107 protein-coding genes, 1 tRNA gene, 1 other RNA gene, 2 pseudogenes and 1 riboswitch (1 of these 112 only partly in view) are annotated in these 115,343 nt (G+C 37.8%); of the genes and pseudogenes, 30 read left to right on the forward strand and 81 right to left on the reverse strand.

What is annotated here, in order from left to right; all coding sequences use genetic code 11:
• Positions 1-589 carry the 3' end of a peptidase domain-containing ABC transporter gene (locus tag AC1M36_RS16510; RefSeq protein WP_098507776.1) on the forward strand. Its footprint begins 1,595 nt before the window's first position, so only the last 589 of its 2,184 coding nucleotides appear in the window; its start codon lies beyond the left edge, outside the window; the stop codon is at positions 587-589.
• A gap of 727 nt (positions 590-1,316) precedes the next feature.
• Here AC1M36_RS16510 and AC1M36_RS16515 read toward each other — a convergent pair.
• The 7 genes from AC1M36_RS16515 to AC1M36_RS16545 are packed head-to-tail and all read right to left on the reverse strand — an operon-like array spanning position 1,317 to position 5,639.
• The gene (locus AC1M36_RS16515; protein WP_062821225.1) at positions 1,317-2,060 is read right to left on the reverse strand and encodes an ABC transporter permease; all 744 of its coding nucleotides are present in this window, start codon (positions 2,058-2,060) and stop codon (positions 1,317-1,319) included.
• Between the two features lie 10 nt (positions 2,061-2,070).
• On the reverse strand, positions 2,071-2,847 hold the full coding sequence (locus AC1M36_RS16520; protein ID WP_336451700.1) for an ABC transporter permease: 777 nt from the start codon (positions 2,845-2,847) through the stop codon (positions 2,071-2,073).
• Positions 2,847-3,770, reverse strand: coding sequence for an ABC transporter ATP-binding protein (locus tag AC1M36_RS16525; protein ID WP_098541833.1), 924 nt, complete (start codon positions 3,768-3,770; stop codon positions 2,847-2,849). The genes AC1M36_RS16520 and AC1M36_RS16525 overlap by 1 nt, the downstream gene beginning before the upstream one ends.
• A 42-nt stretch (positions 3,771-3,812) precedes the next feature.
• Positions 3,813-4,481: a GOLPH3/VPS74 family protein gene (locus AC1M36_RS16530; protein WP_098507779.1), complete on the reverse strand. Its 669-nt coding sequence runs from the start codon at positions 4,479-4,481 to the stop codon at positions 3,813-3,815.
• Positions 4,482-4,497: 16 nt separating this feature from the next.
• On the reverse strand, positions 4,498-4,974 hold the full coding sequence (locus AC1M36_RS16535; RefSeq protein ID WP_098507780.1) for a small multi-drug export protein: 477 nt from the start codon (positions 4,972-4,974) through the stop codon (positions 4,498-4,500).
• Positions 4,975-4,989: 15 nt separating this feature from the next.
• Complete coding sequence (locus AC1M36_RS16540; RefSeq protein WP_336451699.1) at positions 4,990-5,430, reverse strand: hypothetical protein; 441 nt, start codon at positions 5,428-5,430, stop codon at positions 4,990-4,992.
• A 5-nt stretch (positions 5,431-5,435) separates the two neighbouring features.
• A complete protein-coding gene (locus AC1M36_RS16545) occupies positions 5,436-5,639 on the reverse strand; it encodes a helix-turn-helix transcriptional regulator (protein WP_098507782.1) in 204 nt (67 codons plus the stop codon).
• A gap of 285 nt (positions 5,640-5,924) precedes the next feature.
• On the opposite strand from AC1M36_RS16545, the gene AC1M36_RS16550 reads away from it, so the two are divergent.
• Positions 5,925-6,707 (forward strand): 2OG-Fe dioxygenase family protein, encoded by a 783-nt coding sequence (locus AC1M36_RS16550; protein ID WP_098507783.1) that lies wholly within the window; start codon positions 5,925-5,927, stop codon positions 6,705-6,707.
• Between the two features lie 413 nt (positions 6,708-7,120).
• Here the strand turns inward: AC1M36_RS16550 and AC1M36_RS16555 are convergent.
• From AC1M36_RS16555 to AC1M36_RS16590, 8 genes and pseudogenes are all read right to left on the reverse strand, one after another.
• Positions 7,121-7,501 (reverse strand): annotated as a pseudogene (locus AC1M36_RS16555) (ATP-binding protein); the annotation flags it as partial.
• A 235-nt stretch (positions 7,502-7,736) separates the two neighbouring features.
• Positions 7,737-8,095: a transfer-messenger RNA gene (gene ssrA / locus AC1M36_RS16560) on the reverse strand.
• A 127-nt stretch (positions 8,096-8,222) separates the two neighbouring features.
• Positions 8,223-8,690: an SsrA-binding protein gene (gene smpB, locus AC1M36_RS16565; protein ID WP_017153345.1), complete on the reverse strand. Its 468-nt coding sequence runs from the start codon at positions 8,688-8,690 to the stop codon at positions 8,223-8,225.
• Positions 8,691-8,782: 92 nt separating this feature from the next.
• Positions 8,783-11,194 carry a ribonuclease R gene (gene rnr / locus AC1M36_RS16570; protein WP_336451698.1) on the reverse strand — a complete coding sequence of 804 codons (2,412 nt, stop codon included), beginning with the start codon at positions 11,192-11,194 and terminating at the stop codon, positions 8,783-8,785.
• 538 nt (positions 11,195-11,732) lie between these two features.
• Entirely contained in the window at positions 11,733-12,473 is a 741-nt protein-coding gene (locus AC1M36_RS16575; protein WP_336451697.1) for an alpha/beta hydrolase, read from the reverse strand.
• A 199-nt stretch (positions 12,474-12,672) separates the two neighbouring features.
• Complete coding sequence (secG, locus tag AC1M36_RS16580) at positions 12,673-12,906, reverse strand: preprotein translocase subunit SecG (RefSeq protein WP_017153348.1); 234 nt, start codon at positions 12,904-12,906, stop codon at positions 12,673-12,675.
• A 95-nt stretch (positions 12,907-13,001) separates the two neighbouring features.
• The gene (locus AC1M36_RS16585; RefSeq protein ID WP_336451696.1) at positions 13,002-13,694 is read right to left on the reverse strand and encodes an LrgB family protein; all 693 of its coding nucleotides are present in this window, start codon (positions 13,692-13,694) and stop codon (positions 13,002-13,004) included.
• On the reverse strand, positions 13,691-14,059 hold the full coding sequence (locus AC1M36_RS16590) for a CidA/LrgA family holin-like protein (protein WP_174100998.1): 369 nt from the start codon (positions 14,057-14,059) through the stop codon (positions 13,691-13,693). Before AC1M36_RS16590 ends, AC1M36_RS16585 begins: the two co-directional genes overlap by 4 nt.
• A gap of 425 nt (positions 14,060-14,484) precedes the next feature.
• On the opposite strand from AC1M36_RS16590, the gene AC1M36_RS16595 reads away from it, so the two are divergent.
• Positions 14,485-15,435 (forward strand): nucleoside hydrolase, encoded by a 951-nt coding sequence (locus AC1M36_RS16595; protein ID WP_336451695.1) that lies wholly within the window; start codon positions 14,485-14,487, stop codon positions 15,433-15,435.
• Between the two features lie 48 nt (positions 15,436-15,483).
• On the opposite strand, the gene eno is transcribed toward AC1M36_RS16595, so the two are convergent.
• From eno to AC1M36_RS16640, 9 genes are all read right to left on the reverse strand, one after another.
• Positions 15,484-16,779, reverse strand: a complete 1,296-nt coding sequence (gene eno / locus AC1M36_RS16600; protein ID WP_336451694.1) for a phosphopyruvate hydratase — start codon at positions 16,777-16,779, stop codon at positions 15,484-15,486.
• A 33-nt stretch (positions 16,780-16,812) separates the two neighbouring features.
• A complete protein-coding gene (gpmI, locus tag AC1M36_RS16605) occupies positions 16,813-18,342 on the reverse strand; it encodes a 2,3-bisphosphoglycerate-independent phosphoglycerate mutase (protein ID WP_336451693.1) in 1,530 nt (509 codons plus the stop codon).
• Positions 18,339-19,094: a triose-phosphate isomerase gene (gene tpiA / locus AC1M36_RS16610; protein ID WP_336451692.1), complete on the reverse strand. Its 756-nt coding sequence runs from the start codon at positions 19,092-19,094 to the stop codon at positions 18,339-18,341. Before tpiA ends, gpmI begins: the two co-directional genes overlap by 4 nt.
• 32 nt (positions 19,095-19,126) lie before the next feature.
• Positions 19,127-20,311 (reverse strand): phosphoglycerate kinase, encoded by a 1,185-nt coding sequence (locus tag AC1M36_RS16615; RefSeq protein ID WP_336451691.1) that lies wholly within the window; start codon positions 20,309-20,311, stop codon positions 19,127-19,129.
• Positions 20,312-20,445: 134 nt separating this feature from the next.
• Complete coding sequence (gap, locus tag AC1M36_RS16620; RefSeq protein WP_000161231.1) at positions 20,446-21,450, reverse strand: type I glyceraldehyde-3-phosphate dehydrogenase; 1,005 nt, start codon at positions 21,448-21,450, stop codon at positions 20,446-20,448.
• Between the two features lie 26 nt (positions 21,451-21,476).
• Positions 21,477-22,505: a gapA transcriptional regulator CggR gene (cggR, locus tag AC1M36_RS16625; protein WP_336451690.1), complete on the reverse strand. Its 1,029-nt coding sequence runs from the start codon at positions 22,503-22,505 to the stop codon at positions 21,477-21,479.
• 135 nt (positions 22,506-22,640) lie between these two features.
• Positions 22,641-22,886, reverse strand: a complete 246-nt coding sequence (locus tag AC1M36_RS16630) for a glutaredoxin family protein (RefSeq protein ID WP_336451689.1) — start codon at positions 22,884-22,886, stop codon at positions 22,641-22,643.
• Positions 22,887-22,895: 9 nt separating this feature from the next.
• Positions 22,896-24,203, reverse strand: coding sequence for an RNA polymerase factor sigma-54 (rpoN, locus tag AC1M36_RS16635; protein ID WP_336451688.1), 1,308 nt, complete (start codon positions 24,201-24,203; stop codon positions 22,896-22,898).
• A 511-nt stretch (positions 24,204-24,714) separates the two neighbouring features.
• Positions 24,715-24,790 (reverse strand) — tRNA-Arg (locus AC1M36_RS16640).
• Positions 24,791-24,972: 182 nt separating this feature from the next.
• Between AC1M36_RS16640 and AC1M36_RS16645 the strand changes: the two genes are divergently transcribed.
• The 10 genes from AC1M36_RS16645 (at position 24,973) to AC1M36_RS16690 (ending at position 31,540) form a co-directional block, all read left to right on the forward strand.
• Positions 24,973-25,179 carry a DUF1657 domain-containing protein gene (locus AC1M36_RS16645; protein WP_174101008.1) on the forward strand — a complete coding sequence of 69 codons (207 nt, stop codon included), beginning with the start codon at positions 24,973-24,975 and terminating at the stop codon, positions 25,177-25,179.
• A gap of 115 nt (positions 25,180-25,294) precedes the next feature.
• On the forward strand, positions 25,295-25,783 hold the full coding sequence (locus AC1M36_RS16650; RefSeq protein ID WP_336451687.1) for a YhcN/YlaJ family sporulation lipoprotein: 489 nt from the start codon (positions 25,295-25,297) through the stop codon (positions 25,781-25,783).
• 34 nt (positions 25,784-25,817) lie between these two features.
• Positions 25,818-26,294: a stage V sporulation protein AC gene (gene spoVAC / locus AC1M36_RS16655; protein ID WP_174101010.1), complete on the forward strand. Its 477-nt coding sequence runs from the start codon at positions 25,818-25,820 to the stop codon at positions 26,292-26,294.
• The gene (gene spoVAD, locus AC1M36_RS16660; RefSeq protein WP_336451686.1) at positions 26,295-27,308 is read left to right on the forward strand and encodes a stage V sporulation protein AD; all 1,014 of its coding nucleotides are present in this window, start codon (positions 26,295-26,297) and stop codon (positions 27,306-27,308) included.
• Complete coding sequence (gene spoVAE / locus AC1M36_RS16665; protein WP_336451685.1) at positions 27,309-27,659, forward strand: stage V sporulation protein AE; 351 nt, start codon at positions 27,309-27,311, stop codon at positions 27,657-27,659.
• An 11-nt stretch (positions 27,660-27,670) separates the two neighbouring features.
• Positions 27,671-27,877: a DUF1657 domain-containing protein gene (locus AC1M36_RS16670; RefSeq protein WP_336451684.1), complete on the forward strand. Its 207-nt coding sequence runs from the start codon at positions 27,671-27,673 to the stop codon at positions 27,875-27,877.
• A 20-nt stretch (positions 27,878-27,897) separates the two neighbouring features.
• The gene (locus tag AC1M36_RS16675; RefSeq protein ID WP_336451683.1) at positions 27,898-28,767 is read left to right on the forward strand and encodes a DUF421 domain-containing protein; all 870 of its coding nucleotides are present in this window, start codon (positions 27,898-27,900) and stop codon (positions 28,765-28,767) included.
• A gap of 251 nt (positions 28,768-29,018) precedes the next feature.
• Complete coding sequence (clpP, locus tag AC1M36_RS16680) at positions 29,019-29,600, forward strand: ATP-dependent Clp endopeptidase proteolytic subunit ClpP (RefSeq protein ID WP_174101014.1); 582 nt, start codon at positions 29,019-29,021, stop codon at positions 29,598-29,600.
• Positions 29,601-30,070: 470 nt separating this feature from the next.
• On the forward strand, positions 30,071-30,298 hold the full coding sequence (locus tag AC1M36_RS16685) for a DUF1858 domain-containing protein (protein WP_336451682.1): 228 nt from the start codon (positions 30,071-30,073) through the stop codon (positions 30,296-30,298).
• A gap of 12 nt (positions 30,299-30,310) precedes the next feature.
• Positions 30,311-31,540: a DUF438 domain-containing protein gene (locus AC1M36_RS16690; protein WP_336451681.1), complete on the forward strand. Its 1,230-nt coding sequence runs from the start codon at positions 30,311-30,313 to the stop codon at positions 31,538-31,540.
• Between the two features lie 176 nt (positions 31,541-31,716).
• On the opposite strand, the gene AC1M36_RS16695 is transcribed toward AC1M36_RS16690, so the two are convergent.
• The 22 genes from AC1M36_RS16695 to AC1M36_RS16800 all read right to left on the reverse strand — a co-directional run bounded on the left by AC1M36_RS16695 (position 31,717) and on the right by AC1M36_RS16800 (position 52,052).
• The gene (locus tag AC1M36_RS16695; RefSeq protein ID WP_006096515.1) at positions 31,717-31,974 is read right to left on the reverse strand and encodes an HPr family phosphocarrier protein; all 258 of its coding nucleotides are present in this window, start codon (positions 31,972-31,974) and stop codon (positions 31,717-31,719) included.
• A gap of 22 nt (positions 31,975-31,996) precedes the next feature.
• Positions 31,997-32,947: a DNA-binding protein WhiA gene (whiA, locus tag AC1M36_RS16700; RefSeq protein WP_003201892.1), complete on the reverse strand. Its 951-nt coding sequence runs from the start codon at positions 32,945-32,947 to the stop codon at positions 31,997-31,999.
• Positions 32,948-33,034: 87 nt separating this feature from the next.
• Positions 33,035-33,988 carry a gluconeogenesis factor YvcK family protein gene (locus AC1M36_RS16705; protein WP_336451680.1) on the reverse strand — a complete coding sequence of 318 codons (954 nt, stop codon included), beginning with the start codon at positions 33,986-33,988 and terminating at the stop codon, positions 33,035-33,037.
• 3 nt (positions 33,989-33,991) lie between these two features.
• Entirely contained in the window at positions 33,992-34,873 is an 882-nt protein-coding gene (gene rapZ, locus AC1M36_RS16710) for an RNase adapter RapZ (protein ID WP_336451679.1), read from the reverse strand.
• A gap of 19 nt (positions 34,874-34,892) precedes the next feature.
• Complete coding sequence (locus AC1M36_RS16715) at positions 34,893-35,351, reverse strand: NUDIX hydrolase (RefSeq protein ID WP_001190078.1); 459 nt, start codon at positions 35,349-35,351, stop codon at positions 34,893-34,895.
• A gap of 193 nt (positions 35,352-35,544) precedes the next feature.
• Positions 35,545-36,351 carry a DUF368 domain-containing protein gene (locus tag AC1M36_RS16720; protein ID WP_336451678.1) on the reverse strand — a complete coding sequence of 269 codons (807 nt, stop codon included), beginning with the start codon at positions 36,349-36,351 and terminating at the stop codon, positions 35,545-35,547.
• A gap of 174 nt (positions 36,352-36,525) precedes the next feature.
• Entirely contained in the window at positions 36,526-37,482 is a 957-nt protein-coding gene (gene trxB / locus AC1M36_RS16725; protein WP_336451677.1) for a thioredoxin-disulfide reductase, read from the reverse strand.
• A gap of 77 nt (positions 37,483-37,559) precedes the next feature.
• Positions 37,560-39,071: a tetratricopeptide repeat protein gene (locus tag AC1M36_RS16730; protein ID WP_336451676.1), complete on the reverse strand. Its 1,512-nt coding sequence runs from the start codon at positions 39,069-39,071 to the stop codon at positions 37,560-37,562.
• A gap of 130 nt (positions 39,072-39,201) precedes the next feature.
• Positions 39,202-39,723, reverse strand: a complete 522-nt coding sequence (locus AC1M36_RS16735) for an acyltransferase (protein ID WP_336451675.1) — start codon at positions 39,721-39,723, stop codon at positions 39,202-39,204.
• A 21-nt stretch (positions 39,724-39,744) separates the two neighbouring features.
• A complete protein-coding gene (ppaX, locus tag AC1M36_RS16740; protein WP_336451674.1) occupies positions 39,745-40,383 on the reverse strand; it encodes a pyrophosphatase PpaX in 639 nt (212 codons plus the stop codon).
• 65 nt (positions 40,384-40,448) lie between these two features.
• A complete protein-coding gene (lgt, locus tag AC1M36_RS16745; RefSeq protein ID WP_336451673.1) occupies positions 40,449-41,261 on the reverse strand; it encodes a prolipoprotein diacylglyceryl transferase in 813 nt (270 codons plus the stop codon).
• Between the two features lie 23 nt (positions 41,262-41,284).
• Positions 41,285-42,214, reverse strand: a complete 930-nt coding sequence (gene hprK / locus AC1M36_RS16750; protein ID WP_174101025.1) for an HPr(Ser) kinase/phosphatase — start codon at positions 42,212-42,214, stop codon at positions 41,285-41,287.
• 162 nt (positions 42,215-42,376) lie between these two features.
• Entirely contained in the window at positions 42,377-42,751 is a 375-nt protein-coding gene (locus AC1M36_RS16755) for a phage holin family protein (protein ID WP_336451672.1), read from the reverse strand.
• Between the two features lie 445 nt (positions 42,752-43,196).
• Positions 43,197-46,067: an excinuclease ABC subunit UvrA gene (gene uvrA / locus AC1M36_RS16760; RefSeq protein ID WP_336451671.1), complete on the reverse strand. Its 2,871-nt coding sequence runs from the start codon at positions 46,065-46,067 to the stop codon at positions 43,197-43,199.
• Between the two features lie 5 nt (positions 46,068-46,072).
• Entirely contained in the window at positions 46,073-48,049 is a 1,977-nt protein-coding gene (uvrB, locus tag AC1M36_RS16765; protein WP_336451670.1) for an excinuclease ABC subunit B, read from the reverse strand.
• Between the two features lie 160 nt (positions 48,050-48,209).
• A complete protein-coding gene (locus AC1M36_RS16770) occupies positions 48,210-48,638 on the reverse strand; it encodes a DUF4362 domain-containing protein (protein WP_336451669.1) in 429 nt (142 codons plus the stop codon).
• A 91-nt stretch (positions 48,639-48,729) separates the two neighbouring features.
• Positions 48,730-49,350, reverse strand: coding sequence for a hypothetical protein (locus tag AC1M36_RS16775; RefSeq protein ID WP_336451668.1), 621 nt, complete (start codon positions 49,348-49,350; stop codon positions 48,730-48,732).
• Positions 49,347-50,102 carry a MerR family transcriptional regulator gene (locus tag AC1M36_RS16780; RefSeq protein WP_336451715.1) on the reverse strand — a complete coding sequence of 252 codons (756 nt, stop codon included), beginning with the start codon at positions 50,100-50,102 and terminating at the stop codon, positions 49,347-49,349. Before AC1M36_RS16780 ends, AC1M36_RS16775 begins: the two co-directional genes overlap by 4 nt.
• Before the next feature lie 104 nt (positions 50,103-50,206).
• Positions 50,207-50,434: a hypothetical protein gene (locus AC1M36_RS16785; protein WP_336451667.1), complete on the reverse strand. Its 228-nt coding sequence runs from the start codon at positions 50,432-50,434 to the stop codon at positions 50,207-50,209.
• A 41-nt stretch (positions 50,435-50,475) separates the two neighbouring features.
• Positions 50,476-50,691, reverse strand: a complete 216-nt coding sequence (locus AC1M36_RS16790; RefSeq protein WP_336451714.1) for a hypothetical protein — start codon at positions 50,689-50,691, stop codon at positions 50,476-50,478.
• 21 nt (positions 50,692-50,712) lie between these two features.
• Positions 50,713-50,910: a helix-turn-helix transcriptional regulator gene (locus tag AC1M36_RS16795; RefSeq protein ID WP_336451666.1), complete on the reverse strand. Its 198-nt coding sequence runs from the start codon at positions 50,908-50,910 to the stop codon at positions 50,713-50,715.
• Positions 50,911-51,029: 119 nt separating this feature from the next.
• On the reverse strand, positions 51,030-52,052 hold the full coding sequence (locus AC1M36_RS16800; RefSeq protein ID WP_479846050.1) for a YeiH family protein: 1,023 nt from the start codon (positions 52,050-52,052) through the stop codon (positions 51,030-51,032).
• 234 nt (positions 52,053-52,286) lie between these two features.
• Here AC1M36_RS16800 and AC1M36_RS16805 point away from each other — a divergent pair, with 234 nt between their 5' ends.
• From AC1M36_RS16805 to AC1M36_RS16815, 3 genes are read left to right on the forward strand one after another with little or no spacing between them, the layout of a single operon-like run.
• Positions 52,287-53,180 carry a LysR family transcriptional regulator gene (locus tag AC1M36_RS16805; RefSeq protein WP_336451664.1) on the forward strand — a complete coding sequence of 298 codons (894 nt, stop codon included), beginning with the start codon at positions 52,287-52,289 and terminating at the stop codon, positions 53,178-53,180.
• Between the two features lie 51 nt (positions 53,181-53,231).
• Positions 53,232-53,600 (forward strand): MerR family transcriptional regulator, encoded by a 369-nt coding sequence (locus tag AC1M36_RS16810; RefSeq protein WP_479846051.1) that lies wholly within the window; start codon positions 53,232-53,234, stop codon positions 53,598-53,600.
• A 4-nt stretch (positions 53,601-53,604) separates the two neighbouring features.
• Positions 53,605-54,147, forward strand: coding sequence for a flavodoxin family protein (locus AC1M36_RS16815; protein WP_336451662.1), 543 nt, complete (start codon positions 53,605-53,607; stop codon positions 54,145-54,147).
• A 369-nt stretch (positions 54,148-54,516) separates the two neighbouring features.
• Here the strand turns inward: AC1M36_RS16815 and AC1M36_RS16820 are convergent, their stop codons facing one another.
• The 16 genes from AC1M36_RS16820 to AC1M36_RS16895 form a co-directional block, all read right to left on the reverse strand.
• Complete coding sequence (locus AC1M36_RS16820) at positions 54,517-54,828, reverse strand: heavy metal-binding domain-containing protein (RefSeq protein WP_174101036.1); 312 nt, start codon at positions 54,826-54,828, stop codon at positions 54,517-54,519.
• A gap of 120 nt (positions 54,829-54,948) precedes the next feature.
• On the reverse strand, positions 54,949-56,664 hold the full coding sequence (locus tag AC1M36_RS16825; RefSeq protein WP_336451661.1) for an ABC transporter ATP-binding protein: 1,716 nt from the start codon (positions 56,662-56,664) through the stop codon (positions 54,949-54,951).
• Positions 56,665-56,814: 150 nt separating this feature from the next.
• Positions 56,815-58,017: a PDZ domain-containing protein gene (locus AC1M36_RS16830; protein ID WP_336451660.1), complete on the reverse strand. Its 1,203-nt coding sequence runs from the start codon at positions 58,015-58,017 to the stop codon at positions 56,815-56,817.
• Between the two features lie 297 nt (positions 58,018-58,314).
• Positions 58,315-59,751, reverse strand: a complete 1,437-nt coding sequence (locus tag AC1M36_RS16835; RefSeq protein WP_479846052.1) for a S41 family peptidase — start codon at positions 59,749-59,751, stop codon at positions 58,315-58,317.
• A 118-nt stretch (positions 59,752-59,869) separates the two neighbouring features.
• On the reverse strand, positions 59,870-60,763 hold the full coding sequence (gene ftsX, locus AC1M36_RS16840; protein ID WP_336451658.1) for a permease-like cell division protein FtsX: 894 nt from the start codon (positions 60,761-60,763) through the stop codon (positions 59,870-59,872).
• Positions 60,753-61,439, reverse strand: coding sequence for a cell division ATP-binding protein FtsE (gene ftsE / locus AC1M36_RS16845; RefSeq protein WP_336451657.1), 687 nt, complete (start codon positions 61,437-61,439; stop codon positions 60,753-60,755). Before ftsE ends, ftsX begins: the two co-directional genes overlap by 11 nt.
• Before the next feature lie 643 nt (positions 61,440-62,082).
• Complete coding sequence (gene cccB / locus AC1M36_RS16850; RefSeq protein ID WP_336451656.1) at positions 62,083-62,406, reverse strand: cytochrome c551; 324 nt, start codon at positions 62,404-62,406, stop codon at positions 62,083-62,085.
• A 453-nt stretch (positions 62,407-62,859) separates the two neighbouring features.
• A protein-coding gene (prfB, locus tag AC1M36_RS16855) for a peptide chain release factor 2 (RefSeq protein ID WP_336451655.1) occupies positions 62,860-63,961 on the reverse strand; the annotation gives its coding sequence in 2 pieces (ribosomal slippage) (positions 62,860-63,888 and positions 63,890-63,961; 1,101 coding nt in all).
• Positions 63,962-64,337: 376 nt separating this feature from the next.
• Positions 64,338-66,848 (reverse strand): preprotein translocase subunit SecA, encoded by a 2,511-nt coding sequence (gene secA, locus AC1M36_RS16860; protein ID WP_479846053.1) that lies wholly within the window; start codon positions 66,846-66,848, stop codon positions 64,338-64,340.
• A 338-nt stretch (positions 66,849-67,186) separates the two neighbouring features.
• Positions 67,187-67,729: a ribosome hibernation-promoting factor, HPF/YfiA family gene (gene hpf, locus AC1M36_RS16865; protein ID WP_336451653.1), complete on the reverse strand. Its 543-nt coding sequence runs from the start codon at positions 67,727-67,729 to the stop codon at positions 67,187-67,189.
• A 457-nt stretch (positions 67,730-68,186) separates the two neighbouring features.
• A complete protein-coding gene (cspC, locus tag AC1M36_RS16870) occupies positions 68,187-68,384 on the reverse strand; it encodes a cold shock protein CspC (RefSeq protein WP_001990088.1) in 198 nt (65 codons plus the stop codon).
• A gap of 319 nt (positions 68,385-68,703) precedes the next feature.
• A complete protein-coding gene (locus AC1M36_RS16875; RefSeq protein ID WP_336451652.1) occupies positions 68,704-69,408 on the reverse strand; it encodes a ComF family protein in 705 nt (234 codons plus the stop codon).
• Positions 69,408-70,754: an ATP-dependent helicase ComFA gene (locus AC1M36_RS16880; RefSeq protein WP_479846075.1), complete on the reverse strand. Its 1,347-nt coding sequence runs from the start codon at positions 70,752-70,754 to the stop codon at positions 69,408-69,410. Before AC1M36_RS16880 ends, AC1M36_RS16875 begins: the two co-directional genes overlap by 1 nt.
• 383 nt (positions 70,755-71,137) lie before the next feature.
• Positions 71,138-72,457 carry a C40 family peptidase gene (locus tag AC1M36_RS16885; protein WP_479846054.1) on the reverse strand — a complete coding sequence of 440 codons (1,320 nt, stop codon included), beginning with the start codon at positions 72,455-72,457 and terminating at the stop codon, positions 71,138-71,140.
• A 276-nt stretch (positions 72,458-72,733) separates the two neighbouring features.
• Positions 72,734-73,048, reverse strand: a complete 315-nt coding sequence (locus AC1M36_RS16890; RefSeq protein WP_016112543.1) for a winged helix-turn-helix transcriptional regulator — start codon at positions 73,046-73,048, stop codon at positions 72,734-72,736.
• Positions 73,049-73,219: 171 nt separating this feature from the next.
• The gene (locus tag AC1M36_RS16895) at positions 73,220-74,062 is read right to left on the reverse strand and encodes a DegV family protein (RefSeq protein ID WP_336451649.1); all 843 of its coding nucleotides are present in this window, start codon (positions 74,060-74,062) and stop codon (positions 73,220-73,222) included.
• 240 nt (positions 74,063-74,302) lie between these two features.
• Between AC1M36_RS16895 and AC1M36_RS16900 the strand changes: the two genes are divergently transcribed.
• Positions 74,303-74,944, forward strand: coding sequence for a YigZ family protein (locus AC1M36_RS16900; protein ID WP_479846055.1), 642 nt, complete (start codon positions 74,303-74,305; stop codon positions 74,942-74,944).
• A 25-nt stretch (positions 74,945-74,969) separates the two neighbouring features.
• Positions 74,970-76,079, forward strand: coding sequence for an LCP family protein (locus tag AC1M36_RS16905; RefSeq protein WP_479846056.1), 1,110 nt, complete (start codon positions 74,970-74,972; stop codon positions 76,077-76,079).
• Between the two features lie 61 nt (positions 76,080-76,140).
• Here AC1M36_RS16905 and wecB read toward each other — a convergent pair whose 3' ends face one another.
• On the reverse strand, positions 76,141-77,259 hold the full coding sequence (gene wecB, locus AC1M36_RS16910) for a non-hydrolyzing UDP-N-acetylglucosamine 2-epimerase (protein WP_336451646.1): 1,119 nt from the start codon (positions 77,257-77,259) through the stop codon (positions 76,141-76,143).
• 476 nt (positions 77,260-77,735) lie between these two features.
• On the reverse strand, positions 77,736-79,061 hold the full coding sequence (locus AC1M36_RS16915; protein ID WP_336451645.1) for a UDP-glucose dehydrogenase family protein: 1,326 nt from the start codon (positions 79,059-79,061) through the stop codon (positions 77,736-77,738).
• 783 nt (positions 79,062-79,844) lie between these two features.
• Between AC1M36_RS16915 and AC1M36_RS16920 the strand changes: the two genes are divergently transcribed.
• The 3 genes from AC1M36_RS16920 to AC1M36_RS16930 all read left to right on the forward strand — a co-directional run bounded on the left by AC1M36_RS16920 (position 79,845) and on the right by AC1M36_RS16930 (position 84,627).
• A complete protein-coding gene (locus AC1M36_RS16920; RefSeq protein WP_336451644.1) occupies positions 79,845-80,918 on the forward strand; it encodes a glycosyltransferase family 4 protein in 1,074 nt (357 codons plus the stop codon).
• A gap of 194 nt (positions 80,919-81,112) precedes the next feature.
• Positions 81,113-81,850 carry a polysaccharide deacetylase family protein gene (locus tag AC1M36_RS16925; protein ID WP_479846057.1) on the forward strand — a complete coding sequence of 246 codons (738 nt, stop codon included), beginning with the start codon at positions 81,113-81,115 and terminating at the stop codon, positions 81,848-81,850.
• 101 nt (positions 81,851-81,951) lie between these two features.
• On the forward strand, positions 81,952-84,627 hold the full coding sequence (locus AC1M36_RS16930; RefSeq protein ID WP_479846058.1) for a sigma-54-dependent transcriptional regulator: 2,676 nt from the start codon (positions 81,952-81,954) through the stop codon (positions 84,625-84,627).
• Positions 84,628-84,670: 43 nt separating this feature from the next.
• Here the strand turns inward: AC1M36_RS16930 and AC1M36_RS16935 are convergent, their stop codons facing one another.
• On the reverse strand, positions 84,671-85,099 hold the full coding sequence (locus AC1M36_RS16935; protein WP_336451641.1) for a CHRD domain-containing protein: 429 nt from the start codon (positions 85,097-85,099) through the stop codon (positions 84,671-84,673).
• A 228-nt stretch (positions 85,100-85,327) separates the two neighbouring features.
• Here AC1M36_RS16935 and AC1M36_RS16940 point away from each other — a divergent pair, with 228 nt between their 5' ends.
• Positions 85,328-86,488 carry a chromate transporter gene (locus tag AC1M36_RS16940; protein ID WP_336451640.1) on the forward strand — a complete coding sequence of 387 codons (1,161 nt, stop codon included), beginning with the start codon at positions 85,328-85,330 and terminating at the stop codon, positions 86,486-86,488.
• Between the two features lie 223 nt (positions 86,489-86,711).
• Here AC1M36_RS16940 and chbG read toward each other — a convergent pair whose 3' ends face one another.
• The 9 genes and pseudogenes from chbG to AC1M36_RS16985 all read right to left on the reverse strand — a co-directional run.
• Entirely contained in the window at positions 86,712-87,416 is a 705-nt protein-coding gene (gene chbG / locus AC1M36_RS16945) for a chitin disaccharide deacetylase (protein ID WP_479846059.1), read from the reverse strand.
• A 239-nt stretch (positions 87,417-87,655) separates the two neighbouring features.
• On the reverse strand, positions 87,656-88,981 hold the full coding sequence (gene celF / locus AC1M36_RS16950) for a 6-phospho-beta-glucosidase (protein WP_336451638.1): 1,326 nt from the start codon (positions 88,979-88,981) through the stop codon (positions 87,656-87,658).
• A 3-nt stretch (positions 88,982-88,984) separates the two neighbouring features.
• Positions 88,985-89,308, reverse strand: a complete 324-nt coding sequence (locus AC1M36_RS16955) for a PTS lactose/cellobiose transporter subunit IIA (RefSeq protein ID WP_241818773.1) — start codon at positions 89,306-89,308, stop codon at positions 88,985-88,987.
• Between the two features lie 182 nt (positions 89,309-89,490).
• Positions 89,491-90,798, reverse strand: coding sequence for a PTS cellobiose transporter subunit IIC (gene celB, locus AC1M36_RS16960; RefSeq protein ID WP_336451637.1), 1,308 nt, complete (start codon positions 90,796-90,798; stop codon positions 89,491-89,493).
• A gap of 17 nt (positions 90,799-90,815) precedes the next feature.
• Positions 90,816-91,118, reverse strand: a complete 303-nt coding sequence (locus AC1M36_RS16965; RefSeq protein ID WP_336451636.1) for a PTS sugar transporter subunit IIB — start codon at positions 91,116-91,118, stop codon at positions 90,816-90,818.
• A gap of 484 nt (positions 91,119-91,602) precedes the next feature.
• On the reverse strand, positions 91,603-92,016 hold the full coding sequence (locus tag AC1M36_RS16970) for a DUF3021 domain-containing protein (RefSeq protein WP_336451635.1): 414 nt from the start codon (positions 92,014-92,016) through the stop codon (positions 91,603-91,605).
• Between the two features lie 4 nt (positions 92,017-92,020).
• Positions 92,021-92,470 carry a LytTR family DNA-binding domain-containing protein gene (locus AC1M36_RS16975; RefSeq protein ID WP_336451634.1) on the reverse strand — a complete coding sequence of 150 codons (450 nt, stop codon included), beginning with the start codon at positions 92,468-92,470 and terminating at the stop codon, positions 92,021-92,023.
• Positions 92,471-92,602: 132 nt separating this feature from the next.
• A complete protein-coding gene (locus tag AC1M36_RS16980) occupies positions 92,603-92,920 on the reverse strand; it encodes a PTS lactose/cellobiose transporter subunit IIA (protein ID WP_336451633.1) in 318 nt (105 codons plus the stop codon).
• A gap of 1 nt (position 92,921) precedes the next feature.
• Positions 92,922-93,532 (reverse strand): annotated as a pseudogene (locus AC1M36_RS16985) (PTS sugar transporter subunit IIC); the annotation flags it as partial.
• 591 nt (positions 93,533-94,123) lie between these two features.
• Between AC1M36_RS16985 and AC1M36_RS16990 the strand changes: the two are divergent.
• Positions 94,124-95,341: a dicarboxylate/amino acid:cation symporter gene (locus AC1M36_RS16990; RefSeq protein ID WP_336451713.1), complete on the forward strand. Its 1,218-nt coding sequence runs from the start codon at positions 94,124-94,126 to the stop codon at positions 95,339-95,341.
• Positions 95,342-95,634: 293 nt separating this feature from the next.
• Positions 95,635-96,783, forward strand: a complete 1,149-nt coding sequence (locus tag AC1M36_RS16995; RefSeq protein WP_336451632.1) for an acyltransferase — start codon at positions 95,635-95,637, stop codon at positions 96,781-96,783.
• A gap of 17 nt (positions 96,784-96,800) precedes the next feature.
• On the opposite strand, the gene AC1M36_RS17000 is transcribed toward AC1M36_RS16995, so the two are convergent.
• The 3 genes from AC1M36_RS17000 to AC1M36_RS17010 all read right to left on the reverse strand — a co-directional run bounded on the left by AC1M36_RS17000 (position 96,801) and on the right by AC1M36_RS17010 (position 99,433).
• Entirely contained in the window at positions 96,801-97,625 is an 825-nt protein-coding gene (locus AC1M36_RS17000; RefSeq protein WP_336451631.1) for a class C sortase, read from the reverse strand.
• Positions 97,626-98,095: 470 nt separating this feature from the next.
• On the reverse strand, positions 98,096-99,181 hold the full coding sequence (locus AC1M36_RS17005; protein WP_336451630.1) for a transcriptional regulator: 1,086 nt from the start codon (positions 99,179-99,181) through the stop codon (positions 98,096-98,098).
• Positions 99,182-99,289: 108 nt separating this feature from the next.
• Positions 99,290-99,433, reverse strand: a complete 144-nt coding sequence (locus AC1M36_RS17010; protein ID WP_033664840.1) for a hypothetical protein — start codon at positions 99,431-99,433, stop codon at positions 99,290-99,292.
• 274 nt (positions 99,434-99,707) lie between these two features.
• Here AC1M36_RS17010 and AC1M36_RS17015 point away from each other — a divergent pair, with 274 nt between their 5' ends.
• Complete coding sequence (locus AC1M36_RS17015; RefSeq protein WP_336451629.1) at positions 99,708-101,063, forward strand: cytochrome ubiquinol oxidase subunit I; 1,356 nt, start codon at positions 99,708-99,710, stop codon at positions 101,061-101,063.
• The gene (locus AC1M36_RS17020) at positions 101,056-102,081 is read left to right on the forward strand and encodes a cytochrome d ubiquinol oxidase subunit II (RefSeq protein ID WP_336451628.1); all 1,026 of its coding nucleotides are present in this window, start codon (positions 101,056-101,058) and stop codon (positions 102,079-102,081) included. The genes AC1M36_RS17015 and AC1M36_RS17020 overlap by 8 nt, the downstream gene beginning before the upstream one ends.
• Before the next feature lie 169 nt (positions 102,082-102,250).
• On the opposite strand, the gene thiC is transcribed toward AC1M36_RS17020, so the two are convergent.
• The 4 genes from thiC to AC1M36_RS17040 form a co-directional block, all read right to left on the reverse strand.
• Complete coding sequence (gene thiC, locus AC1M36_RS17025; RefSeq protein ID WP_336451627.1) at positions 102,251-104,011, reverse strand: phosphomethylpyrimidine synthase ThiC; 1,761 nt, start codon at positions 104,009-104,011, stop codon at positions 102,251-102,253.
• A 417-nt stretch (positions 104,012-104,428) separates the two neighbouring features.
• Positions 104,429-104,544: riboswitch (TPP riboswitch) on the reverse strand.
• Positions 104,545-104,776: 232 nt separating this feature from the next.
• Positions 104,777-106,438 (reverse strand): L-lactate permease, encoded by a 1,662-nt coding sequence (gene lldP, locus AC1M36_RS17030; RefSeq protein WP_336451626.1) that lies wholly within the window; start codon positions 106,436-106,438, stop codon positions 104,777-104,779.
• A 388-nt stretch (positions 106,439-106,826) separates the two neighbouring features.
• Positions 106,827-107,321, reverse strand: a complete 495-nt coding sequence (locus AC1M36_RS17035; protein WP_336451712.1) for a metal-binding protein — start codon at positions 107,319-107,321, stop codon at positions 106,827-106,829.
• Between the two features lie 49 nt (positions 107,322-107,370).
• On the reverse strand, positions 107,371-107,736 hold the full coding sequence (locus AC1M36_RS17040; protein WP_174100393.1) for a YkvA family protein: 366 nt from the start codon (positions 107,734-107,736) through the stop codon (positions 107,371-107,373).
• 695 nt (positions 107,737-108,431) lie between these two features.
• Between AC1M36_RS17040 and AC1M36_RS17045 the strand changes: the two genes are divergently transcribed.
• The 4 genes from AC1M36_RS17045 to AC1M36_RS17060 all read left to right on the forward strand — a co-directional run bounded on the left by AC1M36_RS17045 (position 108,432) and on the right by AC1M36_RS17060 (position 115,316).
• Positions 108,432-110,360: an LTA synthase family protein gene (locus tag AC1M36_RS17045; protein ID WP_336451625.1), complete on the forward strand. Its 1,929-nt coding sequence runs from the start codon at positions 108,432-108,434 to the stop codon at positions 110,358-110,360.
• Between the two features lie 476 nt (positions 110,361-110,836).
• Positions 110,837-111,721, forward strand: coding sequence for a D-amino-acid transaminase (locus AC1M36_RS17050; RefSeq protein WP_336451624.1), 885 nt, complete (start codon positions 110,837-110,839; stop codon positions 111,719-111,721).
• A 210-nt stretch (positions 111,722-111,931) separates the two neighbouring features.
• Positions 111,932-113,617, forward strand: coding sequence for a C40 family peptidase (locus AC1M36_RS17055; protein ID WP_479846060.1), 1,686 nt, complete (start codon positions 111,932-111,934; stop codon positions 113,615-113,617).
• A 487-nt stretch (positions 113,618-114,104) separates the two neighbouring features.
• Positions 114,105-115,316 carry a NupC/NupG family nucleoside CNT transporter gene (locus tag AC1M36_RS17060; protein WP_336451622.1) on the forward strand — a complete coding sequence of 404 codons (1,212 nt, stop codon included), beginning with the start codon at positions 114,105-114,107 and terminating at the stop codon, positions 115,314-115,316.
• Positions 115,317-115,343: the final 27 nt, after the last annotated feature.

Genomic DNA, 115,343 nt, shown 5'->3' on the forward strand with positions numbered 1-115,343 from the left:
ATTACTGCTTGGGCTCTATTCCCCTTCCGAGGGCTCTATTTATTATGGATCAGAACATATGAATCAGGTGGATTATGAAGATTTGAGAACTCAAATTGGCATAGTCCTTCAGGAAACGTACCTGTTTAATGACACAATTTATAAAAATATATCTTTCTTTGAGGACTTACCTGTAGACCAATTGGAGCAAGCCGCCCAACTAGCATCACTACACGAGGATATCCTTTCAATGCCGCTTAAGTATAACACGGTTATCGGGGAAAACGGCCAAAATTTATCCGGGGGACAAAGGCAGAGATTAGCCATAGCCAGAGCTCTAGCTACGAGCCCTTCTCTTTTAATTTTAGATGAAGCAACCAGTCAGATGGATTCACTAACCGAGCAGAAGCTTAATGATACTTTCCGGAAAAATGGTATTACCCAGTTGGTTATCGCTCATCGTTTGGCAGCCATTACTGATGCAGATGCTATCATTGTTATGGATCAAGGGCGTATCGAGGCAATCGGCAGCCACGATACTCTGCTTAATGAATGTGAACTTTATCGCCTGTTGTGGTCACAACAAGCGAAAATGATAACATATAGTTAAAAAATAAACCCGCATCTCATCAGATGCAGGTTTATTTTTTTAATAAGCGTAAAGTGAGAATTAATTACTTAAAAGAGATAGTCTAATTTTATTGTACAAAATTTTTTCGTTGGATTAATCACGATCTATAATGTAAAATGCCTCTATACTCAAACAGGGGAACGATAAAAATTATTCTCTTCTCCATCTTCCCAAAAAACTCTGGTCTTTAAATTATCCTTTACACGCTTTAATATTTGATGAATTGTATTATTAAGTACGGCACTAAAAAACAATAAAGCTCATCCTGTCTCACAAGACCAATTCAATCAGGTGCTGCTTCTTAGTATTCAAAGACAAAAAAATATTTAGGGTGAAAAACTGCCCACAAAGCTTTTCAGTAGGAACTTTCGCACTTAGATTGACAAACTATAATTTATAGGAGGTGATTACTGAACTAAACTTTACACAATGACTAAATGAAATTTTTTATATAAATATCTCCTTTAGCTATTTCGTTTTTAAGGGCATAGAGATAGAATATGTTCTTAAAAACGAAATATCCAAAGTCTAATAAATAGACTTTGGATATTTCGTTTCATCTTTTACATCAAATTGTAGGTTATGCAAACATTTCCCCTAAAGGTCCAAAAAAGAACAAGATAGCTAAAACAACTACTGCTACCGCCATAATGGTAATAATGGTGCCTTTTTTCACTATAATTCCCTCCTTATTTTGGATAGGTATTTATTTCATTTCAGTACGCATGAAATTCCAGACTCCAGCTAAACTAAACAAGAGAAAACCACCTATTACTGCTAGGTACAAATCTTGGGTTGTCTGTGTAAATCCAAGTTGATTTTCGGGTGTCATAGCATAAGCAGGCTGTGACCAAGGATAATATCTTCCATACTTTGAACCTGTCACAAAGATATTCGGAATTATAAAAGCAAAATTCAAGGCAATTGGAAGAGAAAAGTTTTTCCATTGTATCGCCAGCCAGGTTTGAAGGGCTATAAGAGGCAGAATGGACAACCACCCATTTAGAAACAGGCCTAAAAATTCGAAATATGGAAATGTTCCTGTCACCCCCATCACTTTCCCTAATATAAGGAAATACAAAAACATCATAACATTTGTCATTCCTACCAACAGCCAACCCCATATCATCTTTGATAGATAAAAGTATACTTTTGGAATAGGATAGGACAAAAGTTGCTTCCACCCCCCATTTGCATGTTCAAAACGGCAGAGTATTGCCAGATACACACTTGAAAGTAGTGGACAAAGAACAGTTCCATACAAAAACTCGACTTGGGTCCATGCCCCCGTCCATCCTACCATTCCATTCTCTTCAAAAACATGGATATGAGTAACATAGTTGGCCACTCCAACAACAGTAAGAAATAGAGGTGTTATCAGAATAATCAGCCAAATTTGTGTATAGTTCCTAAGCTTCAGCCAATCATTCCATAATACATCTTTAAACATACTCTTCCTCCTAATCTACTTCTCTATTGGAAAAATGTATCGATCCAATGATAGTGAAAAATAAGCCCATGCCAAGGCTAATCCAAACCCATTCCCACTGGTAATTAGGGGAATTAACTATACTAGAAAAATCAGTAATGATATTTTCATTTGAAAATGTTACTTGGTATGGCAGGACCCACGGAAGATATTGTGTAACCCCCGGCAGCTGAATCAAAAATAGCCCCAAGGCTATTCCTACTCCTCCCATCATCATCGGTATCGCCTGATTATTTAATACCATGGATATCCATAGCTGCAGCCCAATAAGAGCAAAAGAAGTCAGATATGGAAACATTGTAAAATAAAAGATTCTGGAGGCATTAAATGTAGCGCTCCCTCCAAATAAAAATCCAGAAAGGCACATAGCACCCATTAAAAATAACCCCGAAAATAGTACACCAAAGCATATCCACATGTAGCGCGTCCAATAGTATTGAGTCTTGGATATTGGCATAGAAAAGATAAGTTTCCACGACCTTGCCTGGTGCTCTAAATTAGCAATATACGAGCATAAAATTGTAACGGAAAGGTGGATAATAAAATAGTTGCCGTAAAATGTAATCATCCATATGGTACCCCAAATGTTATAACTCCTACCTTCCGAGACCTCCTGCTGTATATCACCAGCATTCAGCAAAAGTAGCAGAGTTACCCCTCCTACTAATACAGCAGGGAAAAATAGGACAAGTCCCCAAAACCATGAACGTTTTATTTTAACTAAATCGGACGAGAATATCGGTCCCATTATAAGCTCTGTCCTTTCCCTGTAAGATCTAAGAAGATATCTTCAAGTGACTTTTTCATACCTTCCAGGCGGGAGACTGTAAATCCGGCCTCTACTAGTACCTTGTTGGCTTCCCCAGCTATAGATGGTGAAGATTCTTGAATATACACAGTCCCTTCTTCCTCTTCAAAATTTGCCTCAATGCCTTTATGTTTAAGAGAACTAGCTGCTTCCAAGGGCTTATCGACTTTTATTTTAATTTTAGGTTCACTTTCTTTCCTTAGAACCTCAATAGAATCTTGAAAAAGCATCTTCCCATTTTGAATAATACCCACCTGAGTTGCCATCAACTCTATTTCACTAAGTAAATGACTTGAAACCAAAACAGTCATTCCAAACTTTGCAGGCATTTCTTTAATAAGTTCACGTATTTCATGAATACCAGCAGGGTCAAGACCGTTGGTTGGTTCATCTAGAATTAAAAGCTGCGGACGATTCAACAAAGCAGTTGCAATACCCAACCTTTGTTTCATTCCTAGGGAATAATTTTTAACCTTTTTATCCTTGGCACCTTCTAGCTGAACAATTTTGAGTACCTCCTTTACTCTATCTGTATTATCTATTCGCAGCAGTCGCCTGGCAGCTTCTAAATTTTCATATCCGCTGAGATGACCGTAGTAGGTCGGTGTTTCAACAAGAGATCCAATTTTCCCTAAAATTGACAAGCGATCCTTCTTTAAATCCTGATCAAATATCTTCACATCACCTTTAGTGGGGCGAATAAGACCAAGCAACATACGAATAGTCGTAGTTTTCCCTGCACCGTTCGGACCTAAAAATCCGTAAATCTCACCTTGACTGACTTTCATGTTTAAAGAATCTACAACTATATTTTTTTTGTAGGTCTTTGTGAGATTATTTGTATTGATAATTAGTGAGTTCATTTTGTATCTCCCTTCACTATTTAATTAAGGAATAATTACCGTCTAAGGAGTCACTAGTGCCCCACCTAAAGAGGCAAGACAAGCTGTAATATCCTGTATGGCTTTTTCAATCCGTTGAATAGAATTTATATCAATTGAAAGCTGGTCTTTTTGCTCATTTATACAGTTCATTATTTCTGCTCTTTCTTTTGAGTTAAAATAATCTTTTAATAATCCTGTCTCTTTCAGCAAATATAAAAGAACAACTGTCTGTTCATCAGGAACTTTATTATAGATGAGCTGAGAATGAATCATTTTAACAACTTGTTCTCGCGATTGATTAATCTCGGTGATTTTTCGTAGAGGTAGAAAAGGAACTTTTAAACCTAAGGTGATTGCCCCTTTTTTTTGCAGTTCTTGAAGAATAGAATTGTGTATCTTTCCTCGTAACCGGGTTTTGAAATGGAAATACTTAATCCAAGCTTTTAATTTTCTCGTTCTAAATGATTTGACAAGAATAAGGATAACTTGGTCCAAATAATCATCTCCAGTTGTATCAGCATCAACAACTATAACTTTTCCCTTTGTATCCAACTCTATTTTCTTTTTTAAAAGTAATTCAATAAATATAGCCCCAATGCTATATGTTTCTGTATAGGAACGATACTTCAAACGAAGATGATTCGCCCCTAATAGAACTATTTCTTCTGGCAAAGAAAGCCGATGTTCCATAAATTCACCCTCTATATTAAATAATGTTTAGATAGCTAAAGCCATACATGGAACCAATAGTGAATATAGTTGTCCAAACAGCTAAGCTAACAGTCATCCAACTTATCACTTGCGTCCGAGAGGAACCAAATGTTAAGGCCAAAACAGCAGCAATGTCAGTACCAACAAAAATTGGCGCAAGAAGCGCTAGACCTGGAATACCGTATCGCTCCCAAATTTTTCTGGATCTTGTTTCTTGTTTGGAGGGAGCCGTAATCCCTTTTGCTTTTCTTCTTTTTTCTCTCCATGCGTAAAATTGCTTAAAGAAAAATCCTAGTAGTAAAACTAAAAGCAAGTTACCAGTAAAAGCCACTATTGCAACTCCAAACGGTGGCAGCCCCCATGCCACACCGATAGGAACTACAATAGATACATCCATCCAAGGAGCGAAAGCAACAACAAAAATTACAACAAATTGCAAGACAGTCGATTGATCTTGTGCCCATTCAAGCATTACATCACTTCCTTTTTAATATTTATTTAATTTACGAACCGTCAGCCAATACACCAGGTATTGACCAATACCCAAAAATCCAATGGCGAAAAAGGGAGTAAGAACAAACTCAGAAAATAGGAAACAAATTCCTGCAGTAACCGGCAATCCAACTGAAAAGAAGATATAAACATTTCTACATGCTTTATGAGTAACCCATTGCTGCCCTTCGTCCATGTCAAGAAATTCGGAAGGAAGAAGCCCAGAGAAGCGGATTCTGTTTTCAGGATGTTTTTGGTTATAGTATCTTATCAGGATCGTCCAAATAAAAGTTAAGGCAGTAAGTAGAAAGAGACATATCCTAGCCAACAACTGTTTTTCATCCTGAGGATTATACAGAGAAAAAATAAAAAAAGTAACTAACAGAATAAATAAAAACAGAGGAACAATAGGAGATTTTATTAGTTTTTGTAACATTTTGCTCACCCTTTCTCTTCGAGGAAAAAAACTTCTTCTACTGTAACTTGAAAAGCTTTGGCAATTTTTAAGACTAACGTTATGGAGGGTGCATAATCCCCTTTTTCAATCAACCCAATCGTTTGTCTTGTGGCCCCAATTTTTTTAGCCAAATCTTGCTGAGACCACTTGTGACGTGCGCGCATTTCTCTGACTCTATTAATTAGCATCCCACTAACCCTTTCCATAAATTAACTAATTTTAGAATAAATTAAATAATTATAAATGTCAATAATCATTTTCATTTTGCAAAGGATAATTGCGTAAATATAAAAAAAACACCCAAATTCATCATTTAAATATATTTATTTAATACAAAATATATATATTAATGGTTTTTTTTTACTTTACATATATAAAATTAAAGCTTATTATTATTTTATGAATATTTTGTTATAAATAGGGATTTTTTTCAACTTTTAAAGATTAACTTAATAATAAAGGTGGTGTACTAAATGAGTAATTTGTTCTTAAAAGAAAAGAAAGCTCTAGAAGTAAACGGATACAAGAAATTCCAACTTGCAGATTTACCTGTTCAAAACCTAGAAAAAGATTTTATGCAGATGACAGCCGAATTTGATCGATTACCGGTAGATACATACTCATTAGAGAGTCACAGGTACAGAAGATATTCACGCGCACTGATTAATCCTTGGGATAATCATTTTCAATGGCTTCCTAATCACTTTGACGAACAAGGGCAACCTCAATCTCTGTATTTTCAAGGAAGCTTTAACGCTGAATACCTCGCTGAGTACCGTGCTTTCCCTTCACTTAGCGAAGAAATAAAGGAAAACGAACTCTTAAAAGAAATAATAAAATATGATTTTAATGAAACATTCTGGGATACACATGACAAGTTACTTCCTGTTCATGTTGGTGTACATTTTGTAAAGTATATGGTCACAGAAGATGGTCAGGAGTCTATCGCTTCTCCAAATACCCTGCATCAAGATGGAGAGCCCTTCACCTTTGTCCACTTAGTCACCTATAAAAATGTGATTGGCGGGACTAGTACGATTGCCACCACGAATTGTGCCGGTTTAAAAAGGGAAGATGTTGATAAAAAATTCATTCTTGATGAGTTTGATCTCATAAATCCTCTTGACTCTTATGGTGTTTGTGACCAAAAGGTCAGTCACTATGTTAAAGGAGTGAAAAAAGGAAAGGAGCCGCAACCAGCTGAAAGAGGTGTCCTTCTTATTGACTTTACTCCTACTGTTATTGCAATCACCTAATAAATTATATAGAGCTTAAAATGGTTTCCTCTTAATTTTATATTTATTTATGTAACCACTATATAGTGACACTTCTGTTGTCTTTTTTTCCTCGCAAAAATCAATGATTCACAACTATCAAGAGAGAGGATCCTCCTCTCTTTTGACTTTTATTGAAAGTTTTATATTCATATCTGGTAAAGGGATATTCTATTCTAATACACTTGGGCACCTACTAAGAATAGATTTATACTTGAGGTAGCCTAATAAAATGGCATTTATTATATAAAGAAGAAAATATTCTATAGACATGAAGATTCGAAAATTTTGGATAAAGATCCTTCCACGACATACTCATCTGTAGATTCATTACGAAACCGTTAATTTATGCACCTTTAAAATAACTGTAAATGTCAACATAAACATGTACAAAGTTAATCATTTTCTTTACTGAAATGATCTTTAATTCGATACGATTGCCCCACAATGCTCACAACTGTGGCGTGATGTAAGACACGATCTAGTATGGCATTCGCGATTTTAGGATCTTGGAAGATTTCATCCCATGACTCGAAATTAACATTCTTAATTAAGATCGTACTTCGTTTTTCATAACGCATATCAATGAGTTTGAAGAATAGTTTTGCATCCTCCGGATCAATTGGTAAATATCCAATTTCATCAATGATAAGTAATTTATACTTTGTATAGTTTTTTAATCGTGATTCTAAGCGACTCTCAATTTTTGCACGTTTTAAATTTTGAAGTAGATCATGACATTTAATAAAATAAGTACTTGTTCGTTTTTTAGCTGCTGTCTATAATCACTAAGTAAAAACCTCATAGAGCTAAAGAAAGTTTATTAGTACCAATAACGTTGATTATGTAAATGAAAATTCCTTTCAGCACTTATGAAGAGACTTTTGTTGGAGTACTGTTAAAACTCTTGGGAAGCATAAATTTGTACAACAAAAAAAGAAGCATAAACCTGCATTTGATGCAAAGTTATGCTTCCTGTTATACAAAATAAAAAAACCACCAAATATGTATTGGTGGAGACGGTGGGAGTCGAACCCACGTCCAAAGATATTGGCACTTAAGCTTCTACGAGCATAGTCGATATATTGGCATTTCGCAAACTCTTCGGCCTATCGACAGGCTTCCAAGCTGCTAGTCTGATTGTTCTCTTCCTTCGCCCTCAGACGGCGAACTCCGGCGTAGTCCACTTAGTTTGAGTCCCTTACCCTACCACATGGACGATGGAGGGAGGAACCGCTAAGCTGTATTAAGCAGCTAAAGCGAAGTTGTTTTGTTGTTTGCCAGTTATTGGCTTTGACGTTTTAACGAGGCCGATCCCCTCGACTCGCAACTTAAGCTCAAACTACCCCTGTCGAATCCGTAACGTCCCCATATAAGAAATGGAGCATACGAAGTATATTCGTGATAGCTACTTAATGAGCTGTTTTTCAATGTTCACTGGCCTTACATGAATTATTATATCATACGTTCGACATTTTACAAATGTAAATTTCTGTATTACATTTTTTGACGATCACGGAATGCGCGAGCAATTTCACGTTTCGCTTCTTTTTCTTTTAAATCATGACGCTTATCATATTGCTTCTTACCTCGAGCTAAACCAAGTGCCATTTTCGCAAATCCATTTTTTAAATAGATTTTAACTGGAACAAGTGTATAACCTGTTTCTTTTGAATAACCGATTAACTTCTGAATTTCTTTTTTATGAAGAAGTAATTTTCTTGTGCGAAGCGGATCATGATTGAAACGGTTCCCTTGTTCATACGGACTAATGTGCATATTATGTACCCAAACTTCACCGTTATGTACACGAGCGAAAGCATCCTTTAAGTTAACGCGCCCAGCACGAATTGACTTAATTTCCGTTCCTTGAAGGACAAGCCCTGCTTCGTATGTTTCGTCGATGAAATAATCATGAAATGCTTTTTTATTTTGTGCAATAACCTTACCGCTACCTTTTGGCATTATCTGTCCCTCCTCTATTTGTACTATTTTAACAAAAGTTACGAAAAAGTGGAAGTGGCTTCACTTATATACTAAGCGAAGCCACCCCTCTCTTACTTACGCTTTTTCTTTTTCTTCTTAAATCCTGGAACATTTTCAAAGAATGGCTTTTTCTTTTTACCATTACCATCTTTTTGTCCTGGACGACCGGATGCTCCTTTTCCGCGACCACCACGCTCGTTATTACGTTCGCCACGACCACCGCGTTCGTGCTTACGGCCGTTACCACGTTCCTCACCACGTCCACTCCGTCTCTTTCTACCGCCTTTTGGCTGATCAATCACAACTGGACGATCTTTAAACTTACGTCTTGGCGTTCCCTTCATACCGACGATTTCAAAGTCAATTGCACGTTCATCTTTGTTTACGTTAATAACGCGAATTGTAATTTCATCACCGATGCGGAAGACGTTACCTGTACGCTCACCAATCATCGCAAAGTGCTGTTCATCATAACGGTAATAGTCATCCGTTAAATAGCTAACGTGAACAAGACCTTCAATTGTATTCGGAAGCTCTACGAATAAACCAAAGTTGGTTACAGAGCTAATCATGCCATCGTACTCTTCACCAATCTTATCAAGCATATACTCTGCTTTTTTCAGTTCATCTGTTTCGCGTTCTGCTTCAACAGCACGACGTTCCATGTTAGAAGAATGCTCTGCGATATCTGGTAACTTTTCACGCCATTTCGCTTGTGTTTCATTATCGATTTTACCGTTAATAATGTATTCGCGAATTAATCGATGAACAATCGTATCTGGATAACGACGAATTGGCGATGTGAAATGCGTATAGAATTCTGTTGATAACCCGAAGTGTCCTAGGCTATCTGCATCGTAACGAGCTTGTTTCATGGAACGAAGCATAACGGTTGAAATCACGACTTCTTCAGGTTGGCCTTGTACCATTTCAAGAATTTGTTGCAACGCACGAGGATGCACTTCATTCGCACGTCCTTTTACCGCATAACCGAAGTTTGTGACAAACTCAAAGAAACGCTCTAATTTGTCTTCTTTCGGATCTTCATGGACACGGTACATAAATGGTACGTTCATCCAGTGGAAATGTTCCGCTACTGTTTCATTGGCAACAAGCATGAACTCTTCAATTAGCTTTTCTGATACAGAACGATCACGCATGACAACATCTGTTGGTTTACCTTCTTCATCAACTAGTACTTTTGCTTCTTTAAAGTCGAAGTCAATTGCACCGCGTCTCATACGTTTTTCACGTAAAATTTGTGCTAACTGAGCCATTTCTTTAAACATAGGTACAAGTTGTTCATAACGCTTCATTAACTCTTCGTCTTCATCTTCTAAAATGCTTCTTACATCCGCGTATGTCATACGTTCTGTTGTTTTAATGACACTTTGGAAAATTTCGTGGCTAACAACATCACCAAGATTGTTAATTTCCATTTCACAAGAAAGTGTAAGACGGTCTACTTTTGGATTTAATGAACAAATACCGTTTGATAAACGATGTGGAATCATCGGAATTACACGGTCCACCAGATACACACTCGTTGCTCTCTCCGCTGCTTCCACATCAATTGGAGATCCTTCATGAACGTAATGACTAACATCCGCGATATGAACACCAAGTTTATAATTACCGTTCTCAAGCTTCGTTACAGTTACTGCATCATCCAAATCTTTTGCATCTGCACCGTCAATTGTAACAATCATTTGATCACGAAGGTCACGACGATCTTTTAAATCTTCTTCTGAAATCGTTTCTGGTACACTGTTTGCGTGTTCCATTACATCCTCTGGGAAAGCTAACGGTAAATGGTGTTTATGAATAACAGATAAGATATCTACACCTGGGTCATTTTTATGACCTAAAATTTGAATGACCTCACCTTCCGCACTTAAACGATCTTGCGGATAGCTTGTAATTTTCACAACAACTTTATGCCCTTCTACCGCACCCATAGATGCACTTTTCGGGATAAAAATATCACTTGTCCAGCGTTTATTATCTGGAATGACAAACCCGAAGTTTTTGGACTCTGTATATGTACCAACTAGTTCCTTCGTGCCACGCTCTACAATGCGAATAATTGTACCTTCTTGGCGTGATCCACTAGATTGTGAACTAATACGAGCTAATACTGTATCACCATGAAGTGCACCATTTAGTTCTGTAGGCGGAATGAAAATGTCGTCGTCCCCTATCTTCTTCTCTTCTGGGACAACAAAAGCAAACCCACGTGCATGCCCAATTAACTTACCGCGCACTAAATTCATCTTTTCTGGAAGGCCATAACGATTGCTGCGTGTACGAACAACAAGTCCCTTTTCTTCCATCATAACTAGCGCCTTTACAAAATCTTTAAAGCCAGCGGAATCTACAATACCAAATGCCTCTTCTAATTCTTGTATCGTTAGCGGTTTATACGCTTCTTCTTTCATAAATAATAACAACTTATCAACATGTTCTTGAATGATTTCTTCCAAGCAAAAATACCTCCTTTAAACCCTCATATTATTTAGTGTATCCGAAATACACACTATGTATAAAGTGAAACTTCTATAAACACTCGGTTTTTACCATTTATTCTGCTGCTTATGTGCAATAAAATTCTCATCTTAAAAGTTTATTTCTATATAAATACGTTTTGATTTAACGACATCTGAGTCGTAGCTTTGCAATCAAAAGAAGATTCCCACTCGTTTTCTCCTTTTGTCCTCATATGACATGGGGCTAAAATAAGCTCTGAGCGCTTCTAGCCACGGGCGGATCCTCTCTTCCACCTAAAAAGAATGCTTTTATATCTCTATTCCAATTTATATATATTTTGACTTTTAAGCACCTACTTCACGGCCTCGAAAACTAAAGAAGACCTTCTCTCATTTTCTCCTGCTGTTCTCACATGACATGGGGCTAAAATAGGTACTGACCGCTTCTGGCCAAGGGCGGATCCTCTCTCCCACCCTAAAAAGAGTGGTTTTTAAATGCTTTCAACACCCCATGAAAAAAAGAGGCAACTAGATCTTACCAATCTAGTTGCTCCAAGAAGTTATATACATCTTCGTGTAGCTCATCACGTTGTTTATCAAGCGTAATGACATGCGTAGAGTCTTCATACCACTTAATTTCTTTTAACGTGGATTCTACACCGTTATAGATAATGTTTGCACTATCTGTATTAATCATTTCATCATGGCGTGCTTGTACAACAAATGTTGGTGCATAAATCATATCCACATTGTTACGTACGTCACGAATTAAGTCTTGTAATGCTTTTAATGTATTCATTGGTGTCTGTTTAAATTCAAACATTTCTTTTTCAATTTGTTCTGGTGATTTTTGCTCACGCTTTTTATATTCGCGTGCATATGCCAATATACCTTGGTACATAATTTCTTCGCTCTTAATGTACATTGGCGCACACATTGGAACAACACCTAAAATCGGTAATGTATAAGAAAGTTTTAATGAGAACACACCGCCAAGTGATAATCCAACAGCTGCAATTTTCTCATATCCTAGATCTTTCAAGTGTTGATAAGCAGCCATAACATCTTTCCACCAATCTTCAGGACCTGTATGAACAAGTTGTTCTGGTGGTACACCATGACCTTTATAAATTGGGGCGTGGCAAGTATAGCCTTTTTTCTCTAAAAAACGCCCGAGCATACGTACATCAGCTGAATTCCCTGTGAATCCATGTAGTAATAAAACAGCACGGTCTCCACCTTCAAATGTAAATGGTTTCGGAGATGCTAATTTCATCATCTTCTTCTCCTCTTTCTCTTCTGTAATCTAGTCGCATTGTTTCTATCCTTAGTTTACCATAGTTCCATTTCCATAATCTAATTAGAAACTTTTTTCGAATAGTGGAATACAAATGAGCACAAAAAAAGAAGAACCATTAGCGCGAATCCGCTAACGCTTCTCCTCTTTTCATATCTTGTAAAAGCAAAGCCTTTTCTTATAAATTTAAGTACGTAACCCCAATTGTTAGTGCGAAGAATAATACAGCTAAAACAACTGTAATACGGCTTAATACAGCTTCAATTCCGCGTGCTTTTTGTTTACCAAATAACTGTTCTGCACCGCCTGAAATAGCACCTGAAAGGCCTGAGCTATTGCTAGACTGCATAAGTACTAAAACAATCATCAAAATCGATACAATAATAAGTAAAACTGATAATAACGTATGCACCTGGCGTACCTCCTACATAGATTCAGTTAGTTTAAATGTTAGCATAAATTCTATAGAAAAGCGAGAGCTGTTCCTATCACTCTCGCTTTCATCTATTACATAAACATAGTTGCAAATAACGGTCCAAGCAAACAAGTTAAAATCGCTGTTAATGTCATTGTTACCGATCCAATAACACCTTCATGTTCATTGTTTTTCATCGCTCTCATTACACCCATAATATGAGATGCACATCCAAAACCGATTCCTTTACCAACAGAGTTTGTAACGCGGCTCCATTTTAATAGAATTGGACCTGTAATTGTCCCCGTAATCCCAGCTACAACAACGAATGCTGCTGTTAATGATGGAACACCGCCAACTTGCTCTGATACACTCATTGCAACTGGCATTGTTACTGATTTTGGTAAAGAAGATAAAATTAAACTTTTATCTGTTCCCATAAGCGATGCAATAACGAAGTCACTTGCAATCGCCACTGTTGTTCCGACTAGTACACCACCAGCAATTGGTACAACATACTTTTGCAATACGTGACGCTGTTTATAAAGTGGAATGGCAAATGCTACAACACCTGGTCCAAGCAGTTTGGAAATCCAGCCGCCACCACTTTGCATATACTCTTGATATGGTATATCCAGCACAAGTAATAAAACAATCATTAATGCTGTTGCTACAAGCATTGGAATGGTAAATGGTGTTGGTAATACTTTATAAATCTTTTTAGATAATTGATATAATAACAATGTAAGAATAACCCAACCAATTCCGATTAATATTTGGCTCATCGCGTTTCTTTTTCCTTTCTATTCGCAAGATATTGTCCTGTATGTCCTGCGACAATAATAATTAAAAATGTACTCGCTACAACAGTAATGAAAAGAGAAATTCCTTTACTCATAAAAAAAGCACCGTAATTCATTAAACCAATTGTCGGTGGAATCAATAAAAACGGCATAATAGCAACGAGTGTTTCTGCTCCTAAATCAAACCATTTCACAGGAAGAACCTTAAGGCTTAGTAAAACAAGTAGGAGAAACATCCCAATCAAACTTCCTGGAATTGGAATATCCAACATTTCTTGCACCCATGTCCCAATCATGTAAAACACGTAAAGAGCTGCAACTTGGACAATAATCTTTGTAAACTTCATGTTCATCATCCCTCATGTTTATACGATCTTCACTTTATATCCTTATCATAGTATAAATTGTAAAAACCTGCAATTTATCAACTTGACAACGAAAATGACATATGTTATACGCTTACACCCTTGATATGACTGTATTTCCAGGCGAAATTTACGTCAAAAACATTGACCTAACATGAAAAGTTTATATTTTCTGAATTTTTATGTTGTTATTTCAATAAAATAAGTCTTCTGTCAGAAAGATGCCAAGCTTACTTCTTGCGAATAGAATCCATTTAAATGGATTCTATTCGTTCTGAAATGACATATATTTACTCATAGCCTCCAAAATGCTTTCAACTGCACAACATGTATTGCCTATATAAATAGGCAATACATGTCTATAAAACGTCATTCTCATTTTATTAAAAGCTACGGGTGGTGAACATATGACCAAAAAGATTTTGGTTTTTGCTGATCCTGGTATCGATGATACAATCGCTCTCATACTCGCATACTTTGCAGATGAAATCGAAATCGTTGGCATTGTTGCAGATTATGGAAATGTCCCCCAAAAAATGGCGGTGGAAAATACCTTATTCCTTCAAGATAAAGTAGGAGATACGAATATTAAAATATTTGGTGGTGCTACAAGACCTCTTACTAGTGGAAATCCCGATTTCTTCACAGATGTACATGGCATACATGGATTAGGTCCCATTATACCGGAGGAATCTCTTACAAATGGACAAATGGAGAATTTTCTTGAGGTTATCAATTTGATTAATAACTATAAAGATGAATTAATTATTGTTAGTATAGGACGTTTAACTTCACTTGCACTTCTAATTATTTTGTACGGAAGCTTGATGAAACAAATTAAATCTTACTATATAATGGGTGGTGCCTTTTTACATCCAGGAAATGTAACACCTGTATCTGAAGCAAACTTTTATGGTGATCCTGTCGCTGCCAATATTGTATTACAATCCATTCCTAACATGTCTATATACCCACTGAACGTTACACAATACTCTATCGTTACACCTGAAATGGCTGAATATATTGATGCAAAAGGAAAAGCACCTCTCATTAAACCTCTATTCGATCATTACTATTATGGGTATTATCAAAAAGCATTGCCACAATTAAAAGGTTGTCCTTTTCATGACACGATGCCTATTATGGCACTCCTTAATGATTCAATGTTTACCTATTATGAATCACCAGTTTACGTTATGAGTGAACAGTTCGCTCGTGGACAAAGTGTCGCCGATTTCCGCTCATTGTCCAATTCTAAACCCTTCATCAACAGACCTAAACAGCAAATTGCAATCGACTTTGATTACAACCAGTTCTTTAAACACTTTATGTCGATTATGACAGATGAACCATTTTAATAAAAAAACAGACCGTGATTTCTCACGGTCTGTCTTTATTTTCTACAATTATTTTTTTAGGTTGTAGAAAGATTTTAAACCATCGTAAACAGCGATTTCGCCTAGTTCGTCTTCGATGCGTAATAATTGGTTGTACTTAGCAATACGGTCAGTACGGCTCATAGAACCAGTTTTGATTTGGCCAGCGTTAGTTGCAACTGCGATGTCAGCGATTGTAGCATCTTCAGTTTCACCAGAACGGTGAGATACAACTGCTGTGTAACCAGCACGTTTAGCCATTTCGATTGCTTCGAAAGTCTCAGTTAAAGTACCGATTTGGTTAACTTTAATTAAGATTGAGTTAGAGATACCTTTTTCGATACCTTCAGCAAGTTTTTGAGTGTTCGTTACGAATAAGTCGTCACCAACTAATTGAACTTTGCTGCCAAGACGCTCAGTTAATAATTTGTGGCCATCCCAGTCGTTTTCATCTAAACCATCTTCAATAGAGATGATTGGGAAGTCTTTGCAAAGCTCTTCATAGAAATCAACCATTTCTGCAGAAGTTAAGCCAGTGCGGCCTTCGCCTGCAAGGTCATATTTACCAGTTTCTTTGTTGTAGAACTCAGAAGAAGCAACGTCCATTCCTAAGAATACGTTCTCGCCAGCTTTGTAACCAGCTTTTTCGATTGCTTCGATAATTACTTCTAATGCTTCGCGGTTAGAACCAAGGTTTGGAGCGAATCCACCTTCGTCACCTACTGCAGTGTTAAGACCTTTATCATGTAATACAGCTTTTAATGCATGGAATACTTCAGCACCCATACGGATTGATTCTTTGAATGTTGGAGCACCAACTGGTAAGATCATGAACTCTTGGAAGTCAACGTTGTTATCAGCGTGAGAACCACCGTTGATGATGTTCATCATTGGAGTTGGTAATTGTTTTGCATTGAATCCACCAAGGTAACGGTATAATGGAAGACCTACGAAATCAGCTGCTGCGTGAGCTACTGCCATAGATACACCAAGGATAGCGTTAGCGCCTAATTTACCTTTGTTTGGAGTACCATCTAATTCGATCATAGCGTTGTCGATACCAGCTTGGTCAGTTACGTCGAAACCAACGATTTCTGGAGCGATAATTTCGTTAACGTTGTTTACTGCATTAACAACACCTTTACCAAGGTAACGAGATTTGTCACCGTCACGTAATTCTACTGCTTCGTGCTCACCAGTAGATGCACCACTTGGTACGATAGCGCGTCCGAATGCGCCGCTTTCTGTGTAAACTTCTACTTCTACAGTTGGGTTACCACGAGAATCAAGGACTTCGCGAGCATAAACATCAATAATTGTTGACATAATATTTTCTCTCCTTTTATATATACAATTTAATTATTTAATAATTGTTTTACCTGTCATTTCTTTCGGTTGTTCAACACCAAGAAGTGTAAGCATTGTTGGAGCGATATCTCCTAAGATGCCACCTTCACGTAATTCAACATCATTTTTCGTAACGATGAAAGGAACCGGGTTCGTTGTATGAGCTGTCATTGGCTGTCCGTCTGAAGTTAATTCTTCATCAGCATTACCATGGTCAGCAGTAATAAGTGCTACACCATCTTTTGCAAGAATCGCTTCTACAACTTTTCCTAAACATTCGTCAGTTGCTTCTACTGCTTTAATTGTTGGTTCCATCATCCCAGAATGGCCAACCATATCACAGTTTGCAAAGTTAAGAATGATCACATCATGTTTATCATTTTCGATTTCATTTACTAAAGCGTCGGTTACTTCGTAAATGCTCATTTCAGGTTTCAAGTCATACGTTGCAACCTTCGGTGAGTTAATTAAGATACGCTCTTCTCCTGGGAATTCAGCCTCACGACCACCGCTAAAGAAGAATGTAACGTGCGGATACTTTTCAGTTTCCGCGATGCGAAGTTGTTTTAATCCCGCTTGCGCAACAACTTCACCTAATGTGTTATCAAGGTTCATTGGCTTGAATGCCACGTAACCATCTACTGTTTCACTAAAGTGTGTCATACATACGAATTCTGGAATGCGAGGTACTTTTTCACCACGATCGAACTCGCGGAAGTCTTCGTTTGTAAATACACGTGCAATTTGAATTGCGCGGTCTGGACGGAAGTTATAGAAGATAACTGCATCATCATCATTGATTGTTGCAACTGGCGTTTCATCTTCATTAACAATTACAGATGGCAATACGAATTCATCATAGATACCATTTGCATAAGAGTCCTCTACGCACTCATATGCTGATTTGTAAGTAGGTCCTTCGCCATTCACCATAGCACGGTAACATTTTTCTACGCGATCCCAACGCTTGTCACGGTCCATGGAGTAATAACGACCGGAGATAGTCGCGAATTGTCCTACGCCTGTTTCTTTAATTACTTCATTTGTTGCATCGATATAACCTTTTGCTGTTTGCGGTCCAACATCGCGGCCATCTAAGAATGCATGGATGTATACTTTCTCCACGCCTTCTTTTGCTGCTAAGCGAAGAAGTGCAAACATATGGTTCATGTGACTGTGCACACCACCGTCAGAAAGTAAACCGAATAAATGAAGAGCAGTACCTTTTTCTTTTACGCTTTTAATTGCATTTTGGAAAGTTTCATTCTTATCGAACTCACCTTCACGAATTGCAACGTTCACACGTGTTAAGCTTTGATATACTACGCGGCCAGCACCGATATTTAAGTGACCAACCTCAGAGTTACCCATTTGACCTTCTGGAAGACCTACCGCTTCACCACATGCTGTTAGCGTTGTGTGAGGAAACTTGTTCCAGTAACCGTCGAAATTAGGTTTCTTAGCTTGTGCTACAGCATTCCCGTAAGTTTCTTCACGTAGTCCGAAACCATCAAGAATGATTAAAGCTGTTGGCTTTCTCATTTTACCGCCTCCAGAAGACCTAAGAAGGAAGCAGGCTCTAAGCTAGCACCGCCAACTAAAGCGCCGTCGATGTCAGATTGTGCCATGTATTCTTTAATGTTTTCTGGTTTTACGCTACCGCCGTATTGAATACGAACAGCTTCTGCAGCCGCTGGAGAAACAGCTTCTGCAACAACTTTACGGATGTGAGCACATACTTCGTTTGCATCTGCAGAAGAAGAAGATTTACCTGTACCGATTGCCCAAATTGGCTCATAAGCGATAACAGCCTGTTTCACTTGTTCTTCTGTTAAGCCTGCAAGTGCTTTAGTCACTTGACCTGCTACTAGATCAAATGTTTTTCCGCTTTCGCGCTCTTCTAAAGTTTCACCACAGCAAACGATTGGTGTTAAGCCATGTTCAAATGCTGCAATAGTCTTTTTGTTTACTGTTTCGTCTGTTTCAGCAAACATTTCACGACGCTCAGAGTGGCCAAGTACTACGTAGCTCACTTTTAAGTCGCTAAGTGCTACTGGGCTAATTTCGCCAGTGAATGCACCATTTTTTTCGAAGTGCATGTTTTGTGCACCTACTTTTAAGTCAGTTCCTTCAGCCTTCGCTACTAAGCGCTCTAAGAAAAGAGCTGGAGAGCAAACTACTGCATCAACAGCTGTTGCTGCTGGGATTTGACCTTTTACTTCTTCTACGAAGCTAACTGCTTCAGATAGAGTTTTATTCATTTTCCAGTTACCTGCGATAATTGGTTTACGCATGCTTTGCACCGTCCTTTTTCTTTGGCTGCTACTTATTTGTCGTTAAGACAAACTACACCTGGAAGTTCTTTACCTTCCATGAATTCTAATGACGCACCGCCGCCAGTAGAAATGTGGCTCATTTTATCAGCCATACCGAATTTTTCAACAGCTGCTGCAGAGTCACCACCGCCGATAACAGAGTATGTACCTTCTGCATCTGCTAATGCTTGTCCTACTGCTTTTGTACCTTGAGAGAATGGAGTCATTTCAAATACACCCATTGGTCCGTTCCATACAACAAGCTTAGAGTTTTTAATTACATCAGCATAAATTTCACGTGTTTTTGGTCCGATGTCCACACCTTCCCAGTTTGAAGGGATAGAGTCGATATCAACAATTTTAGTTGTTGCAGTTTCAGAGAATTCTTCTGTAATTACAACATCAACTGGCATGTAGAAGTTTACGCCTTTTTCTTTTGCAAGTGCCATAAACTCTTTTGCTAGTTCAATCTTGTCATCTTCACATAGAGATAGACCAATTTCATGACCTAAAGCTTTAACGAATGTGTAAGCAAGGCCTCCACCGATGATTAAGTTATCTACTTTGTCTAATAGATGACGAATTACACCGATTTTATCTTTTACTTTCGCACCACCGATGATTGCTGTGAATGGACGATCTGGATTAGAAAGTGCTTTTCCTAATACTTCTAATTCTTTTTCCATTAAGAAACCTGATACTGCTGGTAGGTAATCCGCAATACCTGCTGTAGAAGCGTGAGCACGGTGAGCTGCACCGAATGCATCGTTTACGAATAGATCAGCAAGAGCTGCAAATTCTTTCGCAAGTTCTGCATCGTTCTTTTCTTCGCCCGCATAGAAACGTACGTTTTCAAGAACTAATACGTCGCCTTCGTTCATTGCTGCAACCATTTCTTGTACAGATGGTCCGAATGCTTCGTCTGCTTTTTTCACGTCTTTACCAAGAAGCTCGCCTAAACGTGCTGCTACTGGAGTAAGACGCATTTCTTCTACTACTTGGCCTTTTGGACGGCCTAAGTGGCTTGCTAAAATAACTTTCGCACCTTGCTCTACTAAATATTGAATTGTAGGAAGAGCTGCACGAATACGAGTCTCGTCTGTAATTTTGCCTTCTTTCATAGGCACGTTGAAGTCAACGCGGCAAAATACACGTTTACCCTTTAAATCTACGTCACGAATTGATTTTTTGTTCATTGGATTTCCCTCCGACTAGTTAGGATTGACAAAACCCATTCAAAAGCTTATCACATTTGCTCCTAAAACGAAAGAAGAGAGAGGGAACAAACCCTCTCCCTCGTTTTGTCATTGATAACTTATAAACTTAAGAATTAAAGACCTTTAGAAGTCATGTATGCAGCTAAGTCTACTACACGGTTAGAGTAACCAGTTTCGTTGTCGTACCAAGAAAGTACTTTAACCATGTTACCTTCCATTACCATTGTAGATAATGCATCGATTGTAGAAGAAGCTGTGCATCCGTTATAGTCGATAGATACTAATGGCTCTTCGCTGTATCCAAGGATACCTTTTAATTCGCCTTCAGCAGCTGCTTTGAATGCTGCGTTTACTTCTTCAACTGTTACTTCTTTGTCAAGTTCAACAACTAAGTCAACAAGAGAAACGTTAGCAGTTGGAACACGTACTGCGCCACCGTTTAATTTACCTTTAAGTTCTGGTAATACTAATGCTACAGCTTTAGCTGCACCAGTAGATGTTGGGATCATGTTTTCAGCTGCTGCACGAGCACGACGTAAATCTTTGTGTGGTAAGTCTAAGATTTGTTGGTCGTTAGTGTAAGAGTGAATTGTTGTCATCATTCCGCGTTTTACACCGAATTTTTCGTTTAATACTTTAGCGAATGGAGCTAAGCAGTTTGTAGTACAAGAAGCGTTAGATACTACGTTGTGGCTAGCTGCATCGTATTGTTCGTGGTTAACACCCATAACTACAGTGATGTCTTCGTCAGAAGCTGGAGCAGAGATGATAACTTTTTTAACTGATCCACCTAAGTGTTTTTCAGCGTCTGCTTTTTTAGTGAAACGTCCAGTAGATTCTACTACGATTTCTACTCCGTAGTCGCTCCATGGTAATTGAGCTGGGTCACGCTCAGCGATAACTTTGATTTCTTTACCGTTAACAACGATGCTGCTTTCGTTAGCAGATACTTCTGCATTTAAAGTTCCGTGAACTGTGTCATATTTTAAAAGGTGAGCTAAAGTTTTAGCGTCTGTTAAGTCGTTGATTGCTACTACTTCTACCTCTGGGTTGTTAAGAGCTGCGCGGAATACGTTACGTCCGATACGTCCAAATCCATTAATACCAATTTTAGTCATTTGAATTTCCTCCTTGGGGGATTATATTAAAGGGTAATACCCTTTGTTAACTGTTTTGCTGCACCTTCGTCTGTAATTAGAATCGAAGTGTGCCCTTGTTTAATTACAGCCTGTATTGCTTTTGCTTTTGAAGAACCTCCAGCGACTGCAACAACGTTAGATACATTTTGTAAATCTTTTAGTTGCATGCCAACCGTTTGTACTTTATGAACGACATTACCTTGTTCATTGAAGTAATAACCGAAAGCTTCGCCGACTGCTTCACTTGCTTTAATTTTCATCCAATCTGCTTCTGAAGTATTTCTGCGACGTGCCATTGTTAACGCATCACCTATTCCATGAATGACGATATTGGAAGATCGAATCAACTCAAGAACTTCTTTCACGGAAGGCTCTGTCACAATGGACGCATATGCTTCGCTACTAACATGGTCTGGAACATATAATAAGCGATAATTGCTCATCGTATTCTGTGCCATTTTCGCACAAATGGTATTGGCCTCTAATTCGACGCCTTCTCCAATTCCACCACGCGCTGGGACAAACAGCATATGTAAATCTTTGCAATCTAGTTGCATCATGTCCGCAACGGCAGCTAGCGTTGTTCCTCCAGCCACAGCAACGATATTATTCGCTGTCAGACGGTCTTTTATACAAGTAACACAAGCACGGCCCATCTCCAATTTGACCCAAGGTGATTCATCACTATCACCAGGGACAACGAAAACTTCATCCAAGTCTAATGTTTCCTTAAGCTGTTTTTCTAAAACCTTTAACCCGGAAATTTCTTTCATAAAGTCTTCCAAAGCAAGAACCACAGTTGTTCCTTCTTCTGTTAAAGTCATTCCAGAAGAGGCGACGTGAACTAAGTTTTGTTCTTTCAAAACTTGCACTTCACTTCGCAATACTCGTTCTGTCATACCAAGACTTGCGGATAAGTTTCTTCTTCCAATCGGCTGCATAAGACGAATGTGCTGAAGAATTTGCATTCTTGTTTGCATAACAGGTAGCAGATCAGGTAATAATTTTTTTGTATTTTGAATCCATGAGCGCATATCTTTTCTCCTCACTGCATCGGTTCATTTTCCCCTGTGGTCATTTTATGTCCCGTAGTGACATTTTGTGTCCCACTAGGTTTAAAAAAATAATCCCTGCTACGTGTATTATTGTAACAGGAGATAGAAACTTATTCAACTCTTAACTGCATTCTTTATATAGTTTATTATGACATCTTTGTGAATGACACCGCACAATGCCTGTTTTCCGTCAATTTCCACAACGGGAATCATAATTTGATACTTTTCTAAAAGCTCATCATCTTCATATATATCTATTTCCTCAATTTCAAAGGAATATTCATGTTGCACTTCTTTCAAAAGCTGTTTTGCTTTTTCGCAAAGACCACAGTCCGTTTTCGTATATAAAACAACTTTCATCTTCTTCACCTATCCAATTGTTTTTCTTAAAGAAGAAGCAGGAACGTTCATTTGCTCTCGATATTTCGCAACCGTTCTTCGTGAAATAACGATTTCATGCTCTTCTTCTAACAATTTCGAAATTTTTTGATCTGAAAGTGGCTTTTTCTTATTTTCTTGCTCTACAAGCGTCTGAATCAATTGTTTGACACGCTTTGTAGAAATCGCCTCATCTTCTGTTGTAACCACTGCGTTACTAAAAAATGACTTCATTTCAAACAAACCATGTGGCGTTTGCACATATTTATTACGTGTAGCACGACTAATAGTAGATTCATGTACGCCAAGTTCCTCTGCTACCTCTTTTAAAGAAAGTGGCTTTAAATACTCAGGACCTCTCCAAAAGAAATCACGTTGCTTCTTCATTATAATTTCCATTACTTGCAGAAGTGTTTGTTTTCGTTGCTTTAAGCTGCGCATAATCCATTGTACATGCTGGTACTTCTCAGATACATAGGTAGCAACTTCACTCTCACTATTATGAAGAAGCGCACTATACTCCGAATGAATTTCAATTCTCGGCATGTTACGTTCATTCATTTGCAGTACAAGCCGATCGCCTTCTTTTTTCACAGCCATATCAGGAACAATATAATGCGGCTTCTCAGAAGAAAACGCAAGCCCTGGTTTTGGCTGAAGCGATGTAATACAATCAACTGCTGACTGTAATTCCTCATTACTACATTTCATAAGATGAGCAAGCTTTCGCCAATCTTTCTTAACAAAATACGTAAAATATTCATCCACGATCATTTCTGAGAATGCATCTCTCTTTTGTAAGCGCTTCAATTGAAGTGATAGACACTCCTGAATATTACGCGCTCCCACCCCTGCTGGCTCTAATGACTGAACGAGCTCCATAGAGCGTTCTACTACATCAATAGGTGCGGTTAGTAACTCTGCTAATTCTTCATTCGTTTCTTGTAAATAACCATTTTCATCCATGTTCATAATGATGAAAGAAGCTGTTTTTCGCTGTTCTTCATCTATTTTATAATACTGTAATTGATCTAATAAATGTTGCTGAATCGACGTAGAATCTACACTGTAAATCTCCATTTGGTTATCGACTTGTTTGCTTGTACTTTTACTTTTGCTTGAACTCTTTTTCTTTTCCCGCTCAAAGCCATTTAACTCAATAAGGGGATTCTCCATCGATTGCTCATACAAAAACTCCGATAATTCCTGCACATTATATTGGAGCATTGTAATCGCTTGTCTTAACTCTTGTGTCATGGCCAAACGTAAGCTTTGTTCTTGTAAAAGACTTGCCTTCAATCTAATCTCCCCCTTGTTTCTATTGTACAATAAGTTTCCTAAAAGGAGAATCCTATGCAGATACCCTTTCCAAAATATTATTAATTTATATGTATTAATGACGTTTCCATCTTACAACCGCAAATTGAATAATATTGAAAGAAAATATTATAAATACAAATTAAAGAACTGATATAAAACCTTCCTTTTTGGGGTGGAAGAGAGCATCCAATCATGCGTAGATGCGGTTAGGGCCTTTTTTAACCCTATGCTAAGTGAAGAGAGTATCTCTTTTTGTTTTCATAGCAGTGACTTATACGTTTGAAAATCAAAATAACTACATAGAAAATTTATTACCTCATACCAATACTAACTCTTATAAGTAGATATAACAAGATAAAATCGCTTTTGACGAGATAATCATGGTGTATATGGTCAAACAGTTGATATGGTGTGCCGGATCACCTATATATCTTGGTAAGCGCTCAATAAAAAAAGTCCTAACCTACAAATGTAAGTTAGGACTTTTTGACGCGCCCAGAGGGATTCGAACCCCCGACAGACGTGGTACCGGAAACCACCGCTCTATCCAACTGAGCTATGGGCGCATGAATAATATACTGGTAATTATATCTTCTTATGTCCATGTGCGCAACTACTATTATACAAAAAAGGGCCTACGCCATTTCTTCAAAACTAACGCACAAACCCTAAATTTGGAAATCATATTTTCACCCCTATTCACAAATCATAACCTTTGAATTCATATTCCATAAGGAGGCTTCATTCGATGACTGTAATTACAAAATTAAAACAAACTGTCGCTGGGTTAAAAAGTGCACAAGCAAGCTTAGAGGGGTTCGCTCTTGATACGGACAACCAACAAGCGAAGCAACTTTTTCAAACAGCTGCGCAGCAAACACAATCCGTTATTGATACTTTAAATCCACGTGTAGAAGAAGTTCAGCAAGAAGAGCCTCAATACGGACAACAATAAGTGCAGGTACTGTTTAATCTTATAGTACTCACTGTTTGAGAAACAGAAAAAGGATGATTCCATATCATCCTTTTTCACTCGAATTACATAAAGCAATAGAAATGGAATGATTGCAATGCGAAAATTCAGCACAATTACCGTGTTATTTATACTCTTACTAGGCTCAACAACAGGATGTAATCATGCTTTAGATAAAGAAGTAAAACAAGAAACTCATAAGAAAACAAAGAAAAAAGAAGAACCGCAGTTAACGAAGGTAAGTATGGAAGAATCTTTTAATCAATCTATATCACATGACGCAAAAAAAAGGGTACTTGCCATGGAAGAAATACTAGAAGCTAGAGCTGCTAACTCTAACACAGATCTTTACGTAGCTGTTAAACCTGAGCATCATGAACGGCTTCAGTTAAGACCATTAAAGTCAAAAATCAAAAAGAAATTAAAAAAAGAGAACCCTACTTTCAATGTCTATGTCAGTACGGATCGAAAGATTTTCATCCTATTAGATAAACTGGAAAACCAAATTAAGAAAAAAGAAGCCGATAAAGAATACATTATAAAGAAATTAAAGACAGTTCACACAGAAATGAACTCTGATACTTAATTGTACGTTCTTTAAAGGAAAAGGAAGGATTCACATGCCAAGTAAAGATAAAGACTTAACACCAGTACAACAAGAATATAAAAAATTTGAACAACAACGTGAACCGAAAAGGCCTGTTTTAAAAAATTGCATAAAAGCTTTTTTTGTAGGTGGTTTTATTTGTTTAATCGGTCAACTTATCTCCACCTTTTATATTACCTATTTTGATTTTAGTGAAAGGTCAGCGGGAAATCCTACAGTAGCAACACTAATTTTTATTTCTATGTTGCTTACGGGCTTTGGTGTATATGACCGCCTCGCACAATTTGGAGGTGCTGGTACAGCGGTACCTGTTACTGGATTTGGAAATTCTGTTATATCCGCTTGTATTGAACATAAAACAGAAGGCTTTGTCCTTGGAGTAGGTGGCAACATGTTTAAATTGGCGGGGTCCGTTATTTTATTTGGTGTATTCGCCGCTTTTGTTATCGGTCTTATTAAAACCATCCTTATCCAATTGGGAGGGCTGTAAATGCTACAAGGACACCGAACATGGGTATTTGAAAATAAACCGGTCATCATCTCAACAGGGGTTATTGGAGGTCCATTTGAAGCAAAGGGAAAAATTCCCGAAGACTTTGATGCCCTTCATGAAGACTTATGGCTTGGGCAAGATTCTTATGAAAAAGCACATAAAGTTCTGTTTGAAGAAGCTTGTAATCGTGCAACCGAAAAAGCAAAGCTCCGCAAAGAAGATATTCAGTTCATTTTAGCAGGTGATCTTATCAACCAAATCACTCCCTCTAGCTTTGCTTGCCGTACGCTCGGTGCTCCTTATATTGGATTATTTGGCGCTTGTTCTACTTCTATGGAAGGCCTTGCTCTTGGGGCAAGTATTGTAAATGCAAGAGGTGCAAAATATTTATTAACAGGAGCATCCAGTCACAATACCGCTGTTGAAAAACAATTTCGCTATCCTACTGAATATGGCGGACAAAAACCCCCTACTGCTCAATGGACCGTCACAGGAGCTGGTGCCGCTCTTTTGAGCGATCAAGGAGAAGGACCACGTGTTACATCAGCGACAATTGGTCGAGTTGTCGATATGGGTTTAACCGATCCCTTTAACATGGGAGGTGCGATGGCTCCTGCTGCCGTCGATACAATCGAAGCTCATTTACGCGAAAGACAAATTGATGCATCCTACTATGACTTAATCGTTACAGGCGATCTCGGTCATGTCGGACGGGAAATTGCTTATGATTTACTGCATAAGCACGGGACGAAAGTAACAAGCGAACAGTTTCAAGATTGCGGATTACTCATTTATAGAGAAGGTCAGCCTGTAATAGCAGGAGCGAGTGGTCCAGGTTGTTCAGCGACCGTCGTATACGGGCATTTATTGAACAGAATGAAAAAAGGAGAATTCAAAAAAATACTTGTAGTGGCTACTGGAGCACTGCTATCTCCACTGACATTCCAACAGCAAGAAACTATCCCGTGCATTGCTCATGCCGTATCGATTGAAACTGGAGGTGCGCAATAGATGATCTATTTTTGGGCTTTTGTAATCGGTGGAATGATTTGTGTAATTGGACAACTTATGTTTGATGTCGGTAAGCTCACACCCGCTCACACAATGGCAACGCTCGTTGTTGCTGGTGCGATACTAGATGGATTCGGTCTGTACGAGCCTTTAATTGATTTTGCAGGAGCTGGTGCAACAGTTCCGATTACAAGTTTCGGAAACGCCCTTGTTCATGGAGCCATGGCTGAAGCAGCAAAACATGGTATTGTCGGGGTTATAACCGGAATGTTTAAAGTAACAAGTGCTGGTATATCTGCAGCTATTATCTTCGGATTTATCGGAGCATTACTATTTAAACCAAAAGGATAAGAGGTGTTTGTATGACTGTTGTTGCTAGTGTAAAAACATGTCTCGCTAGTTTAAAAAGTGCACAAGCAAGTTTAAGCACACTTTCACAAAACGCTGCTGAAGAAGAAGCAAAACAAGTCTTCCATGAATGTATGATGGAAATGGACAGTGTAATCGCTGACCTTAAAAGTAGAATTTCCGTATTAGAAAGAGAAGAACCACAATATAAAGGATTTTAGCTGAACGGGAGGGAATAACCATGCCTCATGTACCAGAATGGCTGCTTGTCATTATACGCTCCTTAGTTATTTTAGTTATTTTATTTTCAATGACAAAATTGCTTGGAAAAAGGCAAATTTCACAGCTTTCATTTTTCGAATATGTTGCAGGTCTGACAATCGGAAACATCGCCGCTGAAATTACATCAGGACTCGAGCGCAACTTTTGGCACGGTGTTTCTAGTATGCTTGTTTTTTCTCTTGTTCCATTTTTCGCGGGTATGGCTGCTTTAAAAAACAAGCGGCTCAGAAATTTCATTGAAGGAAAAGCCACTATTTTTATAAAAGACGGGAAAGTTCTTGAAGATAATTTAAAGAAAGAAAATTATACAATCGATGAGCTACTAGAACTTCTTAGAAAGAAAAATGCGTTTAGCATAGCAGATGTTGAATATGCTGTATTGGAGTCGGGCGGTGAATTAAATGTCTTGTTAAAAAGAGATAAACAGCCTCTTACCCCAAAAGATATCGGCTTACAAATAGCACCTGCAAAAGAAACACAAACGGTAATTATGGATGGAAACGTACTAGATGAACCACTTTCAGCTAGTGGTCATAATCGTGCTTGGCTTCACGCCGAGTTAGAGAAACTTGGCGTGGTGATAGAAAATGTCTTTATCGGGCAAGTCGATTCTTACGGACAACTTACTGTCGATATATATGATGATAAACTTCAAATGCCATCCCCTCAGGATAGACCATTATTGTTGGCTTCTCTAAAAAAATGTCAAGCTGATCTTGAATTATTCTCATTAGAAACAAAATCGAAATCGGCAAGTCAAATGTATAGCAAAAACGCAAAACAAGTTCAACATATTTTAAATAGAGTAACTTATCTCCTAAAAGAATAATACACAAAAGAACGCTTCTACAGAAAAGGCGTTCTTTTGTTTTTTGCGAATCACATACTTCTCCTATTACGTTTAAATTTATATAATTCGGTTATGATGTTGAAAGACACATAAGCAGGGAATTTCAAAAACATAGCGAATAAATCATGGTACAACTACATATTTTTTTGATTTAAAGTGGTTTTGTTTGACCTATATTGACCATAATTGTATTATAAGACTAAGAAAGCTTTCAAAGGAGGAAATAACAGATGAATTTAATTCCTACAGTAATTGAACAAACAAATCGTGGAGAACGCGCTTACGATATTTACTCTCGCCTATTAAAAGACCGCATCATTATGCTTGGTAGCGCAATTGATGACAACGTAGCAAACTCAATCGTTTCCCAGCTTTTATTCTTGGAATCTCAAGATCCAGAAAAAGATATTCATTTATACATTAACAGCCCTGGTGGTTCTATCACAGCAGGTATGGCAATCTACGATACAATGCAGTTTATTAAACCAAACGTATCAACAATTTGTATCGGTATGGCAGCATCTATGGGTGCTTTCCTACTTGCAGCAGGTGAAAAAGGAAAACGTTTCGCACTTCCAAACAGTGAAGTAATGATTCACCAACCACTTGGCGGAGCACAAGGTCAAGCAACTGAAATCGAAATCGCTGCAAAACGTATCCTATTCTTACGTGAAAAACTAAACCAAATTCTTGCTGATCGCACAGGACAACCATTAGAAGTACTACAACGCGACACAGACCGCGACAACTTCATGACAGCAGAAAAAGCACTAGAATACGGCTTAATCGATAAAATCTTTACAAATCGTTAATATACTTTAAAGCGAAAGCGGCTCGCTCAGAATGGGAGGGGGATGGAGCTTCTGACAAAGAGGTGCTTTTTACCTCGGCGGAAGAAGCGAAGCCACCGACCATTCTAGCCGCTGGAGCTGGATACAACTAAAAGCGAAAGCGGCTCGTTTAGAACTGCTCCAAAAAAGGCTATCGCCCATGCGATAGCCTTTCTTATTGACCACTTCTCAAAATATATCAGCGTTTTTTCCAATATACCTGCTTCTCATGATATATCGGCGCAAATTGAAATATATCGGCAATTCGACACAACATATCGACCATTCGACGAGATTACCTCTCCCCCACCCTCTCCATACCCATTATTGAATACAGAAAAAGTGACAAACCTGTTAAAAGAACAAACGTGTGATTTGGCTCACAATTTCATTCCAATCTTTATGTTACAGTGTAATTGATAATTCATATCAATTGTTTCGAGGTGAGAATGATGACAAAACAAATTAATTTTCATCATACTGTTTATGATTTAACGAATCAATATCCTGAAATTATTCCCATTTTAAAGAACCTTGGATTTGAAAATATAACAAAACCTAATATGCTGCAAACAGCCGGCCGTATAATGACTATCCCGAAAGGCTGCCGAATGAAAGGTATTTCATTAGACGGAGTAAAAGAAGCTTTTCAAAATAATGGATTTCACATTAATGAGTAGAGGAGAATCCTTATGAGTGAAATGATTAATAACCGTGAACAAGAAAATATAAATAACTCTGAACGACAAACAATCTTAAAGACTATTATTAAAGATCTTCATAACGGAAAAAACATTGAAGATGTAACAGCTCAGTTTCAAGAAGCAATTGGAAATATTACCGTAGCAGAAATTTCAAAGCTCGAGCAGGCACTTATGGAGGAAGAAGGCATTCCAGTTGAAGAAGTACAACGCTTATGCTCCGTTCATACAGCTGTTTTTAAGGGATCCATTGAAGAAATTCATCAATCTAATAAACAAGAAGAGCAACCAGGTCATCCCATTCATACATTTAAACTGGAAAACAAAGAAATTGATTTACTTGTGAATTTCAAACTTCAACTTCACTATGAACGTTTTGAAAAAGAAGATAGCGAAGAAAACATTTATAAATTAATAGAAGACTTAAATTTATTACTAGATGTTGATAAACATTATAGCCGGAAAGAAAATCTACTTTTCCCTTATTTAGAGAAATACGGCATTTATGGACCTACCCAAGTTATGTGGGGCGTTGATGACAGAATTCGTGCTGCTATTAAAGAAGCAAAACAAAAATTAGTAAATTATAATCAAGATAAAAAATCAGTCTTAGACAGCGTTTCTTTCGTCACCCATGACGTAACTGAAATGATTTTTAAAGAAGAAAATATTTTATTTCCGATGGCCCTTCAAACTCTTACAGAAGATGAATGGCTAAAAATCGCTCATGAAAGTGATGAAATCGGCTACTGCTTAACAAGCCCTACAACTACATGGAAACCAGAAAGAATAGCGATGCAAGAAGAAACAATGTCAGAAGGATTTATTCGTTTTGAAACAGGACTATTATCGTTACAACAACTAGAACTCGTATTAAATCACTTACCCGTTGATATTACATTTATCGATGAAAATGATGTTGTGCGTTACTTCTCTCATGGAAAAGAACGGATCTTCGCTCGCACGAAAGCTGTCATTGGTCGAACAGTGCAAAACTGTCATCCTCCCAAAAGCGTTCATGTCGTTGAAAAACTCTTAGAAGATTTCAAATCTGGAAAAAAAGATTGTGAAGATTTTTGGATTCAATTTCAAGATAAATATGTATATATTCGCTACTTCGCAGTGCGAAATGCAGATGGAAAATATATGGGGACCCTCGAATTTACGCAAAACATTCAACCGATCCGTGAACTTCAAGGAGAAAAACGGATTCTTTCATAATTTATCCCGTATTAACGGGCAGTAAGATCCCCACCTCAATATTCAGGGAAAAACGAGGAAGATAGGTGTAGGATAAAGCGAACCTTTAATCGACGATTGAATACAACACATCAATTACTCAAAAATATTCAACTGATTTATCCAATCAAAAAAGCTATCGCCCACGCGATAGCTTTTTACTGTTTATTTTGTACATATGCTGCCAGCGCTTCTAAAGCAGCTTCTGCATCTGAACCTTCTGTTATAATCGTTACGTTGCTACCAGATCCAATCGCTAAGCTCATAATCCCCATTATGCTCTTCGCATTGACTGTTTTTCCATCTTTCTCAATGAAAATATCAGCGTGAAAACGATTTGCCTCTTGTACAAACAACGCAGCCGGACGTGCTTGTAAGCCGTTTTTTAATGCAACCTCAACTTGTTTCTGAACCATAGCTCCCATTTCCCCTTTACCGTTATTTTTTTGCTACCGGTTCCCCCGCGCGTAATTTCTCTGCGATTTCATCGATTTTACGCAAGCGATGATTGATACCTGATTTACTTATTTTCCCCCCAGATACCATCTCGCCTAATTCTTTCAATGTTACATCTTGATAATTAATACGTAATTGTGCAATCTCTCTTAATTTATCTGGTAAAACATCGAGCCCAACCGTTTCATCAATGTAACGAATATTTTCAATTTGCCTTAAAGCGGCACCAATTGTTTTATTTAAATTGGCTGTTTCACAGTTCACCAATCGATTAACTGAATTACGCATATCACGAACAATACGAATATCCTCAAATCTTAACAATGCATTATGTGCACCGATAATGTTTAAAAACTCCGTAATTTTCTCCGCTTCTTTTAAATACGTAATGTACCCTTTACGCCTTTCCAGCGTCTTACTATTTAAATCAAATCCGTTCATCAGTTCACATATAGAATCATTATGTTCCTTGTATAACGAAAAGACCTCTAAATGATAAGATGATGTTTCTGGGTTATTTACTGAACCACCTGCTAAAAATGCACCTCTTAAATACGATCGTTTGCAGCATTTCTTTTCAATCAATTCCTGTGAGATATTGCGAATAAATGAAAAGTCTTCTCTAACAATATGCAAATCCGCTAATATTTCACGAGATTTCTCAACAAGCCGAACGATATATACATTATTTTTCTTCAGTCGCATTTTTTTACGAACAAGCAATTCTACCGTCACGTCATATCCCTTTTTCAGCAATGTGTAAATTCTTCTTGCGATTGCTGCATTTTCTGTTTGAATATCAATCGAAAGACGACGGTTTGAAAAAGAAAGTGATCCGTTCATTCGAAGCAATGCTGATAATTCTGCTTTCTCACAGCACTCCTTCATTTCAAGCTTCGTGAGCTCTTTCTTTGTTTCTGATGCAAATGACACAGCCCCACCTCCTTATACGATATTTTGGAACAAAAATCTTGTCCTATATGAATGAGCAGCGTTATCTCATACAGAGATAACGCATGCTTATAATAACGAATATAAAATAGAAGCTAATTTTAATGTATCATGTCTTACAACTTGATCATCATACTTTGCTAATTCATCTTGAATTAAGCGAATGTCATTTTCAGCAAAACGATGTTCATCAACCACAACAGGTTCAGACATTTCTTCTGCATACAATTTACGTAACACAGCAGGAATATCATGATTATTTACAATTGCTGTATCAATGAAAGGTACCCCAAGATGATCATGTAAAGCCTGCACATGATCAAATGCTGTATACCCCATCGTTTCTCCAGCTTGCGTCATAACATTACATACATATACTTTTTTCGCCTTTGCAGCAAGAACGGCTTTACCGATTTTTTCTACAATTAAGTTTGGCAAAATACTTGTGTACAAACTACCTGGTCCGAAGACAAGTAAATCCGCTCGCTGAATTTCCATTAATGTCTCATATAATGGTTCTACATCACCCGGTGTTAAAAACACACGATTGATTTTTTTCCCAAAGTACGGAATTTTCGATTCACCTGTTACAATTCGCCCATCTTCCAGCTCAGCATGAAGAACAACACTTTGATTGGCCGCTGGTAAAACACGCCCTCTCACATTTAACACTTTACTCGTTTCTGTAATGGCATGGAAAAAGTCTCCTGTAATCGACGTCATACCAGCTAATAATAAATTACCTAATGCATGACCCGTTAAACCTTCTCCGGATGTAAAACGATGTTGAAATAAAGCTTCCACAAGCGGCTCCACATCTGATAACGCAACAAGTACGTTACGAATGTCGCCTGGCGGTGGAATTTCTAACTCATCACGCAATCTACCTGAACTGCCACCATCATCAGCTACTGTAACAACCGCTGTAATATCAACAGGATATTTCTTCAATCCCCGTAATAAAACCGATAGTCCAGTTCCCCCTCCCATGATGACAATTTTAGGTTTTCTTTCTTTTTTCATCCCTTAATGGCCCTTTCTCTTCTCCACATCACGATGAGATATATGAACGATATATTCTGGTTTCAAATGTTTTCCAAGGTATTCAGCAAGTGTAACAGAACGATGTTGTCCACCTGTACATCCAATCGCAATTACAAGCTGACTCTTGCCTTCTCTTTTATAATGAGGAAGCATGAAAGTAATAAGATCCGTCAGCTTTTCTAAAAATTTATGTGTCTCATTAAACTTGAGCACATATGACGAAACTTCTTCATCCAGTCCTGTTAACGGCTTCATCTGTGGAATATAATATGGATTTGGTAAAAAACGAACATCAAATACTAAATCTGCATCAATTGGAATGCCGTACTTAAATCCAAATGACATCACATTGACACGAAATGCTTGCTCGTTTTCTGTTGAAAACAGATGAACAATTTTTTCGCGCAATTCTTTCGGTTTTAAATCAGACGTATCAAGTACAATATTCGCTCTTGCCTTCATATCTGTTAATAAATTGCGCTCGGCCTCAATTCCTTTTAACGGAAGTCCTGTCGGCGCAAGTGGATGCGAACGTCTCGTTTCTTTGTAACGCGTTACAAGCGTGCTATCTTTCGCATCTAAAAATAAAATATGAGGAATAATCCAAGTGCGTTCTGATAAATCATCAAGCGCTCCCCATAAATGCTCAAAAAATTCGCGACCACGTAAATCAATACCAAGTGCCACCTTGTTCATTTTTCCTTTCGAGTCTGCCATAAGTTCAACAAACTTTGGCAATAACATAGGTGGTAAGTTATCCACACAAAAATATCCTAAATCTTCGAAGCTTTGCAGAGCTACTGTTTTTCCTGCACCGGACATCCCTGTAATAATTACCATTTTAATATCATTATTTGCTGCCATTGTATCCCTCCTCGGCGGTTTAGCTTGGATCCAATCGATATGAAAGTAATTCAAAGTCTGGTGTATATACAAACGTACCGTAGATGATTCCATTTCCTTTAATTAAATAATCAATAATGTGATAATCTCCCGGCGCCATTGCTAGCTCATCAATTTTATCAAATGTATGCCAACCAATGATGCCTTCTTCGCTTTCTAATTTGTTTTCTCCTGCAAAATCTGTCGCTAAAAAGGAGAACATCATCCATTCAGAAACAACTTTATCACCTTCCTGGATGACAAAAGTGAAGACTCCCTTTAATGCTGGGTTCTTTAAATAAATACCTGTTTCTTCACGGTATTCGCGGACAACGGAATCCCTCACTGTTTCACCGCGCTCCATTTTTCCACCTGGTGCAACCCACCAGTTCCGACGAGGTTTTTGTAGTAGGAGAACTTCATTATCTTTAATTAACACACAGTTTGTTACTCTTTGCATGCTTCTTCACCTCAGCTACTTATGACGATTTTTTCGTCACATACTCATTCCATTATACTATCAAAAACAGTTTGCCACAATGAAGGAGACTAGCTCCGTAAATAAGTGAATTCCTACTAAGTAACAAGCTTATTCTTCCTAAGAACATAAAAAAATCCCCTTAACGAATTTTATCGTCAAGGAGATTTACCACTTATTTTTTACTGAAATACGATACAATCGCAAACCCTAAAATAAACGTAATAATAGAGTTTACAATCGACATGCCACCGGCTGGAATACCTGGGAAAACTACTGCAATCGATCCGATAACAAGTCCGATAATCGCTGCGAATGTTGCACTTTTATAATGTGATAACAAATAGCTAATTCCTTTACTACTCACAACAAATCCAACCATAACACCTGCACCAATTACTGCAATTAGTGGTAAGTTTAATGTTGTTAGCGCATTAATCGCTGTTGGATATACACCGATGATTAATAAAATAAATGAGCCGCTAATCCCCGGAAGTAGCATAGCCATACTAGCCATCCAACCTGCCAAGAATAATCCAATTGTATTTAAAATTGTTAATGTAGTAATTGGATCTGCCGCTTTATCCGGCTTAAAGAATGCTGTTACAGCTACAAGAACCGCTGCAACGATTAGTATAACAATATGTCCTGCTTTAAATGTTTCCTTTGCATTTGCTTCCTTCATTAACATTGGTAAAATACTCAAGATTAAACCAAGGAAGAAAAACTGAGTTGGCTCATAATGATTTGCTAATAAATACTTAATAACATGACTTAATGTTAAAAACGCTACTGCTACCCCAACAGCAAGCGGAATTAAAAAGCCTAAATGCTTTTTCCATTCGCGACTAAAGAATCCACTAATTGCCGCAAGCAATCTTTCATAAATCCCTAATACAACAGCAATTGTGCCACCACTAACGCCAGGAATTAAATCACTAACGCCCATACAAAAACCACGATATATATTACGCCATTCCATACTGAATAAACTCCTCATTTCTTATAGTCATTTTTCTCGTAAACTCTAGTATAACAATAAGAAATCTTGTAATCCAAAGAATTTTTGACAAACATTTTACATTTTAGGAAGAAAATAAAAAAGAAAGCTACCATTCATAAAAGTAGCCTTCTTCTCAAAAGGGAATTACATCCCTTATTTTTCTGTTACAGTTTTTAATTCCTCTAACAGCTCTTCTACGTAGTGTTGTGCACTTTGTGCTGCGATACTACCATCACCAGTTGCTGTTACAATTTGACGAAGCATTTTTTCGCGAACATCACCAGCTGCGAAAATACCAGGAACTTTCGTTTCCATGCGTTCGTTTGTTTCGATATAACCATTTTCATTTGTAATACCAAGTTCAGTAAATGGTTTTGATAGTGGTAACATACCGATGTAAATGAAGACACCGTCAGCTTTGAATTCTTGCTCTTCACCACTGTTTACATCTACAAGTGTTACACTGCCTACTTTACCATTCTCTTCGTTAATCTCTTTTACAGTATGGTTCCAAATGAAATCTACTTTTTCATTTTGGAAAGCACGGTCTTGTAGGATTTTTTGTGCACGAAGCGCATCACGACGATGAACGATAGTTACTTTTGATGCAAAGCGTGTTAAATACACACCTTCTTCAACAGCAGAGTCTCCGCCACCAATAACAACAAGTTCTTTTCCTTTAAAGAATGCGCCGTCGCATACTGCACAGTATGATACACCACGGCCACCAAGTTCTTTTTCACCTGGTACACCGATTTTTTTGTACTCTGCACCACTTGCAACGATAATTGCGCGTGTTTTATATTCTTTTTTACCAGCTACAACCGTTTTATATTCTTTACCATCGATGACTTCTTTCACATCACCATATGCATATTCAGCACCGAATTTCTTCGCATGCTCGAACATTTTATTTGATAAATCAGGTCCTAAAATGGATTCATAACCTGGATAGTTTTCTACATCTTCTGTATTTGCCATTTGTCCGCCTGGAATACCGCGTTCAAGCATAAGCGTGCTTAAATTTGCACGAGACGTATACACTGCAGCTGTCATTCCAGCTGGTCCAGCACCAATAATAATGACATCATAAATTTTTTCTTCTGACACACTATTCACTCCTATTCATTCCTACCATGACTTACCCTCATTATACTGTTAGCACCTGTTTTTTCCCAATGATTTGCCTATGCATGAGTCCGCTTTACTACTTGCACATATTTTCTCACAGTTGCTACAGATACATTATATATATTTCCAAGTTCGGCCTGTGTCATTTTATTTCTCTGCTGGCCGCGCACAATATATTCGATTGCCGCAGACCACCCAAACACATTCGTAAAGACCGTCCCAGATGTATATAAACGTATAAATGTACAAAACCAAAAATGCAAGCATTCTTCAATCAATTCATCTTCTTTATTTGTATAGTTATATAAGGCATCCGAAATCCTAACGCATTGTTCAAACGGTTGTAACTCGCCTGGAATACTCTTATGACTACTCATTAAAAAGAAATATTTTGCCAGTTGCGAAACGATCGGCACACCATTTTTTTCCTGAGCCACCTCAAAGAAAAAGCCAATTTTCTCTGGTGTTGTGAGTTCATTCATTAAATACAGTGCTAGCATTTTCTCTTCTAACGTTTCACTTTGACTAAAAGATTTCCGCAGCTCTTCAAACAAAACATTCTGTCCTTCATCAGCTAAATGCAGGGCATTCCACGGCTCTTTCCCTTTTTTATCAGGGTGCAATTCTACAACAGATTGCCACATTTTTTCCGCTGTATGTTGATCTTGTATCATATAAGCAGAGTATGCAAACCAATAGTAAAAGCTGACATCTCCTTCATAACCTTGACGCTTTAATAACCTCAACCATTTATATGCTGATGCAAAGTGACCAATGCTCGCCAATGTTGTTCCTAGCTTCAGTCGATGCTCAAATGACATCGGATATACTGATTCTAGTTGCCCCGCTAACGCTTCTACTTGTTTATGCTCTCCAATTGAATATAGAAAAATAAGCGTATTACAAAGCGCATGCATATTACCAGGATTTTTCTCTAAAATCATTTCTGTTAACTTTAGTGCCTGATCTACATTTCCCGATTGGAAATGCGCAATTGCTAAGTTATTATAACCCGACCAAAATTCTGGATAATCCTTCGTTACAACTTCAAGCGTAGCAATCGCTTCCTCCAATTGTCCGTTACGAATATAGCGATTTGCCTCTTCCTGCATAACAATTAATTCATCTTCATCTTCAATCTCTTCCGTATCCAGCGATTCTTCTTCCATAATCTCAAGTAATTCTAACGTATCTTCTACAAATTCCTTTTCCGTTGCGATCTCTAAATATTTCTCCGCATACTTCTTTGCTTGCTGAAACAAACCGAGATATGCGTAATTATTCGCGATAAAATAATAGCACTGCTCAATATCAGAATTCGAACGAATCAATTTCAAGAAAATTTGGTTTGATTCTTGATACTCACCGACTTCAGATAATACCGTCGCTAATTGACATAAAATAAACGGCTCTTTCTCACTTTGTGCCGCTCTTCGAAAATATTTAACTGCATCTTGCAATTTATGACTTTGATAAGCTTTCATTCCTTTTTTATAAAAGAAATCAGCTAATTGATTAAAAGAGATAACTTGTCCGTTCTCCTTATACATCCGTTGATTTTTCCCCATATATCCTCCAGTTTTTTGTTTTCTTCGCTCATACATTTTCTATTTATAAGTATAAACGATTCCGTAAAAAACAAAACAGTATATTATAATCAATTATTTCCTTTTTATTCATAAAAAGAGAAGAGAAATGTTACATTTTTAACAACGCCCTTCTCTTCTCTGTCATTTCTTTCTGCGTATAAATGATACGCATCGGATTTCCACCTACAAAAGCACCACTTGGTACATCACGGTGAACAAGTGTACCTGCTGAAACAATGGCGCCGTCCCCAATCTTTACACCTGGCAATATAGTTGAATTTGCTCCAATCATTACTTCATTCCCTATAATAACTTCCCCGAGGCGATATTCATGAATTAAATATTCGTGAGCTAAAATCGTTGTGTTATAGCCAATTATTGAATTCGTTCCAATTGTAATCTTTTCTGGAAACATAATATCCGGCATTGCCATAAGCGCAAATGATGTTTGCTTTCCTACTTTCATTCGTAAAAATGTGCGATACAGCCAAATTTTCATTCGTAAAAATGGTGTATAACGTGCAATTTGAATGACAATAAAATTTTTCATTACCTTAAAGAAGGATACTGTCTTATATACATTCCATAGTGAATTTGCTCCTGAAACAGGGTAGCGCGTTGTCCGTCGCACTTTACTCTCTCCCCTTACCTACTATTCAGACAAAATGGATAGCAAGTCACTCATTTTATCTAATACATAATCCGGCTTATATGACTCTAAGTACTCTCTACCTTTAATCGTCCAGGCAACTGCCGCGGTTTTCGTACCTGCGTTTTGTCCGCCCACTATATCATGATGGTTATCACCAACCATTAACGTTTCTTCTGGATTTGCATGTAGTAACTTTAGCGCCTTTTGAATTGGTTCTGGATGTGGTTTCACATGCTGTACATCATCAATTGTAACAACAACATCAAAGAACTCATTTAATTTAGAAAGTTTTAAACCCATTTCTACTGTTTGTCTTGCCTTCGTTGTTACAATTCCAATTTTGTATCCTTGCTTCTTTAGCTCTTGGACCGTCTCATAAACAGTTTCATATTCTTCCACTAGTTCATCATGATGCTCATGGTTAAATTGACGATAACATTGGATCATCTCTTCTACCTTGCTCTCATCCATTGAACCGAATGTCTCATGCAAAGATGGACCGATAAATGACAATACATCTTCGCGCTTATACTGATCTGGATAGTACTTGTTTAACGTGTGTAAAAAAGAAGAAATAATAAGTTCATTTGTATTAATTAATGTTCCATCTAAATCAAATAACACTGTATTTATTTTCATATGCTAAGGTCCTTTCCTGCCTGAATATGAAAGAAGCAGCATCTCATACAAGATGCTACTTTTTTCTAGTTTTCTAAATATCTTTTATCAGCTTGCCCCATTTTACGTCTCACAATAATGAAAATGATCGAAATAACAACAAGCCCAATGGACATCACTTGTGCAATACGAAGCGGTCCTAACATTAAGCTATCTGTACGTAAGCCTTCTACAAAGAAACGGCCAATTGAATACCAAATTAAATACGTAAAGAATAATTCACCACGACGTAAATTCGCTTTGCGTAATAACAATAATAGAATTACACCCGCAAAATTCCATAATGATTCATATAAGAACGTTGGATGATAATACACACCATCAATATACATTTGATTCACAATAAAATCCGGTAAATGTAAACCCTCTAAAAACTGTCTTGTTACTTCACGGCCATGAGCCTCTTGGTTCATAAAGTTTCCCCATCGTCCAATTGCTTGTCCAAGTAGAATACTTGGCGCTGCAATATCAGCTAACTTCCAGAAGGAAACGCCACGTCTTTTCGCAAAGAAAATCCCCGTAATAACCGCCCCGATTAAGCCGCCATGAATTGCCAAGCCACCTTGACGAATATTAATAATCTGACTCGGGTTTTGCACATAATATTCCCATTCAAAAATAACGTAGTATGCTCTCGCACAAATAATCGCAATCGGTACCGCAAATAAAACTAGATCGACAAATGTATCTTTCGGAATACCTAATCGTTCACCTTCGCGAGTAGCAAGCCAAAGTCCAAGCAAAACACCCGTACCGATAATAATCCCATACCAATACACTGGGAATGGTCCAAGTTGAATTGCTACGCGGTCTAGCTGTGGTACAGACCCTAACAGCATATGGATGACCTCCTTCTCCTAAATTACTCCTGATTCCCTAGTTCAATCGCACTCATTAAGCGCTCTGAAAATTGTTGCGCTGCATTGACTCCCATTCGTTTTAACCTGAAGTTCATCGCTGCCACTTCAATAATAACAGCCAAGTTTCGACCAGGACGAACCGGAAGTGTAATCTTCGTAAGTTCTGTATCTATAATCTTCATTTTTTCTTCATCAAGACCTAAACGATCATAGTTTTTCTTTTGATCCCAAATCTCAAGGTTAATCACTAGTGTAATACGCTTATAATTCCGTACAGCACCTGCACCAAATAACGTCATAACATTAATAATACCTAAACCACGAATTTCTAATAAATGCTCAATTAAATCTGGTGAACTTCCGACTAATGTATCTTCATCTTCTTGACGAATCTCAACGCTATCATCTGCAACTAAACGATGACCACGTTTTACAAGTTCAAGCGCTGTCTCACTTTTTCCGACACCACTTTGACCTGTAATTAAAACACCAACACCGTAAATATCTACTAATACACCATGAACAGCAGTTGTTGGTGCCAACTTACTCTCTAAATAGTTTGTTAAACGACTTGATAATCTTGTCGTCGTTTGAGCAGAACGTAAAAGCGGCACGCCAGATTCACGTGATGCTTGCAATAATTCCTCTGGCACATCTTGACTACGCGTTACAATAATACAAGGTGTCTCTTCTGTACAAAGAACTTTCATTCTTTCTTGTTTTTGCTCACTTGTTAACGTCTCACAGAAGGTAAGCTCCGTTTTTCCAAGAAGCTGGACGCGATCAGCTGGATAATATGTAAAGAATCCTGCCATTTCAATTCCAGGTCGCGATAAATCACTTGTATCAATTGGACGGTGAATCCCTTCTTCACCACTTACTAACTCTAATTGAAATTGTTCAATTAAATCTTTTGTCCTTACTTTCGGCATATGTAAACCTCCACTCCGCTGCGGGTTCAGTCTCATTTGATGTAAAATTCCATTCTATCCGATATTGTACCATTTTTTTCTGTAAACAAGAAATGTGGTTTCTATTAAATAAAAAAAAACATTTCATGGAGTTCATGAAATGTTTTTCTTTTTGTCACTTTTCTATTTCTTTTCAGATAATGGCTCTACAATCACTTTATCAATCAGCATATTAAAAATAGAAATACAAATTGCCGCAATAATTGCTACACCAAATCCCGATATATTAAAAGCATCACCTAATAATGAATCTGTTATTTTTAACGTAATTGCATTAATCACGATTAGGAAGAATCCAAATGTCAGTACCGTAATCGGCAACGTAATTAAAATTAATAACGGTTTTACAAACACATTTAAAATCGCTAAAATAATGCTCGCAATAATTGCTGTTTGTATATTTTCTATGTAAAATGCGTCTGGTGCAATTCCCTTCAGAAGACCTGATACAACAATTAACACGACGCTATTCACAAGAAGTGATAGAATCCATCTCATTTTCTTACACATCCTTTTGACATATATACTTAATCATACGCTAATGGCTAGGAAACGCCAAGTGACCATTTAAAAAACGATACAAAACCTTTCTTTTTTAGTAAGAATAGAGCATCCAGCCATGCATAGCAGCGGTCAGGGCCTTTTTTAGCCCCATGCCATGTGAAAACAGAAGGAGGAAATGAGCAGAAGTCTCTTTTTTGACTTCGCAGCCGTGATTTGTATGCTAAAAATCAGAATCGATTTATATATGAATTGAAAAAACGACATAATACCTTTCTTTTTTTGTGGGAAGAGAGCGTCCACCCATGCATAACCACCACTTATATTGCGCAAAAACAAAATAAAATCATATAAAAGCTTATTCCATTCTTCATACTTGTATACCTATCAAGCTAAAACTGGTTCTTTCCCAAAACTAAAACAAGGAGCCAGCCAAATCGGCTTAGCTCCCTACTTCAACTTCTTTCATTTTCTCTTTCATACGAGCTGTATCACGCTCTAAAATGCCTTTTAAATACTTCCCTGTATACGAACGCTCTTCTTTTACAACTTGCTCCGGAGTCCCTGAAGCAACGATTTGTCCGCCCTTGTCTCCACCTTCTGGACCAAGGTCAACAATATAATCAGCCGTTTTAATCACATCTAAATTATGCTCAATGACAAGCACAGTTTCCCCACTTTCAACAAGACGCTGCAGTACTTCTAGAAGTCGTGCAATATCATGTGCATGTAAACCTGTTGTCGGCTCATCTAAAATATATAACGTACGTCCTGTAGAACGGCGATGTAATTCAGAGGCAAGTTTCACACGCTGCGCTTCACCACCCGATAATGTCGTAGCTGGCTGGCCTAATTTCATATAGCCTAGTCCTACATCTACAAGCGTCTGTAACTTCCGTTTAATTTTCGGGATATTCGCAAAGAATTCTACCCCATCTTCAATCGTCATTCCTAGTACTTCAGAAATGTTCTTATCTTTATATTTCACTTCTAGCGTTTCACGATTATAACGTTTTCCATGACATACTTCACATGGAACATATACATCTGGTAAAAAGTGCATTTCAATTTTTATAATGCCATCACCACGACAAGCTTCACAGCGGCCACCTTTTACGTTAAAGCTAAAGCGTCCTTTTTGATATCCACGTACCTTCGCTTCATTCGTTTGTGCAAACACATCGCGAATATCATCAAACACACCTGTATATGTTGCAGGGTTTGAACGTGGTGTTCGTCCAATTGGTGATTGATCAATATCAATAACTTTATCTAAATGTTCAAGGCCTTTAATGTCCTTATGTGCGCCTGGCTTACTTTTCGCTTTATATAATTTTTGCGCTAACGATTTATATAAAACTTCATTGACCATTGTACTTTTTCCAGAACCGGATACACCTGTTACTGCTACAAATGTACCAAGGGGGAATGACATCTTCGCATTTTTTAAGTTATTTTCTTTTGCACCAATAATCTCAACTTTTCGTCCGTCCCCTTTCCGTCTTTCAAGTGGAACCGGAATAAACTTCTTACCACTTAAATATTGTCCTGTTAATGAATCATCATCATTCATCACTTCATCTGGTGATCCAGCTGATACAACTTGCCCACCATGAATCCCTGCACCAGGACCGATATCAAGTAAGTAATCGGCAGCCATCATTGTATCTTCATCATGCTCAACAACGATTAGTGTATTTCCTAAATCGCGCATTTCCTGCAATGTACGGATTAGACGGTCATTATCACGTTGATGTAAGCCGATAGAAGGTTCGTCAAGAATATATAATACACCCGTTAAACGAGAACCAATTTGTGTTGCCAGACGAATACGCTGTGCTTCACCGCCTGATAATGTTCCCGCCGCACGGCTTAATGTTAAATAATCAAGTCCTACGTTAATTAAGAAACTTACCCGCTCTTTAATTTCACGTAAAATTAAACGTGCAATCTTTTCCTGTTTTTCTGTTAGTTCAATGACATCGAAGAAATCATACACTTCTTGCACAGAGTACTTTGTTACATCAGAAATTGTTTTCCCGCCAACAAAAACAGCTAAGCTTTCTGGCTTTAAGCGACCGCCCTTACATTTCGGACATGCTTGTTCTGCCATATACTTTTCCATTTGCTCACGAATATAATCGGAGCTCGTTTCACGGTAGCGACGTTCAATATTTGGAATAACTCCTTCAAATAAAATCTCACTCTCTTTCACTTGACCAAAGTCATTCACATAACGGAAATAAACCTTCTCTTCTCCACTTCCATACAACACTTTATCAAATAAATCTTTCGGTATATCCTTTACAGGCATATCCATATCAATGCCGTAATGATTACACACCGATTGCAATAATTGCGGATAATATTGCGAACTAGTCGGTTCCCAAGGAGCAATCGCATGACCATTTAACGATAACTCCCAGTTTGGAATCACAAGTTCTAAATCTACTTCTAATTTCGAACCGAGCCCATCACAAGACGGACAAGCTCCAAATGGACTATTGAAAGAGAACATACGAGGCTCTAACTCTCCGATTGAGAAACCGCAATGCGGACAAGCGTGATGCTCACTAAATAACAGTTCCTCTTCTCCAATCACATCAATTAATACACGGCCACCGCCAAGTTTGAGTGCACTTTCAAGGGAGTCGGCAAGACGGCTCGCAATCCCGTCTTTCACAACGATACGGTCAATTACGACTTCAATGGAATGCTTTTTATTCTTATCTAACGTAATCTCTTCAGAAACATCAAGCATTTCTCCATCAACACGAACACGGACATACCCCTGTTTCTTTATATCTTCTAATACTTTCACGTGTGCACCTTTACGTCCTGAAACAATCGGCGCTAACACTTGTAATTTTGTACGCTCTGGGTATTCCAAAACACGGTCTACCATCTGTTCTACCGTTTGTGATGTAATTTCAATCCCATGATTCGGACAGATTGGCGTCCCAATACGTGCAAATAATAGACGTAAATAGTCATAAATCTCCGTCACGGTTCCGACCGTTGAACGCGGGTTACGACTCGTCGTTTTTTGATCGATTGAAATGGCAGGAGATAAACCTTCAATTGTATCCACATCCGGTTTATCCATTTGCCCTAAAAACTGGCGTGCATACGCGGATAAAGACTCCACGTACCTGCGCTGCCCTTCCGCATAAATTGTATCGAATGCTAATGATGATTTTCCTGAACCAGACAAACCTGTCACAACAACGAGCTGATTTCTCGGAATGGTTACATCAATATTTTTTAAGTTATGCGCTCTCGCACCTTTTACAACGATAAAATCTTTGCTCACTATTTTCACCCTTCCGCTTTTAATTCTAGCAGTAAATCTCTCAGCTCAGCTGCACGCTCAAAGTCTAGTGCTTTTGCCGCTTCCTTCATTTCTGCTTCCATCTTCGCGATTGTTTTTTCACGTTCTTTCTTCGTCATTTTCTTAGCCGGCGTTGTTTCGTATACTTCTGTTTCTTCTGCCGCTGTTGTTGCACGAATTACATCACGCACTTCTTTCTGAATTGTTTTCGGCGTAATACCATGCTTCTCATTGTAAGCTTCTTGCTTTTGACGACGGCGCTTTGTCTCTTCAATTGCAATATTCATCGATTTCGTGATCCGATCTGCGTACATGATTACATGACCATTTTCATTACGCGCTGCACGACCAATCGTTTGAATTAAAGATCGCTCTGAACGTAAGAAACCTTCTTTATCCGCGTCTAAAATCGCTACGAGTGACACTTCCGGAATATCGAGTCCTTCTCGTAATAAGTTAATACCGACAAGCACATCGAACTTACCAAGGCGAAGATCACGAATAATCTCAATCCGCTCTAGCGTTTTAATTTCAGAATGGAGATAGTTCACTTTAATCCCAACATCTTTTAAGTAATCTGTTAAATCCTCTGACATTTTCTTTGTTAATGTTGTAATTAATACACGCTCATTTTTCGCAATTCGGTCTTGTATTTCTCCTAGTAAATCATCAATTTGTCCTTCAATTGGCCTTACATCAATTTGCGGATCTAAAAGCCCCGTCGGACGGATAATTTGCTCCACAACTTCCGGTGTATGCTCTAGTTCATATGGACCCGGTGTGGCTGATACGTACACAACTTGATTCGTTTTCTCTTCAAACTCTTCAAACATAAGCGGTCTATTATCCATAGCTGACGGCAGACGGAACCCATGGTCAACAAGCACTTGTTTACGTGCCTGATCCCCGTTATACATCGCTCTTACTTGCGGCACCGTTACATGTGACTCATCCATAACAATTAAGAAATCATCAGGGAAGTAATCTATTAATGTGTAAGGCGTTGAACCCGCTGGACGGAGCGTCAAATGACGGGAGTAGTTCTCAATCCCCGAACAAAATCCCATCTCACGCATCATTTCTAAATCGTAACGAGTTCGCTGCTCTATCCGCTGCGCTTCTAGTAATTTACCGTTATCATTTAATTCTTTTAAACGTTCTTCTAATTCTTTTTCGATATTTTCAATGGCAACTTTCATTTTTTCTTCACGTGTAACGAAGTGAGATGCCGGGAAGATTGCTACATGTTCACGTTCTGCTAATACTTCACCTGTTAAGGCATTCACTTCACGAATTCGATCAATCTCATCTCCAAAAAACTCAATTCGAATGCAATGTTCATCAAGTGATGCTGGGAAAATCTCAACTACATCCCCACGTACACGAAATGTTCCACGCTGGAAATCAATATCATTACGGCCGTACTGTACATCAACAAGTTCACGAAGCAACTGATTACGATCCTTCTCCATACCAACGCGCAAAGAAACAACAAGTTCACGATATTCTTCTGGTGAACCTAAACCATAAATACAAGAAACACTTGCCACAATAATGACATCATCACGTTCAAATAAAGCTGATGTTGCGGAGTGGCGCAATTTATCAATCTCATCATTAATTTGTGCATCTTTCTCAATAAACGTATCGGTTTGTGGTACATACGCTTCCGGTTGATAATAATCGTAGTAACTCACAAAATACTCAACCGCGTTATTCGGAAAGAAATCCTTGAGCTCACTATACAACTGTCCCGCTAACGTTTTATTATGAGCCATTACAAGTGTTGGCTTCTTCACTTCTTTAATCACATTCGAAATCGTAAATGTCTTACCCGTTCCTGTCGCTCCAAGCAACACTTGATGTTTCTTACCATTTTTAATCCCTGCTACAAGCTGCTCTATCGCTCTTGGCTGATCACCTTGCGGGGAGTATTCAGAGACAATTTCAAATTGATGTTCCAAAAAACCGACCTCCTCGTAAAAAATCTGTATTCCCATTTTACCACGAATGCCCATAAAAAAACCAAGAAAACGAACAGATATTCGGTAAAGTTTTCGACAATATATACATAGAAAAAGGAAGGAGCCCTCTTCATATAAGTTCCTTCCTTTTTAATTTCATTTATTTTATTGGCAAACTGAACAAGTGATACCCATTATGATCAATCTCTTTCTTACAATCATGTAGCGTATACCTTATATCTTCACGAATATCTTTTATTACCTTTTTACAAGTATCAGAGTAAATTCTCTCATCTTTACCTGCAAATTTATCATAGGAACTATCTAAAGAATAGCTAATTGCTTTTCCATCGTATTCTAACGTTTGGAAGATTGGGTCTCCTTCATCTGTATAATTCACAATCCTTATTTTATCTCTGTCCCCTTTTTCAACATTTGTAACGAACTTCTCGAACTTATGTAAATTAGAAATTTCATGCCCTTTTGCAATCACATCATTTTTCTCATCGATCTTACTGTTAGACTGTGAACATGCTACTAAACTTACTATAAAAAGATATATCAAACTCGTTCTTTTCCTGATCGTCACCCTCCCCTATTCAAGTTATTTATATACACTGTAAAAGATTCTTTATAACTACTAGCACAACCTTTTATCAAATAAAAAAGTCACTCTTATTTTATAAAAGTGACTTCTCTTTCCCTTTCTCCTTCTTCGGAAAAAACACATAGGAAAATGTAATAATCGTATCAATAAGAAGGACAATGCCCCATATCTGACTTATACGACTTGCCGCCTTATTTAAAACAATACCTTTTTCAAGCCAATCGCCCCACTGTTCAACCGGAACAAGTCCATACATAAAGAAAAATACAATATGAACGGCAGTAAACAAAACAAGATGTAAAATCCACTCCCAAAGCTCCTGCTTCGTATGAGCCCGGCCCGTAACTTCTAATGGCTCCTCAATAATAGGCATCGGTTCATTTCGCCATTTAGCAACAAGCTTCTGCACGCGTATATCTAATTTTTTCAAATCTTTTTTTCCATAAAAGAGTGCGTAAAGTAATATCACTAAGGTTATAATTTGAAAATTAGAAAACTTCCCTGTGTGATAATAGTCAATAACTCCTAAAGTCAAAATAAATACTTCATTAATCAGCAATACAATTCCCATGATAAAACTTGCTTTCCGTAATCGAAACCCATAACGTAGTAAAAAAAATCCAATAGCTGATACCCAAAATACAACTTCCGCTCCAATTAAGAAATACCAACGATATTCTGCAAGTAAACTCATTTCGCCCGCTCCCTCTCATCATATATACGAAAAGCCTCATCCATATACGTTAGAAGCTCTTCTTCAATTGGATACATATTCATCTTCTGTGAATCTTCTTTTGACTTTCTTACTTCCCACAATTTATCTAGAAATGCTTCATCGCCATTTGCCATCTCCATACACTTCTCCATTAACCTTTTTGTAGCCTCTTGTACTTCATCATGAGATGCAGCTTTTCCTTCTTTCATAAAGATGCGTAATTCCTTGAATACATCCACCCATTCTCGAACATTTTCATCTTCCTCACTCATATTTGGCAAATTGCCCAGCAATTTTTGTTCTTCCTCTGAAAATATCTTTTTTTGAAACATTTCGCGTATACGAGGAGACTGTTTTGAAAGTTGAATCAGTTCAAACATGATTTTCCAATCCAGCTCTCCTTCAAGTTCTGCTGAATACACGACAGCCTGCAAAATCTTTTCCATCCGATTAAATTTTTTCTGCTCTTCTTGTACAAATTTAAGCTGTTTTGCCAACGATTCTTTCAAACTTAATTCATCTGTCATTAGCATATTCATAATCTCTTTTAGCGAGAAGCCCATTTCTTTTAAAAACAAAATTTGTTGCAACCGAATGACATCAGTTTCACTATATAGACGGTGTCCACCTTCTGTTTTCCCACTCGGTTTCAGCAAATCAATTTGATCATAATAACGGAGCGTTCTTACTGTAACTCCTGTTTCCTTTGTAAGTTCTTGAATCGAAATCATTCCCATCACCCTTTCCTCTTTCATTGTAAAAGATGACGTAACGTAACTTTCAAGTGTTTTTGTAAAAAAATGCAAAAAAGCTGATTACATGAATGAACCAGCTTTTACGGGAATAATATTTTTTGAATTGTACGTCCACATGTCAAAACAATCACACCAACTAAAACGCTTGTTGCTGTTTTATGATAGTGCGCTGATACTAGTAAATAATACGATAATCCAACAACTCCAATCACAACAAGCATACTCGGCACTGGATTGTGAACAAAATTTTGCATACCCCATATAAATGCAAATAACGCCGCTACCACACATAAAACCGCTAATCCCATTCTTTTTCCCCTTTATTTATCTATTTGTAAAACTTACCTCGCTACTCACTCTCTTCTACTTTTCTAAACTGCCACTTCGGCCAATAGTTCACAAAAAAGTATATAAACTGTCCAATCACAAAAAGAATAAATGGCGTCCCCGCACTCCCGTAAACAATCAAATTATACATACCCCATACCGCTAAACTGATTGCATAAAACAATCCTAAATATTTAAAAGCTTTATTCGATTGATGTCTTTCATACTCATCTTGCATTCTCATTCTCTTTTCACTCCTTTATTCCAATGTAAATATCTCCTCTACCCTCATCTCAAAATACTTCGCAATCTTCAGAGACAATTCCAAACTCGGGTTATAACGATGATTTTCAATTGCCACAATCGTTTGCCTCGTCACTTGCATCGCTTGCGCCATTTCAATTTGCGTTATGTAATTTTGCTTTCTTAGTTCTTTAATTCTATTTTTTACACCCATAGGCTCCACCTTTAAAAGTAAAGATATCTTTACTTTAATTATAAATATTTTCCAGAAATAAGTAAAGATATCTTTACAAAATAAAAAGAGACATATCAACTATGTCTCCTTCTTCTCCCTTACATAAACCCTAACGCATATACAAGAATATACCCAAGAATAGAAAGGCAAACAGACCCTACTAATCCTGCTACAAACGCTCTACTTCCCAATTTACGGAACGTCGTAAACTCTACATTTAAACCAAGACCAGCCATTGCCATCGCAATGAGCATATAAGCAATACTTACAATATATCCTGCAATTGCCTCAGGGATAATACCTAATGAATGAAATGCACTCATTGCCAAGAATCCTAAAATAAACCATGGAATTGGAATATCACACCAAGGGCCTTTTTGCCCATTCCCTTCACTACGCTTAAACCATAAACCAATTAAAATCGCTACCGGTACAAGCATCGCAACGCGCGTTAATTTTACAATAACCGCAATATCAACAGATGCGCTCCCACCTGGTGTGGCCGCAGCGATGACGTGGGCGATCTCATGCAGCGTTGCTCCAGAAAATACACCGTAACCGTAAGGAGATAAACCGAGAATCGGATATAATAGCGTATAAATGAGAGTAAAAATCGTACCTAAAATAGCAATAATCGCTGCTCCAACTGCCGTTTCATCATCCTTTGCTTTCACCTGCGGCGCAATTGCCACGACTGCAGCCGCGCCGCAAATCGCTGTACCGCACGCCGTTAAAATCCCAAGCGTCTTATCTACTTTAAAAAAACGTGTTAGTGCGTATACAACAACAAGTGTAAATACAATAACGATCGCTGCAATAACTAACACTTTTGGCCCAGCCTTTGCAATATCAACTAGATTCAAACGCATTCCAAGTAAAATAATTCCGAAGCGAAGTAACTTCTTACTGGCGAAATTTGTTCCTAGGGTTGCTTCATAAGGTAAACTAATTATCGCTCTCCAAATCATCCCAATTAGAATAGCGATCACTAATTGCCCCATAATATTTAAAAACGGAAGCGTCGCTAAATATTTCGCAGCAATGGCAATTAATAACGTAATTCCAATCCCTTGCGAAAAACCGAGACGCTTCTTCTTTTGTATAACAAGTGTTTGTTCCACTTCGTACCACTCCAATAATCATATTGGAACATGCATGTTCTTTATATTTACATTATAGAAGGGTTTCAATGATAAGTTTAATACCAATATTCAATCTCAATCATCAGAAAAACTTATGATAAACTAGAAAAGCGGAAGCGGCTCGCCCAGCTCTAACCAGCTAAGGTTCTTCCGCACACAAGGCGCTCTTTGCCATTCTGCCGCTATCCAAAAACAAAAAAAGGAGAGGACACAATGAACGTCGATATCTTAAAAATATTTGTGACTGTCGTAGAACAAAAGCATTTCTCTCGCGCGGCAGAACTACTCAATCTTTCGCAGCCCGGCGTCAGCATGCATATTCGTAATTTAGAAAACGAATTTGGTAATACTCTTATTCAGAGGTCCCCAAAGCATGTCCAAGTGACAGAGGCCGGTAACATTTTATATATCCATGCAAAGCAAATGCTATCTCTTTATGAAGAAGCAAAACAAGAAATTAACGAACTACATAATGTTGTTACAGGAACGCTTCGCATCGGCGCAAGCTTTACGATTGGTGAATACTTACTTCCGAAAATATTGGCGCGCTATGCCAATGAAAATCCACTCGTAGAAGTACATACGCTCATCTCCAATACAGAAGAAGTTCTCCAAAGCCTTCGTTCGGGCCAAATCGATATCGGCTTAGTAGAAGGTCAAGTCATATACACTGATATAGATGTAGAGACCTTTATGGAAGATGAAATGAAACTTGTTGTTCCACCAAATCACCACCTTCTGAGCATACATACAATCAACGAAGATTCCCTTCAAGATCAAGTATGGGTTCTGAGAGAAGTTGGCTCTGGCACACGTGCCTATAGCGATCGCTTTATCCATCATCATCATTTAAAAATGAAGCGCTTCTTTACCTTTAGCAGCATTCAAAGTGTGAAAGAGGCTGTTGCTGCCGGGCTTGGCATCGCCATCCTTTCTGACTGGACTGTAAGGAAAGAACTACAAACAGGCGAACTATTCCATGTCGAAGTTCCAACTGAAAAACTCATCCGTCCTTTCTCTATCGTACGCGGTAAATACTTTATCCACTCTAAAGCCATTCAAGTGTTTTTAGATCATGTTCAATTATTTGCACAAAAACAAAGTTGACCTTCACATTAGTGTGAAGGTTTACAATACATATGAAAGGGGTGAAGCAGAGTGCGAATTGGAGAACTATCAAGGCGAACTGGCGCAAGCGAACGCTCACTGAGACATTATGAAGAAAAAGGTTTATTACCTTCTAAACGCCTTGCAAATGGTTATCGTGATTTTAACGAAACAGCTATCGAAAAAGTCGAACTCATTCAAATGTACTTACAACTCGGCTTAAACTTAGAAGAAACTGCACGAATGCTGCGTTGTTTAGAAATTGAACCACATTTATACGAAAATCCATGCAGTAGCATCCTTACACTTTATGAAGAAAAACTAGCCGAAGTAACAAAGCAAATTTCGCTACTCTCTACTATCCAAACGAATTTACAAAAGCATGTTTCACTCCTAAAACAAGCGAAAGAAAAGGGATGATTATATGTTCGTTATACATGGAAGTTCTCGTCCAAATGGAAATACAGAAGCCTTCACACATATGATGATTAACGGCATCAATACTGAGCAAGTCTACTTACGAGATTATACTGTCCACCCTATTACAGACCAACGTCATGACGCTGACGGATTTCAACCTGTAAATGATGATTATCAACACCTAATTGAAAAAATGCTAGAGCATGACACGATTATCTTCGCTACACCTCTATATTGGTATGGCATGAGCGGGTATATGAAAAACTTCGTTGATCGTTGGTCACAAAGCTTACGTGACACATCCCTTCATTTTAAAGAAGAGATGAAAGACAAAAAGATGTACGTGGTCATTGTTGGAGGAGATAATCCAAAGTTAAAAGCATTGCCGCTTATCGCACAGTTTCAGTATATATTTGATTTTGTCGGCTCTTCGTTTGAAGGCTATATTATCGGTGATGCCAACGCGCCCCGTGAAATTTCAAAGGATAAAGAAGCATTAGCAAAAGTAAAACTATATAACGAACACTTTAAAAATAACGACCAATAATTGGTTTGACAAATATTGCGATTACAAACAAAACTAACGGAATTTATCGGACGCAGTTCCATGCCAAATCGCTACAATGACGTTGCACTTCTTGAGTAAGAATATGAAAGGTTATTGAAGAAAATTCGGAGTTGCAAGGAAGTACTATAATGTCTTCCCTATATATCGACGAGGCTCTCGCCATTTCCCAAGAAATATCGGCGATTTAACACAAGATATCGGCGATTCTCGAAATATATCGAACGTAACTTCAAATATATCAGCGATTTTTCGAATATATCAACGTTTCGACGCAGAATATCGGCGGGTCTACAACTTTCGACACACACAACCATACAAAAAAAGCCGTGCACCAAGCACGGCTTTACATTATACACGGACAGCAGTTCCACTAACCGCAACCATTAACATTCCTTCGCGAACTACTTCATAGTCTACATCAATGCCAACAATCGCATTTGCACCTTTTTGCTTCGCAAGAGATTTCATCTCTTCCATCGCAATATCACGTGCTTCTTTTAATTTACTTTCATATGCACCGGAACGGCCACCAACAACGTCACGAACAGAAGCGAATAAATCGCGAACGATATTTGCCCCCATAATTGCCTCGCCGTTTACAATATCAATATACTCGATAATTTCTTTCCCCTGAATAGTAGAAGTTGTTGTTACAATCATTTTTTTACAGCCTCCTATATATGTATCTTTTTGTTACCTACTTATATGGTACGCTAATTTCATTTAAATTACATATACAAAGTCCGTTTATTTGTGACAATGAACGCAATGTTCCACTTCTTAAGAATTAAACTGTGCTTCGTATAATCTGCTATATCCTCCGCCTTGTTCGATTAGTTGTTCATGTGAACCTTGCTCAGCGATACCATCTTTGTTTACAACGACGATACGATCTGCATTTTTAATTGTTGCAAGTCTATGAGCGATTACTAATGTCGTGCGGCCAACTGATAATTCAGCAAGTGATTTCTGAATCGCAAGTTCCGTTTCTGTATCGAGCGCAGAAGTTGCTTCATCTAAGATTAATATTGGTGGATTTTTCAGGAACATACGAGCAATTGCTAAACGTTGTTTTTGTCCTCCTGAAAGTTTCACACCCCGCTCACCAATGACAGTATCTAATCCATCTTGCTGCGAGTAAATTAAATCCTCTAATTGTGCACGCTTGACCGCTTTCCAAATCTCAGCTTCTGAAGCTTGTAAGTTTCCATAAGCAATGTTCTCTCGAATCGTTCCAGAGAATAAGAACACATCCTGCTGCACAATTCCAATTTGCTTACGGAGTGACGATAACGTCATGTCTTTTGTATCAATACCGTCAATTGTGATAGAACCACCTGCCAGCTCATAGAAGCGTGGCAATAAACTGCACAAAGTTGTCTTTCCAGCACCGGATGGGCCAACAAAAGCAACCGTCTCTCCTGCATTAATTTTCAAGTCAATATTTTTTAAGATCGGCTCTTGTTTGTCATATCCGAAAGTGATGTTCTTATATTCAATATCACCATGTACTTGTCTTACTTCTATCGCATCCTTAGAATCTACAATGTCAGGTTCTGTTTCAAGAAGTTCTACATATCTTTTAAAACCTGCAATTCCTTTTGGATAGCTTTCAATCACCGCATTAATCTTTTCAATTGGACGGAAGAAAATATTCGTTAGTAATACAAACCCAATAAATCCTCCGTATGTTAATTCTCCTTGCAGAACAAACCAAGTCCCACAAATTAAAACAAACAATGTCACAAGACGCATCAACATATAACTAATCGATGAATTTAAAGCCATGATTTTATATGCCATCAGCTTTGTTGTACGAAAACGAGCATTGTTTACCGCAAACTGCTCCTTCTCAAACTTTTCGTTTCCAAATGCTTGGACAACACGAATTCCACCAACATTATTTTCGATACACGCATTAAAGTCAGCAACATCTGAGAATAATCGTCTAAACGTCCCTGTCATCTTGCGGTTGAAATAAAGTGCTAACCATAGTAAGAATGGAATAACCAAAAACGTAAGAAGAGCTAACTTCCAGTTAATGATCATCATAAATGAAAAGGCCCCAACTAAAGTCATAATCGCAATAAATAAATCCTCTGGTCCATGATGGGCAATTTCACCAATTTCCATTAAATCATTTGTAAGACGTGAAATTAAATGACCTGTCTTGTTATTATCAAAAAATCGGAATGATAGCTTTTGAATATGATCAAATAATTTTTGACGCATATCTGTTTCAATATTAACGCCAAGCATATGTCCCCAATATGTAACAACATATTGTAGTCCTGCGTTTAACATATATATTGCGAATAGCCCTATGCAAGCCCATAAAATAAGTGTCCAATCTTGTCCTGGCAATAATTTATCAATGAACTGATTCACAATAAGCGGAAACCCAAGTTCCAGCAGGCCCGCGATGACAGCACAGGAAAAATCGAGTACGAATAAGCCTTTGTATGGCTTATAGTAAGAAAAAAATCGACGTAGCATACAGTTCCTCCCTCATTCAAAATAAAAAGACTTTGCATCATAACAAAGCCCTCCCTAAATGATAACCATTATCAAGTAATTATTCAAGCTATCTGTTTACAAATCTCTTATTCTAAATGAAAAGACCTTCATCGATGAAGGTCTTTTCATTTACACTGCTTCTGTATCCCACTTATGATCTTGCTCTACAAATACAATACCTAATTCATGATGTCCACCTGCATATAATGCAGTTTGAGCAAGGCGAAGCTCACCGTTTGTATCTAGTACTTCTAACTTACAAAACGCCCCTGTTGTCTTAGACTGAAGCGCATCATAAAACTCTTCTGTACTTTTAGGAATCACACCGTTTACTTTCGTAATAACCTCTCCAGGCTTCAGATCCATTTCTGCACCGACTGTATTCGGAATTGTTCCTAATACAACCAATCCATCATCGCGCGCTGCAAAGTACGCTGGACGCGTTTCATCAGCAATTCGCTCTCGCATTGAAATAGTAAAGCGACCAAGCATTGCAACTCCCATTGCAATAATCGCTAAAACAGGCCACCAATAACTAACTACACCTAAAATAAGAACAAGAGTTGCCAGTCCAAATATGCGCCTTCCCGTAAACAGCAATGCTTCCGTTGGCTCCTCACTTCTAATTGTTCGCATAAAACCAATTAAAAACGGAACAAGGAATAAGGAGTACGTTTGTGAACCAACAGAAACGACTGGCCACCACGAAACAAATTGCACGACAGCATCTCCCGGCACAAGAATAAAAATTGGCACAAGCCATAAACGCTTTGATTCATGTAATCCAATATTTAAACCGCGCTTTCCTTTTCGCATTTTTGGCGTTGAATATCGCACTGCATTTTTCGAAATTAATAACCCTTCTACTACTAACATCAAGCCAAGTAAAATGGCAAGTGATACAATCGTACTTTCTTCTCCTTCTCCAAACTGTAAGAAAGAGATTGGGAGCTTAGAAGATAATAAAGCTGCTACAATCGCCACGCTAAATGTATAAGCAGCAGATAAATATCTATACCCAGCAGCTAGTCCAAATACGAGTGTCCAAATTAAAATCATCCATATGCTTGCTTGCGACATAACCAGCCCGGCTCCAACTGTTATGATGGATACAATGAATCCATATCCAACACCTGCAAATAAGGATGTTCGTAGTTCAAACCAAACATCATATACTTTAAAAGAAAAATCTTTTCGTTCTCGTAATATACGTAAATATCCAACAAAGATGCTACTTATCAAAAACACATAGACAGCAGGGTGTAAGAAAAAACGCCCAACTGCTCGCATTATCTCAAAAGACCACGCCTCCACGAACTGCTTCACCACCATTTATATCATTCTTTCTTTTTATCTTATCATAAAGTGAAACTTTAATCAGTGGAGTTTTCTCCTTCCCACCTAACTCCTTTAGAAAAGCGGAAGCGGCTCGCTCAGAATCGCAGGACGCCCGCGCCCCCGACAGAGAGGCACTTTTTGCTCGTCCGAGGGGGCGAAACGACCGGAGATTCTAGCCGCTAGAGCTGGACAATGCTTTTGCTGAATTTTGAGGTGGGAATGTTACTGTCCGCAAATAGCGCGGTAAACACATACAAAAAAATACAGGCAATAACATGCCTGTATTTCTTCCTACTTTGCCATTAATTTTAATGCAGCCTGCAGTTGCAAGTCATTTTCGCCAGAGCGGATTTTTTCGATAATTTTATTTTGAATCGCTTCAGCTGTCTTTTTATCAAGCTTTCCTGTCGCTTCCATTTCATTTGCATTTTGGAATGCTTTTAAAGCCGACTCTGTTTCTTTACTAAAGTATCCATCTTCTCGTCCAGGTACATATCCTAAACTTTTCAGCATCTCTTGCGCATGCTTCACCTGTACATCATTCGCATTATAAGAAAGTGTTTTCTCAATTTGAATTGGCGTTGCATGATAATAATCTGGTTGTTTCACTTCTACCGTTGGGGCAATTCCTTTTTTATGAATCCAATTGCCATCCGGTGTAAGCCATTTAAACATTGTCAGCTTAATATTGCTACCATCTTTAAATGGAACAGCTTGCTGAACAGTGCCTTTTCCAAATGTTTTTTCACCAACTAAATCATATCCTTCTCCTTCTTGTAATGCACCCGCTAAAATTTCTGAGGCTGATGCACTTCCTTTATCAATTAATACTGAAATTGGATATGGTTTTCTCTCTTTTAATGTAGTTGAAAATTTCTTTTTCTCACCATTTCGTTGTTCAACTTGCATCATTGGCTTTTTGTCTGTCATGATTAATCCTAAAATATCTTGTACGCTATTTAAGTAACCCCCAGGGTTACCACGCACATCAACGACAAGGCCTGTTATATCTTTCTTTTCAAGTTCTTTTAATTGATCTTTAAATTCCTTCGCTGTATTTTCAGAGAAAGATGTAATTTGAATATAACCAATATTTTTCCCCTTCTCTTCCTTTACAGAACTAAATACAGTAAAAATCGGAATCTTTTCACGTTTAATTTTAAATTCGAGTGGATCCGTCACACCAGGCCTTTTGATTTCAATAGCAACGGTCGTTCCTTTCTTACCACGAATCTTTAAGACTGCTTCTTCACGTGATAAATCTTTTACACTGTTTCCATCTACTGATAGAATTTGATCATTTGGTTTAATGCCTGCTTTTTCTGCCGGTGATCCTTTAATTGGAGAGACAATGATCAGTTTCCCGTCCGTTTTGTTCACCTCAGCACCAATACCTTCGAGCTCCGGATCAAGTGATTGCTCAAATTGTTTCGCTGTTTCTTTATCCATATACGTGGAATAAGGGTCTTTCAGCGTAGACAACATTCCTTGTATCGCACCCTCTACAAGCTTGCCGTCCTTCACGTCTTCCACATAACGCGAATCAATCAATGCATACGCTTCATTAATTTTAGCTAAATCCCCTTGCTTCGTGCCGGTATTATCATTTGAAATTGTTTGCGCCATATACGATGGATTGATTCCAAACATATACATGCCTGCAAACATTCCGCCAGCACCAATTAAAAATGCAACAACCATTCCAATAATCGCAACTCTACGTTTCAATGCGGAATTCCCCTTTCCAAAACACACAGGTGGTGTAGCAAAAGGCATCACACATTGTGTGATGCCTTTACCTATTTCTACTATATGATAAGCTTGTACGAATTATGTTTGCAACTTTTTATACTTTTAAGAAGCGACGAATTGACATTACACTTCCCCACATACCGATTAATGCACCAATTAACACTAATAAACCGGACAGTTGGAATACAAACGGACTGTATGGAAGAAGTTCGAAAATCGTTCCCCCAAGTTTTTGGTTAAACATACCTTGAAGCGAATTATAAGTAGATAAAATCACGATAATCGGGAGAATTGAACCGAGTACCCCTAAGAATAAACCTTCTAGTAAGAACGGCCAACGGATAAACCAGTTTGTCGCTCCAACAAGTTTCATAATTTCAATCTCTGTGCTTCGTGCATAAATTGTAATTTTGATTGTGTTAGAGATTAAGAACATCGCTGTGAATAATAGACCTGCAATTAACACAATCCCAATATTACGACCTGTTTTCACTGTATCAAATAACTTTTCAACTTGGCCTTTACCATATTGAACTGTACTTACAAACTGCATTTTTTCAACTTTTTTCGCAATTGTAGCTGTATCTGTTGGCTCTTTTGCTTTTACAATAAATACGTTTTTAAGTGGATTATCTTGCTCAAACAACTCGAACGTTTTTCCGCTGTCACCTAAGCTTTTAATCAAACGTTTTAACTCTTCTTCTTTAGAAGAATATTTAACAGAATCTACTTTAGCAATTTTGCCCAGATCTTCTTCCAATTTCTTTTGATCCGCCTCTTTCGCTGCTGGATCAATGTGTATACGAATTTCTACATCTTGCTCCACTTTCGTTGCGAAGTGGTTCATATTCATAATCGCTGTTAAAAAGACACCTACAAGTAATAATGTAACTGTTACCGCACTTACAGAAGCAAATGTCATCCATCCATTACGGGATAGATTTTTTACACCTTCTCGTAAATGTCGACTAAGGGTTTTAGTCTTCATATCCGTATCCTCCCTCAATCTCATCTCGAACAATTTTTCCGCCTTCAATCGCAATTACACGATGACGAATTGTGTTTACGATATCTGCGTTATGTGTTGCCATAACAATCGTTGTCCCACGTTCGTTAATACGTTTAAAAATATTCATAATATCAAGTGCTGTCTCGATATCTAAGTTCCCTGTCGGCTCATCGGCAATTACAACTTTCGGCTTGTTTACAATCGCTCTTGCAATCGCTACACGCTGTTGTTCTCCACCAGAAAGCTCATTTGGAAGTGCATCTGCACGATCTTCAAGGCCTACAAGACCTAATACTTCAGTAACACGCTCACGAATTGCATCAGGTTCTTCTTCAATTACTTCTAAAGCAAACGCTACATTCTCATATACCGTTAATTTAGGTAGCAATTTAAAGTCTTGGAAAATTACGCCTAACTGACGACGAAAATATGGTACATCTCGCTCTGCTAACGTTTCAATTACAAGTCCATTCACATTGATAGATCCTGTTGTTGGTTTTTCTTCACGATACATCATCTTAATAAATGTAGATTTCCCGGCTCCACTCGGTCCAACTACGTATACAAATTCACCTTGCTTAATGTTAACTGTGAGCCCATCGATGGCTTTCATACCATTTGGATACTCCTTATAAACATTCGTCATTTTTATCATTATTTATCACCCAATACTTAATGATTTTTTTCGACATACTTTCTCTGTCTATCTGAACATGAAAGCAAAAGATTCCACTCTTACTTGCCCTCTGTTGTACTACAAATCTATAGATGTATTTCTGTTGTTTCAAAGAACAGTGAGAACATTTCCAGTCTATCACTGCTGCTTATGTACATGTTTCAGCAAAATTCTACAAACTACATTGTAACATCATTCGGTTTCCAATTCGGATACAATTTTGTTACAGTTATGTTACAGCATAAAAGAAACAAGAAAAAGCGCTATCTAACAATTCTTTTTTACCAATAAAAGATTCATCCCTAACTACCATATAACAATTTATAATATTTTATAAATATTCTCTATTAAAATATAAACTTATAATCTAGCTTTTCATAAAATGAGTACAAAATCCAGGTGAAATGAGAGGTGACTTCACTTCTTCCTACGAGGCAAAATGCACCTCTTCGTCTGAAGCTCCATCCCCCTCCTATTCTGAGCGAGCAGCTTCCGCTTTTCTTTTGTCTAGCTACTGCGGCTAAAATCTCCGGCTGTTTCACTCCCTCAGACGAGGCAAAAAACGCCTCTCTGCCGGGAGTTCCAACATCCTGCGATTTTGAGCGAGCCGCTTCCGCTTTTCTTATTTATGTTCTGCTAGCCATTCTGATACTTTTTTAGCATCCTCGCCTTGAATAATTCCTGGAGACATCATGCCACGGCCCTTTTCAATAATTTTTTCAATATCCGCCGCATCATATTTGCCGCCTACTGTTCGTAAATCTGGTCCGGTTGCACCTGATAAATCATTAGCATGGCAACCTGCACAGCTTTTTTTGTAAATTTGTTCGGCACTATCCGTACTCGCTGATTGATTAGAAGACTTACTTTCCTCTTTCTTCCCGCACGCTCCTACAGCAAAAACTAATGTTGTTCCTAATGCAATAGCCAACAATTTCTTTTTCACTTATATCGCTCCCCGTTATTGATGTCCTTCTCATTATGGATGCAGCTATACTTTCATACAGCTCTCACTAGCCATTATAATAATTATCCTCTCACAGAAAAACCAACCTATAGAGGATATTTCTTACAAAAATGATGAGAAACCTACTGATACAAAGCTTCCAGCAATTGTTTCAATTCTGTGAACAGATACAAATTACTGTAAAGAACCCTTTTCTAAAAAACATAATAAAAAAATCTTATGCAATTTCCTCATCAATTACAGCTCAGTTCTTTTATTTTCTTCTTTTTACAAAACAATATGCGACCTTGTATGATAAACCCAAGCTCATCAAAAAGAGAAGTTGTCACCCAACTTCTCTTCCTCCTTCTTCTACCACTATAGACAGGGTTATATACCTCTTTATCCCCTCTATCTCCTCACCGATAGGCCAACAGTCCGTTGGCTTTTTTCTTAAGAAATACGAGAGCGCAAATACGCATCAATAAATGGATCAATTTCTCCATCCATAACTGCTTGTACATTACCAACTTCCGTATTTGTACGATGATCTTTCACTAGAGAGTATGGGTGGAATACGTAAGAACGAATTTGACTACCCCAGCCAATTTCTTTTTGTTCACCACGGATTTCATCTAACTCTGCTTGCTGTTCTTCTAATTTCTTTTGGTATAGTTTCGCCTTCAACATTTTCATCGCATGCTCACGGTTTTTGATTTGTGAACGTTCTGATTGACAAGTTACAATCGTATTTGTCGGTATATGTGTAATACGAACGGCTGAATCTGTCGTATTAACGTGCTGTCCACCTGCACCACTTGCGCGATACGTATCTATTTTTAAATCTTCTGTACGCACTTCAATTTCAACTTCATCATTGAATTCAGGTACAACTTCACAAGATACGAATGATGTATGACGGCGACCTGAAGAATCGAATGGTGAAATACGTACAAGACGATGTACACCTTTCTCCGCTTTCAAGTAGCCATAAGCGTTATGACCTTTAATTAATAACGTTACACTCTTGATTCCAGCTTCATCACCTGGCAAATAGTCAACTGTCTCTACTTTAAATCCACGCTTTTCAGCCCATCTTGTATACATACGTAATAACATAGAACCCCAGTCTTGTGACTCTGTTCCACCTGCACCTGGATGCAGTTCTAAAATAGCATTATTCTTATCATAAGGATCACTTAATAATAACTGAAGCTCATACTCATTCATTTCTTGAACTAAAGATTTCACTTCAGATTCTAGCTCTTCATGTAAATCCTCATCGTATTCTTCTTTTAAAAGCTCGTGTGTCACTTCTAAGTTTTCAAACGTTTCATCTAACTGGCGAAACTTTCCAACCATATCTTTCAGTGCATTCGCTTCATTAATTACTGTTTGCGCACCTTGTTGGTCATCCCAAAAACCAGCGCCCATCATTGTTTCCTCTAATTCTGCAATGCGCTTTTCCTTTGCAGGAAGGTCAAAGAGACCCCCTAAAAGCCGCTAATCTCTTAGCCATTTTCTCTAATTCTTGCCTAATTTCTACTAATTCCATGCTCTTCACCTCTATGTAATTGCTTTCGCTTTTATATAAAACAAGGGAAACTCCCTCCGCTTGTTACAGAGAGAGTTTGTCCCTTTTTATTATATGGATATTCCTGAAATTTTTCCATATTGGACGTGAAACTTTACTGGTTTCACAGCAGCTAGAATACTCGGGGGCTTATCTTCTTCCTACGAGGCAAAAAACACCTCTCTGTCAGGAGCTCCATCCCCCTCACATTCTAAACGAGCTGCTTCCGCTTTTCCTTTGATCCAGTTCTGCCTCCTAGCCCCTCATGTCTAAGAACCTTCCACACAAGAAAGTACAAATCACTTTCTGTGCGAAAGAACCTTAGCCAACGGGGCTGAACAGTCGGCGCCACTTTTCTTTATTTCCCAATACCACAGCAGTTTTTATATTTTTTACCACTGCCACATTTGCATAGGTCGTTACGTCCGATTTGGTCACCTTTTACGACTGGTTTCTTTTTCGCTCCTTCACCATCATCTTTCGGATGAACTGCCTCACCTTGCGCTACTTCTTGACGCTCTAGGTTTTGTTCGATTTCTGCTTTCATAATGTAACGAGAAATCTCTTCTTCAATAGCAGCAATCATTGATTCAAACATTGAGAATCCTTCCATTTGGTATTCACGAAGTGGGTCAATTTGACCGTAAGCACGTAAATGAATACCTTCGCGAAGGTGATCCATCGCATCGATATGATCCATCCATTTCGTATCTACAACGCGGAATACAACAACCTTTTCAAATTCACGCATTTGTTCTTCAGGCAGAAGTTTTTCTCTTTCATCATAGCGCTCCATCAACTTGGCAATGATTGGTTCGCTCATTTCTTCCGGCGCAAGACGACGTAATTCCTCTTCTTTTACATCCCCTTCTTCAAGAAGGTTTGTATTTAAGTAGTCAATTAGACCTTTAATGTTCCAATCTTCTTCAATTTCCTCTTGTGTATGAAGAGCAACGGCACGTTCTACAGTAGATGTCATCATCCCTTCGATAATGCCTCGTAAGTTTTCAGATTCCATTACCTCTTGACGCTGTTTATAAATAACTTCACGTTGTTGGCGAAGTACATCGTCATATTGCAGAAGTTGTTTACGTGCATCGTAGTTGTTTCCTTCTACACGTTTTTGCGCAGATTCTACAGCACGAGAAACCATTTTACTTTCAATTGGTTGTGAATCATCCATACCAAGGCGATCCATCATTGTTTTCATATTATCAGAACCGAAGCGGCGCATTAGTTCATCTTCCATTGATAAGTAGAACTGCGTCACACCAGGGTCTCCTTGACGACCAGCACGACCACGTAACTGATTATCAATACGACGGCTTTCATGGCGTTCTGTACCGATAACCGCTAGGCCACCAGCTTCTTTTACACCTTCGCCTAGTTTAATGTCTGTACCACGACCAGCCATGTTCGTCGCAATCGTTACAGAGCCTTTAAATCCTGCTTCTGTAATAATATCCGCTTCACGCGCATGGTTTTTCGCATTCAAGACGTTATGACGTACCCCTTTGCGTGTTAACATGTTTGAAATAAGTTCAGACGTTTCAATCGCAACTGTACCAACAAGAACTGGTTGTCCTTGTTTATGGCGTTTCACAATGTCCTCAACAACTGCGTTGAATTTACCTTCCATCGTTTTAAAAATTAAATCAGCACGGTCATCACGAACAATCGGTCTGTTTGTCGGGATTACAATAACATTCATATTGTAAATGTTACGGAATTCCTCTTCTTCTGTTTTCGCAGTACCCGTCATACCTGATAACTTTTCGTACATACGGAAGTAGTTTTGGAATGTAATTGTCGCAAGCGTCATACTTTCATTTTGAATTTCTACGCCTTCTTTTGCTTCAATTGCTTGGTGTAAACCTTCACTATAACGACGACCTTTCATAAGACGACCAGTGAATTGGTCTACAATTACGATTTCACCATCTTGTACAACATAATCTGTATCGCGGTGCATAACAACGTGTGCACGAAGCGCCTGATTAATATGGTGAAGAAGTGCAACATGTTTTAAGTCGAATAAGTTTTCAATATGGAAAGCTTTCTCTGCTTTCGTAATACCGTCTTCTGTTAACATGACATTTTTCGTTTTCACGTCAAAAGAATAATCTTTCTCATTTTCTAACGTACGAACAAACGCATTTGCAAACATATATAGTTCTGTTGATTTTTGTGCTTGTCCAGAAATGATAAGCGGCGTACGCGCTTCATCGACTAAGATGGAATCGACTTCATCAATAATCGCAAAATGAAGCGGACGTTGAACACGTTGCTCCTTATATAGCACCATGTTATCGCGCAAATAGTCAAAACCAAGCTCGTTGTTTGTACTATATGTAATGTCAGCAGCATAAGCAGCTTGCTTTTCCTCACGTGACATACTATTTAAGTTAATTCCTACTGTTAAGCCAAGGAACTCATGTAGTTGTCCCATTTCACCCGCATCACGCTGTGCTAAGTATTCATTGACTGTAACAACATGAACACCTTTACCTGTTAAAGCGTTCAAATAAACTGGTAAAGTAGAAGTTAACGTTTTACCTTCCCCTGTTTTCATCTCAGATATATTCCCTTCATGTAAGGCAATACCACCCATTAATTGCACAGGATAAGGGCGCATACCAAGAACGCGTGTTGCTGCTTCACGAACAACCGCAAAAGCCTCTGGTAATAAATCGTCTACTGTTTCGCCTTTTGTAAGACGCTCTTTAAATTCAATTGTTTTCCCTTTTAATTGTTCGTCAGTTAACGGTTGAATCGACGATTCTAACGCTTCTATTTGATCCACAATCTTCTGCATACGTTTAATTTGGCGCTGGTTTGCATCAAACACCTTTTTTAAAATACCGATCATAGGAAATACGCTCCTCTTTTATTAAAATAAAACTTCTGATCGTGCTCTATATTACAGTTCACTAATCAGTCGTTATAAAACGCTAATTTATTTTCTACTATTTTTTCTCCTAATTAAAAAACAAAAAAGTATAAACCTAATGATAATTGTAACACTTGTTTTATAACTATGACAACAACCGACCAAACGCGTGGTCAAAATTAGCTGAAACTTTGCTCAATAAGAATTTTATAGACTGCTTTGATTCTCACTCAATTATAAACTAGGGTAGCCCTTTCCCATCATAACGGAGTAAAAAATAAAAAAACGCAGCCTTTTACAGCTGCGTTTTCTACTTATTATTTTGTTTCAATTAAACCATATTTTCCATCTTTACGGCCATATACAACATTAGTTTCATTTGTATCGGCATTTGTGAAGACGAAGAAGTTATGTCCTAACATATCCATTTGTAAAATGGCTTCTTCAACGTCCATTGGTTTTAAGTCAAATCGTTTTGTACGTACCAGTTCTAATTCATCCTCTTTTACTTCTTCCAGAGTTGCCGCTGGTTCTGTAAGGATGAATGCAGTTTTCGGAGAACCTTTTTCACGTAATTTACGATTTACTTTTGTTTTATGTTTACGAATTTGTCGCTCAATTTTATCAACTACTAAGTCAATTGCAGCGTACATATCGCTATGAGTTTCTTCTGCACGAAGTAATAAATCTGTAAATGGAATTGTTACCTCGACACGTTGCTTGTCAGAGTATACTTTTAAATTAACTTTAATCTCTGGAAATGTATCAAAATAACGCTCTAATTTGCTCAGTTTTTTCTCTACATATTCCTTTAATGCTGGAGTTACTTCAATATTTTCACCACGAATGTTGAATTTCATAGATGAATTCCTCCTTTCAAGCCTATGTATACAGTTTCGACACCGGCTTAAAAACTCCTTCTAACTTTATTTAAAAAGTTAGCGAAATTGCAATTTTTTATCGTTTTTTGTTGAAAAGAAAAGATGCATCGTTTCTATTTACATTTTATCCTATTTACATCGTAAATAACGAATATAAGTATGTACAATTCGTTACAGAAAAGAAACAACTTTTTGACAACGCTTTCCGTAGTTTGAAAAACTGATATAAAACCATTTCTTTTAGGTACGGGGAGAAGCGGTTCGCTCCTTTTTATACCTATGCCATGTAAAAAACAAAAGGAGACAACAAGTGGAAGCCTCCTTCTGTTCTTTATAGCCGTAATTTATATGTTGTAAGATCCAATTTAATATCTATATATATAAACCGTTACCGCATACGCAACTCTATGTTTCTCACAAAACAATTCATTCAAAATTATAATTTCACAACATTCGCTGCTTGCGGTCCACGTGCACCATCTACAATGTCAAATTCCACTTGTTGCCCCTCTTCTAACGACTTATACCCATCTTGTTGAATTGCAGAAAAATGAACAAAAACATCATCACCATCTTCACGTTCGATAAAGCCAAATCCCTTTTCTGCATTAAACCATTTCACTCTTCCTTGCATGTTCTTTCCATTCCCTTCACTCTAAAAATAAGGGCATTTACCCCATATTTTGACTATAACGAATGACAACATATCAAGTCAAAGAAGTCTTGTCGTCTTTTTATTGTATCTTTCGACATGTATATATATAAACCCATCTTGATTTTTCAATATATTAGCTGCGGTTATGAAAACAAAAACAGTTCTCCACTTATTTCCTCTTTTTGTTTTCACACGGCATGGGGCGAAAAAAGGTACTGACCGCTTCTATGCATGGCCGGATGCTCTCGCCCACCTAAAAGAATGGTTTGATGTTGGTTTTTTCATTTGGATTTATATATTACCCCCGGCAAAGAGTGAGGCTCGAAACTGTTTGAGCCCCTGCATCATACAAGCACTCTGCAGCTTGCCTCAACGTAATACCTGTCGTATACACATCATCAATGAGTAACAGATGCTGACCAGCAAACGTTTCTTCCTTTTGAAAGTAAAAGGGATTTGCTACTGAAAGCCTCTCTATACGCTTTTTTTTACTTTGTTTTTCCGTATCTTTTCTACTGAAAGATGTTTGTAAAATACCGATTGGTAAACAAGATGCTAATAATTCCGCTTGATTAAAACCACGCTCATATTCCCTCTCCTTACTCAGCGGAATCGGAATAACTCCATGGCAATCTGAAAAATACTTATGAAATACAGCTATAAATTCCGTCCGAAAAACTTCAACAAGCTTAGCGTCCCCTCGAAATTTAAACCGAGCTAACACTTCCTTCATCCAATCATTATAGACGTACACAGATCGATTTTTTATAGGTAGAAACTTCATCTCTTCCTTCCATCTTACACAATCTTTGCAAAGGTTACCCTCCCTATATTCCTCCGAAAGAGACGCAAAAGGCCTGCCGCAATCCTCGCAAATTTCTCCTATAATATAGGAAAGTTTTCGTTCACACCTCTCACATATGCACCGCTTTTCAGACTGAATAAAAAAAGAATACCAGCTAACACTCTCGGAAATAGAATCATCACAAAGTAGACAATGCATTAATCTATCAACCCTTCTTGCTTCGCCCTTTTATTCATAGATTGAATATGCTTTTTCGCACGTATCATCGCTTCTGTTTTTCCATAATGAAAATAAAAGATATCGCCATCTGGCCTGTGATGACTTCTCCCTGCCCTACCAGCAATTTGTACAAGTGCACTTTCTGAAAAAACGACTTCTTCCGCTCCTAACACAGCAACTTGCAAATTCTCTACCGTCACACCACGCTCCAAAATCGTTGTCGTAACTAATAGCGGAATATTCCCTTTTCGAAAAGCCGCCACCTTTTCTTTTCGCTTTGAATCCTCTGCATGAACGCCTTCAATTCGATTATCTAATGCTTTTAATAATGTACTTACTTCATCGATATAACATACGTGGGGAACAAATAGAAAAATAGGAGATTGTTTGAGGAGATGATACTTTAACCATTTCAAAACAACAGACGAAATTTCTTTTCTCTTTAACGCCTTTTTCCAATTGCCGCACCACTGAAACCTTGGGACTGGCAAAGGATGACGGTGATAGCGCCCTGGAATGATTACACCTTTTTGTTTCCCGCTCCATAACTTACGTTTCCATGCTTCTGCCGGAGTGGCCGTTAAATAAATTTGCGCAGCATGATCTTTACTCGCTTGCTCTACCGCATAATGCAACATCTTGTCCATCGCATATGGAAAAGCATCAATTTCATCAACAATCATAACATCGAAGGTCTTATAATAACGAAGCAGTTGATGCGTTGTAGAAATGATAAGTCTCGCTTCCTTTTCACGGTCCAAACTACCACCATATAGCGCAGCAATCGGCACATCTGGAAAAACCGTTCGTAAGCGAGGCGCTAACTCTAACACTACATCAGTCCGCGGCGTTGCAATACAAACTCGTTCTCCTTTTTTAAGCGCCTCTTCGATACCATAAAAAAGCATCTCTGTCTTACCAGCTCCGCATACTGCCCAAATAAAAAAAGATTCTTTTCGCCGCACTGCCTCTATTACTCCATTAACTGCTCGGTCCTGTCCTGGTGATAATTTACCCTCCCAACATAAAGAGTTCAGCAAACTCTCCCACTCTACATTCCGAATACCACGAACGAGAACTGTACATTCTCCCACTCGCCCCATCGTGATACATTTTCGGCAATACGTACACATCTCATTACACCTTTTACATAAAAACGATGCAAATAACCGTTGTTCTGAATTTCCACAGCGCTGGCATATATATCGTGAAGATTTTTTGATTACCCCTTTTACTAAAGAAATATCTCCTTGCCTTTCCAAACAATCTAGTTCATCTTTTGACAACGAAATCTCTTCTAATAGCATCTGCCTTCCAGCTAGTATGGTTACCCCTCCTCTATAAAATGAAGCTTTAATCAACCCCCACCTATCCTCCTCATTTCTCTTTGAACCTTGAGGTGGGAGGTCCTACTCCCGTTAATACGGGATAAATCCATTTTGATTTTTAAACAGATAAATCACGGCTACCTCTAACACAAGCGGACCTGCTCTCATTTTCTCTTTTTGTTTCAAACTTGGCATGGTGCTCAAAAAGGCTCTGTCCGCTTCTATGCATCGCTGGATTCTCTCTCCTATCCATTTTTGCACTTATACAGCTTTACTATAACCCCTTCTCTTTCTCTCGTAAAAAACCAAAAAAGCCGATAACCTACTTTTAAAATAGTAAGCTATCGACTTTATACACGAGTTTTATTTAGTTAAAAATCTTATAATCTACCGTAACCTAAGAAATGTTTTGTATTGTATGAGCTATTTACGCTACCGTAAGTAACACCAGTTGATTCATCAGCAGCATGGATCATTTGGCCGTTACCGATGTAAATTCCAACGTGTGATACACCCGCTCTGTAAGTACCTTGTAAGAAGATAAGATCTCCTGGTTTTGCTTCAGATGCACTAATTTTTTGTACAGAACTCCATAAACTTCTTGTATCTTGGCGTCCTAAACCATACACATAAGAAATTAATCCACTACAATCAAAACCGCCTTTTGAAATATCCGCACTACCCCATACGTATTTCAAGCCAACTAATTTTTTCGCTTTTTCAACCACTCCAACATTTCCTCCACCATTATCACTAGGAGTTGTTGTTGTTGGTGCTGGAGCCGGAGCTGGTTTCACTTCTTCTTTTTTAGACTCTTCTTGTTTAGCTGGTGCTGCCTGTTGTGGAGCTGCTTGTTGCGGAGCTGCTTGTTGTGCTGGTGCTTGTTGCTCAGCTTGTTTTTGTGCTTCTTCTGCTTGTTTCTTCGCAGCAGCTTCTTGTGCAGCTTTCTCTTGCGCTTCTTTTTCTGCTAATTGTTGTAAGTATAAAGCTTGTTGTTCAAGCTCTTTTAATTGACTTTCCGTGCTAGTCATGTTGTTTACAACTGTATCCATCTTACCGCTTAAGTCGTTTACTGCTTCTTGTTTTTTCGCTTTTTCAGCGTCAAGTTCTTTCTTGGCAGTTTCGATTTTTGCTTGTGCTTCTTTTAATTCTTTTTGTTTTGCTTTTACCGTTTCAACGTCTTTTTTCACAGTTGCTTGATCTTCTTGTTGTGTTTTCATGATATCTTCATCAGATTCAAGAATTTTAGAAACAGAAGTTAAACGATCTACTAAATCTGCAATGTTTTTAGAGTTTACAACAACTTCTGTTACAACGTTCGTATTTGGTTGCTCTTGAAGCGCTACTAAACGCTTTCTTAATAAATCTTCACGTTTTGCAATTTTCGTTTGTAATTCTGCAATATTTTGATTTTTCTTCTCGATTAACGCTTGTGCTTCTTCAACTTTTTTCGTTGTTTCGTCAAGCTTTGCAGCGTTTTCTTGAACAGACTTATCTAAACCTTGAACTGTTTTATTTAATTCATTCATTTGTTTTTGAAGCTCATCACGTTCTTGTTGTTGTTTATGTAAAGTGTCATTTTGTGCGTTAATTTCTGTTTTTACGTCCTCAATCTTTTCCGCAAACACACTTGGTGTTACTACTGAAAACATCATAAATCCTGCAGCCAATGCGCAAGATGCCATTTTTAGCTTTTTCATTTTGTTTTTTACACCGCTTTCCTTTATTTTATTTTCCGTATATAATCTATTAAAATTTATACCATATTTCAGGGGATATTTTACCAATGTTACGCTTTTGTAAAATAAATGTAATATTGTGTTTGTAATTTCCTGACACCCTTCATCTAATCCTGTACTTTCTTGTAGAATCTTAAGAAAATCACACTATTTTTCTAGCCAATTGTCATAGATTTGTTACAAAAAGAAAAAAACACAAGAAAGGTTTCTTGTGTTTTTTCATAAGAAAATACTCTATTATTTCACCCATTTTTCAGCCCAGTTTTGGACTTCATTCATAACGCTTTCTAATGCTTTCCCTTTATCTGTTAATCCGTATTCGATTCTAACAGGTACTTCTGGATAAACATTACGAACAACTACACCTTCACTCTCTAATTCCTTTAAACGCTCTGACAACATACGATCACTCATATTTGGGATAATATCCGCAATTTCTCTAAATCGTTTCGGCTCTTCTAACAAAGATTTAATAATTAAACCCGTCCACTTTTTACTAAGCAGTGTAAAAGCCGATTCAAACTTTGGACATAAACAAGAATTATGCTCCATATGTTTCACCTCTCCTTTATTATAAAATAGTTTCTTATAAAAAGTAAGCAATAAAACTTTCCTCATTTTAGGTTATGTACCATTTTATCACTTCCAAATATTAACTTGTCAAACATGCATACGTATATCCGTAAAAAAACTCTCTACAAAAAGAGAGCTTTTACACTTTTATTATTTTGTATACCAACCTAGACCTAGTGATCCCTCTCCTAAATGCGTTCCAATTACAGCACCAAAATAACTGATGCGGATTGTAACATGAGGGTACTTTTCCTCTAGCTCTTGCTGCCACTCTTTCGCTTCCTCTTCACGATTTGCGTGAATGATAACAGCTTCCATTGGCATACCTTTACTCGCATGTTCATCAAAGATTTCAACGATACGCTTTAATGCCTTTTTACGCGTGCGAATTTTTTCAAACGGAATAATCACTTTGTCTCTAAAATATAACACTGGCTTTACTTGTAATAAGCTACCGATAAATGCTTGTGCGCTATTTAAACGACCACCACGTTGTAAATGATGCAAGTCATCCACAACAAAATAAGCATCTATTGTTTGTTTCATTTCATCAAACCGGGCTAAAATTTCTTCTGGCGCTTTTCCTTCGCTCGCCATTTTCGCACCTTCACGCACATAAAAACCTTGTACTTCACAACTAATTTCAGAATCATACGTATATACGTCAATCCCTTGAACCATTTGCCCTGCTGTTGTTGCCGTTTGATACGTACCACTAATTCCACTTGAAAGGTGGATACTAATAACCGCATCATATTCTTTTGCCAATTCTTCAAATAGCTCCACAAATTTCCCAATTGCTGGTTGAGAAGTCTTCGGAAGTTCTTCATGTTCACGTACTTTCACATAAAAATCATTCGCTGTAATTTCTGCTTCTTCTTGATAAGAGTTCGTCCCAAAAATTACATTTAACGGAATCATATGTATATTGAGTTCTTCACGAATATGCTTCGGTATATATGCTGTACTATCCGTAACAATAGCTGTTCTCATTTTCGTACCTGCCTTATAAAAAAGTTTTTATTTCCTAATTTTACACGAAAATAGGAAAAGGTGCATTAATGTATGAAAAATGCCGATTTAAGATTATAATCAACACTTGGGTAAATTACAATAAAAACGTTATGTTTATAATATAATTTGCTATATTTCTACAAAAAATGTTTGAATCTGAAAACTAGCCCTTTTACAATAAAAAGTACTAGTCATTTTGGAAGATAGGGGCGTATACCATTGCTATTACAATATTTAACAATCAAAAGCTACGGTGAACACGAAATTGTCATTCAAAAGTCACGGTTTATTTGCTACGTGAGCCGAGCGAAAACAGAAGAAGAAGCACAAGAATTTATTCAAAAAATAAAAAAACAACACTGGAACGCAACACATAACTGCTCTGCCTATTTAATTGGTGAACACGATCAAATTCAAAAGGCAAATGATGACGGTGAACCGAGCGGAACCGCTGGTGTTCCTATTTTAGAGGTATTAAAAAAGCGCGGGCTAAAAGATACAGTTGTTGTCGTCACACGTTATTTTGGCGGTATCAAACTTGGTGCTGGCGGTTTAATTCGCGCATATGGAAAATGTACAAGCGAAGGTCTTAATCACGTCGGAATTGTAGAGCGAAAACTAATGCGCATTATAAAGACAGAAGTTGATTATACGCTGCTCGGTAAAGTTGAAAATGAATTACGTCACTCAGCCTACGCGATTAAAGATATACATTACTTAGAAAATGTTACATTCGATACTTATGTAGAAGAAAATCAAAAACAAATTTTTACTGACTGGATGATTGAATTAACAAATGGGAAATGTACAATAAAAGAAGACAACATGTTGTATTTAGAACAAGACATTGTGCAACAATAACATATAATTTTAAAGGAGATTATGTATGAAAGAGCGTTATCATCATCTCCAGAAGAGAAGAATTAAAAAGAAGCGTAGACGTAGATTTTTCATCTATCTCATTTTTATAGGACTAATCGGCAGCGTAGGACTCTACATGTTTAATTCCTATTCTTCTCTCATGGAGATGTATAGTGGCTTCACTCGTGATAAATCAAAATTGCGTGCGGAAGATGTAGAAATCACAAAAGAACCTTTCAGCGTCCTTATTATGGGAATTGAAGATTATGCGACTGATGGACAAAACGGACGAACAGATTCGCTTATGTTCGCAACAATTAACCCAAAAACAAAAAATGTTTCTATCATGAGTATTCCACGTGACTCACGCGTTACGATCGCTGGAAAAAATAAAAAAGACAAAATTAACGCAGCACATGCTTACGGCGGAGAAAAAATGGCATTAGAAACGGTCGAGAACTTTTTACATGTTCCTGTTGACCATTATATTAAAATCGATTTCAAAGGCTTTAAAGGTATTGTTGATGCTGTTGGTGGCATTACCGTCGATGTTCCTTTCGATTTCGAAGAACGGTCTGATATAGATTACTATAAGCTGATTCAATTTAAACAAGGACAGCAAGAGTTAAATGGGGAAGAAGCATTGGCTTATGTCCGCATGCGAAAGCAAGATCCAAATGGAGATTACGGCCGCGCCACAAGGCAACGACAAGTACTTGCTGCAGTTGTCCATAAATTAAATTCTGCTTCCACAGTCTTTAAAATTAAAGACTTGGCAGAAGTTGTTGGAAAATATGTAAAAACTGATGTACCTGTGTCTGATGGACTTGCCTTATACAATAAATTATCTGGATTTGATCCTTCGAACATCCAGACGCTCAAATTAGAAGGTGAGGATAAAAAACTAAACGATATTTATTACTTTATTCCAGATGAGATGAACCTTCAAACTGTTCGTAATGAAATTTTGAAAAACTTAGGACAAGATAATACAAACGCAAATTCTACAACCAATTCAAGTTCTAACTCTAATACAGAGTCCACAAACTCATCTACTAAGACAAAAGAACAAGAGCCTCCTCCGTCTACGAACGCGAATGCGGAATGGTTAATGCGAAATCATCAGCAAAATTAAAGACTGCACAAAAAAGAGCCACTCTCTATCATTAGATATGAGGAGCGGCTCTTTTTTTTACTTACTTTTTATTAAAATATTGTAAAATTGCTTCTACAATACGCTCTGAAGCAAGACCGTCACCATAAGGGTTAGATGCTTGCGCCATTTTGTCATGCGCTTCTTTGTTAGATAATAATTCATCTGCAAGTGTAAAGATTGTTTCTTCGTCTGTACCTGCTAATTTTAAAGTTCCTGCTTCAATACCTTCCGGACGTTCCGTTGTATCTCGAAGAACAAGAACCGGTACACCAAGAGAAGGTGCTTCCTCTTGTACACCACCAGAATCTGTTAGCATTAAGTACGAACGCGCTGCAACATTGTGGAAATCAATTACATCTAGCGGTTCAATTAAATGAATGCGGTTATGTTCTCCTAAAATATCGTTAGCTGTTTCACGTACAACAGGATTCATATGAACTGGATATACAACTTGTACATCTTCGTATTTTTCAACAAGGCGTTTAATTGCACGGAACATATTGCGCATTGGTTCACCTAAATTTTCACGACGATGCGCTGTCATAAGTACAAGTCGGTCATTTCCAAGTTTCTCTAGTACCGGATGACTATACTCTTCTTTTACTGTCGTTTTTAGAGCATCAATTGCTGTGTTTCCTGTTACAAAAATACGAGATTCATTTTTATTTTCTTGTTGCAAGTTCGTTGCTGATTTCGCTGTAGGAGAGAAATGAAGATCTGCCATCACACCTGTTAATTGACGGTTCATTTCTTCCGGATATGGAGAATATTTATCCCATGTACGAAGTCCAGCTTCAACATGGCCGATTGGAATTTGATTATAGAAAGCAGCAAGGCTCGCAATAAAAGTAGTTGTTGTATCACCGTGTACAAGAACGATATCTGGCTTTGCTTCCTTCATTACTTTATCTAAACCCTCTAGGCCACGTGTTGTAATATCAATTAATGTTTGACGGTCTTTCATAATATTTAAATCAAAATCCGGCGTAATTCCAAAGATATCTAATACTTGATCTAGCATTTGACGATGCTGCGCTGTCACTGTCACAATGGATTCAATTTGCTCAGGATGTTTTTGCAACTCTAACACAAGAGGTGCCATTTTAATCGCTTCTGGACGTGTTCCGAAAATTGTCATTACTTTTAAACGTTCAGTCATTTCACTGCCTCTTTTCTTTCACTAGTTACAATATATGCTATATAAATACAAGTTAAAAAAACCGATACAAACCTTCCTTTTTTGGTGGGAAGAGAGCGTCCAGCCATGCATAGTAGCGGTCAGATCCTCTTTTAGCCCCATGCCGAGTGAAAACAAATGGAGAACACGAGTGGAAGTCTCTTTTTATTTTCATAGCCGCGACTTTTATGCCGGAAAATCAACATGGATTTATATACAATTCAAGTTGAAAACTAACACAAAACCTTCCCTTTTAGATGGGAGAGAGCTTCCGTCTATGCATAGAAGCGGTCAGATCCTCTTTTTACCCATGCCAAGTGAAAACTAAAAAAACGAGTGGAGATCTTCTTTTGTTTTCATAGCAGCGATTTATATGCCAGCAAATCAATATGGATTTATATAGTATTGTTACACTCACCATTATATATGAGAACACAAAAGGACAAAAGAAAGCTTTCTTAATAGACGGTAGAAACTCTTCTATTACAAACGCTCTTTCTTCCAATGGAATAGTAATCCATTCTATGTTTCTTAATATCCTCCCCAGTATAACAATTTCTCCCATCAACTAAAATAGGTTCACGCATAAGTTTCACATACCTTTCTAGTGGATACGTACGTATGCATTCCCAATCAGTTACGATAAACACTGCTTCTGCCCCTGTGACTGCCTCATCTAGATCCGTTGTGTATTTTATTTCATCTCCAAACAACTGCTGCACATGCAAAATAGCTTGTGGATCATATGCAATTACGTTTGCCCCCATCTCTATTAACTCCTTTATAATGGGAAGAGACGGTGCCTCTCTAATATCATCTGTACTCGGCTTAAAAGCCACCCCTAACACTGCAATCCGCTTGCCTCTCATATCCATTACACTTCTTGCTTTCCGAACAAGTAACATTTGTTGTTTGTTGTTCACTTCAATTACTGCTTTTAACAACCGAAAATCATGTGCAACATTACCTGCAATTTGGACGAGAGCATTTGTATCTTTTGGGAAACATGAACCACCATAACCAATACCTGCTTGTAAGAATTGAGAACCAATTCGCTGATCCATTCCCATACCACCTGCTACCTCTAACACATCTGCGCCTACCTTCTCACATATATTAGAAATTTCATTTATAAAACTAATTTTCGTAGCCAAAAAAGCATTTGAAGCATATTTAATCATTTCAGCACTGCGGATATCTGTAACAAACGTTTCAATTAGCAGCTTACTGTATAACTTCTTTACCTTTTGTGCAATTTCTTTTGTCTCCGCCCCTATCACGATTCGATCACCATGGAAAAAGTCATGTATACCAGAACCTTCCCGCAAAAACTCTGGATTGGATACGATATGTATAATATGTCGTCCTTGCAGCTTCTCTTGAATCCATTCTTTCATTTGATTGTTCGTACCAACCGGAACCGTACTTTTTGTAATTATGATCACATCTGAATTTGTATATATACCAATTTCATAACAACTATTACGAATATATGTTAAGTCTGCCGTTCCATCCGTTAAAGACGGTGTGCCAACTGCAACAAATATGAAATCTACATGTTTAAATGCTTCTATTGGATTTGATGTAAATACTAGCCGCCTTTCTTGGACCGCTGCATCTACTAATTGTTCTAGGCCAGGTTCATAAATTGGCATTTCTCCTTGCTTCATTCGTGCGATTTTCCCTTGGTCTATATCAAAACAAATAACATCATGGCCCAATGTCGCTAATCCCACTCCAGTAATTAATCCAACATATCCGGTACCTATTACCGTAATTTTCATTAGATTTTCCGCACAGGACCCTTAACATTTTGTGAAAATACTGTATGAAAGTAGCAAGACAAGAAATGTACATTTTTTGTGAATGACAACACTCCTGTGCTTCCTCCTTTCATTCTAAAAATGAATATAAGGCAATGTCTTTCAGTTACTCTTTTTCTGATATAAAGTGAAACTTTAATCAGCCCTCACCAATCGGGCTGTTACGGGCAGTAATACTCCCACCTACCTTCTTTGCTTTCGTCGAATTTTGAGGTGGGAGTATTACTGCCCGTTAATGCGGGACAAAGCGAAATGAAATATGATATGAGCTCTTACTCCCTATTATATGAGACGTCTGCTCTATTCTTTTTTAAGATTTTGTAAAATAACGCTCTCCATTTAGACACGTTTCTTTACAAACCACTTTATTACTGGCACATTTAACGTTTCCATATTTTAACGCGAAACGTACGTATTTTAACGTGTAACACTTATAATAAAGAAAATTGGTCAAATCCTACCATCCCTACTAGGAACAGACTTATATATGTCATCATTCTGTACTTTAGTTTCAAAACCCTGCGATATAAGTGAATGATAAAATATATTATAACCTCCTTGCACGACATTACGTTTAGGATGAATTTGTCATATATTTTATCTGTTTCCAATTACAGTGAATAGAAAAAAAGATTGAATTCTAATCTTTTTGTGATACCATATGTTATGAGCCTGCAAACAAACATCATAATTTTCAGACAAATAATCAAAAAACTACGTTAAAATATAAAAGGTGGGGTATTAATGGACTCACAAGTGATTTATGCCATTTTGGCATCTTTCATTACCGTATTGGTCGTTACTCCTTTAGTCATTAAATTAGCATTTAGAATTGGAGCGACTGATAAGCCAAACGCACGTAAAGTACACCAAAAAATCATGCCTCGTCTAGGTGGACTGGCAATTTTTATTGGTGTAGCCGTTGGATTCTTTGTTAGTGGATTGTATGAACAAAGAATGCTATCAATTAGTTTAGGTGCTGTCATCATTGTCATTATCGGTATTTTAGATGACATGTATGAATTATCAGCAAAAGTAAAATTCGGTGGACAACTACTAGTTGCTGCACTCATCGCAAAGAGTCAATTATTAGTACAGGTTCTTTATATTCCATTCTTAGGCGATACTGAACTGGGAATACTTGCATATCCAATTACAATATTCTGGATTGTAGGTATTACAAATGCGATTAACTTAATTGATGGATTAGATGGACTATCTGCTGGAATTTCATCCATTGTCCTTGCAACGTTAGCATATATGGCCTTTACTAGTCCGATTGGTACTGGCGCTGTCATTATTCTACCGCTTGCTCTCATTGCCCTTGCAAGTACACTTGGATTTTTATTCTATAACTTCCATCCAGCTAAGATTTTCATGGGGGATACAGGAGCATTATTCTTAGGATATTGTATTTCTGTTATCTCGTTACTCGGATTATACAAAAGCGTAACGTTATTTAGTTTCCTTGTTCCCATTATTATTTTAGGTGTACCTATATTCGACACACTGTTTGCGATTATTAGACGAGTTGTGAATAAAAAACCAATTTCTGCACCAGATAAATCGCACTTACATCATCGTCTATTAGCAATGGGCTTCTCTCATCGCACGACGGTACTAATCATTTACGCATTCGGTATTTTCTTTAGCGTAAATGCGATTATTTTCTCTAGTGCAACGTTATGGTTATCCATTATTCTTCTATTCGCTTTAATCTTCTTCACTGAAATCGTAGCAGAAGTAATCGGTCTTGTGCACGAACGTTACAAACCAATTATTTCCTTCTATAAAAAAGTGAAAAAACGCGAAGAATAACTGTAGTATAGCCTTTTTTAGCAAAAAATATTCAAATAGCACTCTTTCTTTTTTAAGAAAGGGTGCTATTTTTCATTTCCAAAATATAGTTTGTTTGAGAGTTCTTCTATTGGAGAAAGATATACATATAAAGAGGATAATGAGACTACAATCTTAACTCCTTCTCCATCACTGTTAGACTGAGGGTGAGTATTGTGATAAAGCAAATGTTTCAATGGATGATTATATTCCTAAGTATTACTACATGTTCGATATCTTATACTGAAGCAGCCGCTAACTCCCCACTTATACATGACTCTATGATTCAGGACGCGGCTCTTCCGCAAAAAATTGCATACTTAACATTTGATGATGGACCGAATAAATACACATCACAAATTTTAAACATTTTAAAACAAAAACAAGGAAAAGCAACCTTCTTTGTAATTGGTGGAAAGGCTTCACATTACCCACAAACAATGAAACGTTTAATTAAGGAAGGGCATTATATTGGCTTACATAGCATTTCCCATGACGTGAAACGTTTATATACTGGTGATCCAATCGCTTTAATTGCCGAAATGGAACAAACCCGTTCCATTGTCCGCCGCACCACAAATTTGGATACACACCTCGTGCGCGTTCCATACGGTAGTATGCCTTATTTAAAAAAGAATTATCGCGATGCGCTTGTTTCTGCTCGGTACAAAATGTGGGATTGGACAATCGATACATATGACTGGAAAAGTTATCATAATCCTTCTGCTATACTAGAGCGAGTCATGAACCAAAGCGACGAACAAGTAGAAGTTATTTTAATGCATGATTCTAGTGTCACAGTGAAAATTCTTCCAAAGGTAATTGACTATCTTAAAGCAAAAGGATATACACTTCTTCCTTATAATCCTTCTTCCCATTTAGAAGTAAACTTCTGGAAAGACACAAGATTGTAACAGCTTTAGTATAATACTAGGGCTGTTTATACTTTCCTCTTCCCACACTTCTCATTTTTGTGTAAAATTTGAAATAGTGATGAAGTTTCGAGGTGAAGAAAATGAAACGAATGGACCTCATTTATAATGCAATGCAAAAGGGGAATTACTCAGAAGGTGTAACAGCATCTGAACTCGCTACACTTCTACAGCTAGACCGTGCAAATGTAAGCAGCGATTTAAATAAACTTGTGAAAGATGGTCGTTTATCTAAAACAGGAACACGCCCTGTCCGTTTCTATTTAGGAGCTAACTCTCGTATGGAAACGCCTTCACAAAATGACACTTCGCTCGATGCCTTTGCAAGAGGAAACACAAGCCTCAAAATTGCAATTGAAAAAGCAAAGGCTGCTGTACTCTACCCTCCAAATGGTATGCATACATTACTACTTGGAGAAACAGGTGTCGGGAAATCTATGTTTGCTTCTTTAATGCATGAATACGCGATTGAAGTCAATCAGCTGCCAAAAGATGCACCATTTATCGTTTTTAACTGTGCAGATTACGCAAATAATCCACAGCTCCTGCTTGGACAACTTTTCGGGATCAAAAAGGGTGCTTACACTGGTGCAAGTGACCAAAAAGGATTAATCGAAAAAGCCCATGAAGGAATTCTCTTTTTGGATGAAGTGCACCGCCTTCCTCCAGAAGGTCAGGAAATGCTATTCACATTTATTGATCGCGGTGTGTATCGTCGCCTTGGAGAGACAGAGAACGAGCGCCGAGCACAAGTATTAATTATTACTGCAACAACAGAAGAACCGAACTCTTTTTTACTCAAAACATTTACAAGACGAATTCCGATGACCGTAACGCTCCCACCACTTCGTGAGAGAACACATCAGGAACGCTTTGCTTTATTGCAGCTCTTTTTTACGAATGAAGCGATTCGTCTGCGAAAAGAAATTCATGTCAGCCCAAATGCAATGCGCGCATTCGTCTTTTATCAATGTCCAAATAACATTGGACAATTAAAAACAGATGTACAAATTGCCTGTGCAAAGGCCTATTCTGACTTCGTTACAAAGAAAAGGGATTACGTACGCGTTTCTAGCACTGATTTGCCATGGTACATGAAGGAAGGCTTATTTATCGAAAGAAAAAGCCGGCATTTGTATCAAGTGCCAAACGAAACATTTGTATTTACGAGTGATGAAGGATGGAGTAGACATAAAACAGAAGATACACGTTCTTCCATTTATGATTACATCGATCACAAATATGAAGAACTTCAGGCACGCGGGATTGAAGAAGAAGAATTAGAGTTATTAATAGACAATGATATCCAAAGCTTTTTCGTTCATTATTTTAATCAAATATCAAAAAAGACAAATCATGAAAACGTCTTTAAAATTGTCGATCGTAATATTGTTTCTGTGTGCGAAAAAATAGCTGAACTAGCAGAAAAACATTTATCTAAGACATTCGATGAAAAAGTCTTTCTTGCTTTAAGTTTACATGTACAGACAACTCTACAACGACTGCAGAGCGGGAAACAAATTCATCACCCACAACTCAATCAAATTCGCACGAAATATAAAGAAGCCTTCTCAGTCGCTATGCAGTGTATTCAACTTTTAGAAGAAGAACTGCAAATCACAATGCCAATTGATGAAGCTGGATTTTTAACGATGTTTTTCGTCGTCGATCCTATTCCTGCTTCCCAAACAGAAGTAAAAGTATTGATTTTAGCTCACGGCAATGGTATCGCAACAGAAATGGCAAATGTTGCGAATGAACTTCTCGGTATTGATGAAGTAACAGGAATTGATATGCCGCTTCATGAATCACCGAAAGATTTCTTAGAACGAGTAAAAGTGTACATGAAAACGCTAGAACATATAAATGGTCTTCTCTTACTCGTCGATATGGGTTCACTTGCTTATATCGGGGATATACTGGAGACGGAATTTCATATCCCTGTACGTATTCTCTCTATGACAAGTACACCACACGTATTAGAAGCAGCAAGAAAAGCGCAGCTTGGCTACTCATTAGACGCGTTATATGAAACGGTGAAAAACTTAACACCGTTTTACCTGAACGTACAAGAAGAAAAGAAAAAGCCGCTCGCTCCAATGAAATCAGTCATTTTAACAGCTTGTTTAACAGGAGAAGGAAGCGCGCTAGCTATTCAAAAAATGCTTGAAAACTATTTACGATTCGATAAAAATTTAATAGAAATTATTCCAATTAGTATCGTTCATGAAAAAGATTTAACAAAAATGATCGAAAATATAAAAAAAGAACGCAATATGATTTGTATTGTCACAAACTTTGATGTACAGGTACCATGTTTAACATATCATTTCCAAGACATCGTAAACTATAAAGCCATTCAGCCGATCCAAGAATTAATTACGTATGAAGAAACATATGCAAAAATGGCTGATATTCTCGGGCAACAAATGCAGCGTAATGATGGGGCTCTCATGATCAAAACAATCCGGTACGCATTAAATACTATTCAAGAGCTCATCTCCTTGCAGTTAAACCCTGATAGTTTAATGGGAGTTATTTTGCATATGAGCTGTATGGTTGACCGGCTTCAAAAAGGAGAAAAGCTACTCCCTTATCCTGACAAAGAAGCGCGTAGACAAGATGAATACTGGATGTATATGAAGGTCAAAAAAGCATTGCAACCAATTGAAAACACATTTGACGTGCAGATTCCAGACGATGAAGTTTTTTATGTGATGGACTTCTTCATAAAGAATCAACCAGAAAAAAAAGAATAAAGTAAACATGCCCGTGAATATTACTATTCACGGGCATGTTTATTTACCGGCTCATAGATCGGCTATATTCTTTTATCTTCCCACGGATTTCTCCCTTTGTAAATGTCCTCGTATGAACATTTACATATGCATTTACTTCGTCAATTGCCTGCACAAGATTCTCAAACGTCTTCCCTTGCAAAGGTCCTTCTTCTAAATCTTTCGTAGACACCACACCTGTTATCGTTCCTTCATTCACGCTAATTCCATGCTTTACAGGTCCATATAAGAATAAAACCACTGGTCCATCCTGATTCCCTTTCCCTAAATGGATTTGACAAGATGTTATTTTTTCAATATTTTTCAATATGACCCTATAATGTAGTTTTGTAAAAGTATCATTAAAAATAAGCTCTGCGACCCCATAAGCCTTTGTTTTTACAGGAGGTAACTCATTACCACCTTTCAGCTTAGCAACGAAATGTTTTGTCATACTAGCAACCTTCTCCTTATATGAATTTCAACTCGAATAGCTCTGGTATCTCTTTAACTAATTTATTGCCGGGACACGAGCAATTATGACTCTTTCAGGCGTGCTTTTTATGAGATATCTAATTCCCCTGTGTACATCTTTACAAAAACATTACATCATAACCATTCCTTTTGCCTAGGTGCTCCTTGTATAATGCATGTAGAATAAAAATTTTTTTGGGAGGTTCTCTTGAAAACAATTGTAGAAATTTTTCTCGTATCACTTAAACTAGGACTTACTTCTTTTGGAGGGCCTGTCGCTCACCTTGGTTACTTCCATCACGAATATGTCAAAAAAAGAAAATGGATGGATGAACGCAGTTATGGCGATTTAGTGGCACTCTGTCAATTTCTCCCCGGTCCTGCAAGTAGCCAAGTTGGAATTGGCATCGGTTTATCCCGCGGAGGATTCCTTGGTGCTATCGTTGCCTGGGCAGGCTTTACACTCCCATCCGTTCTTGTTCTTGTCTTTTTCGCTTCACTACTCCAACAATTCCATGTAGAAAATGCTGGATGGATTCATGGATTAAAACTTGTAGCAGTCGCGATTGTCGCTCATGCAATATGGGGAATGGCGCAGAAACTAACACCAGACCGAAACCGAGCAACCATTGCCATTACTACAGCGGCACTTGCATTACTATTTCCAAGTGCTTGGACGCAAGTTACGCTCATTCTACTCGCTGGCCTTATTGGCTGGTTCTTATATCGTAAACATGAAATTCCACCTGTTAACAAAACGCATATTCCTGTTTCGCGTATAGCAGGTACCATATGTCTCTTACTATTTTTCAGTTTATTATTCTTACTACCAATATTACGACCATTCTCGCACTGGATTGCCCTGTTTGATAGTTTCTATCGCTCTGGCTCACTTGTATTTGGCGGAGGACACGTCGTTCTTCCTCTTCTTGAAAATGAATTTGTATTAAATGGCATGATGACAAAAGAGCAGTTTCTAGCAGGATACGGCTTAACACAAGCTGTTCCAGGTCCCCTCTTTACATTCGCTTCTTATATAGGAACTATACTAGGCGGGACACTAGGAGCTACTCTTGCGACAATTGCTATTTTTCTCCCGGCATTCTTACTTGTCATTGGCGTACTGCCATTTTGGGATCAAGTTAGACGCTTGTCTTATGTACAAGGTGCACTACTTGGTATTAATGCTGCTGTTGTTGGTATTTTACTAGCTGCTTTTTACAACCCAATTTGGACAAGCTCCATCATAAGTACGGCTGACTTTGTCGTCGCTTCTCTCCTCTTTTGCCTATTAGCATTTTGGAAAGCACCACCATGGATCGTTGTTGTTCTTGGCGCTTTAAGCGGCTATATCCTTTCTATTATCTAGCCATACAAAAAGACGGTTTTACTAAACCGTCTTTTTGTACTATATACATCCATTTTGATTTTCAAGCGCACAAGTCACGGCTATACAGCCAAAAAAAGATTCCCTCTCACTTGCTCTTTTCATTTTAACTTGGCATGAGGCAGGAAAAGGATCTGACCGCCCCTATCCATGAGCAGATCCTCTCTTCCATCCAAAAAGAAAGTTTTTTAAATCTTCCTATACATTAAAATCTCACAAGTTCTATTCCTTCTGGTAAAACACTTTCCGTTAAAATCTGTAGTTCCTTCACACGATCCATTACATAGGAAGAACGCTTCACAAGCTCTGGATCAATGTAAGCAGGGTGCGCCATTACCTCTACTATTTTTCCATCCTGCACACGCTCTTTTAATTTAATAAAATAATCTTCCTGCACACCATTGCTATAGAAGTCACTATAAAACACATCAGAAAATGGACACACTGCCCTCTCTTCAGCACAGCGACGGATTGGTACATTATATTTTTCTGACAATCGCTTCAAAACATCGTGCAAAATCTGTAAACCATGCACATGATGATGGCTATCGAAATGCGTTGGTGTTAATCCATAAGATAGAAACTTTTCAATTTGAGCGGTCCATTCTCTTTCAACCTCTTCAGGGTTTATGTTTCCTTCTCTTACTACACTTTGCTTATGAAACAATCCATCTTCACTTACAAGAGACGGAACCTCTGTAAGAAGAGGTTTTCCCGCCGTTAAGACAAGATGCACTCCTACTCCTAATGTCTTATATTCTTTCGCTAAGCGTACTGCATGCTCCGTTCCTGGCATGTTCATCATCATCGTCGTAGAATTCACAATCCCATTTACATGGCCTTCAATAATGCCGTAATTGGTACCTTCTGTAAGTCCAAAATCATCTGCATTTACAATTAATCGAATCATGATTTTCCCTCCTACTATATATCCATCTTGATTTACTAACATATACTCCGCTGCTATGAAAATCAAAATATGACCTACACTCATTTTCTCTTTTTGTTTTAACTTGGCATGGGGCTAAAAAAGCACTGGCCGCTTCTATGCATCGCGGATCCTCTCTTCCCCCTAAAAAAGGTTTTATGTTGTTTTTTCAATTTATATTTATATAAATTGAAAAAAGCGGGCTTTATAAGCGCCGCTTTTTATTTCTCTACCTTTTTGAAGAACTGCGGAAGATATTCTTTATGCGCTTCCAACATTTCATCTAAAATTTGTTTTGCTACTTTATCTGATGGTACAAGTGGGTTAATTGTCATAGCAAGCAGCGCTTTATGATAATCACCTGTAACAGCAGCTTCAATTGACGTACGCTCAAATGATTTAATTTGCTGAACTAAACCGCGAACAGGAACCGGTAAATCACCTACCGCAATCGGCTTTGGACCATCCTTCGTAATGATACAGTTTACTTCAACAGCCGAATCATGCGGCAAGCTTGCAATTGTACCGTTGTTTCTTGTATTAACAGGTTGAATATCACCTTTATTATTATAAATAGACGTAATTAAACTACATGCTGCATCACTGTAGTACGCTCCTCCGCGTTTTTCTAATTGCGGTGGCTTAATATCTAAATTCGGATCTTTGTATAATTCAAATAAGTCATCTTCTAATTGTTTCACCACTTCTGCACGTGTGCCTTTTTCAATAGAAGCTTGTTTTTCTTCTTCTAGCATTTCACGTGTTTTATAGTAGTAGCGATGATATGGACATGGAATTGCACGAAGTCCGCGAATGAAATCTGGCTCCCAATCAAGCGCAGCGATGTTTTCCATCGTGATTTGCTTTTCTGGATCTGTTACAAGTTCTAATACACGGTCCATCACACTTACTCCATCTAAATACACATCTAATCCGTAGACCATATGATTTAAACCAGCAAAGTCAACATGTACACGGCTTGCATCTACTTCAAGTAGCTTTGCAAGTCCCATACGAATACCAATTGGAACGTTACATAATCCCACTACTTTTTTGATACTTGTATAACGAAGTACAGCCTCTGTTACCATACCAGCTGGATTTGCAAAGTTAATCAGCCAAGCGTTCGGACAAAGCTCCTCCATGTCTTTACAAATATCCAAAATAACAGGAATCGTTCTCAATGCCTTGAATAAACCACCAGGACCATTCGTTTCCTGACCAATCACATCATATTTTAATGGAATTGCTTCATCTTTCGCGCGTGCCTCTAATAAACCAACGCGAAGCTGTGTTGTTACAAATTCAGCATCCTTAAGTGCCGCGCGACGATCAAGTGTTAAATGAATATCAATTGGTAAACCAGCTTTTTTGACCATACGTTTTGCTAAGTTACCAACAATTTCTAACTTTTCTTTTCCAGCTTCAATATCTACTAACCAAATTTCACGAACTGGTAGTTCATCATAGCGCTTAATAAATCCTTCAATTAACTCTGGTGTATAACTAGATCCACCGCCGATTGTAGCAATTTTAATTCCGCTCATACCTTATTCCCCTTTCGCATCAAGCTTTTTATAAAGATCGATAAATTCCGCTGCTAATTCTTTCACAGTCATTGAATTCATTAAATGGTCTTGTGCATGAATTAAAAGAACACTAATTTCTGTTTTTTCTCCTCTTGCTTCTGATTGTATGAGCTCTGTTTGGAAATGATGTGCTTCATTAATCGCTTCTTTCGCTTTTGTCATCGCTTCATCTGCTTCTTCTAATTTCCCCTGTTTTGCATATTGCAAAGCTTCCATCGCGTAGCTTCTTGCGTTACCGCTGTGTAAAATTAATTGGAATGGAATTTGTTCTGCTGTAGTCATCATAATTACCGCCCTCTCTATATAGTTCAACCGACCTGAAATACCTCTTCAGTTTGAACGTGTCTATAAAAATATTATTTTCTTAAATTGGTTTTGGTGTTCTTCTAGATGTATGCCATCTTTCTGAACAAGATATAAAGTTATTGTTCTCACGGGATCTTTTCACCCGTGAGAACAATCATATATTACATAGGTACAGATTGATTATTTCCTTGTGCTGCAGCTTTTTCAGTTTTAACGATAGAACGGTCACATAATACAACGAATGGATAGTAAATGACCATTGCAATTACAAAGTTGAATAACTGTAGAATTGCACCTGAAATATGTCCACCTGTTACAAGATAACCACTAATGATTGGTGGTGTTGCCCATGGAATCATCACAACTGTTTTTGGTACCCAGCCAATAGATATAGCTGTATAAGAAGTAATTACTAATACAATTGGTGTTAGGATAAACGGTAAGAATAAAATTGGATTTAAAATAATTGGTGTACCAAAGATTGCTGGTTCGTTAATATTGAATGCACCTGGTCCAATTGATAAGCGAGATACACCGCGTAATTGTGCACTTTTTGCTACAAGTAATACCACTACTAAGAACGCTAATGTTGCACCAGAACCACCAAGATATACGAAAGTATCAAAGAATGGTTTTGTAACAATGTTTGGAACATCAAATGCAGATGTGCCACCTTTGAATAAATTAATATTTTTCTCTAATGCCGGTAAGTATAATGGCTCAATAATACCACCAACGATATTTGGACCATGTAAACCGAAGAACCAAAGAAGATGAACAAGGAATACAATGACAATTGCACTTGGTAATGTCCCTGCTAAACTTTGCAATGGTAGTTGAATCGTATTAAAGATAAACTCATGAACACTTGTACCAGCTAATTTCACCGCTAATTGAATACCTGCAACTGCTGTTAAGATAACAAATGCAGGAACTAAAGCTGCGAAAGATCTTAAAACTGCCGGTGGTACTCCATCGGGCATTTTAAAGGTAATTTCTCTTTGTACAAAGAAACGGAATACTTCAGTAACAAGGAGTGCCACGATAATTGCTACGAATAACCCTTGTGCACCTGTCCAAGCTAAGTTCAATCCGCCTTCTTTCGGTGTTGTTGGCGTAAGAATAATTAACGCACCAAATGAAATAATACCTGCTGACAAACCATCAACGCCGTAAGATTTTGCTAAATTATAACTTGTTGTAAATGCTATGATTAGTGCTAGAATTGCGAAAGAACCAGTCCACATTCCACCGCCAACTTGTTTCCACGTTTCACCAAACAAACCTTTCATGAAATCTTGGAAAGCTTCAGATGGAAAACCATTAATTAGTGATGCCAGTGCACCAACTAAAATAAGTGGCATAACTGCAATAAAGCCATCACGAATCGCAGCTAAATGACGTTGTGACCCGATTTTACCAGCGACTGGAACAATATATTTTTCCATAAATGCAATAAACTTTTGCATTTTCTTTCCCTCCCTAATTATTTTTTAAGTGTTAATGCGTGATCTAAAACTGCTTCTCCATTCATCATGCCGTAGTGCATTGGATTAATAACATCGATTCCAACATTTTTCTCATCCGCAAGCGTTTTCAAAGAAGAAAGCATGTAACGAACTTGTGGTCCTAGTAATAATACATCTGCTTCATCAATGTTGTTTTTCACTGCATCCCCAGATACAGCCCAAATCTTTCCTTCTAACCCGCGAGCCTTTGCAGCTGCTTCCATTTTTGTAACTAGTAAACTTGTAGACATTCCTGCTGAACAACAAAGTAAAATATTCATTAATAAGTCCCCCTATGCATGTAAACTATTTTTGTTATTTATTTTTCTTTACGCCTTTTATTAATGCAATTAGCGTGCCAACTTTTTAAACCGCCTAAAATTAACGCTTTTTTCTGTGTTTCTATTGTGTGTTACCGCTTTCAAAGAGTGTGTTACCCAAAATATGTATTGTGTGTTATAAAACAACACGCTCGTAACACATATCTGTATGAAAATAGATTAGTGTTTAGTTGTCTAGTTGTGTGTAAAAACAAAAAAATATTTTTATAAATAAATTTTATTTTTCCACATGAAAAATCCATAAAAAAACAAATTTGTTCGTGATATAAGGGAAATAGCTAATATGAATGAACGATGAAGAGGAATTTCTTTGAATCATAATAATACCATCAGTGAAGTAACACTGATGGTAGGTAGGCATCCATACATAAAGACGTTCCTGCTCTCTTTTTTTCACTAAACTGCTCACTTCGCTTCGATCCCTCTATTTCAACTGCTTATTTAATCCCTCAATTTTTTTCTTCCAATATATTGTCATCGTAAACCATATAATGAAGTAAATAACGATAAAGCTACTTATGCAAATAAGAATCGGAACGAGATGATTTGGAACCCATCCAATCCAAATTGCAATCGGTAAGAATGTTCCTAGTAAGATGATAAAGTGAATGATTGTTTGTCTTAAAATGCTCCACTCTTCTCTCTCAAACACAAAGGAGGCAAATGAGAAAATCATCCCCACAATATTTGATGCCACAAGGTGAGTAAGCAATGTCTTTGTCTGTAATACATCCATTCCATTTGTATAACCAATTCCTAAAAACAATAAACTATATATCATCGCCATCGCCATTCCTGCGATCACTTTGGCACCTATTCTATCAAACAATGTAACCATTTCCCTAACCTCCTCCTATATTTAAAGCTTCTTTAATACGCGGTACATATTTTCTTGAAACGTATTCTTTCATCCCATTTGAAAAGTGGGCACACATACTGCCGCTAAAAGACATTTCAAAGCTTGTTACATGCTGCAGGTTAGCAAGTATCGACTTTGAAAATCGTACAAAGCGATCACCCTGTAACTTTGTTTCTAACTCATACAAACGTGATTTCACTTCAAGAATTCCTTTCGTCGTTTGCGCCATTACCTTTCGATCCTCTGCATAAAACCAATAAATATCTTTTAGCTCTAACAAATAATATTGCTGCTTCGACATTCCAACAATCTGCTTCACATTCCCCCCTTCTATCCTTTTTAAAAGATGCTGAACTTCATCTGTCACTTCTTTTGCTTTAACAATAATCTCTATTTCATCTTGTGATGGATTTAATTCAAGGTGAATTTTCACTGCCTCCCACCTCCCTTACACCTTTATTTTTACATATATTTCAAAAAAATAAATGGATTGGTGCATAAGTAGTGTTGTTTTTGTCATAACTGACTCTTTTTGAAACATAAAAAACCTTGCATACGCAAGGTCTCATTCTTTCGCTGACATTTTTTTATATAACGCTACAAATTCACTCGCTAATTCCTTTACCGTAATCGCATTCATTAAATGATCTTGCGCATGAACCATGAGCAGTGTAATCTCTGTTTTTTCCCCGCCAGCTTCCCTCTGTATTAAATCTGTTTGTAAACGATGTGCCTCTTGCAGTTCTTGCAAGGCCTCTTGTAATTTTGCCTCCGCTTCTTGAAATTCTCCGCGCTTTGCATAATCAATGGCCTCCATCGCACTGCTTCTCGCATTTCCCCCATGTAAAATTAAATGAAAAGCTTGCGTCTCTAATATATCCATCTTAATTCCCTACTCCCCCTTTTACTTCGGCTACTTTTTGTTTATCCCACATTTTCAAGAACGGTAATAAATCAAGAATGCAAGTATAAAGTTAACAATTTGCAAGGCAACACCTGAAACTTTCCCACCTGATCTAAAATATCCACTAAAAAGAGTTGGCGTTGTCCACGGTACTGCCGCACCGCTTGGCCGAGCAACAAGCCCCCATTCCATTGCGAAATAAGAAACAAATGTCATAACGACTGGAACAAGTATAAATGGAATGAGCAAAAGTGGATTCTGTACAATCGGCATTCCAAACGTGACCATTTCATTAATATTAAAAATACCTGGCTCAATTGATAACCGGCTTAAACTTTTTAATTGCTGACTCCGTGCAAATAATAGCATCGCTACAACGAGCGCAAGCGTAGCGCCAGAGCCACCGGTATAGATCCATAAATCGAAGAATTGCTCTGTTATCGTATTAGGTATATCTTTTCCCGCCTGAAAAGCAATACGGTTTTGATCCATAAGTGATAACCAAACCGGGCTCATAACACCGCCTACAATTGCAGCCCCATGAATTCCGCATGCCCAAAGTACACGGACAATAATAACCGCTGCTAATGCGTCTACTTATATTGTTCTCCTAATCTGTAAGCGATTCCAAAAGTAGCTATTAAAGACATTATATTAGATGTTGCACTAACTGGATACCCTAACACCTTCGGTCTTTTCCATTTTCGTTACAAGTAAACTCGTAGACATTCCCGCCACGCAGCAAAATATTCATTGCACTTCCCTTCCTTATGGAATGAACCTAGGTATCTACTAGATTACAAATACATATGTTTAGATTTCATACCGTATACCACACATAAAAACAAAAATTTCTCCGTTTTCACGCTATTCCATCTATCCGTATTTTCCTAGTAAACTGCCCCACAAATCGCTATAATAATTCAGTATGATTTTTTACATTATATAAATCCAACTTGATTTTCCAACATATATATTCATTTTGATTTTCAAGCACCTAAGTTGCGGCTATGAAAACAAAAGAAGATCTCCACTTGTTTTCTCCTTTTGTTCTCACTTGGCATGTGGCTAAAAAAGGCACTGACCGCTTCTATGCACGGCCGGATGCACTCTCCCATCTAAAAAGAATGGTTTGATGTTCGTTTTTTAATTTGGATTTATATAGATAGGAGGAGATACATGATGAAGGCTTATCGCTTTCCAATTATTTTATTATCTTCCATCCTAATTGGTGGTTTCATTGGTTATTTCATGGGTACCGATGCAGTTGCTTTAAAACCGCTTGGTGACATTTTCTTAAACTTAATGTTTACGATTGTTGTACCTCTTGTGTTCTTTAGCATTGCTTCATCTATTGCCAATATGGATGGATTAAAACGTTTCGGAAAAATTATGTCTAGTATGGCAGGAACTTTCTTATTTACAAGTATTATTGCTGCAATTTTTATGATTATTGTCGTGAAAGTATTCCCGCCCGCACAAGGTGTTGTATTAGAGTTAACACAACCTGATAAGGCTGAAAAAAGCATTAGCGTTGCTGATCAAATAGTTGGCATCCTTACAGTATCAGATTTCTCGAAGTTACTATCTCGTGAAAATATGCTAGCTCTTATTTTCTTCTCTATTTTAATGGGAATCGCAACTTCAGCAGTTGGCGAAAAAGGAAAACCATTCGCTACTTTCTTACAATCTGGTGCAGAAATTTCAATGAAAGTTGTTTCTTTCATTATGTACTATGCTCCAATTGGATTAGCTGCTTACTTCGCAGCCTTAGTTGGGGAATTTGGACCACAGCTTCTTGGAACATATTTCAGAGCAGCAATGGTATACTATCCAGCTTCTCTTGTATATTTCTTTGTCTTCTTTACATTCTATGCGTACCTTGCAGGACGCAAACAAGGTGTACAAATCTTTTGGAAAAACATGGTCTCTCCTACAGTTACATCACTTGCAACTTGTAGTAGTGCCGCAAGTATTCCAGCAAACTTAGAAGCAACGAAAAAAATGGGCATCTCTTCTGACGTTCGTGAAACAGTTGTCCTTCTTGGTTCTACACTTCATAAAGACGGATCTGTTTTAGGTGGCGTTTTAAAAATTGCTTTCCTATTCGGGATTTTCAATATGGAATTCTCAAGTCCAAAAACATTAGCAATCGCTCTTGTTGTTTCTCTATTAGTTGGAACGGTGATGGGCGCAATTCCTGGCGGCGGTATGATTGGTGAAATGTTAATCGTTTCTCTATATGGCTTCCCACCAGAAGCATTACCAATTATCGCAGCTATTAGTACAATCATTGACCCGCCAGCAACGATGTTAAACGTAACAGCAGATAACGCTTGTGCCGTAATGACAGCTCGCCTTGTTGAAGGTAAGAACTGGGTTAAAAGTAAATTTGCATAATAAATAATAAGAAAAAACAGGGGCAGTTCATTCAGACAAGCCCCTGTTTTTTTCGTTGTTTGTCGGAAGGTCGATATCCTTTGTCGAAACGCCGATATAATTTCATTTACTAATTCTCCATCTCACTAATCCATCTCACTAATCCATCTCACTAATCCATCTCACTAATCTATCTCACTAATCCATCTTCTTCAACATCCTCCGTCACAAATTTGTTACAACTTTCACAAAGTTTCCACAATCCTTCCCTCTCCTTCGTACTATAATCATGTATGGAAAAGGAGATGGAGATCATGACACAAAATGCCCCAGAATTTAAAGTATTGCAAAGCATTGCGTTTCTTGCTGTTGTTTTACAAAGTTCTTTACTATATACAATGAACCAAGGAAATACTCTACTCGAACAATCTCTCATTATTGGAATGCTATTCAACCTCGCAAAATTTTCAGCGCCAGCATTCATCTTTATCGTTGGATTTCATTTAATTCGGCAGTATACAAAACAACTGGTATATAAAGAATACATATACGAAAAAACGGCACATCTACTTGCACCTTACTTATTCTGGTCTATCATTTACTTATTTACAACAACGGAGTCCGTTACCGTGCAAAGCGGAATAAAAAACCTATTGCTTGGAACAGCTGCACTTCACCTTTGGTATGTCATTATGATGTTTCAAATTCACTTGCTGTTCCCCTTGCTATGTACTTTATTTTATTGGTTTCAAAAACGAACACATAATCAGCATGACATCTACAAATATATGACTGCTTTTTCTATCATATATTTTCTGTTAATGTGGTATTCTTCTCACTATATTTTCAACGGAGAACGACTAACAAGCTCAGCTATTTTACATTATACAGATCGTTCATTCCTATTCTATTCATTCTACTTTGTCATGGGAGGAATTGCAGCGGTAGCACTGCCAGCTTGGCGTTTATTCGTCATGAAGCATATGCCACTTATAACAATCTTATTTTTTATTCTCTTCCTATTCATCAACTATGAACTATTTAGCTTTTATGGTGTAGATTCCATTCACCTTACTGTATCTACTTATTTAAAGCCATCCATGTTTTTGTACATTGTATGTGAAATTTTAATACTATACGCACTATCAATCATGATTGTTCAGCGACGAGGAGCGTTATATAAAACATTACGTTTTATCGGAAGCTATACGTACGGAGCCTATTTAGCACATTTTTTCTTTTTACAACTAATTACGAAATTATTATCTCTATTTACAATACAAGCCAATACAATTGTATATAGTCTATTGCTATTTCTTCTAACAGCAATATTCTCTATCATCATAATGGTTATATGTAGCACGATTCCACTCCATACATGGATTGCAGGTCCTTCTCCCGCGCCTTTCTTAAAATGGCCAACGCTTATTCCGTTGTTACCATTATTAAGAAGTAAAAAATAAAAGAAGCAAGCTTCTCTCTATTCAGAAGCTTGCTTCTTTTTCTTTCTTCTCTTATAAATAGCAAATAAAACCCCACTTGCAATCACTGCAGAAGCTGCTGCCATCCTTTTATCTATCATAAACGGCTTAGCACTCTCTTCTTTTTTCTTTTCCTTCTCATCATAAGGAACGCGGTGCCCTCTAATTAATAGCCTATGTGTATTCACCCCGTACGGCGTACATGTAATTAAGGTGGCATAATCTTGCTCTTTCACAATTGCTAAATCATCTATTTCATTTGGTAGCACAACTTTAACTTGATCAATTTTATAAGCAAGAACTTTATCCAATGCATGTATATAAAAAACATCGGACTCTTTTAGCTTATCCAAATCCGTAAACAAAACGGCAGAAGGTAATCCGCGATGACCTGTTAAAATCGTATGCGTTCCTTCTCCCCCAACAGGTAAAGATGATTTTTCTATATGACCGATCCCTCGGCTTAAAACCGCTTCTGAGGTTCCATGATAAATCGGAAGCTTCACATCAATTTTGGGTATCTCAACATACCCCATTACTTCTCCTAAATTTAAAACATCTACATATGACCTTGAATCATCATTTTTATTTTCACTAAACGGATCTGTAACGGTTTGATTCTCTTTTTGAAGCTTTTCATTATATTCCTTTGCTTCTCTTTCTCGGCGTTCAATCTCTTCCTTCTTAAGCGCCATTACTTTTTTATCATACGTGCTAACTTGAGAATAGTGCGCTCTTGTCGCGAGCCAATTACTTACAGTCGGGTATAAAAAAATACTAAGGCCTACTAAAAAAATACATCCAAAAATGATATTACGCTTCATAAAATACCTCTTTAAATATGCTAAAATGTCGAAAAAGAGGAAGCATTTACTCTTCCTCTTTTCACATTATATCACTATATTTCTCTATAACCTTAGTTTTTTGCTGGTTTCTTCCTGAAAACCACAAGTCCTATTGCAAGAATTACCCAGCCGCTTTTGTTGTTTTCTACTTCCAACTTCTTCATGTTGCTCATCAATCATTACTTTGATTAACTCTCCCGATCTTTGATAAGATTCTTTCTTACCACCTTGTTCCTTTGTTTCAACTTACTTCGACAAACAGATTATCATATAGCATACAGATTTCTCTTTTCTTGAACGTAATCACTCTAATCTTCCCACTATAGTTTTATCCCGCTACTTTAGGGCAGTAATACTCTCACCTCAAAATTCGGCGGGAGCAAAAAAGTTAGGTGGGAGTATTACTGCCCGTAAAGACCCGATTGGTGAGGGCTGATTAAAGTTTCACTTTATCGCTTATCCATTTTCAATTTTGTCTCAGCTAACAACGGCAATACATTATCAAAAATATGTGTATTGTTCTCTTTCCCAGTTACATATCCACCATAAAATCTGCTGAATACATTGTCATTCCGAAATTCACTCATGCGCTCGTACAATTCCTTAGCAAATTTTATATCTCCCGTTTGTAACACATATAGAATCGTTAGCCCATATGCTGCTGGTGATTCAAAATCTACTACTGGTTTCCCTGTTTCTAAATTATAGCGACCATATAGCTTTCCATCTTTGCGGAATGCCTTTTTAATAAAATCTAAATATGCTTCTGAAGAAATTCCTCCTAAACTACGATGATAAGCAACATACGATTGATCAATTACATTCACCTGTTTTTCATATGTGAACGTGCCATCTTCTTTATATTCTTTCGGAAATGCCCAGCCCTGCCTTGGATAATCCGCTAAAAATTGAATCACTCCCTGATACTGCGCTTCTGAAATTTTTCCGTACTTTTTCATATAAGAGAATGCCCTTGGATTTATGTAAGACGTCGTTAATATGTTGTTTTGCATTCCATTATCTGCATCATAATAATCAACATAGTTTTTTCCTTTCTTATTATAACGAAGTACAGCATCACTCAATTGATCCGCAAAATATTTATACCGCTCTTCTTTATACATATCATAGGCACGATATAGCTGTTCGATAATACGAAGGTCATCAATAAGAGCATTCGTAGCTGCCTGTCTGTCCCCTGTTTCAGAAATCTTCCATAAAACAATATAAGCGGGATGTACAAAATAATTTTGGATCACCTTTACTTGTTCATCAAACAATGATTGATTGTCTATATCAAGCGTATATTGTAGCCATAACCCTGCTGATTCTGATAACGCTTCACGTCCAATTGCCTCATTCGTTCCTACTTTCGAATCAGCTATTCGATATGTTGCGAGCGTCTCATTCTCGTTCATCATATGTCTCATAATAAAATGTTCTGTCCGATTGCCTTGTAGTGCAGTCCAAAAAACAATTCCACCTAACACGATAAATAAAGTACACGCAATCCCTATATACAAACGCTTCCGCACATTTCCTCACCTCTATAATAAGACTAACCGTAATCTAGATAGAACATACAGAAACATAAAAAAAGACAATCCTTTAGATTGTCCCTCATTTTCTATCCTTTGCACATGTTAATTAGCCTCTTTTGTGGGGCGGTACAGTGATTGTACAAGATGATCATATTCACGCCGTGTAATTTCTTTATTGTATAACTTTAATAACAAATCTTTATGCTCTTTCGAAAACGCCATTTTTCTAATGACTTCAGGATACATACAAACATCCCCTCCGTTTCCCGTGGACTTTCAGCTTGTCCCTCTACAAATGAAATTCCCTTAATAGAACTAACGTTCGCATAAGCATTATAAAAGATTTTGTTCTAAAACACAAATGAAATATTTCCACCTTTCTTTCGTTATTTTTCCTGAATATTCCAAAATCATAATATCATATTAAGTTTTTAAAATACATATATATATTTGGCATTTTTTTGAATAAATTTTCCAGTTCAATCAGAAAATAATGGCAAAAATGAAGAGGAGTAGAGTTATGGATACTGTTACATTGTCACGGGCTTTCTTTGGGTCATCACTAGCATTCCATATCATTTTTGCAACCCTTGGAATCGGACTATCTTTGATGATTTTTATAAGCGAAGTATTATATCACTGGAAGAAGGATTCAGATTACGCTGTTATGGCAAAAAGGTGGACAAAGGCTTTTGCCATCCTTCTTGGTGTGGCAATTCCTACTGGAACAATCGTCGGTGTACAAATTTCACTTCTTTGGCCTGGATTCGCCAAAATTGTCGGACAAGTGATTTCTGTTCCGTTTCAGATTGAGATTTTCGCATTCTTCTTAGAAGCTTTGTTTATGTCTATTTACGTATACGCAGCAGATAAATTGCCACCGTTCATGAGATTAATCTCACTTTTTTTTGTCATGCTTGGTGCAACTGCATCCGCCGTGTTAATTACTTCAGCAAATACATGGATGAATACACCAGCAGGCTTTTCTATGAATCCCGATGGCTCTGTTTTTAACGTTGACCCGTGGAAAGCATTCTTTAATCCCAGCTTTTTCACAAGCTCTTTTCACGTCGTCATTACAGCTTATGCAACCGGAGCAGCCGTCATTGCTTCTATCGCTGGATTTAAATTATTAAAACGAAATGTGAGCGCAAGGGAGATTGCTTATCATAAAAAAGGACTATTTTTAGGACTTGTTGTTACCTTTATTACAGGCGCAACTATGTGGCTTTCTGGACATGAATCAGCCATCGCCTTACATGAGCATTCTCCTGAAAAACTCGCATCAGCTGAAGCTTTATTTCAAACGACATCACATGCTCCCCTATCCATTGGTGGAGTTGTTGATCCTGAAAATCTTGAGCTAAACTATGCACTCGAAATTCCGAATATGCTCAGCTTACTCGTTGGTTTAGACCCTAATACCGTTGTAAAAGGGCTTAATGAATTCCCAAGAGAAACATGGCCACCGTTTTATACACATACACTGTTCAACTTAATGGTTGGTACAGCCGTATTCACCTTTGCTGTAGCAACCATTGCCCTTTTATATTGGTATTTTATCTATCGAAAAAAAGAAGCAAAGTTACCGAAGTGGCTGCTATGGGCAACTGCTGCATGCGGGCCGATTATGATACTCGGTATTGAATTCGGTTGGATTTTCAGTTGTAGTGGACGTCAGCCTTGGACCATTTATGGTATGCAACGTACAGTTGATGCTGCAACACGTGCTGACTTTGTTGGACCTTTATTCATTTTATTTATCATTTTGTATATCGGACTTGGCGCGTTAACAATTTTCGTGCTGCGGACGTTCTTTAAAAGACATCCGCTAAAAAATGATTTAGTGCAGCAAGGAGGAGATCCTCGTGCATGAGGCAAGTATTGCGATTATTATCTTATGGGCCATTATCTTCGTATACAGCATTTTAGGCTCCATTGATTTTGGGGCTGGATTTTGGGGTATGGCATACGCGAAGCACTCGACGCTAGCTGGAAAACTTGCCAATCGGTATTTATCGCCAACATGGGAAGTAACAAATACATTTCTCGTCTTTGTCGTTGTTGCATTCCTTGGCTTCTTTCCAAAAGCAGCTTTTACACTCGCAACAGTCATGTTTGTGCCGGTAACATTAATTTTAGTTCTCGTTGCCATTCGCAGTACATTCATGGTGTTTGCTTATTCTGTACCCAAATATGAACATGTTCTTCGCTCTATTTCTGGTATTACAGGCCTCTTAATTCCGGCCTTATTAATTACAGTTTTACCTGTTACAGAAGGTGCTTATATTACGACCTCTGGCGGAAAAGAAGTTCTATTATATGGGAAACTTTTATCGAGTCCAGTAATTTATTGGTATATGTTATTCGGATTAACTTCTGAGTTATTTCTGTCCTCTCTTTTTTTAGCTGACTTTGCGAGAGAACAGCGTTCAGAGGATACCTACCGTGTTTACAGACGAAATGCCATCATACTTGGTCCAGCAACACTCGTTACGGCCATCATCGCCCTTGTTGTAATGGATCCAGAAACACATTGGCTCATGCAAGGATTAATTAAACAGTTCCCTTGGTTCACAGTCTCCATTATTTTATTTGTAATCGGGTATTCTTCCCTTTGGTGGACAAATAAAAAATACGATTCACTTGGCTGGCCGCGCATCGCTGTTTTAGCAGTTGTTGCACAGTATGCATTTGCAAGCTACGCTTATGGCGTCGCGCATTTACCATATATCATTTACCCGGATGTTACTGTATTTACAAGCTTTACAACGAAAGAAACATTCTATGCGCTGCTCATCCTCTATGCAATCGGCATCGCCATCTTACTTCCAGGCTTTATTTTCTTCTGGAATTTATTCTTAAAGGATCGAACATTCCTAAAGGAAAAATAATAATAGCCCCCTTTGCTACCGTCTTAGCAAAGGGGGCTTCTTCTATATTTAAGTTAGGTACATGTGATCAATCAAGTAAAGAGGTGTTTGGGAGCAGTACATATTTCCCCCATCTCAAACACAAAGGAAGGAGAGAGAAAATAAACTCCCTGAAAAATCTCAAATTCAATTATTGATATAAGTGACTACCAGCTTCTTTAAACTCTTCTGCTTTTTCTTTCATACCTTTTTCAATTGCTTCTGTTGTTTCTAAATCATTTTCTTTTGCATATTCACGAATGTCGTGTGAAATTCTCATACTACAGAACTTCGGACCACACATTGAGCAGAAATGAGCTGTTTTTGCTCCTTCTGCTGGTAATGTTTCATCGTGGAAGTCCATTGCACGTTCAGGATCTAAAGATAAGTTAAATTGATCGCGCCAACGGAATTCAAAACGAGCTTTTGAAAGTGCATCGTCACGTTGCTGCGCTGTTTTGTGTCCTTTTGCAAGATCCGCTGCATGTGCCGCAATTTTGTACGTAATAACCCCTTCTCGAACGTCATCTTTGTTTGGCAAGCCTAAATGTTCTTTCGGCGTTACATAGCAAAGCATTGCAGTACCAAACCAGCCGATCATCGCCGCACCAATTGCCGATGTAATATGGTCATACCCAGGTGCGATATCCGTCGTTAAAGGTCCAAGCGTATAGAATGGTGCTCCTTGGCAAATTTCAAGCTCTTTATCCATATTTTCTTTAATTAAATGCATTGGTACATGTCCTGGTCCTTCAATCATGACTTGAACATCATGCTTCCAAGCAATCTTCGTTAATTCTCCAAGTGTTTCAAGCTCAGAGAATTGCGCTTCATCATTTGCATCCGCAATCGACCCTGGACGTAATCCATCTCCTAGAGAGAAGGAAACATCGTACTGTTTCATAATTTCACAAATCTCTTCAAAGTGAGTATATAGGAAGTTTTCTTTATGATGGAATAAACACCACTGCGCCATAATCGAGCCACCACGTGAAACAATACCTGTTGTACGTTTTGCTGTAATTGGAATGTAACGAAGTAGCACGCCAGCGTGAATTGTAAAGTAGTCAACGCCTTGCTCTGCCTGTTCGATTAACGTATCACGGTATACTTCCCACGTTAAGTCTTCAGCGATTCCGTTTACTTTTTCTAGCGCTTGATAAATCGGCACTGTTCCAACTGGTACAGGAGCATTACGAATAATCCATTCACGAGTTGTATGAATATTTTTCCCTGTTGATAGATCCATGATTGTATCTGCGCCCCAGCGTGTTGCCCATGTCATCTTCTCAACTTCTTCTGCGATAGAAGAAGAAACTGCGGAGTTCCCAATATTCGCATTTACTTTCACGTGGAAATTGCGTCCGATAATCATCGGTTCTGCTTCTGGGTGGTTAATGTTTGCTGGTAAAATGGCGCGTCCTTCCGCAATCTCTTTACGAACAAACTCTGGCTCTACCCCTTCACGAATCGCAACATATTCCATTTCAGATGTAATAATACCTTTGCGAGCATAGTGCATTTGCGTTACGTTTGCACCTTCTTTTGCGCGAAGTGGTTTACGATCCATTTGCGGAAACACAGGTGTATGATTAGATGCAACTTTCACACCATCATCTTCCGGTTTCATTTCGCGTCCTTCATACTCTTCTACATCTCCGCGGTCAACAATCCAACCACGGCGTGGCGTTGGAATTCCCTTTTCCAACTCTACTTTGTACTCAGGATCTGTATATGGACCACTTGTATCATAAACACGAATTGGTGGATTTGGTACACCATTTGTATCGCTTTGTGCAATCTCACGCATCGGCACTTTCATACCTTCATGCGGACCATCAACATAGACTTTCTTACTCCCTGGTAAACTCGACTTCAATTCAATTTGCTTAGCTGAAACAGATTGCTTCATAATTTGTGTTTCCTCCCCTTTATCATTTCAGTTGAATCTAACTTGCTCAGAGTCTTGGGCCATCTTCTGGACAATTCGATTCTTACTTCAGCGGCTAGAATGGGCGGGGGCTTCGCTTCTTCCGCCGAGGCAAACTGCGCCTCTTCGGCTGAAGCTCCATCCCCCTCTCATTCTGAACGAGCCGCCTCCGCTTTTCTTGTGATCCAGCTTCGCCTCCTAGCCCTTCACATCTAAAAACCTTCCGCACAAGAAAGTAAAAAACACTTTCTGTACGGAAGAACTTTAGCCGTCAGGGCTAAACAGTCGGCTCCACTTTACATGTGACAAGGACGAGATTAAACTTGTGGCCAGCGCATGCCAAAATAAAAAGAGCCAGGTCCATAGTAAAACAAGGACCTGGCTCATAAAGACATCGTTATGTAAAGCCGTTAACTTCCCTACGCTGGTACGAGCCAGATCAGGTCCAGAGGGTTAAGAAGTTCTCGCACTTCTCTCTCAGCCCAAGCTTCTCTTGGGCACCCCTAGTTTATCACTGATTTAATTTTCAATACTTTCTTATCATACACGATAATCAGAAAAATGCAAACAAATGAATCTTAATTTTTATGTGTCGTTTTTTGTATGTTGGTCGATATCCTTTGTCGAATAGTCGATATGTTAGTAGTTTCCGCCGATATATTTAGAGAAACAGTCGATATATTTAAAAAATCGCCGATATCTCAAAAAAGATGCCCGCACGCGCCCGCCCGGGCATCTTTTTCTTATTTACGGTATCATCCAAGTTAAATAATAAGCTTGTACATATGTCATAATCCCAACAATGATTACGAAGAATAGACTATGTTTTACTGTGAAGCGGAATAAATCAGATTCTTTTCCCGCTAATCCTACTGCCGCACAAGCTATTGCAATCGATTGCGGAGAAATCATTTTACCTGTTACACCGCCTGTTGTATTTGCCGCAACAAGTAATACTTCTGATACGCCAACTTGCTGCGCTGTAATAGCTTGCAGGTTGGAGAATAATGCGTTTGCCGACGTATCTGATCCTGTTAAGAATACGCCGATCCAGCCAAGGAATGGTGAGAAGAACGGGAATAATCCACCTGTTCCTGCTAATGCTAACGCGAGTGTTGACGATAAACCAGAATAATTTGCGATGAATGCGAATCCTAATACGAAACCGATAGATAGAATTGGCATTTTTAATTCTTGTAATGTTTCTTTAAATGTTTCAACTGCTTGTTTTGCGCTCATTTTAAGTACAAGGATTGAAATAATACACGCAATTAAAATCGCTGTTCCTGTTGCTGATAGAATATCAAACTTTAATACTGCATCATAAGGCGTTGGTTTATTTACAATTGGTTCTGCCTTCATTACTAAATTGTGCAGACCTGGAATTTGAAACTTAAAGACAAGACTTTCCAACGCCCCGCCTGGAGCAAATAACGCTTTGAAGAATCCTTGACTCCAAATCACAACCATCACTGTCAAAATAATAAATGGTGACCAAGCCTTTACAACTTTTCCTGCCGTTAATTTTGGCATAGATGTCGCAGTTGTTGTCGCTGCCACTTCAGCGTTCGCTTGATTAGATTGATAAATTTCTTTCGGTTGCCATACTTTTAGGAATAATGCTAAACACACTAAGCTGACAAGTGCTGATGTAATATCCGGAAGTTCTGGTCCTAAAAACGTAGCTGTAATAAACTGTGTAATTGCAAATGAACTACCTGCTACAAATAATGCAGGCCATGTTTGTTTAACCCCTTTGAAGCCATCCATTAAAAATACGATAAAGAACGGAACAAATAATGATAAGAATGGTAATTGATGTCCTGCCATTTGTCCGATTTTATGAGCATCAATACCCGTTACTTGCCCCGCAACTGTAATCGGAATTCCCATTGCTCCGAACGCTACCGGCGCTGTATTTGCAATTAAACAAAGTCCAGCCGCATATAACGGATTTAAACCAAGACCTGCAAGAAGCGCTGCCGTAATTGCTACCGGTGCACCAAATCCAGCTGCCCCTTCCAAAAATGCACCAAATGAAAAACCAATTAAAATAACGAGTAAACGATGGTCATTCGTAATCGATAGTACCGATGCACGAATCACATCAAACTGTCCTGTTTTGACAGAAATTTTATATAAAAATACCGACATCACAATAATCCATGCGATTGGCCATAACCCGTATAGGAAGCCATATCCAGTTGCTGCCATCGCCATTGTAAACGGCATTTTATACGCAAATAACGCAACTAAAATTGTTAATACAACTGTAATAAAACCTGCCACATACCCCTTCATACGAAACACTGCTAACGCCAAGAAAAAAAAGATAATTGGAATAAGTGCTACCGCTGCCGAAATCCAAATGTTACCAAACGGATCGTAAACTTGTGTCCATGTCCCCATTGTCCTCTCCCTTTCTGTAATCCCCTGTTTTAAAACCTTTATAATCCTATCAATAGACTATCCGGTCATCATACCTTTAAGCCTAAAATAAAAAACGTTTTAGGAAAACGTTTTCAATGATTGTATTTCTACTTTATCATATCATTTTTGATTTAAAAAGATTTTTTAAGCTAATTTTCTAATTTTTTTGTTAAATCACAATTCCGGATAAGTCCTATAATAGGAAAAAAGTCAATTTCATTTCCCCTCATTATTTTAAACAAACGTTTGATTAACGACTGAAAATCCTGTCACTCTGACGTATTTCACTTTAAACAAACGTTTGATTAAAAGTCTTATGAACACGTTTAGTACAAAAAAGAAAAAGCACTTGCAATTCGCAAGTGCTCTACCTTCTTCTTCTTTTTTTCTTTCGTCTCATAAGCTTTTTTCGGCGCGTGTTCAATCGATCCGCTATAATATGGAGTGCACTCGCAGCAATAACTCCAATTACAAATGTTGTTAAAGCAACATCATGTTCCCTTGCAATCTCAAGTAATCTTCCGTCTAGTACCGTTTTATTTAATATGTATAGGAATGGAGAGAAGACGAGAAGCATATACAATATACGAATGAGATCACCAATTATAATCGTATGTGTTAAGAAAGAACGATGCGGCATCACACATTGATATGGATACCAAAAAATACGAAGCAAGCCCCATTTGTTATAGGCGTTACTATGAGTATCCAAATCTGGTGTTAAGAAAAACGTGCCGATTAAAAACCCTATCGCAAAAGTGAGTAAAAAATCAAAATTTGTTAGTCCATACGAAACAAGCATAAACAAAACAATCGGAAGAGAGAGTAAGTTTATTTTCGTATGTGTTTTTCCTGATGGCATAGTACACTTCCCCGCTAATGTTTGCCCTGCCATTTCTGACAGTTCTCACCTATTGATCTAATTTTTGATCGATAAACGATGTGTCTATATCCGAACCAAACCAATCCGCTAATTTCATCTGTGCTTTTTCTTTTACATCTTCGTTTACATACATAGACGCTTGCACAAGTGCAGCAGTTAATGCACCTAAATCATCCGTATAACCTATTCCAGCTAAAAAATCCGGAATCGCATCAATTGGAGCAATAAAGTAAGCAAGTGCTCCAATAATAGTTGCTTTTACTCGCTTTGGAACATCCGGTCTTTGCATAACGTAAAACAGCAATAAACTCGCATAAATAACCGATTGTCCCGCTTGTTTCGCTACATGTTTCACCTTATTCCAAAACGCTTCGACTGAAAATTTTCGTTCCATATAAAGAGCCCCCATGTTTTGTTTTTTTCATTATACGAAAAAAGTAGATGCACCTTCAAAAATAAGGAACTAGCTCCATTAGTTAATAAAATGTTCATCAAATATACACATAACCTATCAATAAAAATTTATTGTAACAGACAACAGAGGAAAGAACAAGTGTTCGCAATCATTTTTCCACCATATAAATCACAGCTATGCAAACAAAAGAGGTTCCGCTCTCTTTTTCTCCCTTTGTGTTAAATGCGGCTTGGGGCTAAGAAAGAACCTGACAGCTTCTACGCTCTGGCGGATCCTCTCTTCCAAACTAAAAGAGCGGTTTTTATATTCTCAATATTTCTCAACATAAAATGTTCTATTTCTCTTACTATTCTTTATTATCTTTGTTATATTTTCTAGTTGACGAGCATATAAACCAATGTTAAAGTTTTCTCTGGCAGCAACAATAAAAAATACAAAAACTGTAAAATGTTATAGTGTTTCTAAGAATTGAATTTTGTTGTATAATACAGAAATGACGTTACGCTTATGGATCAACAAAAGAATTGGCAGGAAACCAAAAGGGTATGCATAGTTAAAGTCGTATATGGGGGATATAGAAAACTCTACTCATGGCCAAGAAAACTATGTATTTTTTATTTTAGCATTTTTCGCTCCAAAATCGACCAAGCCTGATAGAGAAAGGGTGGAAATGGATGAAGGAATCTTTAAAATCACAATTTCAAAATGTGCGCTTTACCTTGTTTGTTGCTTTGGCCTTATGGTTAAAGACTTACATCATAACGCGTACGAGCTTTGATTTGAAACTTGAATCTTTCATGCAAGAATTTATCTTATTCATTAGTCCATTGGCAGCATCATTACTGCTTGTGGGCCTTGCATTATTCGCGAAAGGAAAGAAACGTAATTATATAGCACTTGGAATTGATTTTCTTTTAACAATCGTTCTTGTTGGTAACGTAATGTTCTACGGATTCTACAATGACTTCGTTACTTTACCGGTACTTGGGCAAACATCCAACTTCGGACAGCTAGGATCCAGTGTAAAAGAACTATTCAATTACAAAATCATCGTTGCATTTGCTGATATTATTATCTTTTCGGTTCTATTAAAGAAAAAGAAAAACTTTGCAAAAACGGAGCGCGTATCACGTCCGATGCGTTCTTTATACTTCGTATCAACGGTTGCTATTTTCTTCGCAAACTTAGGTCTTGCAGAAACTGAGCGCCCAGAGCTATTAACACGTTCATTTGACCGCGTTATGCTCGTGAAAAACTTAGGTTTATATGCTCACCAAGTATATGATCTTGGCTTACAAGCAAAATCAAGTTCACAAAAAGCATTTGCTGATGGTAGCAAATTACAAGAAACAGAAAACTACGTAAAAACAATACAAAGTAAACCAGATCCAAATATGTTTGGTGCGGCAAAAGGGAAAAACGTAATCGTCGTTTCTCTTGAATCCCTACAAACATTCTTAATTGGTGCAAAAGTCGGTGATCAGGAAGTTACACCTTTCTTAAACCAATTTGCAAAAGAAAGTTATTACTTCGATAACTTCTTCCACCAAACTGGACAAGGAAAAACATCGGATGCTGAATTCTTAGTAGATACATCATTATATCCATTAGACCGTGGTGCTGTATTCTTTACACACGGTAATAATGAATATACTGCGACTCCAGAAATTCTGCGTCAGCAAGGATATTACACAGCTGTATTCCATGCAAACAACGCAACATTCTGGAACCGTAACATTATGTATCCAGCACTTGGTTACGATCGTTACTACAACGAGCTTGACTATAAAATTACTCCAGAAACAAAATTAAACTGGGGATTAAAAGATATCGAGTACTTTAATCAATCAGTGGATATGTTAAAACAAGTGAAACAACCATTCTATACTCGTTTCCTTAGTTTAACCAATCACTATCCATTTACGTACGACGATGATACAAAATTAATCGAACCTTATAATTCTGGTGACGGCGTATTTGACCGTTACATGGTAACAGCTCGTTACTTAGACGAAGCACTGAAAAACTTTATTGAACGTCTAAAAGCAGAAGGTATTTATGATAACTCTGTTATCGTATTCTACGGTGACCACTACGGTATTTCTGAAAACCATAACCGTGCAATGGCACAATTCTTAGGTAAAGAAGAAATTACAGCATTTGATCATATGAATTTACAAAAAACACCTATGTTCATTCATGTTCCAGGTCAAAAAGAAGGTAAAACAATTTCAAAACCAACTGGTGAAATTGATATTAAACCAACAATTCTAAACTTACTTGGTGTGGATTCAAGCAATGACGTTCGTTTTGGTCATGACGTATTTTCACCAGATAATAAAGGATTCGTTGTTCTTCGTGACGGTAGTTTTGTTACAGACAAATATATGTATACAAACAATACATTCTATGATCGTACAACTGGCGAAGTCGTAGAGGTACCAAAAGAAGAAGCTCAAGCAATGATCGACCGTGCTCAAAATGAACTGCGCATGTCTGATAAGCTCATTGAGGGAGACTTACTTCGCTTCTCTGAAAGCAACAAAATTAAAACGGGCGAAGTAAAAACAGCTATTAAAGAAGATAAAAAAGACGCTGAGTAATCTCAGCGTCTTTTTTTTAGTTACAGCCGAGATTCTTACTGCTCGCCACTAGCAGGATAAAATTACACAATCTTCACCAAATATTTACATAAAATTCATGAAACATCTCTATAATAGGATTTATAAACAATGTTCTGTCCATTCCCCACCTATCATTTTACAGCTTTTCGTTAGGTCCCCATGGGGAATACCAGAATCATTTGTGTAACAATGCCCTTGATATTACTGAGAAGTAACATCCATTATCTTAGTAAAGCCGACCTTTTTACTGGTCACCTTTCTAGGCTATACCAGGACAATATCCCTATGAAACAAGCTACCCTCCTTATGCAACATTGTTGCAAGCAACGTTCTGTATGAATGTTGCTTTTTTTTATTTGTAAAAAGCAGGATTCTCATTTCCCATTTGCGAATTTGTATATGCGAAATACAATAAATTGGAGCCCAACGCTCATCATTTAAACAATTAAGAAAGGATGGGAAGTAAAATGGCATACGAAAGGTTCGTATTATGGAACGATAAAATGATTGATACAAATAAAAAACAGCCGTACATACAATTAGAAGAACGTGGCTTGCAATTTGGAGATGGTGTCTACGAAGTCATTCGTATTTATAAAGGAACCATCCACTTATTAGATCCACATTTAACTCGATTATACCGTTCCATGGATGAAATAGAATTAACCCTACCTTTCTCTAAAGCAGAACTCATTACACTACTTTACAAATTACTTGAAAATAATAAATTTCAAGAAGATGGCACCATCTACCTACAAGTTTCTCGAGGAGTACAACATCGTACACACACATTCTCTTTTGATGTAACCCCAACCATCTATGCTTATATCTCAAAAAAAGAACGCCCCGCTCTATGGATTGAATACGGAATACGTGCCATATCAGAGCCTGATGTACGTTGGCTCCGCTGTGATATTAAGTCTCTTAATTTAATGCCAAACGTATTAGCTCGTACAAAAGCGGAACGAAAAGGTTGTAAAGAAGCACTTCTCGTTCGTAACGGGATCGTTACGGAAGGAAGTCACTCCAACTTTTTTCTTGTAAAAAACGGGACTCTGTATACTCATCCTGCTAATCATCTAATCCTAAACGGGATTATCCGCCAATATATTCTTTCTTTAGCTCATAAACTACAGATTCCTGTTCAAGAAGAATTATTCAGCATTCGTGATGTTTATCAGGCTGATGAATGCTTTTTTACAGGAACAACAGTAGAAGTACTTCCGATGACACATCTTGATGGCACCGCCATCCAAAATGGTCAAGTTGGGAAAATCACCAAATTACTACAAAAAACATTTGTCCAAAGCTTTTCAACTTCTGATATCCCATTACCTTAAACACAAATGTTTTCATCTTAAAATTCTCTTAATATACGTATTTTCATTTAAAATCAAGGTGGAACATGCACCTTGATTTTTTTTTGTAATATTCTTGACATATTCAGATTCCCGCATAAGCCTTGACAGTAATCGACATGCCTTTTAGAATTTTTAACAGTTGGTAAATATTTCATCACTACATTACAGACAGAAAGGAATCGACAAAACATGAAAAAATATCTTGCCGGTCTTGCGGCAGTGTCTGTAGCAGGAGGAGCAGCCCCGACATTAGATAGCGTTCAAGCTGCCCCTGAAAATACACAAAAACCTGTTGCACAAACTGTTCAAGCTGCGCCACAAAACAACTCAAATTACACAGTTACTGCTGACGTATTACACGTTCGCTCAGGAGCTAGTACTTCTCACGACATCATTTCTCGCGTATATGAGGGCCAAAAATTAAACGTAATCGCCGAAGAAAACGGTTGGTTTAAAATTAACCATAATGGGAAAACTGGTTACGTTAGTGGACAATTCGTATCAAAAAACGGTGCGAAAACAAGCGTAAATACAGGTGGCAAGAACAAAGTTACTGCTGACATATTACGTGTTCGTACAAGCCCAAATACTTCTAGTTCCATTATGGGACGTGTATATGAAGGACAAACATTGCAAGTTATTAGCGAAGAAAACGGATGGGTTAAAATTAACCATAACGGCAAAACTGGTTACGTTAGTGGACAGTTCGTATCTGGCGTTTCTTCAAATGCTGGTTCTTCTAATAACAATTCAAATGTTCAAGAAGCAAGCGGAAACTATACAGTCAATGTATCTTCTCTTCGCGTTCGTACAGGCCCTAGCACTTCTCATACAGTTTTAGGATCTGTTCATAAAGGACAAGTTGTACAAGTTGTCGGCGAAGTTCAAGATTGGTTCAAAATTAACTATGCAGGACAAACTGCTTACCTTAGCAAAGACTACGTAACAAAAGGTGGCTCTAGTAGCAACGTTAACCAAGGGAACAATCAGCAAGGAAATAACAATACAACTGTTCAAACTGGCGGTACTTATGTTGTTAATGCAACATCATTACGTGTTCGTACAGGCCCAGCTACATACCACGGTGTACTTGGTGGCGTATTAAATGGTCAAACATTAAACGTAGTTGGTGTAGAAAATGGCTGGTACAAAATTAATCACCATGGTAAGACTGGTTATGTAAGCAGTGAATTTGTGAAATTCGTTAAAGGTGGTACAACGACACCTGAAAAACCTGAGCAACCACAAACAACTGCTGGCGAATACTATATTAATGTGTCTGCATTAAATGTACGTAGCGGCGAAGGTACAAATTACAGCGTAATCGGTGCTCTTCCACAAGGTCAAAAAGTACAAGTTATTTCTGAACATTATGGATGGAGCAAAATTAACTACAACGGTCGCACTGGCTATGTAGGAACTCGTTTCCTATCTAAAACACCAGTTGATGGTGCTGTAGACAATAACAACAATAATAATAATAACAATAATAATAATACAGGTAACACAAGTGGCGATACATCATCTATTCTTGCATATGCAAAATCAATGGCAGGTGTACCATATGTATGGGGCGGCACTTCTGCTAATGGCGTTGACTGCAGTGGTTACATTTTCCACGTATTTAATAAATTTGGTCACAACATTAGCCGTCAAAGTGTTGCAGGATATTGGAGCAGCCTATCAAAAACTTCAAATCCACAACCAGGCGACTTAATCTATTTCCAAAACACTTATAAGCCAGGTCCTTCTCACATGGGTATCTACCTTGGTGGCGGAACATTTATTCAAGCTGGAGATAAAGGTGTAGCAGTCGCATCATTAAGCAATTCTTATTGGAGCAAGCACTTCTTAGGATATACAAAAGCACCTTAAGTCATAGTTTCAAAACCTTCTAGATTACTAGAAGGTTTTTTTTATAGATTTATGTTTCAACATATAAGTCCCTTCGAAAGAAGATCTGCACTCCTTGTTTTAACTTGGAATAGTGCTAAAAAAGCCCTGTCCACTTCTATCTACGGCAAAATGCTCTCTCCCTCTCCTAAAAGAAAGGTTTTCTATCGATTTTGCAATTTGTATGTATATAAATATGTTTCCATCCTCTTATTTCATACACCATATTCCTTAAAAACAGTTCATAACGTTACAATAATACATATATTCTCGCTAAAAAACATAACCTATTTTATCCCTATAAGATTGATATGTGTTTTCTTAGTGAATTTTCTTTCTATTTAAACTTTTCGGCAGACGTTTGACCTCTGATGTCCGGTGTGATACGTTACTTAAGATGCTATTTTCGTAGAAGTATAGACATCTATTAATTATACTTTTTTACTATGAGAGAGGAGATTTACACTGCATGAATGTTTTATGGGGAATTGGCGGCGTGATTGGAATTTTAGCAGTTGCATTTTTACTATCTTCCAACCGCAAAGCTGTGAATTGGCGCACAATTTTAATCGCGCTAGCATTACAAATTACGTTTTCTTTCATCGTATTACGATGGGATGCTGGAAAAGCTGGCTTAAAGGTTGCCTCTGATGGAGTTCAAGGCTTAATCAACTTTTCTTATGAAGGAATTAAATTTGTCTCTGGTAACTTATTAGATAAAGATGGTCCTTGGGGATTCATTTTTGTAATTCAAGCACTACTTCCAATTGTATTTATTAGTTCATTAGTAGCAATATTATATTATTTAGGTATTATGCAATGGTTCGTTAGTATCGTTGGTGGTGCATTAAGTAAACTTCTTGGAACTTCTAAAGCAGAGAGCTTAAATGCAGTAACAACTGTTTTCTTAGGACAAACAGAAGCACCAATTTTAATTAAACCGTACTTAACACGTTTAACAAACAGTGAGTTCTTCGCAGTTATGGTAAGCGGTATGACGGCTGTTGCCGGATCAGTTCTTGTCGGTTATGCAGCAATGGGAATTCCGCTAGAGCACTTATTAGCAGCAGCAATTATGGCAGCACCATCAAGCTTATTAATTGCAAAGCTCATTATGCCAGAAACAGAAACACCAGATAACGATGTAAAGCTTTCTACAGAACGTGAAGATGCGAACGTTATCGACGCAGCAGCACGCGGGGCTTCTGAAGGGATGCAACTTGTTATTAACGTTGCAGCAATGCTAATGGCATTCATTGCGTTAATCGCTGTATTAAACGGCCTATTAGGATGGATTGGATCTTGGTTCGATATTAAACTTAGTCTTGATTTAATCTTTGGATATCTTTTATCTCCATTTGCTATTCTAATCGGTGTTTCACCAAACGAAGCTATACAAGCAGCTGGCTTTATCGGACAAAAACTTGCAATCAACGAATTCGTTGCTTATGCAAACTTAGGTCCACACATGTCAGAGCTATCTGATAAAACAAATATGATTTTAACATTTGCAATTTGCGGATTTGCAAACTTCTCTTCTATCGCAATTCAATTAGGTGTAACAGGGACACTTGCTCCTTCTCGCCGTAAACAAATTGCACAGTTAGGGATTAAAGCAGTAATCGCTGGTACGCTAGCGAACTTCTTAAATGCAGCAGTTGCAGGTATGATGTTCCTATAAATAAAAATCGAGCTGATCCGAAATTTC

This window comes from Bacillus sp. Medicinal_06, assembly GCF_056711665.1.

Excerpts from the sequence above, each read along its gene's own strand:
- AC1M36_RS16515 (WP_062821225.1), bottom strand. The coding sequence starts at position 2,060 with ATGTTTAAAGATGTATTATGGAATGATTGGCTGAAGCTTAGGAACTAT.
- AC1M36_RS16520 (WP_336451700.1), bottom strand. The coding sequence starts at position 2,847 with ATGGGACCGATATTCTCGTCCGATTTAGTTAAAATAAAACGTTCATGG.
- AC1M36_RS16525 (WP_098541833.1), bottom strand. The coding sequence starts at position 3,770 with ATGAACTCACTAATTATCAATACAAATAATCTCACAAAGACCTACAAA.
- AC1M36_RS16530 (WP_098507779.1), bottom strand. The coding sequence starts at position 4,481 with ATGGAACATCGGCTTTCTTTGCCAGAAGAAATAGTTCTATTAGGGGCG.
- AC1M36_RS16535 (WP_098507780.1), bottom strand. The coding sequence starts at position 4,974 with ATGCTTGAATGGGCACAAGATCAATCGACTGTCTTGCAATTTGTTGTA.
- AC1M36_RS16540 (WP_336451699.1), bottom strand. The coding sequence starts at position 5,430 with ATGTTACAAAAACTAATAAAATCTCCTATTGTTCCTCTGTTTTTATTT.
- AC1M36_RS16545 (WP_098507782.1), bottom strand. The coding sequence starts at position 5,639 with ATGCTAATTAATAGAGTCAGAGAAATGCGCGCACGTCACAAGTGGTCT.
- AC1M36_RS16550 (WP_098507783.1), top strand. The coding sequence starts at position 5,925 with ATGAGTAATTTGTTCTTAAAAGAAAAGAAAGCTCTAGAAGTAAACGGA.
- smpB (WP_017153345.1), bottom strand. The coding sequence starts at position 8,690 with ATGCCAAAAGGTAGCGGTAAGGTTATTGCACAAAATAAAAAAGCATTT.
- AC1M36_RS16575 (WP_336451697.1), bottom strand. The coding sequence starts at position 12,473 with ATGAAATTAGCATCTCCGAAACCATTTACATTTGAAGGTGGAGACCGT.
- AC1M36_RS16585 (WP_336451696.1), bottom strand. The coding sequence starts at position 13,694 with ATGAGCCAAATATTAATCGGAATTGGTTGGGTTATTCTTACATTGTTA.
- AC1M36_RS16590 (WP_174100998.1), bottom strand. The coding sequence starts at position 14,059 with ATGAAGTTTACAAAGATTATTGTCCAAGTTGCAGCTCTTTACGTGTTT.
- AC1M36_RS16595 (WP_336451695.1), top strand. The coding sequence starts at position 14,485 with ATGACCAAAAAGATTTTGGTTTTTGCTGATCCTGGTATCGATGATACA.
- eno (WP_336451694.1), bottom strand. The coding sequence starts at position 16,779 with ATGTCAACAATTATTGATGTTTATGCTCGCGAAGTCCTTGATTCTCGT.
- gpmI (WP_336451693.1), bottom strand. The coding sequence starts at position 18,342 with ATGAGAAAGCCAACAGCTTTAATCATTCTTGATGGTTTCGGACTACGT.
- tpiA (WP_336451692.1), bottom strand. The coding sequence starts at position 19,094 with ATGCGTAAACCAATTATCGCAGGTAACTGGAAAATGAATAAAACTCTA.
- AC1M36_RS16615 (WP_336451691.1), bottom strand. The coding sequence starts at position 20,311 with ATGAACAAAAAATCAATTCGTGACGTAGATTTAAAGGGTAAACGTGTA.
- gap (WP_000161231.1), bottom strand. The coding sequence starts at position 21,450 with ATGACTAAAATTGGTATTAATGGATTTGGACGTATCGGACGTAACGTA.
- cggR (WP_336451690.1), bottom strand. The coding sequence starts at position 22,505 with ATGCGCTCATGGATTCAAAATACAAAAAAATTATTACCTGATCTGCTA.
- AC1M36_RS16630 (WP_336451689.1), bottom strand. The coding sequence starts at position 22,886 with ATGAAAGTTGTTTTATATACGAAAACGGACTGTGGTCTTTGCGAAAAA.
- AC1M36_RS16645 (WP_174101008.1), top strand. The coding sequence starts at position 24,973 with ATGACTGTAATTACAAAATTAAAACAAACTGTCGCTGGGTTAAAAAGT.
- AC1M36_RS16650 (WP_336451687.1), top strand. The coding sequence starts at position 25,295 with ATGCGAAAATTCAGCACAATTACCGTGTTATTTATACTCTTACTAGGC.
- spoVAC (WP_174101010.1), top strand. The coding sequence starts at position 25,818 with ATGCCAAGTAAAGATAAAGACTTAACACCAGTACAACAAGAATATAAA.
- spoVAD (WP_336451686.1), top strand. The coding sequence starts at position 26,295 with ATGCTACAAGGACACCGAACATGGGTATTTGAAAATAAACCGGTCATC.
- spoVAE (WP_336451685.1), top strand. The coding sequence starts at position 27,309 with ATGATCTATTTTTGGGCTTTTGTAATCGGTGGAATGATTTGTGTAATT.
- AC1M36_RS16670 (WP_336451684.1), top strand. The coding sequence starts at position 27,671 with ATGACTGTTGTTGCTAGTGTAAAAACATGTCTCGCTAGTTTAAAAAGT.
- AC1M36_RS16675 (WP_336451683.1), top strand. The coding sequence starts at position 27,898 with ATGCCTCATGTACCAGAATGGCTGCTTGTCATTATACGCTCCTTAGTT.
- clpP (WP_174101014.1), top strand. The coding sequence starts at position 29,019 with ATGAATTTAATTCCTACAGTAATTGAACAAACAAATCGTGGAGAACGC.
- AC1M36_RS16685 (WP_336451682.1), top strand. The coding sequence starts at position 30,071 with ATGACAAAACAAATTAATTTTCATCATACTGTTTATGATTTAACGAAT.
- AC1M36_RS16690 (WP_336451681.1), top strand. The coding sequence starts at position 30,311 with ATGAGTGAAATGATTAATAACCGTGAACAAGAAAATATAAATAACTCT.
- AC1M36_RS16695 (WP_006096515.1), bottom strand. The coding sequence starts at position 31,974 with ATGGTTCAGAAACAAGTTGAGGTTGCATTAAAAAACGGCTTACAAGCA.
- AC1M36_RS16705 (WP_336451680.1), bottom strand. The coding sequence starts at position 33,988 with ATGAAAAAAGAAAGAAAACCTAAAATTGTCATCATGGGAGGGGGAACT.
- rapZ (WP_336451679.1), bottom strand. The coding sequence starts at position 34,873 with ATGGCAGCAAATAATGATATTAAAATGGTAATTATTACAGGGATGTCC.
- AC1M36_RS16715 (WP_001190078.1), bottom strand. The coding sequence starts at position 35,351 with ATGCAAAGAGTAACAAACTGTGTGTTAATTAAAGATAATGAAGTTCTC.
- AC1M36_RS16720 (WP_336451678.1), bottom strand. The coding sequence starts at position 36,351 with ATGGAATGGCGTAATATATATCGTGGTTTTTGTATGGGCGTTAGTGAT.
- AC1M36_RS16730 (WP_336451676.1), bottom strand. The coding sequence starts at position 39,071 with ATGGGGAAAAATCAACGGATGTATAAGGAGAACGGACAAGTTATCTCT.
- ppaX (WP_336451674.1), bottom strand. The coding sequence starts at position 40,383 with ATGAAAATAAATACAGTGTTATTTGATTTAGATGGAACATTAATTAAT.
- lgt (WP_336451673.1), bottom strand. The coding sequence starts at position 41,261 with ATGCTGTTAGGGTCTGTACCACAGCTAGACCGCGTAGCAATTCAACTT.
- hprK (WP_174101025.1), bottom strand. The coding sequence starts at position 42,214 with ATGCCGAAAGTAAGGACAAAAGATTTAATTGAACAATTTCAATTAGAG.
- AC1M36_RS16755 (WP_336451672.1), bottom strand. The coding sequence starts at position 42,751 with ATGAGATGGATTCTATCACTTCTTGTGAATAGCGTCGTGTTAATTGTT.
- AC1M36_RS16775 (WP_336451668.1), bottom strand. The coding sequence starts at position 49,350 with ATGAGTTTACTTGCAGAATATCGTTGGTATTTCTTAATTGGAGCGGAA.
- AC1M36_RS16780 (WP_336451715.1), bottom strand. The coding sequence starts at position 50,102 with ATGATTTCGATTCAAGAACTTACAAAGGAAACAGGAGTTACAGTAAGA.
- AC1M36_RS16785 (WP_336451667.1), bottom strand. The coding sequence starts at position 50,434 with ATGGGATTAGCGGTTTTATGTGTGGTAGCGGCGTTATTTGCATTTATA.
- AC1M36_RS16790 (WP_336451714.1), bottom strand. The coding sequence starts at position 50,691 with ATGCAAGATGAGTATGAAAGACATCAATCGAATAAAGCTTTTAAATAT.
- AC1M36_RS16795 (WP_336451666.1), bottom strand. The coding sequence starts at position 50,910 with ATGGGTGTAAAAAATAGAATTAAAGAACTAAGAAAGCAAAATTACATA.
- AC1M36_RS16805 (WP_336451664.1), top strand. The coding sequence starts at position 52,287 with ATGAACGTCGATATCTTAAAAATATTTGTGACTGTCGTAGAACAAAAG.
- AC1M36_RS16815 (WP_336451662.1), top strand. The coding sequence starts at position 53,605 with ATGTTCGTTATACATGGAAGTTCTCGTCCAAATGGAAATACAGAAGCC.
- AC1M36_RS16820 (WP_174101036.1), bottom strand. The coding sequence starts at position 54,828 with ATGATTGTAACAACAACTTCTACTATTCAGGGGAAAGAAATTATCGAG.
- AC1M36_RS16825 (WP_336451661.1), bottom strand. The coding sequence starts at position 56,664 with ATGCTACGTCGATTTTTTTCTTACTATAAGCCATACAAAGGCTTATTC.
- AC1M36_RS16830 (WP_336451660.1), bottom strand. The coding sequence starts at position 58,017 with ATGGTGGTGAAGCAGTTCGTGGAGGCGTGGTCTTTTGAGATAATGCGA.
- ftsX (WP_336451658.1), bottom strand. The coding sequence starts at position 60,763 with ATGAAGACTAAAACCCTTAGTCGACATTTACGAGAAGGTGTAAAAAAT.
- ftsE (WP_336451657.1), bottom strand. The coding sequence starts at position 61,439 with ATGATAAAAATGACGAATGTTTATAAGGAGTATCCAAATGGTATGAAA.
- secA (WP_479846053.1), bottom strand. The coding sequence starts at position 66,848 with ATGATCGGTATTTTAAAAAAGGTGTTTGATGCAAACCAGCGCCAAATT.
- hpf (WP_336451653.1), bottom strand. The coding sequence starts at position 67,729 with ATGAAATTCAACATTCGTGGTGAAAATATTGAAGTAACTCCAGCATTA.
- cspC (WP_001990088.1), bottom strand. The coding sequence starts at position 68,384 with ATGCAAGGAAGAGTGAAATGGTTTAATGCAGAAAAGGGATTTGGCTTT.
- AC1M36_RS16875 (WP_336451652.1), bottom strand. The coding sequence starts at position 69,408 with ATGCATTGTCTACTTTGTGATGATTCTATTTCCGAGAGTGTTAGCTGG.
- AC1M36_RS16885 (WP_479846054.1), bottom strand. The coding sequence starts at position 72,457 with ATGAAAAAGCTAAAAATGGCATCTTGCGCATTGGCTGCAGGATTTATG.
- AC1M36_RS16890 (WP_016112543.1), bottom strand. The coding sequence starts at position 73,048 with ATGGAGCATAATTCTTGTTTATGTCCAAAGTTTGAATCGGCTTTTACA.
- AC1M36_RS16895 (WP_336451649.1), bottom strand. The coding sequence starts at position 74,062 with ATGAGAACAGCTATTGTTACGGATAGTACAGCATATATACCGAAGCAT.
- AC1M36_RS16905 (WP_479846056.1), top strand. The coding sequence starts at position 74,970 with ATGAAAGAGCGTTATCATCATCTCCAGAAGAGAAGAATTAAAAAGAAG.
- wecB (WP_336451646.1), bottom strand. The coding sequence starts at position 77,259 with ATGACTGAACGTTTAAAAGTAATGACAATTTTCGGAACACGTCCAGAA.
- AC1M36_RS16915 (WP_336451645.1), bottom strand. The coding sequence starts at position 79,061 with ATGAAAATTACGGTAATAGGTACCGGATATGTTGGATTAATTACTGGA.
- AC1M36_RS16920 (WP_336451644.1), top strand. The coding sequence starts at position 79,845 with ATGGACTCACAAGTGATTTATGCCATTTTGGCATCTTTCATTACCGTA.
- AC1M36_RS16930 (WP_479846058.1), top strand. The coding sequence starts at position 81,952 with ATGAAACGAATGGACCTCATTTATAATGCAATGCAAAAGGGGAATTAC.
- AC1M36_RS16935 (WP_336451641.1), bottom strand. The coding sequence starts at position 85,099 with ATGACAAAACATTTCGTTGCTAAGCTGAAAGGTGGTAATGAGTTACCT.
- chbG (WP_479846059.1), bottom strand. The coding sequence starts at position 87,416 with ATGATTCGATTAATTGTAAATGCAGATGATTTTGGACTTACAGAAGGT.
- celF (WP_336451638.1), bottom strand. The coding sequence starts at position 88,981 with ATGAGCGGAATTAAAATTGCTACAATCGGCGGTGGATCTAGTTATACA.
- AC1M36_RS16955 (WP_241818773.1), bottom strand. The coding sequence starts at position 89,308 with ATGATGACTACAGCAGAACAAATTCCATTCCAATTAATTTTACACAGC.
- celB (WP_336451637.1), bottom strand. The coding sequence starts at position 90,798 with ATGCAAAAGTTTATTGCATTTATGGAAAAATATATTGTTCCAGTCGCT.
- AC1M36_RS16965 (WP_336451636.1), bottom strand. The coding sequence starts at position 91,118 with ATGAATATTTTACTTTGTTGTTCAGCAGGAATGTCTACAAGTTTACTA.
- AC1M36_RS16970 (WP_336451635.1), bottom strand. The coding sequence starts at position 92,016 with ATGGTTACATTGTTTGATAGAATAGGTGCCAAAGTGATCGCAGGAATG.
- AC1M36_RS16980 (WP_336451633.1), bottom strand. The coding sequence starts at position 92,920 with ATGGATATATTAGAGACGCAAGCTTTTCATTTAATTTTACATGGGGGA.
- AC1M36_RS16990 (WP_336451713.1), top strand. The coding sequence starts at position 94,124 with ATGAAGGCTTATCGCTTTCCAATTATTTTATTATCTTCCATCCTAATT.
- AC1M36_RS16995 (WP_336451632.1), top strand. The coding sequence starts at position 95,635 with ATGACACAAAATGCCCCAGAATTTAAAGTATTGCAAAGCATTGCGTTT.
- AC1M36_RS17000 (WP_336451631.1), bottom strand. The coding sequence starts at position 97,625 with ATGAAGCGTAATATCATTTTTGGATGTATTTTTTTAGTAGGCCTTAGT.
- AC1M36_RS17010 (WP_033664840.1), bottom strand. The coding sequence starts at position 99,433 with ATGTATCCTGAAGTCATTAGAAAAATGGCGTTTTCGAAAGAGCATAAA.
- AC1M36_RS17015 (WP_336451629.1), top strand. The coding sequence starts at position 99,708 with ATGGATACTGTTACATTGTCACGGGCTTTCTTTGGGTCATCACTAGCA.
- thiC (WP_336451627.1), bottom strand. The coding sequence starts at position 104,011 with ATGAAGCAATCTGTTTCAGCTAAGCAAATTGAATTGAAGTCGAGTTTA.
- lldP (WP_336451626.1), bottom strand. The coding sequence starts at position 106,438 with ATGGGGACATGGACACAAGTTTACGATCCGTTTGGTAACATTTGGATT.
- AC1M36_RS17035 (WP_336451712.1), bottom strand. The coding sequence starts at position 107,321 with ATGCCATCAGGAAAAACACATACGAAAATAAACTTACTCTCTCTTCCG.
- AC1M36_RS17040 (WP_174100393.1), bottom strand. The coding sequence starts at position 107,736 with ATGGAACGAAAATTTTCAGTCGAAGCGTTTTGGAATAAGGTGAAACAT.
- AC1M36_RS17045 (WP_336451625.1), top strand. The coding sequence starts at position 108,432 with ATGAAGGAATCTTTAAAATCACAATTTCAAAATGTGCGCTTTACCTTG.
- AC1M36_RS17050 (WP_336451624.1), top strand. The coding sequence starts at position 110,837 with ATGGGAAGTAAAATGGCATACGAAAGGTTCGTATTATGGAACGATAAA.
- AC1M36_RS17055 (WP_479846060.1), top strand. The coding sequence starts at position 111,932 with ATGAAAAAATATCTTGCCGGTCTTGCGGCAGTGTCTGTAGCAGGAGGA.
- AC1M36_RS17060 (WP_336451622.1), top strand. The coding sequence starts at position 114,105 with ATGAATGTTTTATGGGGAATTGGCGGCGTGATTGGAATTTTAGCAGTT.